The following is a 112,984-nucleotide window of genomic DNA, read 5'->3' on the forward strand; positions in this document are numbered from 1 at the left end:
GGGTGGCCGCGTGAACGGCCTGCTGGACCACGCGTTCATGCGCCACGCGCTGCTCGCGGCGCTGCTGGTCGGCATCGTCGCGCCCGCCGTCGGCACCTACCTGGTGCAACGGCGGCAGGCGATCATGGGCGACGGCATCGGGCACGTCGCCCTCACCGGCGTCGCGCTCGGCTTCCTGCTGCGGACCAGCCCGGTCTGGACGGCCGTCGCCGTCTCCGCGCTCGGCGCGGTCGGCATGGAGCTGATCCGCACCCGCCGCCGGGCCGGTGGGGACCTCGCCCTCGCGCTGCTGCTCTACGGCGGGATGGCCGGTGGCGGGCTGCTGATCAGCCTGGCCCCCGGGGCCTCCACGGCCAGCCTGACCGGCTACCTGTGGGGCTCGATCCTCACCGTCTCCCACGCCGACCTCGTCGCCATGGCCGCGCTCACCGTGCTCGTCGCCGCGTTCTGCTTCGGCCTGCGGCGGCAGTTGTTCGCCGTCTGCCAGGACGAGGCCTTCGCCCGCGTCACCGGGCTGCCGGTCCGGACGCTGAACCTGCTGCTCGCCGTCACCGCCGCGGTCACCGTGACGGTGTCGATGCGGGTGGTGGGCCTGCTGCTGGTCAGCGCGCTGATGGTGATCCCGGTCGCGGCGGCACAGCGAATCGGGCGCTCGTTCGCGGTGGTCCAGCTGCTGGCCGTGGTGGTCGGGGTGCTGTCCTGCGTCGGCGGGACCGTCGGCTCCTACCACCTGGACCTGCCCTCCGGGCCGACCATCGTGGTGGCGGCGATGGCGCTGCTGGCGGGCCTGGCGGTGCTCGCCGCGGTACGTCCGGTTCTCGCGCGGGCACGAACTGGCACAATGGCGCAGGGGGAGTCCGTCCGCCCCCGTGCCCACAACCGAGAGCCGCAGGAGACCCGGTGACCCCCGCGAACCCGTCGTCCCCCGCACGGTCGACCCGTCAGCGTTCGGCCGTCGCCTCCCTGCTCGCGGAGATCGACGACTTCCGCAGCGCCCAGGAGCTGCACGACCTGCTCAAGCACCGCGGCGACTCGGTGGGCCTGACCACCGTCTACCGCACCCTCCAGTCGCTGGCCGACGCGGGCGAGATCGACGTGCTGCGCACCGACGACGGCGAGGCCGTCTACCGCCGATGCAGCAGCGGTCACCACCACCACCTGGTCTGCCGCTCCTGCGGCCGGACCGTCGAGGTGGAGGGCCCGGCCGTGGAGCGGTGGGCCGACAGCGTCGCCCGCGAGCACGGCTTCGTCGACGTCGCGCACACGCTGGAGATCTTCGGCACCTGCGCGGACTGCGCCGCGCAGAGCGCCAAGGACTGACCTCAGGAGGAGCCGACGGGGCCCTGCTGCGCGGGGACCTCGTTCGGCAGCGCGCCGCCGTAGCGGCGGTCGCGCATCGCGAACTCCTCGCAGGCCCGCCACAGGTCGCGGCGGTCGAAGTCCGGCCACAGCACGTCCTGGAACACCATCTCGGCGTAGGCGGACTGCCACAGCAGGAAGTTGGACGTGCGCTGCTCGCCGCTCGGGCGGATGAACAGGTCCACGTCCGGCATGTCGCGGTGGTACATGTACTTCGCGAAGGTCTTCTCGTTGACCTTGGCCGGGTCGAGCCGGCCCTCGGCGACGTCCTTGGCCAACGCGGCCGCCGCGTCGGCGATCTCGGCGCGGCCGCCGTAGTTGACGCACATGTAGAGCGTCATGGCGTCGTTGTCGCGGGTCATCTCCTCGGCGACCTGGAGCTCCTGCACCACGGACTTCCACAGCTTGGGCATGCGGCCCGCCCAGCGGATGCGGATGCCCATGTCGTTCATCTCGTCGCGGCGGCGGTGGATGACGTCACGGTTGAAGTTCATCAGGAAGCGCACCTCGTCGGGCGAGCGCTTCCAGTTCTCGGTGGAGAAGGCGTAGAGCGAGAGGTTCTTCACGCCCAGCTCGATGCAGCCCTTGAGCACGTCGAGGACGACGGCCTCGCCGACCTTGTGCCCCTCCGTGCGCGGCAGCCCGCGCTCCTTGGCCCAGCGGCCGTTGCCGTCCATGACGATCGCGACGTGCTCCGGGACGAGCTCGCCCGGGATCTTGGGCGGCTGTGCGCCGCTCGGGTGCGGGGTGGGCGGAAGGTACTCCCGGGTCCGCCTGCTGCCGAAGAGTCCGCGCCGTGCCACAGCCATGTGCCCTACTTCTTCTTCTCTGACGTGTTGCCTAGTGGGCAACGTACCGGAGGGAACGCAGGCCGCGCTCCAGGTGCCACTGGACGTACGCGGCGACCAGCCCGCTGCCCTCGCGCCGGTGCCGCGGCTCGCACGCGTCCGCGGTCTCCCAGTCGCCGGAGAGCAGTGCGCCCAGCAGCTCCAGTGTCTCAGGGGAGGGTACGACACTCCCGGGCACCCGGCAGTCGCCGCAGAGGGCTCCGCCGGTCTGCACGGAGAAGAACCGGTTCGGCCCCGGCAGCCCGCAGGCGGCGCACGCCTCGAAGGACGGCGCGTATCCGTTGACGGCGAGGGAACGCAGCAGGAACGCGTCCAGCACGAGGTGGGGTTCGTGCTCGGCGCTCGCGAGGGTGCGCAGCGCCCCGACGAGCAGCAGGTACTGCTGGACGGCGGGCTCGCCCTCGTTCTCGGTGAAGCGCTCGGCGGTCTCCAGCATGGCCGAGGCGGCGGTCCAGCGGTCGTAGTCGATCGCTATCCGCCCGCCGTAGGGGTTGATCGTCTCCACCTGCGTGCAGAGCGCCAGGTGGCGGCCGACGAGCTCGTCGCCGCGGGCGAAGAACTGCACGTCCACGTGGGAGCAGGGCTCCAGCCGGGCCCCGAACTTCGACTTCGTCTTCCGCACCCCGCGCGCGACGGCGCGGACCCGCCCGTGCTGGCGGGTCAGGATGGTGATGATCCGGTCCGCCTCACCCAGCTTCTGGGTGCGCAGCACCACGCCGTCGTCGCGGATCAGACTCATGCCCCCCATTGTGCTGCACTCCGCCAGCGGCGCGGGGAACTGCGCGGGCAACCCCCCGGGACGGATGGCCCTGTCCGCTGGGGATCTTGCTGCCCCGGGTGGCTGGTCGCGCAGTTCCCCGCGCCCCTGCGTAGTGCAACCGGCTGAAGTGACCAAGTACTCTCCCCCGCGCGCTGGTCGCCTTCCTAAGGTGGGGACACGTGACCAGCGCACGTTCCGTCGTCGAGAGCCCCTGGGTGGGGCTCGTGCTCGCCGTCTCGGGTGGGTTCCTGGACGCGTACACGTATGTGGCCCAGGGTGGTGTCTTCGCCAACGCGATGACCGGGAACGTCGTGCTCGCCGCCGTCTCGCTGTCCCAGCACGCCTGGGCCGAGGCGCTGCTGAAGTGCTGGCCGATCCTGGCCTACGCCGCAGGCGTCTGCGCCTCCGAGGCGCTGCGGCTGCCGCGCGTGTGGGCGGCCGTGCGACGGCCGTACCTGGCGATCCTGGCGCTGGAGATGGCGGTGCTGTCCGCCGGCGCGCTCAACGCGGACCGGCTGCCGCAGCCGTGGGTGGTCGTCGGCATCGGCTTCGTCGCCGCCCTGCAGACCACGACGTTCCGCCGGATCGGCTCCTTCGCCTACAGCTCGGTGATGACCACCGGCAACCTCCGCTCGTTCGCCTGCGCGAGCTTCCACGCCGTCGCGCGGCGCGACGCGCAGCAGCGGCGGAAGGCACTGGTCTACGCGAGCGTCATCGGCTGTTTCTTCGCGGGCGCGCTGCTGGGCGCGGGCAGCGCGCACGCCTTCGGGAACGCCGCGCTGTGGCTACCGGTCGCGCTGGTCGGCACGGCGTTCGCCCTGCTGGTGGCGCACCTCAGGGCCGGAGGGTCCGCGCCGCGACCGCCAGCGTGGCATCCGTCTCCTCGCGGTTGAACCCGAGGCACTGCCCGACCGCCCGCAGCACGGACCGCTCGGCGGGCCGGTAGGGCCCGTCGGCGAGGGCGATCAACGCGCCCTGCGTCAGCAGGCGGGCGAGACCGGGGCCGAGCAGGTGCGGGGCCAGCGGCTCGATCGCGGTGTGCAGCTCGACGACGAGGGCGCTGCCGCAACCGCAGACGTCCTGCAGCGGGTCCTCCTCCTCGGTCGCGGCGGCGAGGTCGGCGAGCAGGCCGGGCTCGTCCAGGTCCGCGTAGCCGGCTTCGCGGAGCACGGTGATGGCGCCCTCCTTGACGGCGGGCGCGGCGCCGGGGCCGCCGGACGCGGCGAGGACCGCGAGGGTGACGGCGTGCTGGGCGTTCCGCAGCAGGGCCAGGAGCTGGCCCGAGGTGGGGTGGGCGAGGGCGTCCATGCCGTAGCGGTGCCGGCAGGAGGTGCACTGCAGGGTCGCCGCGGTGCGGCGCAGCGGCAGGAGCGGGAGGCCGGCGATCCGGAGCCAGTTGCGGCCGCGCTGTCTGCGGTAGTTGCGGTCGCCGCCGCAGGCGAGGCAGTAGAACTCCCCGAGCAGCTCGGTGTGCCACCGGGCTGAGACAGCGACCACGTGCGCCACGTTGCGCTCCCGACTCCGTCGTCAGCCGGCCCGGCCCCGTCGCCGTCCGGCTGACCTTTGATGCTGCCACGCGCGTGACGCGCTGTCAGCACCCCGAACGGCGAAAAGGGGCGCGGGGAACTGCGCGAGAAACCCACCGAGCCGGATGGCCCTGTTACTGCGGGACCATCTGCTCGTCAGTGGCTTGTCGCGCCCCGCGGCGGAGCCGCATATCGGCAGAGCCCCGCGCCCCTGGATAGTGCGACGTCCCCTTGAGTGATCAGCGCTGCGCCCGGTTGACGGCCGAGACGATCGCCTTGATCGACGCGCGCACGATGCTCGTGTCGATGCCGACTCCCCAGACCACCTTGCCGTCGACCGCGCACTCCCAGTACGCCGCCGCCTGGGCGCCCGAGCCCTGGCTCAGGGTGTGCTCGGCGTAGTCCAGGACGCGGACGTCGACGCCGATCTGGGCCAGCGCGCCGACGAACGCGTCGGCCGGGCCGTTGCCGGTGCCGCGCAGCGTGACGTCGGAGCCGTCGACGACCGCGTCGACGGTGATCGTCTCGGTGCCGTCCGCCGCCGAGGACGCCTGGTGGGAGCGCAGCTGGATCCGGCCCCAGGGGGCGTCCGGGGTGGGCAGGTACTCGTCCTCGAAGACGGCCCAGATCTGCTTGGGCGTGACCTCGCCGCCCTCCGCGTCCGTCTTGGCCTGGATGGTCCTGGAGAACTCGATCTGCATCCGGCGCGGCAGGTCCAGGTTGTGGTCGTTCTTCAGGACGTAGGAGACGCCGCCCTTGCCGGACTGGCTGTTGACCCGGATGACCGCCTCGTACGAGCGGCCCACGTCCTTGGGGTCGATCGGCAGGTAGGGGACGCCCCAGGTGTACGCGCCGACCGGCACGCCCGCCGCGGCGGCGTCCGCCTCCAGCGCGTCGAAGCCCTTCTTGATGGCGTCCTGGTGGGAGCCGGAGAAGGACGTGTAGACCAGGTCGCCGACGTAGGGGTGGCGCTCGGCCAGCTGCATCTGGTTGCAGTACTCCCAGGTGCGCCGGATCTCGTCGATGTTGGACAGGTCGACCTCGGGGTCGACGCCCTGTGAGAACAGGTTCAGCCCGACGTTGACCAGGTCCAGGTTGCCGGTTCGCTCACCCTGCCCGAACAGGCAGCCCTCGACGCGGTCGGCGCCGGCCATGACGGCCAGCTCGGCCGAGGCGACGCCGGTGCCCCGGTCGTTGTGGGGGTGGGTGGACAGCGCGACGAACTCGCGGCGCGACAGGTTGCGCGACATCCACTCGATCTTGTCGGCGTAGACGTTCGGCGTGGAGCGCTCGACCGTGGTCGGCAGGTTCAGGATGATCTCGCGGCCCTCCCCCGGCTGCCAGACGTCCATGACGCCCTCGCAGACCTCCAGGGCGAAGTCCAGCTCGGTGTCGATGAAGATCTCCGGCGAGTACTGGTAGCCGAAGATCGTGTCGTCGCCCAGGATCTTCTCGGCGTACTCCATGACCAGGCGGGTGCCGTCGACGGCGATCTGCTTGATCTCGTCCTTGGAGGCGTGGAAGACGACGCGGCGGAACAGCGGCGAGGTCGCGTTGTACAGGTGGACCGTCGCGCGCGGGGCGCCGCGCAGGGACTCCACGGTGCGCTCGATCAGCTCCTCGCGGGCCTGGGTCAGGACGGAGATGGTCACGTCCTCGGGGATCGCGCCGTCCTCGATGATCGAGCGGACGAAGTCGAAGTCGGTGGCGCCGGAGGCGGGGAAGCCGACCTCGATCTCCTTGTAGCCCAGCTTGACCAGCAGGTCGAACATGGCGCGCTTGCGGGCCGGGGACATCGGGTCGATCAGGGCCTGGTTGCCGTCGCGCAGGTCGGTCGACAGCCAGCGGGGAGCCTTGGTGATGACCTTGCCGGGCCAGGTGCGGTCGGGCAGGTCGACGGTGCCGAAGGGTACGTAGCGCTGGAACGGCATCCCGGACGGCTGCTGCCGGACGCTCGCGGCCGTGATCGGGGTGGGACGCTCGTTGAAGGGCTGCTGGCTCATGGTGGGTGAGTCTCCTGATGCTCGTCGCTCCGAGAGGCGGCCGACGGCTGCGGGATCAACCATGATCCACTAATGCGCAGCACCCACCCCCGCGGCGAGGGAGTCGGCCTCGATCAACTCGGGCCCTCGCCGCGGCAGCTAAGAAGAAGCAGACCGCTACGCATGATGTTCTCGAGAGTAACCCAGACAGCCGCGAGACCTAAGCGCAACCCGCCGGTAGTCCGCTTGGTGAGACGGGAGGTCTGGACCACTGCACCCGGGGGTGGACCGGCCACCGTCAAGAGTCAAGGCCCACAGGGGCTCCATTTTCGTCGCTCCCCGGAGCACACTGATTACTATGCGCATCATGGTCACCCGCGTCGGCGGGTCCGCCGCGGCGGAGTACTGGGCCCAGTTGGACACCGAGGGGCGCCCGGACGCCCCCCACATCCACGCCCTGGTGCGCGAGGCCCTCGGCGCCTGCGGCCGCAGCCCCTCCTTCGGACTGCCGCAGGCCCACCACTTCGCCTACGCCATAACGGTCGACGGCCGCCCCACCGGCTACTGCGCCGACCCCCAACTGACCAGCTCGCAGCGCTCGTTGATCACCCTGGTGCTGAACGGCCAGGTCTGAGCCGCACCGCCGGGACGCCACGGGCACGCCCGCCCCGCGCTCCCGGGCCAGGCACGGACCGGGAACGCGGGGACGGTGTGGTGCGTCAGCCGTGGAGAGGCACCTCCGCGGTGACGTCGAGGGGCAGGTCGGCCACGGTGCGGCCGGCCTGGATGCGGTAGCTGCCCGCACGGTCGGTCCAGCCGGAGTCGCCCCAGGTCTGGAACGCCCGCCGCGGCAGCGGGATGCGGGCCTCCGCCCGCTCCCCCGGCTCCGCCGTGACCGATGCGAAGCCGCCGAGCGCGGCGCCCGGACGGGTCGCGTCCGAGCCGTCCGGCGACAAGTAGAGCTGGACGACCTCGCGTCCGGCCCGAGCACCGGTGTTGCGCAGCCGGACCACCGCCTCGGCGACCGTCGCGTACGGGTCGTCGCCCGCGGGCGCCGGCAGGACCCGCACGTCGAGCCCCTCGTAGGACCACTGCGTGTACCCGAGCCCGTGGCCGAACCAGTACGCCGGGGCGGCCCCGCCCCGCCGCTGCCAGGCGCGGTAGCCGACGAAGAGGCCCTCGCCGTACGCCAGCGCGCCGTCCACCGGCTCGACGTCCCAGACGGGGACGTCCGCCTCGGTCGCGGGCCAGGTGGTGGGCAGGCGGCCGCCCGGCTCGCGGGCGCCGGTGAGGACGTCGGCCAGCGCCGCGCCCGCCTCCTGGCCGGGGAACCAGCCCAGCAGCACCGCCGCGACGTCGTCGCGCCACGGCATCAGCACCGGCGCGCCGGCGTTGACGACGACCACGGTGCGCGGGTTGACCGCCGCGACGCGGGCGACGAGCTCGTCCTGGCGGCCCGGCAGGGCCAGCGAGCCGCGGTCGACGCCCTCGCTCTCGACCTCCTCCGTCGTGGCGACCACGACCACGGCCACGTCGGCCGCGGCCGCCACGGCCACCGCCTCCTCCAGCAGTTCGTCGTCGGTGCCGACGGGCTCGCCGTGGCCGAGGAGGAAGGAGACCAGGCCGAACCCGGCGAAGCCGGTGTGCTCCGGCAGGACGTGCCGCAGCTTCAGCTCGACCGGTGCCGTGCCGTCGAGCTCCAGCTCGAAGACCTGCTCCGGCGGGTTGAGGAACGCGGCCGCCGGGTCCTCGCCCGCGGGCAGCACCACGTCGTCGAAGAGCACCGCGTCGCCCGCCGTCAGCACGAAGCGGCCGACGCCCCGGATGCCGACCCGGTGCGTCCCGGCGCGTTCCGGGCGGAGCGTGCCGGTGACCTCGACGGCGGCCAGACCGGCGAAGGAGAGACCGGCGGGGAGCCGGCCGATCCAGCGCGCGGCGCCGTCGGGCAGGGTGACGGCGCCCAGCTCGGCGCCGTCACGGCCGAGGAAGCGGGCCTTCGTGGCAACGGCCAGCGGACGCAGGTGCTCGTTCGGGTCGGCGCCGACGGCGTAGGCGAGCGCGGTGCCCTGCGGCAGTGCGGTCCGCAGGCCGTCCAACGGGCTCACCACGCGGGTCGGGAAGACCTGCGCCGACCCGCCGCCGCCGATCCGCGCCTCCTGCGCGGCCTGACCGATCAGCGCGACCGAGCCCACGGAGCCGTCCGCCAGGGCGAGCGGCAGCACGCCGTCGTTGCTCAGCAGCACCATGCCGGCCGCGGCGACCTCGCGGGCCAGCGCCTCGCCGTCGATCGGCGCGGGCAGCTCGGTGGCCGGGACCGCCGCCGGGGCGCCGTCCAGGATGCCGACGCGGGCGGCCAGCCGCAGCACGCGGCGGGCCAGCTCGTCGACGGTCTCCTCCGGGACGAGGCCCTCGCGCACGGCACGGACCAGGTGCTCGCCGTAGACGGTGACCGGGCCCGGCATCGCGACGTCGAGACCGGCCAGTGCGTCGCGGACGGTGTCCCGGGCGCCGGTCCAGTCCGAGACCAGCATCCCGTCGAAGCCCCACTCGCCGCGCAGGACCTCGTTGTTGAGGCGCTGGTGCTCGGTCATGAAGGTGCCGTTGACCTTGTTGTAGGCCGACATCAGACCCCACGGGGAGGCCTTGCGCACGATCGCCTCGAACGGCGCGAGGTAGAGCTCGCGCAGCGTCCGCTCGTCGAGGTGGACGTCGACGGTGAAGCGGTCGGTCTCGGAGTCGTTGGCCACGAAGTGCTTCGGGGTGGTGCCCACGCCGCCGGACTGCACGCCGGAGACGAAGGCCGCGCCCAGCTCCCCGGTGAGCAGCGGGTCCTCCGAGTACGCCTCGAAGTGCCGGCCGCCGCGCGGGCTGCGGTGCAGGTTGACCGTCGGCGCCAGCACCACGTGCGCGCCCTTGCGGCGTGCCTCCTGCGCCAGCAACTGGCCGGTCCGGTAGGTCAGTTCCAGGCTCCAGGTGGCGGCGAGCGCGGTCGGGGAGGGCACCGAGACGGAGGGGTCGTCCGGTGTCCAGTTCTCCCCGCGCACGCCGGCCGGGCCGTCGGACATCACCAGCCGGCCCAGGCCGATGTCCTCGTTGGCCGGGAGCGACCACATGTCGGCGCCCGCGAGCAGGGCCACCTTGGCGGTCAGGTCCAACTTGCCGAGCGCCGCCTCGACGGCGGTCTCACGCTGCTGCTCGAGTGTCATTGCTTCCTGCATCCTTTCTCACTCCCCCGCTGTTGCCGCCTGCTTCAAACTGTCCGTCAGATCCAGCCGTCGAGCGAGGACATGAACCCCTCGAAGTCGTCGCGGTGGATGGTGTGCCCGGCGCCCTTGACCACGCGGACCTCGAAGCCCCGTTCGCGCAGCGTCTCCTGGTCCTGTGGGGAGAGCAGGAAGCTCGGGTCCGCGACCTGGACCAGCGAGGGGACCACCGGAGCGGCGGGCATCAGATCCCGGCCGCCCAGCCCGCCCGTCATGCCGAGGGTGGCCGGGTCCCACAGGGCGAGCGTGCGCAGCTCGATCTCCACGTCCTCCGGCGCCCAGCGCGGGTTCATCGCGGCGACGGACTCCTGCGTGGCGCCCTGGGCGAACCGCAGGAACATCGACGGGTCGAAGTCGTCGCCCGGCGCCGGGATCTTCCAGCCCGGGTCGGAGAAGACCGCACGCACCGGCTTCAGCCGGTCCACGGCGAGGGAGAGGGTCAGCCCGCCCAGCGAGTGCCCGACGGCCAGCTCGGCGCCGGTCGGCAGGGTGTCGACCAGGTCCTGGGCGAACAGCTCAGGGGTGTACTCGCCGCGCCCGGACGCGCCGTGGCCGCGCAGGTCGACGGCGATGACGCGGTAGCCGCGCTCGGCCAGCGCCGGGGCGACCAGGCGCCAGGTGCGGTGGTCGGACAGCATGCCGTGGACGAGCAGGGCGACGCGGTCGCCGGAGCCGTACTCGCGGGTGTTGAGCTTCATGTGGTGCGACTGCCTTTCGGAGGTCCGTGCCGGACGGGTCTCAGCGGACGGAGCGGATGGGTCGGATGGCCAGGGCGCCGAGGACGGCGAGGACGCCGCCGGAGGCGAAGAGGAGGTTGTAGCCGCCGAGGCCGACGAGCAGCGAGGCGATGAACGGCGCGACGATCTGCGGGCCGGCGTTGGCGACGTTCAGCACGCCCATGTCGCGGGCGGCGTCCTCGGCCTTCGGCAGGACGAGGGTGACCAGCGCGTTGTCGACGGCGAAGAAGCAGCCGAAGGCCAGGCCGTTGACGACGGAGAAGACGAGCATCCCGGCGAAGGTCGGGCTGCTGATCGGGATCAGCACCGCCAGGCCGGAGGCGGTGGCCGAGATACCGACGAAGAGCTTGCGCCGGTCCACCTTGTCCGAGAGCGGCCCGCAGATCGCGATGGAGACCACCATGGCGATGCTGGAGACGGGCGTCAGGATCGCCGCCGCCGCGGTCGCGCTCATGCCGCTCGGAAGACTGATGTGGTCCTGGAGGACGTAGAGCTGGTAGCCGCTGACGCCGAAGTAGCCCAGCACCAGCAGCGCGCGGCCGATGAACGCCCAGCGGAAGTCGTGGGCCCGCAGGCTGTCGGCGAAGGCACGGACCTGCTCGCCGAAGGTGGCGGGCGCCTTGGGCGGGCGGCGCGTCTCCTTGGTGAGGGAGGTGAACACCACGGCCACGGCGGCGACGACCAGACCGAGGACGAGGTAGCCGGTGGCGAAGTGGGCGGAGAACGCGTTGGTGACCAGCACGCCCAGGATGGAGCCGATCGGCACGCCCAGCCCGACGGCGGCGGAGGCGGTGCCCCGGCGGGCGACCGGCACCCGGTCGGGGATCACCGAGGTGATCGCGGCCTGGTAGACGTTCATCACGGCCTGCCCGAGGCACCAGGCGATGGCGACCAGCAGGACCGAGTTCACCGCGCCGAGCAGCAGCATCGCGGGGATCGCGAGCAGGCCGCCGCCGAGGATCCACGGGTTGCGGCGGCCCGACCGGTCCGAGAGCGCGCCCGCGACGGGATTGAAGAGGGTGGCGAAGACCGCGCTCACGCCCGCGACCAGGCCGAGCATGGCGACCTTGTCGTGGGGGGCGATCTTCTCGATCTGCAGCGGCAGCAGGATGCCGCCGACGCCGACATAGAGCGCGTACATGGCCGAGTTGCCCGCGAAGAGCAGCGGCAGCAGGCCTCTGGCGGGTCTCGGGCCGGCGGCGCCGGCGGCAGCGGACTGCTCGGCCGGGTCCGCGGTGGGGGTCGACTCGGAAAGGGCCACGTTGCCCTCCAACTTTCTCAACTGGAGCTCGGGTGGGGAGTCGCCGTCACGGGTGAGGGGGTCCGCGACGGCGGTGGGGTCTGGCAACCCCGCGCCGCTCCTGCGCTGTCGTGCTCGTGGTGCTGGGGTGATGCTTGCTTACACGTGTCACCTGACTCGTGTAAGCACATGTCTAGCATTGGTTTCTCCCTTCCACCAGCCCCCGGGGGAGGAAAGCGTGGAAAGATGTGGACCGCCATGAGCGAACCGTCATTTGCCGCGCCCACAAGCGCCGACGTCGCCCGCGTCGCGGGCGTCTCCCGAGCCACCGTCTCCTACGTGCTCAACGACACGGCCGGAGGCCGGGTCAGCGAGAAGACACGCCTGCGCGTACGTGCCGCGGCGGACGAGCTGGGCTACATCCCCCATGCCGCCGCGCGCTCCCTGCGGGCCGGCCACAGCGGCCTGGTACTGCTGGCCGCACCCGAGATCACCTTCGGGCCGCTGTTCAACGAGTTCTTCAACGAGCTGCGGATCGGGCTGCGCAGCCACGGCTACACCGCCGTCCTCTACGGCAGCCGCCCCGACCTCTCCGGCCGCGACATCGCCCGCGCCTGGGCGGAGCTGCGCCCAACGGCCGTCCTCAGCGGCATCGCCGACGAGCTGACGCCCGAGGGCGTCGACATCCTGCGGCGCTCGGGCACCCGGGCGGTGCTGACGCTCGGCTCCGGTCCGGTCGACGGCGCGCACGCCCTGGTCCTGGACCAGGGCGAGGTCGGCGCGGCCGCGGGCGCGCATCTCGTCGAGCGCGGCCACCGGGCGATCGGCGTGGCCCTGCCCACCGATCCGACGCTCCGCGTCTTCAGCGGCCCCCGCCTGGAGGGCGTCCGCGCGGCGGCGGTGTCGGTCCCCGACACCCGCGTGGAGGCAGTGGACCTCGACTACACCGAGGAGTCGGCGGCCGCGCTGGCCGCGCGCTGGCGCTCACTCGGGCTGACGGCGCTGTTCTGCTACAACGACGAGTACGCGGCGCTGGTCCTGGCCGCGTTCCAGGACGCGGGCATCCCCGTGCCCGCGGAGGCGGCGCTGGTCGGCGCGGACGACCTGATGCTGGCCCGCGTCATGCGGCCGCGCCTCACGACGGTCCACGTCGCGTTCCCCGAGGGGCTGGCGCTCGCCGATCTGATCGACCGCCTCATCCGCGAGCCGGAGACGCCGCCGGAGCGGCACCGCGTCGGCCACGCGACGATCACTGTCCGCGACAGCAGTTAGTCGCACGATCCAGGGGCGCGGGGCTCCGCCCGATGACGATGAACTGCGTGCGCGAGCAACCCACCCAAGGCGGACAGCCCTGCCCACACGGGATCTCAAGGCCGTGGAAGGGGGTCCCCCCGACCGAAGGCCGGGGGATGGTCGCACCCCCGCAGGGGGCACCTCCGGGGCGCCTCCCGGCCGAAGGCTGGAGGCTGGGGGCTGGGGGCGGAGCCGCACATCGGTAGAGCCCCGCGCCCTTGACGTGCTGCAACCGACCCCTAGAAGCCGAGCTTGCGCAGCTGCTTCGGGTCGCGCTGCCAGTCCTTGGCGACCTTGACGTGCAGGTCGAGGAAGACCGGCGTGCCGAGCAGCGCTTCGATCTGCTGGCGGGCGGCGGTGCCCACCGCCTTGAGGCGGGCGCCGCGCGAACCGATGACGATGGCCTTCTGGCTCTGCCGCTCGATGTAGACGTTCGCGTGGATGTCCAGCAGCGGGCGGTCGGCCGGGCGCCCCTCGCGGGGGATCATCTCCTCGACCACGACCGCCAGGGAGTGCGGCAGCTCGTCGCGGACGCCCTCCAGCGCGGCCTCGCGGATCAGCTCCGCAATCATGATCTGCTCGGGCTCGTCGGTGAGGTCGCCCTCGGGGTAGAGAGTCGGACCCTCCGGCAGCAGCGGGATCAGCAGGTCGACCAGCAGGTCGACCTGGTGGCCGTCCTTGGCCGAGACGGGGATGATCTCCGCCCACTCGATGCCGAGCTCCGCGCCCATCTTGGCGACGTCGATCAGCTGCTCGGCCAGGCGCTTGGAGTCGACCAGGTCCGTCTTGGTGACGATGGCGACCTTGGGGCGCCGCTTGATCGCGGCGATCTCCTTGGCGATGAACTTGTCGCCGGGGCCGATCTTCTGGTCGGCGGGGAGGCAGAAGCCGATGACGTCGACCTCGGCCCAGGTGGCCCGGACGACGTCGTTGAGGCGCTCGCCGAGGAGCGTGCGCGGCTTGTGGAGCCCGGGGGTGTCCACCAGGATCAGCTGGGCCTCGGGGCGGTGCACGATGCCGCGCACCGTGTGCCGCGTGGTCTGCGGGCGGTCGGAGGTGATCGCAACCTTGGTGCCGACGAGCGCGTTGGTGAGCGTGGACTTGCCGGCGTTGGGGCGCCCGACGAAGCAGGCGAAACCCGATCGGTGCTGCTGGGTAGAACTCATGCCGCCATTCTCCCTTACCCGGGGAGTGGACGTGTCAGATCCGGCGCTGGGGGTCGGCGAGGTCGATGTCGATCGCGAAGGGCAGCTCAAGGGTGAGCCGGCCCCGCTAGATGCCTTGCGGCGCGTAGGTGCCGGTCGCCTCCTCGCGTTCGAAGACGTGGACCGCGAGCTCGCCCTTCTCGTTCCCGCGCCCGCGTACTTGCGCGGCTTCAGGTCCCGGTCACGCAGCGTACCCAGAGGCATTGCCTGATCACTCACCCGAACGAGCGAGCGCAGGCTCACTTCCCGCGTTTGAAGAGCGACCCCAGCCCCCCGACCACGGTGAACAGCGCGACGATGATCGAGGCCGTGAGCCACCACGGGTTCTGGTCCTGCTGCCAGTGGCCCATGCCCATGAGCACGAACAGCACGCCGCAGATGAACGCGATGCCCCGCATCATTGTCCGCTCCCCCCACCACCGCTCGACGGCCGACGCCCCGACCCTAGCCGGGCCGGGAGCGTTGGCAAGAGGCCTCAGACGACGGTGTCGCGGACGACCGCGTCCGTGCCGGCCAGGTAGACGGGGGTGCCGGGGCCGCCGAGGTCGCGGGCGGCGGCGAGGTCGGCTTCGGCGAGGTGGTTGGCGTCGCTGACGACGGCCGCCGCCTCCAGGCTCTTCGCGCCACTGGCCACGGCCATGGCGACCGCCGTCTGCAACGCGCTGAGGTGCAGGGACGGGAGGGAGACGGTGGCGGCGACGTAGGTCCGGCCGGTCTCGTCGCGCACCGCGGCGCCCTCGGCGGCGCCGTTGCGGGCGCGGGCCGACCGGGCGAGGGTGATGATCTTCTTGTCTTCGGCGTCAAGCTCGACGGACTGCTCGCTCATGGCACGAGGATAAGGTCTGCGGCCCGGTCATGATCAGACGTGTTCACGCTGTGGCCGGCGGCGCATCCCGCGTCGGGCCGCCCGCGGCGCCACGGCGGGTCAGTGTTCGGTTCACGGGGGACCGGTGGGGCGCTAGCTTGTCCGCCCATGACGGATCTTCGTATCGGCGTGATGTTCGACCGCTCCTGGGACCCTGCCGGGCTGCCCGCGTTCGCGCGGGAGGTGGAGGCGCTCGGTGTGGACGACCTGTGGGTCGTCGAGGACCTCGGGTGGAACGGTGGGATCTCCGCGGCGGCGGTCGCGCTGGGCGCGACACAGCGGCTGAGGGTGGGCCTCGGCATCGCACCCGCGCCGCTGCGCAGTCCGGCGCTGCTGGCGATGGAGATCGCCACGCTCGCGCGGGTCTTCCCCGGACGCCTGGTGGCCGGAGTCGGTCACGGCGTGCGGGAGTGGATGCGGCAGGTCGGTGTCGCGCCGCGGTCGCCGCTGGCGCTGCTGGAGGAGACCCTGACGGCGGTCCGTGGCCTGCTGCGCGGCGAGAAGGTCACCGTCGAGGGACGTGAACTGCACATCGACGGTGTGGAGTTGGTCCACCCGCCCGAGCCGGGTGCGGTGCCGGCGGTGATCGCGGGCGTGGTGTCGCCCAAGTCCCTGGAGCTCGCGGGTCGTGCCGCCCAGGGCACGCTCGTGGCCGAGGGCCACGGCCCGGCGGACCTGCGCGCGGCGCGGGAGGCCGCGGAGCGGGGCGGCGCGGGAGGCGATCACACGCTGACAGTCTTCACCTTCCTGGGGGTGGGCGAGGCGGCCGCACCGGCCCTGCGCGAGGCCGTCGCCGGTCACGCGCAGTGGCTCGGCAGGGACGTCACGCAGACGTTCGCCGCGGGCGGCACCGCGCGGGACGCCGCGGCGGCGCTCCGCGCGCTGGGTGCCGCGGGCGCGCGGACCGTGGTCGTCCGGGTCTGCGGCCCCGAGCCGCTGGCACAGCTGCGTGCGGTGCTCGCGGAGCTCTGAGGCCGGTGGGCGGGATCAGCAAGGACGGTCGGCAGAAGTTGCTTGAACGAGAGCGTTGACAGCCCTCTCTTGGCGCTTCTATAACCAATCCCCTCGCGTGTTGTCGGTCCCGCCCACAAAGAAGGCAGAGGATCCACCATGAGCACACCCCAGACCCAGACCAGACCCGACGGCAAGGGCCTGCGGGACGGCGCCCTCGGGCTCTTCTCCTCCGTCGCGATCGGCCTCGCGTCGGCGGCCCCCGCCTACAGCCTCGCGGCGACGCTCGGCCTGATCGTGGCCGGTGTCGGGCTCCAGGCGCCGATCATCACCATCCTGGCGTTCATACCGATGCTGCTGATCGCCTACGCCTACAAGGAGATGAACGCGGTCGACCCGGACTGCGGTACCACCTTCACCTGGGCCGCCCGCGCCTTCGGACCGCGGACGGGGTGGATGGGCGGCTGGGGCATCATCGTCGCCGACATCATCGTGATGGCCAACCTGGCCCAGATCGCCGGTGGTTACACCTTCCAGCTGTTCGGCTTCGACGGCCTGGCCAACAGCACGCTGTGGACCACCGTCGCGGGCGTCGTCTGGATCCTGCTGATGACGCTGATCTGCTACATCGGCATCGAGGTCTCCGCCGCGCTGCAGCGGGTGCTGCTCTGCGTCGAGGTGGCCATGCTGGCGCTCTTCTCGGTCACCGCGCTGGTGCGCGCCTACAGCGGCACCAAGGGCTCGATCCACCTCTCCCTCTCCTGGTTCGACCCCTTCGACGTGACCTCCGCGTCCGCGTTCACCGCCGGGATCCTGTCCGCGATCTTCATCTACTGGGGCTGGGACACCGCCGTCTCCGTCAACGAGGAGACCGCCGACAAGACCCGCACCCCCGGCCGCGCCGCCGTCATCTCCACCGGCCTGCTGCTGGTGATCTACGCCCTGGTCTCCACCTCCGCCCAGGCCTTCGCCGGCGTCGGCAGCAGCGGCACCGGCCTGGCCAACGCGGACAACTCCGGTGACGTGCTCTCAGTCCTGGGCACCGCCGTCTTCGGCACCAAGGGCCTCGGCTGGCTGCTGGCCAAGCTCTTCGTGCTGACCGTGCTCACCTCGGCGGCCGCGTCCACCCAGACGACGATCCTGCCGACGGCCCGCACCGCCTTCTCCATGGCCGTCCACAAGGCCATTCCCTCGCACTTCGCCCGCGTGCACCGGCGCTTCCTCACCCCCACCTGGTCGACCTGGGCGATGGGCCTGGTCTCCATCGGCTTCTACGTCCTGCTCACCAAGATCAGCAGCAACGTCCTGCTGGACTCGATCTCCTCGGTCGGCCTCGGCATCGCCTTCTACTACGGCCTGACCGGCTTCGCCTGCTTCTGGTACTTCCGCAAGGTGCTCCGGCGCAGCGCCCGCGACCTGTGGTTCAAGGGCATCCTGCCGCTGCTCGGCGGCCTGATGCTGCTCTACTTCTTCTGCTACGCCGCCTTCGACGTCTACGCCGACCCGAACTACGGCCACACCTCGATGACCCTGCCGGTCGTCGGCAAGGTCGGCGGCGTCTCGGTGATCGGTCTGTCCGCGTTGGCGGTCGGCTTGGTGCTCATGGTGATCCAGTGGGCGGTGCAGGGCTCCTGGTTCCGCTCCCCCGACGTCCCGGTGGGCGCCCACGCCCCCGAAGCCGGCCCGCAGTCCGGCCCGGAGCCGGAGGCCGCTCCCGCCGGCTGACGCCGGCCGGAGACCGCCTCCTCCCAGCGGTCGCCCCTCCGCCCGTCCGGCGGTGACCGACCGGACTGATGCCATGTCAGAGTGGCTGCGCCTGAGGCGAGTCAGTGATGCGACGGTAGGGGTCCGCCCGGGGCCCGGCCTGCGGGCCGGGCCCCGGGCGCGGACTACTCGGCCCGGGCCAGCCGGCCGAGGGCCAGTGCGGCCAGCAGCGCCGCGCCGTCGGCGAGGACGGCGTCGTCGAAGAAGGCCTCCGGGCTGTGGTTGTACGGCGCCGTCGACGGGTCGCGGTCCGGCGCGCACGCGCCGAGGAAGAAGTAGGCCGAGGGGACGGCCTCGCAGACGTAGGAGAAGTCCTCCGCACCGGCGAGCGGCTGCGGCATCGGCCGGAACCGGTCGGCGCCCAGCAGCGCGCGGGCCGTCGCGGCTGCGAACTCCGCCTCCGTCTCGTCGTTGCGGGTCACCGGGTACAGGCGCTCGTAGCGGGCGTCCGCGTCCAGGCCGTGGGCCGCCGCGACGCCCCGCACGACGCGCAGCGTCTCCTCCTCGGCCCGGGTGCGCGCCTCCTCGGAGAAGGTCCGGATGGTGGCCTCGAAGGAGGCGTCGTCCGGGATGACGTTGTTGATCGTGCCGCCGTGGATGTGGCCGACGGTGACGACCACCGGGTCGAACGCGTCGAACCGGCGGGTCACCATGGTCTGGAGCGCCGTCACCGCCTCGCACAGCGCGGGGATCGGGTCGAGCGCGGCGTGCGGCGCCGAGCCGTGGCCGCCGCGACCGCGGAAGGTGACGTGGAGCGTGTCCGCCGCGGCCATCGCCGCGCCGGGGCGGCCGGAGACGACGCCGCCGGGCAGCAGGCCGCTGGTGACGTGGATGCCGTAGGCGGCGACGACGTCCTCACCGGCGGCCTCCAGCAGGCCCTCGTCGATCATGATCTTGGCGCCGCCGCAGCCCTCCTCGCCGGGCTGGAACATGAAGACGACCGACCCGGCCAGTTCCTCGCGCCGCTCGGCCAGCAGCCGCGCCGCACCCACCAACCCCGCCACGTGCAGATCGTGCCCGCACGCGTGCATCACCCCGGGCACCCTCGACGCGAACGGCAGCCCACTCGTCTCCTGCACCGGCAACGCGTCCATGTCGCCGCGCAGCAGCACCGCAGGACCCGGACGCCCACCGCGCAGCACCGCCGTCACACTGCTCAGCTTCTCGCCCACCGAGACCTCAAGACCCAGCCCTTCCAGGGCCGCCAGCACCTTCGCCTGCGTCGACGGCAGATCCAGGCCGATCTCCGGCTCCTCGTGGATCGCCCGCCGCAACGCGGCCAACTCCGGCTGGATCAGGGCGGCGGACTCGCGGAGCGAGGACAGGTCGGAGGATGCAGCAACCATGAAACAGGCCTCCCGTAAGGCGCGTAAGCGATGATCACACCGGCTGCTGAGAGGCTAGCCCCCGGGCGGCCTCGGTGTCAGGGGTCGTGCGCAGGGACAGCGCGACCGGAACGCCGAGCGCGCACAGCAGCGCGCACCCGGTCCAGATCGCGACGTAGGCGCTCTCGGCGGGGACGCCGGGGCGCAGCAGCACCGCGTCCAGGACGGCCGCGCCGACCGCTCCCGCCGCCGCCCCGGCCAGGGTCTTGAGGGTGTTGTAGACACCCGTGCCGACGCCCGTCTGGTCGGCCGGCAGACGGCGCATCAGCAGGCCGGGCAGCAGGCTGAGGCCGAGACCGGCGCCGAACCCGGCGAGCGCGCCCGGCGGCACGAACGCCACCGCGCTGCCGTGGTCGGCCGCGATCACCGCGTAGCCCACGCCGCTCATCGCGAAGCCGCAGGCCAGCAGGGCGCGCGCGCCGAAGCGGCGGGCCAGCCGGTCGGCGAGCAGGGCGCCGAGCATCGCGCCGAGCACGGCCGGGAGGCTGAGCAGGCCGAGCAGCTGCGAGTCCGCGCCGAGGCCGTAGCCGACCTCCGCGGGCTTGGCGGCCTGGAAGGAGAGGTTCGGCGACTGGGCCCCGTACAGCGCGAAGCCGAGCAGCAGGCTGAGGCCGAAGACCGGCGCGGTCGAGCGGCGGGCGAGCATCCGCACGTCCACGGTCGGCGTCGGGCAGCGCAGCTCCTGACGCACGAAGAGCGCCAGCATCACCGCCGCGCCCAGCAGCAGGGCGGCGGTCAGCAGCGCGCCGGTGGAGCGGCCGACGCTGCTGAACCCGCCGAAGAGCAGTCCGAGGCCGCAGCTGAGCAGGGCGGTGCCGGCCCAGTCGAGGCGGCCGACCGCGCGGGTGGCGGATTCCGGCACGAACGCCCACACCACCGCGAGCGAGAGCGCCGGCAGCGCGGCGAGGAACCACAGCCCCGGGCGGGCGACGGCACCCGCGATGGTGCCCAGCGTCAGCGATCCCACCAGCAGCCCGACGGCCCGCCCGCCGCGCTCCTCGCCCAGGCGGTCGCGCAGCAGCGCGAACTCGAGCGGGAGCCAGCAGCTGAGCAGCCCGGCGAGGGCCTGCCCGACGAGCAGCAGCGGCAGGGCGGTGGCGCAGGCGGAGAGCACATAGCCGAGGCAGGTCAGCGCGAGCGTGGCCAGCAGCAGGCGACGGTGCCCGAAGAGGTCGCCCAGGCGCGAGGCCACCGGCACGGTCACGCCCGAGACCAGGAAGTTGACCCCCAGCACCAGGGCCTGGGCACCCGCGTCGAAGTGAAGCGCCTTGGCCAGGTCCGGCAGCAGGATCGGGAACGCGCCCTGGATCGTGCCGCTGAAGAACTCCACGAGGACCAGCAGTCCGACCAGCGCGCCGGCGCGGGACAGGGGGCGGGGCATGGGCAGCACATCCGTCCGGGAGTGGGGGGCCGCGCTGATGCCGGCAGAGCCGGACGAGGAGCTGAACGCGGCCGAGCGAGTGGGCGAAAGGATCGCTAACCTGGGCCGCGAGGAGCCGCCGCCGCACGGATCGGCAAGCACGGACCACCCGCGCGCATGAATCGGCCAACACGTGAGGACGAAGGAGGGCGGCCGCCGTTGATCGACGAACTGGACCTCGCCCTCGTCGACGCCCTGCGCGTCGATCCGCGCGCGCCCTGGTCCAAGCTGGCCGAGCCGCTGGGCGTCGACCCGGCGACGCTCTCGCGCCGCTGGGCGCGGCTGACCGCGGACGGGGACGCCTGGGTCACCTGCTACCCCTCGGCCGAGCGGATGGGCGTGGGCCTGACCGCGCTGGTCGCCCTGGACTGCCGGGCGGACGCCGTCGCCTCGGTCGCGGCAACGCTGGCGGCGGACCCGCAGACACCGACGGTCGAGATCGTGACCGGCGAGGCGGATCTGATGATCACCGTCGCGGCGCTGGAGCCGGCCCAGGTCACCGCCTACGTCCTGGACCGCGTCGGCGCCGTTCCCGGCGTGCTGCGCACCCGCACGGCGTTCGTCGAGCGCACCCTGCGCGAGGGCAGCCGGTGGCGCGAGGGCGCGCTGGACCCCTCCCAGCGCGAGGCGATCGGCACAGGCCCGACTCCTGCCGGGGATCCCCACCCCGGCCGCGGCGGCGCGCTGCGCCGCGCCCTGGACGACCGCACCCTGATGCAGGCGCTCGGCGCGGACGGCCGCATGCCCTTCGCGGAGCTGTCGGCCCGCACCGGCCTCCCGGCGACGACGGTCCGCCGCCGGGTCGAGGAGCTGCGCCGCAGCGGCCGTCTCGTCCTGCGCTGCGACGCCTCCCCGCGCCTGAACGGCCACGTGGTCGGCACCTGGCTCTGGGTCGACGTCCCCGCACAGGAGTTGGAGGCGGCGACGCGCTGGCTGGTGGAGCTGCCCCCGGTCCGCATGTGCGGGGTGGTCGCGGGCGCGCGCGCCAACATCGCCCTCAACGTGATGACCCACCAGGCCGCGGACGCCCGCCGGATCGAGGCCCACCTGGGCACCCGCGTCCCCGCCGCACGGGTGACGGCACGCCAGGTGGTCCTGCGCACGGTGAAGCTGGTCGGGCATCTCCTGGACCCCGAGGGCCGCGCCCGCGACTACGTCGCGCTGGACCCCTGGCACGAGCTCTAAGTTGCACTGTCCAGGGGCGCGGCGAACTGCGTGAGGAACCACCCTGTGCGGATGGCCCTGTTGCTGGAGGACCATCCGCACGTGGGTGGTTTGTCGCGCAGTTCCCCGCGCCCCTGGACAGTGCAACCGCGCGCGGGAGCGGAACCTACCCACGTGCCAAACGCCCCAGCGCCAGCCCCGCGAGGAGCGCCGCGCCGTCCGCCAGGACGGAGTCGTCGAAGGCGGCCTCCGGGGCGTGGTTGTACGGGGCGGTGAAGGGGTCGCGGTCGGACGGGGTGGCGCCGAGCATCACGTAGGCCGAGGGGACGAGCTTGTCCAGGACGCCGAAGTCCTCCGAGCCGGCGACGGCGTGGGGCATCTCGACGTAGCGGCCCTCACCCAGGACCTCGGCGACGACGCCCGCCGCGAACGCGGACTCGCGCGGGTCGTTGACGGTGACCGGGTAGCCGCCGACGACCTCGGCCTCGACCGCGAGGCCGTGCGCCTCGCCGATGCCGCGCACGACGCGCAGCGCCTCCTCGGCGACCTTCGCGCGGGCCTCGACCGAGAACGAGCGGATCGTCGCGCCGAAGGACGCGGTCTCCGGGATGACGTTGTCCGCGCTGCCCGCGTGGAACGTGCCGACGGTCAGCACGACCGGGTCGAACGCGTCGAAGCGCCGCGTCACCATGGTCTGGAGGCCCAGCACCGCCTCGCAGGCGGCGGGGATCGGGTCGAGTGCGGTGTGCGGCATGGAGCCGTGGCCGCCGCGGCCGCGGAAGGTGACCGCCAGGGTGTCGGAGGCGGCCATGACCGGGCCCGGCCGGGAGGCGACCCACCCGGCCGGGAGCAGCGCGGCGGCGACGTGGAGGGCGTAGGCCGCGACGACACGGTCACCGGCCGCGTCGAGCACACCCTCGTCGACCATCAGCTGGGCACCGCCGCCGCCCTCCTCACCGGGCTGGAACATGAAGACCACCGACCCGGCCAGCTCCTCACGCCGCTCGGCCAGCAGCCGCGCCGCACCCACCAACCCCGCCACATGCAGATCGTGCCCACACGCGTGCATCGCCCCGGGCACCCTCGACGCGAACGGCAGCCCACTCGTCTCCTGCACCGGCAACGCGTCCATGTCGCCGCGCAGCAGCACCGCAGGACCCGGGCGCCCACCACGCAGCACCGCCGTCACGCTGCTCAGCTTCTCGCCCACCGAGACCTCAAGACCCAACCCCTCCAACGCCGCCAGCACCTTCGCCTGCGTCGACGGCAGATCCAGGCCGATCTCCGGCTCCTCATGGATCGCCCGCCGCAACGCGGCCAACTCCGGCTGGATCAGGGCGGCGGACTCGGCAAGGGTGGGGGTCATCGGCGTCTCCTGGGGCTCGGGAGGGGTGGGACGGAACGCGCCCATGCTCAACCTGCCTGCGCCGTACCCCGTGCCCCTGCACGGATCAGCCGCTGCGCAACCCACCGCGCACGGATCAGCCGCTCAGCCCGCGACGGGCCGCATCGTCGCCCGGCGGCTCTCCGGGGAGGCGAGCCACTCCAGCTTCCGCATCGTGTCGGTGCCCGGGACGGCGTTGTGCAGGACGACGGTCAGGTCGGGCCGCTCGGGGATGCGCAGCTGCGTGCTCTCCAGATGCAGGTCGCCGACCAGCGGGTGGTCCACGATCTTCTGCCGCGTGCCGGGTGGACGGACGTCACCGCGCGCCCACAGCTCGGCGAAGAGCTCGCTGCGGCCGCCCAGCTCGTCGACGATCGCGGCGAAGCCCTCGTCGCCGGGGAACTCCGCGGCGGAGGCGCGGTACTCGGCCGCGACCAGGGCCGCGTCCTCGGACCAACCGACGTGCCGGCTGCGGTAGATGTGGCTGGTGAAGAAGTTGAAGAGGCAGTTGCCGCAGTCGTCGTTGAAGTCGAACACCGCGCCGGCCGCGTCGTTGAAGGCGATGTTGTTCCAGTAGCGGTCGATGACGTTGGCCGGCAGCGGCGTCCAGGCGTCGATGAGTCGCCGGATGGAGTCGCTCACCGCCGCCTGTTCCCGCGGGATCGCGGCGAGCGGCGGATTGAGGCCCGCCAGCACGTAGAGGTGGCGCCGCTCCGGCTCGTCCAGCCTGAGCACGCGGGAGACGGAGTCCAGCACCTGGCCGGAGACGGTGATGTCCCGGCCCTGCTCCAGCCACTGGTACCAGCTGACGCCCACTCCGGCGAGGACGGCCACCTCCTCGCGCCGCAGCCCTGGCGTCCGCCGCCGGGCACCGCCGTCGGGCAGCCCGGCCTCGCCCGGGGTGACGCGGGCGCGCCGGCTCATCAGGAACTCGCGCAGGTCGGCTCGGCGTCGGACATCGGCGGTATTCGTACGAACGTCCACAGTCTCCCCTGCCTGATGGTGTGCTCCCAGACTATCCAAGCGCAGTCGGGCCCCCCGGGAATTCCTGGCCGGACACCATGACCACCGCCGATCTCACCGGCCGGACCGTCATCGTCACCGGCGGCGCCCGAGGTCTCGGCGCCGAGACGGCCCGCCAGGCCGTCGCCGCCGGGGCGAACGTCGTCCTCACCGATGTCCTCGACCAGGACGGCGCCACGACCGCCGCAGAGCTGGGCGAGCGGGCCCGCTACCGCCACCACGACGTCACCTCCGAGCAGGACTGGGCCGAGGTCGTCGCCTTCGCCCAGGAGACCTTCGGCGGCGTGCACGGCCTGGTCAACAACGCGGGCATCTCCACCGGCAGCTTCCTCGCGGACGAGTCCGTCGAGCACTTCCGCCGCGTCCTGGACGTCAACCTCACCGGCGTCTTCATCGGCATGAAGACCGTGATCCCCGCCCTGCGCGCGGTCGGCGGCGGCTCGATCGTCAACATCTCCTCGGCGGCGGGCCTGATGGGCCTGGCCCTCACGGCAGGCTACGGCGCGTCGAAGTGGGGCGTCCGCGGCCTCACCAAGATCGGCGCGGTGGAGCTCGGCGCCGAGCGCATCCGGGTCAACTCGGTGCACCCGGGCATGACCTACACCCCGATGACCGCCTCCGTCGGCATCCGGCAGGGCGAGGGCAACTACCCCAACACCCCGATGGGCCGCGTCGGCGAGCCCCACGAGATCGCCTCCGCGACGGTCTTCCTGCTCTCCGACGCCGCCTCCTACGTCACCGGCGCGGGACTCGCCGTCGACGGCGGCTGGACCACCGGCCCGACGGTCAGGTACGTCATGGGCCAGTAGCCTCCCTCAGCCCTCGAAGAGGGCCGCGATGAACGGCTCGCGGACCGCCGGGTCGCACCACTCCCGCTCCAGCGCCCGCTTGTCCGCGTCCGCGTCGCCGTCCGCGTCGACCACGTGGTCGGTGCCGGGCCCGCAGGCGAGCGGCATGGTCGCGGTCCCGTCCCAGGACGGCCCCGAGGGGAAGGTGACGTCGACGACGACGCGACGGCCCTGGACGTCCACCGTCAGGTAGCGGTGGACGTCCCACAGGCCGTCAGCCGGAACGGCGGCGGCGGCCTCGGCGCCGAAGCTCCGCTCGGCGAGCTCCGGCGTGCAGCGGTAGACGCGGTGGACCAACCGCGGTTCGCTCTCGGGCCAGCGCTCGGCGAACACGGCCGCCAGCAGGGCGTGTTTGGTGGAGCAGGTCCCCCGCCACTCGGCGAGCGCCCCCTCCACGCTGCGGATCGCCGGTCGCCCGTAGGGCATCCGGTGCACAGCCGCGACGACGTCGGCCATCGACGCGTCGGCCGTCAGCCCCGCCCGGTCCTTCAGGATCTCGAACATGAGGCCCTGTCTACCACGCCGTCCGGGCCTGCCTGGTGGTGGTACCAACAGGACAAGCGGTCTCTCTCCACCGCCTGTCGATCCGCAGAACCATGATGGTCATGGCGATCGACACCACGGCGGATCCCCGCTCCACGACCACCACCAGCAGCCTCCACGCCGAGGGAGGCCTGACACTACGGGCCAGGCTGGTCCTCTTCGTGCTCTGTGCCGCCCAGTTCGCGGTGGCCCTCGACTTCTCCATCCTCAACATCGCGCTGCCGTCGCTCGGTCAGTCGCTGCACCTGTCGCAGGCGAACCTGCAGTGGGGCATGACCGCGTTCGCGCTCCCCTCCGGCGGGTTCCTGCTGCTGTTCGGCAGGGTCGCCGACGCGGTGGGCCGCAGGCGGGTGTTCCTCGGCGGGCTGACGCTGTTCACCGCCGCGTCGGTGCTGGCCACGCTGGCCTGGTCCCCCGCGAGCTTCCTCGCCGGGCGGGCGCTGCAAGGGCTCGGCGCGGCGGCGATCGTGCCCGCCGGCATGGCGTTGCTGACCACCACCTTCCGCGAGGGCCCGCAGCGCGACCGGGCGCTCGGCATCATGGGCAGCCTGATGGCCGTCGGCTTCACCTGCGGGATGGTGCTGGGCGGTGTGCTCACCCAACTGCTCACCTGGCGTTCCACCATGGGCCTCAACGTGGTCATGGGCGCCGCCGTGCTGGTCGCCGCGCCGCGGCTGCTGCCGGAGTCCCGCAACACGGTGCGTCCCCGGATGGACGTCCCCGGTGCGATCACCGTCACCGGCGGTCTGCTGTCGCTGATCTACGCCCTCTCCACGGCCGCGCAGCGCGGCTTCGGCGACACCTCGGTGCTGGGGACCCTGGCGGCAGCGGCGGTCCTGCTCACCACGTTCTTCGTCATCGAGGCGCGCACCGCCGAACCGCTCGTCTCGCTGCGGATCCTGCGCCGCCCCACGGTCGCCTTCGGCAACCTCGGCGGCCTGACCACCATCGCCACGATGACGGCGGCGGTCTTCCTGGGCACGCTCTACCTCCAGCAGGTCAACCACCTCTCCCCCGTGCTGACCGGTCTGGTCTTCGGCGCCCTCGGCGTCTCCTGCGCGGTCACCGGCACGCTCGCGCCCCGCTGGGTCGCCCGCGTCGGCTCCGCGAAGGTCCTCGCGGGCGGGCTGCTGCTCCAGGCGGCTTTGACCTTCGGCCTGCTGGCCGTCGGCGCGGGCACCGGCGGGACGTGGGTCTTCCTGGTCGTCATCTCCCTGGCCGGCATCGGCCACATGGCGGCGATGGTCGCCTACAACGTCACCGCGACGTCGGGTCTGCCCGACGACGAGCAGGGCCAGGCGACGGGGCTCACCACCACCACGCAGCAGGTCGGCATCACCGTCGGCATCCCGCTGCTGGCCGCGGTGGCCTCCACCCGGGCGGACGTGCTGAGCGGCGTGAGGCTCGGCCTGGCGGCCGACGCGGTGGCCGTGGCGGTCCTGGCAGTGACGGTGGCCCTGGGCCTGGGCGCTGCCGCCGCGCGACGGCGATAGCCGTCGGGCGCGAGCAACCACCCTGTACGGATGGCCCTGTTCAGTCAGGACCGTCCGCCCGGGGTGGCTTGTCGCGCAGTTCCTCGCGCCCCTGAGGTCGCGGCGACTGAGGCGTTGACCGGAACCTTCCCGGGGAAACGCCCACCACGCGCTTGAAGTGCCGGCCCAGATGCGCCTGGTCGTAGAAGCCCGCCGAGGTCGCCGCCTCGGCGGGCGGAAGGCCGTCCAGGAGGAGGGCGCGGGCGCGTTCCACCCGGCGGGCCGTCAGGTACTGGTGCGGGGCCAAGCCGAAGCGCGCGCTGAACGCGCGGACCAGGTGCGCCGGGTGGGCATGGACCAGCCCGGCCGCCTCGTCCAGGGTGAGCCCCTCCCGGACACGCGCGTCCAGGAGATCCCGCAGCTGCTCGGCGACGCCCCGGCCGGGTTCCGGCAGCGGGAACGACCGCAGGTGCGTCCGCAGCCGCTCGCCGACGAAGGCGAGCCGGCTCTCCGCCTCCAGCTCCTCGCCCGGACGCGCCAGCACCGTGTGGAGCTGGCCCACCCGCAGCCGCAGCAGCGGGTCCGTGACGTCGGGGGTGTCCGCCGCCGCGCCGATCAGCGTGGGGTCCAGGACCGAGGAGTCCAGGTACAGCACCCGCTTGCGGAAGCCCTCCGGGGTCGCCGGGGAGCCGTTGTGGGGGACGTGCGGTGGCAGCAGCGAGACGGTCTCGTGCAGGGTGCCGCACGCGTGGCGGTTCAGGTCGTACCGGACCGCGCCGGAGTCGACGATGAGCAGCGTCCAGACGTCGTGGACGTGCATCGGATAGGCGTGCTCGGTGAAGTGGGCGTGGAAGACCTCGGTGACGCCCGGAACGCGCGGACGCCACGCGGACACCGATTCACGCGCGGCCATGCAAAGAACGTACAAGACCGGACCTGCGGGCGGGCGGCAGTCTCATGCCATGAGCGAGGACCACGACACGACCCCCGTCCGTTTCGACACCAAGATCGCCGTGCTGCTCCGTGAGGACCTGCAGACCTGGCAGCGGCTCAACGTCACCGCGTTCCTGGTCAGCGGGCTGGGCACGGAGGCACCCGAGGTGATCGGCGAGCCGTACCAGGACGCCGACGGCACCGGCTACCTGCCGATGTTCCGGCAGCCCGTGCTGGTCTTCGAGGGTTCGAAGGAGATCCTCACCGCCGCCCACAGCCGCGCTCTGGCCCGCTCGCTGCCCCGGGCGGTGTTCACCTCCGACCTGTTCGCCACCGGCAACGACACGGACAACCGCGCGGCCGTCCGCGCCGCGCGCGGCGCCGATCTCGACATCGTCGGCCTGGCCGTGTACGGGCCGCGCAACGCCGTGGACCGGGTGCTCAAGGGCGCACGGATGCACTCCTGAGCCGCGCGGCTCAGGCCGATTCCGCGCGGGGCGTCTCGTCCTGCTCCTCGTCGTGCCCGGCCCGCGGGACCGGGGAGGCGAGCAGCGTGCCGATGCGGTTGCGGCGGCCCGCCGTGCTCTCGGCGGTGAGCCGGATCGCGGCGATCGGCAGGTCCTCGTCGTCCGGCAGCGGCACCTCCGCGTCGCTGCCGGGGATCGGAACGCGGCCCAGCGCCTTGGCCAGCAGGCCGCCGACGGTGTCGACGTCCTCGTCCTCCAGCTCCAGGCCGAACAGCTCGCCGAGCTCCTCCACCGGCAGGCGGGCGGTGATCCGGTAGGAGCCGTCGGGCAGGGGCTCGACGGCCGGGGTCTCCCGGTCGTACTCGTCGGTGATCTCGCCGACGATCTCCTCCAGGACGTCCTCGATCGTCACCAGCCCGGCCGTGCCGCCGTACTCGTCGATGACCACGGCGACGTGGATGCGGTCGCGCTGCATCTCGCGCAGCAGGTCCGCCGCGGGCTTGCTGTCCGGGACGAAGGTCGCCGGCCGTATCACCGAGCCGACCGGCTCGGACTCGGCCTCGCGGTTGGTGTGGGTGCGCCGGACCAGGTCCTTGAGGTAGGCGATCCCGACGACGTCGTCCTCGTTCTCGCCGACGACCGGTATCCGGGAGAAGCCCGAGCGCAGCGCGAGGGTGAGGGCCTGGCGGACGGTCTTGCTCCGCTCGATCATCACCAGGTCGGTGCGCGGCACCATCACCTCGCGCACGATGGTGTCGCCGAGCTCGAAGACCGAGTGCACCATGCGGCGCTCGTCGTCCTCGATCAGGTCGTCCTTCTCGGCCAGGTCGACCAGCGCGCGCAGTTCCGCCTCGGAGGCGAAGGGGCCCTCGCGGAAGCCCTTGCCCGGGGTGAGCGCGTTGCCCAGCAGGATCAGCAGGCGCGGGATCGGGCCCAGCACGCGGGCCAGCGGCAACAGCAGGTAGGAGGCCGCCGTGGCCGAGTTCAGCGGGTGCTGGCGCCCGATGGTGCGCGGCGAGACACCCACCGCGACGAAGGAGACCAGCACCATCACGCCGATGGCGACCAGGACCGCCTGCCAGGTCTGCGGGAAGCCGCGCACGCAGACGACGGTCACCAGGACCGTCGCCGCCATCTCGCAGGTGACCCGGATCAGGGTGGCCAGGTTGAGGTAGCGGATCGGGTCGCTCGCCAGGGCGAGCAGACGCTCCGCGCCGCGGCGGCCGTTGCGGACGGCCTCCTCGGCGCGGAAGCGGGAGACCCGTGAGATGCCCGCCTCGGCGCAGGCCGCCAGCCACGCACAGATGACGAGCAGCACCGCCCCGATGAGGAAGGAGGTGCTGAAGCCGGTACTGCTGCCGCTCATTTCGTCAGGATTCTCTGCGCGGGTCTCAGCGCGTTGTGGGGGCCGGGGAGGGACCGGTCTCGCCGCGCTCGGCGCGCCAGTCGTCCAGGATGCGCTTCTGCAGCCCGAACATCTCCCGCTCCTCCTCCGGGTCCTCGTGGTCGTAGCCGAGGACGTGCAGCACGCCGTGGACGGTGAGCAGCTGCAGCTCCGCGTCCATGGAGTGCCCGTTGGCCGCGCCCTGCTTGGTGGCGACCTCCGGGCACAGCACGATGTCGCCGAGGAGGCCCTGGGGCGGCTCCTCGTCCTCCTTGCCGGGCCGCAGCTCGTCCATCGGGAACGACATCACGTCCGTCGGGCCGGGCTCGTCCATCCACTGCACATGCAGCGCCGCCATGGCCTCCTCGTCCACGACGATGACGGAGAGCTCGGACAGCGGGTGGATGCGCATCCGGTCCAACGCGAAGCGCGCGACGTCGAGAAGCGCCTCCTCGTCGACGTCCGTCCCGGATTCGTTGTTGATGTCGATCGCCATGGCGAGTGCGGTTCTCGGCTTCCTGCTCGGTCGGTTTACTTGCGGTGGGAGTTGGGCGCTGCGGCGTTCTGGGCGTCGTAGCGGCCGTAGGCGTCGACGATCTTGCCGACCAGCTTGTGCCGGACCACGTCCGCGCTGGTCAGCCGGGAGAAGTGGATGTCCTCCACGCCGTCCAGGATGTCCTGGACCACCCGCAGACCGCTGACCGTGCCGCCGGGCAGGTCGATCTGCGTGATGTCGCCGGTGACCACGATCTTGGAGTTGAAGCCGAGACGGGTCAGGAACATCTTCATCTGCTCGGCGCTGGTGTTCTGCGCCTCGTCGAGGATGATGAACGCGTCGTTGAGGGTACGGCCGCGCATGTAGGCGAGCGGCGCCACCTCGATCGTCCCCGCGGCCATCAGGCGCGGGATCGAGTCCGGGTCGATCATGTCGTGCAGCGCGTCGTAGAGCGGGCGCAGGTACGGGTCGATCTTCTCGTAGAGCGTGCCGGGCAGGAAGCCCAGCCGCTCGCCGGCCTCGACGGCCGGACGGGTCAGGATGATCCGGTTGACCTGCTTGGCCTGCAGCGCCTGCACGGCCTTGGCCATGGCCAGGTACGTCTTGCCGGTACCGGCCGGGCCGATGCCGAAGACGACGGTGTGGCGGTCGATCGCGTCCACGTAGGTCTGCTGGTTCAGCGTCTTGGGACGGATCGAGCGGCCGCGGTTGGAGAGGATGTTCGCGGTGAAGACGGACGAGGGGCTCCCGTGCGCCTCCGGGCTGTTCGGGTCCTCCGCAGCCTTGCGCAGCATCGCGATGGAACGCTCCACGGTGTCCTCGGTCAGCGGCTGACCGGTGCGGAGCACCAGCATCATCTCGTCGAAGACCTTCTGCACCAGCGCGGTCTCGCGCGGGTCACCGGTCGCGGTGACCTCGTTGCCGCGGGCGTGGATGTCGACGGAGGGGAAGGCGTTCTCGATCACGCGGAGGAGTGAGTCCCCGGTGCCGAGCACCGTCACCATCGGGTGCTTCTCCGGGATGACGATGCGCGCTTGGGTCTGCGACTGCGACGACTGGGTCTGCGTTTGAGAAGTCATAGGTCGGCGCTGGGGCCTGCCTCATCCCATTTCTCTGTCGGGTCCGCTGTTCCACCGATAAAAGGGTACGACGGACGGTACTGCCGGGGACAACGATGCTGCGCCCGTCAGCGGGGATGCGCCAGTCTTTTATTCCGCTGTTCATTCACACGCGGCCGGGCACGGGGATTCGCATCAGGTCCGCGGCGACCACGATCTCGCCGTCGAAGTGGCGACACGCTTCTTCGAGATGGCCTTCCAGATCCGGATAACGCTGCGAGAAATGCGTCAGCACCAGGGTCCGGACGCCGGCCTGCGCCGCGACGCGGGCCGCCTGCGCGGCGGTGAGGTGGCCGTGCTCCTCGGCGAGGTGCTCGTCCGCGCCGCGGAACGTCGCCTCGATGACCAGCAGGTCCGCGCCCTCGGCGAGCGCGTGGACGCCCTCGCACAGGCGGGTGTCCATGATGAACGCGGCCCGCTGGCCACGCCTGGTCTCGCTGACGTCGCTCAGGGTCACCTCCCCGAGGCGGCCTTCGCGTTGGAGGCGGCCGACGTCCGGCCCGGCGATGCCGTGGGCGCGCAGCTTCTCCGGCAGGAGACGCTGCCCGTCGGGCTCGACGAGGCGGTAGCCGTAGGAGTCCACGGGGTGCGAGAGCCGGACCGCTTCGAGGGTGAACGGCGTCCGCTCGCGACCGGTGGGCTTCAGCGCGCCGCCCTCGCCGACGAGCGGCTCGGGGCGCAGCTCCGCGGTCTCGTAGAAGGCGCTGGCGTGGCGCAGCCGCTCGAAGAACTGCTCGCCCGAGGCCGGGTAGTGGACCGCGACCGGGTACGGCACCTTGTCGAGGTTGATCCGCTGGATCACGCCCGGCAGGCCCAGGCAGTGGTCGCCGTGGAAGTGCGTGACGCAGATCCGGGTGATGTCGTGCGAGCTGACGCCGGCGTGCAGCATCTGCCGCTGCGTGCCCTCGCCCGGGTCGAAGAGCAGGCCCTCGCCGTCCCAGCGCAGCAGGTACCCGTTGTGGTTCCGGTGCCGGGTCGGGACCTGGCTGGCCGTGCCCAGCACGACCAGCTCACGCGCGGACACGGCGGGTCAGACCAGCTTCTCGGCGAGGCGCCCCGCGCCCTCGCCACCGAGCACGTGCACGTGCGCGTGGAACACGGTCTGCCCCGCGCCGGAACCGGTGTTGAAGATCAGGCGGTAGCCGCTCTCGGCCACCTTCTCGGCCTCGGCGACCCGCCCGGCCTCCGCGAGCACGGCCCCCGCGAGCTGCGGGTCCGCGTCGGCGAGGGCGGCGGCGTTGGGGTAGTGCGCCTTCGGCACGACCAGGACGTGCGTCGGCATCTGCGGGTTGATGTCACGGAAGGCGAGCGTGTGCTCGGTCTCGCGCACCTTTGTGGAGGGGATCTCCCCGGCCACGATCTTGCAGAACAGGCAGTCCGCCTGGGCCTCGCCGGCCATCACACTCTCCTACGGTCACGGGTCTCAGTACGGATCGTACCGATGAGGTCAGGGGCGCGAGGAACTGCGCGAGCAACCACTCTGTGCGGATGGCCCTGTTCAGAGGGGACCATCCGCATGTGGGTGGCTTGTCGCGCCGTTCCCCGCGCCCCTGGGGAAGGTGCAACTACAGGTCGGGAATCGAAGGCGGGGTCGCGGCCGGGGTGGTGGCGAGGGCGGCGAGGGCCAACCTGATCGCCTCGTCGAGCTGCGGGTCGCGACCGGCGACCCAGTCCGCGGGGGTGGTGCGGACCTCGACGTCGGGGTCCACCCCGTGGTTCTCCAGGCCCCAGCCGTAGCCCTCCATCCACGTCGCGTAGCGCGGCTGCGTCACCCCGGTCCCGTCGACGAGACGGTAGTGGCCGTCGATCCCGATCACCCCGCCCCAGCTGCGCACGCCCACCACCGGGCCCAGGCGCAGGGCCTGGAACGCCGCGCCGACGATGTCGCCGTCGCTGCCCGCGAACTCGTCCGTCACGGCGACCAGCGGGCCGCGCGGGGCGTCGAAGGGGTAGGTGACCGCGACGCCGTCACGCGGCAGGTCCCAGCCGATGACGCGACGGTTGAGCTTCTCGATGACCAGCTGCGAGGTGTGGCCGCCACGGTTCTCGCGGACGTCGACGACCAGGCCCTCACGCACGACCTCGGTGCGCAGGTCGCGGTGGAGCTGGGCCCAGCCGTTGCCGACCATGTCGGGAACGTGCAGGTAGCCGAGGCGGCCGCCGGACGCGGCGTGGACGTGGGCGCGGCGGTCGGCGACCCACGCGTGGTAGCGCAGCGCCGACTCGTCGGCGATCGGGACGACCACGACGGATCGCTCCGCGCCGCCGTCGACCGGGGCGACGGTCAGCTCGACGGGCTTGCGGGCCGTGCCGACGAGCAGCGGGGCGGGACCGGTCAGCGGGTCGACCGGGCGGCCGTCCACGGACACCAGCGCGTCGCCCGCGCGGACCGCGACGCCGGGCGCGGCCAACGGCGAACGGGCGCCCGGGTCGGAGGACTCGCCGGGCAGCACGGACACCACGCGCCAGACGCCCTGCGCGTCGCGGGCCAGGTCGGCGCCGAGGAAGCCCTGACGGCGGGCCGCGCCCGGGCCCGAGCCCGGCGGGTCGACGTAGGCGTGCGAGGTGCCCAGCGCGCCCTGGAGCTCCCAGAGCACGTCGACCAGGTCGCTGTGGGTGCCGGCCCGGTCGACCAGCGGCCGGAACTCGGCCTGGATCGCGTCCCAGTCGGCGCCGCCGAGATCGGCCCGCCAGAAGTTGTCGCGCATCAGGCGGGCGGTCTCGTCGAACATCTGCCGCCACTCGGCGGCGGGGTCGACGGTGACCCGCACCCGGGAGAGGTCCACGGTGACCCGGCCGTCCCGGTCGTCCTTGTCGGCCCGCCGGTCGGCCGGAAGGACCGTCAGGTTCCCGCCGTCGCGGACCACGAGGCTTGCGCCGTCACCGGACACGGCGTAGTCGTCGAGCTCGTCGACGAGCACCTCGCTGCGCCGGGCGGCGAGGTCGAAGCGCTCCAGCGAGCTGCGCTCGGGCTCCGCCTCGGGGGTGGCCCGCCCGTTGCCGAGGACACCGGCGATCGGGTGCCGCAGCCAGGCCACGCCGCCCTTGACGGCCCGGAGGGAGCCGTAGCGGCCGGCCGGGACGGGGAACGGCAGGACGCGGGCGTCCAGGCCGTCGTGGTCCACGGTGGTGACGGCCGGCTCCCCCTGGCCGGAGCCGGGGGCCGGCTCGTCGCCGCCCTTGCCCAGCGGGCGGCCCTGCGGCAGCGGGCCGAACGGCGAAAGGGCCTCGGCGGCGAGGGTGAGCAGGTAGGGCCGGGCGGCGGCCGGGAACGACAGGTCGAAGACGTGCTCGTCGTAGACCGGGTCGAAGTCGCGGGCGGAGAGGAAGGCCAGGTGGCGGCCGTCCGCGGTGAAGGCGGGCGACCAGTCGCGGAACCGGGCCCGGGTCGCCTCGACGATCTCACCGGTGTCGGTGCGCGCCAGCCGGATCTGGCTCAGCGTCTCCATCACGGAGAGCGAGTGCGACCAGGCGAGCCAGCGCGAGTCGGGCGAGAAGGCGAGGCCCGTGGCCTGGCTGTGCTCGCTGCGGTCCAGCTCGCGCAGCGCGGCCTCACCGGCGCTCGCGTCGGACGCGTCAGTGGCGTCGGTGGCGACGAGCAGCACCCGGCCCTGACGGTCGGCCAGGGCGAGCAGCCGCCCGTCGGGCGAGGCCACCAGCTCCTCGACGCGGCCGAGGCGGCCGGAGAGCAGACGGCGGCCGTCGGAGAACTCCAGGGCGTCCTCGCCGTCGGCGTCGGTCACCCAGGCCGAGGCGCCGTCGGGCAACGAGACCGGAAGACGGTTGCGCACGCCCGGCGTGGCCGACAGCACCCGGACCGGACCGTCGCGGTGGGTGACCCGGTGGAGCGTGCCGCGGACCTCCACGACGCTGGAACGCGCGTCGGTGTCGACGGCGAAGGCACCGAGGTGGCGTGCGGCGTCGACGGGGTGGGGCTGCCGGTCGGCGCGTGGGCCGCCGAGGCGGATCTCCAGGCGGCGCGGCTCCTCGCCCGCCGCGAGCGAGTCGGCCAACCACAGCTCGCCGCCCGCATGGTAGACCACGCGGGTGCCGTCGGTGGCGGCGTTGCGGGCGTAGTGGGCGTGACCGCCGTGGACGCGCAGGTCCGAGCCGTCGGGCAGGCTGGACCACAGGCGGCCGACGCCGTCGTGGTCGGAGAGGAAGGCGACGCGGTCGCCGACCCACATCGGGGATTCGAGCTGGCCGTCCAGATCTGCGTGGAGCGCGGTGAACTCGCCGCCCTCGGTGCCGATCCAGAGCCTGCTCGCGAGGCCGCCGCGGTAGCGCTTCCAGTGCGCGGCCTCCCGCGTGCCACCCGAGGAGAACAGCACGCCGTCCCCGCCGGGCTGCAGCGCGAGCCGGCCGAGCCGGCCGTAGGGCAGCGTCCGCGCGGGCCCGCCGTCCAGCGGCACCACGTGGGCCCAGACGTGCGCGCGGGACCGGCGGCCCTGCGCGCTCGCCACGAGCACCTCGCCCGCGGCCGTCCAACCCAGCACGGCCGTCTGCGCGTTGCCCCAGTAGGTGAGCCGCCGCGCGGGCCCGCCGTCGACGGGCGCGACGTGCACCTCGGGCGCGCCGTCGCGGGCGGACGCCCACGCCAGCATCGTCCCGTCGGGCGAGAACCGCGGCCCCGCCACCGGCACGTGGTCGGCACTCACCCGCCATGCCCGCCCTCCGTCGAGGGGGGCGACCCACACGTCGTCCTCGGCGACGAAGGCGACGAGATCGCCGTGGACGTCCGGGTGACGGAAGTACCCGTCACCGCCGCCTGCCTGCTCCTGCGCTTGTGTCTGCGTCACCCGGGCACGCTATCGACCGGGCGTCCAGGATTCGAGATCTTTTTCCGTGAGCGAACCGGCGTTCAGCCGCGGCGTTCGCGGCGGCCGAGGTGGCTCGCGTACTGGAGGGCGGCGAACTGGCCCACCACGCCGACCAGGGTCAGGACGCCCACCGCCGGGTCGAGCGGTGGGACGCAGAGCAGCAGCAGGCCGACGATCGTGCCGGTGGCGACGCCGAGGAGCGCGACGCGCAGGGAGGCGCTCGCCCGTCCGAGGCGCAGCAGCGGGCGGACCAGGCCCGGCGGGAGCTGCTGACGGGCCCACAGGGCCCAGGCGGCCCAGCCCGCCGCGGCGAGGAGGGCGCCCGTGAGCCGGATCGCCACGCTCGGACCCGCGGGGTCGATGCTCATGACGGAGCCGATGAAGACCACGACGGAGATCCAGCGGGCCCGTGAGAGCAGCCGCAGCGCGACCGCGCGGAGGTTGTGCGCGCCGAGCCCGGTCTCGTGGTGGAGCAGGTGGTCCCCGGCGGCGACCGCGGCGAAACTGGCAGCCGCGTCCTTGACCTGTCCGCGCTTGAGCAGCAGCCGCCCGAGGTTGTTGCGGGCCGCGATGTGCTCGGGATCGAGGGCGAGCGCGGCGCGATAGCACGCCTCCGCCTCCGCGTCGCGGTGCATGGCGTCGGCCGCCCGGCCCAGGGTGAAGTGGGCGCCCGCCTGATGCGGCGCCAGCTCGCGGGCGCGCAGGGCGGCCTGGTAGCAGGTCTGGGCCCCGTCCCTGGGCCACAGCTTGCCGGAGCCCGGGAGCGTCGCCGAGGAGAGCAACGCGTGGCCGTACCAGTGGTCGGGCTCGGCCTGCATCGCCGCCCAGGCGGCCTGGACGGCCAGGTCGTGCCCGGTGCCGCGGCGTTCGGCGAGGCGGAGCAGGCCCATCGCGCGCAGGCGCAGCGCGACGGCGTCGTTCGGCTCGGTGGCGAGCGCCTGGTCGGCGGCGCTCAGACCCTCCTCGGGCTCGTTCAGGTCGAGGCAGCACTGGCTGAGCAGCCGCCAGGCCGCCGTGTCCCCCGGGTCGGCGGCGACGGCTGAGGCACACAGCGCCCGTGCCTCGGCGGCGCGCCCGAGGCCCAGCAGCGTCTGGGCCTTCCGCAGCCGGACGGAAGGGTCGGCCGGATCGCCGACCGCCCCCGTGGGGGTCGTCGTCACAGCTTGCCCGCGCGCTTGAGGTAGGCGAGCAGGTCGTCGTAGATGCCGCCCTCGTTAGCGAAGAGCGCGACGTTGCGCGCGGCCGCCAGCCACGGCTCGATGGACGGCTTGACCTGCTTGAGCGCCCCTGTCAGGTCCCCGGTGCCGATCATCTTGACCTGCCCGGACGTGGCGGACTCCAGCAGCGCGGCCTCGGCGGCCGTCTCGCACAGGTGGGCCAGGTCCGCGCCGGAGTAGCCCTCCGTCGCCTTGACCAGCTTGCCCACGTCCACGCCCGCGACCGGCCGGTCCCGCAGGTGGTAGCGCAGGATCGCCTCGCGCGCCGGCACGTCCGGCGGCAGCACCAGCAGCGTCCGGTCCAGCCGGCCCGGGCGGCGCAGCGCCGAATCCACGTCCCAGGGGTGGTTGGTGGCGGCGAGGACGAAGACGCCCTCGTTGTCGCTCCCGGCGCCGTCGAGTTCGGTGAGCAGTTGGTTGACGGTGCCGCGCATGGCGCTGTGCCGCAGGTTGCTGCGCTTGCCGCCGAGGGCGTCGATCTCGTCGAGGAAGAGCACGCAGGGCGCGTTGCGGCGAGCGGTCTCGAAGATGTCGTGCAGGTTCCGCTCGGACTGGCCGATGTACATGTCCAGCACGTCGCTGAGCCCGATGGAGAGGAACCGCGCCCCGAGCTCCCCCGCGACCGCGCGGGCGATGAAGGTCTTGCCGCAGCCGGGCGGCCCGTACAGCAGCAGGCCGCCGCGCAGCGACTTGCCGTACAGGCGACGCAGCTCGGGGTTCCGCATCGGCGCGAGGAACGCGGCCTCCAGCCGCTGCTTGACCTCGGCGAGACCGCCGACGTCGGCGAGCGTCACGTCGGAGCGCTCGATCTCCCAGCCCGGCTGGTCGCTCTCCCCCTCCCCGTCGAGCAGGGGCTCGACGAAGCGCGGTTCGACGATGTCCGCGACCTGCTGCTCGGCCTGGGACCAGTCGAAGGCGGGCGGCGGCTCCTGCGCCGCCGAAGGCGCGGGCTCCTCCAGTGCGGGTGCGGGTGCGGGTGCGCCCATCGCCCGCAGCATCAGCGCCCTGGCGTCCCCGTTCGCCGGCTCGTGCTGGAGCGCGACGGCGGCCTCGGCGACGGCCTCCTCGCCGCGACCGGCCGCGAGCAGCAGTTCCGCGAGGTGCAGGCGGAGCGTGACGTCCGCGGGCGCCGTCGCGACGGCGGCGCGGAGACTGCGGATGAGCGGGGTGTCCTCGGGCATGCGCACACCCTACGTCGGCGCTCCGACAGCCCCCGTGCCGGTCCCGGGACTGTCCCGGCTATCCCCAGCGGCCGCTGCGGCCCAGCAGCAGCGCGGCGGCGGCGACCCCCGCGGTGGAGGTGCGCAGCACCGAAGGCCCGAGCAGGTAGGCGCCCGCGCCGGCGGTGGTGAAGGCGTCCATCTCGTCCGGCGAGACCCCGCCCTCCGGGCCGACGACCAGGACGACGGACCCGGAGGCCGGCAGCTCGGCGGAGGCGAGACGGGCGGCGCCCTCCTCGTGCAGGACGCCCGGCATCGTCGCGGAGGCGAGCAGCGTGGACACCTGGCGGGTGCTCATCGCCCCGTGCACGACGGGGAACCGCAGCCGACGCGACTGCTTGCCCGCCTCGCGCGCGGTCGCGCGCCACTTCGCGAGGGCCTTCTCGCCGCGCTCGCCCTTCCACTGCGTGATACAGCGCGACGCCTGCCAGGGGACGATCTCGTCCACCCCGACCTCGGTCATCAGCTCCACCGCGAGCTCGCCGCGGTCGCCCTTGGGCAGCGCCTGGACCACGACGATCCGCACGTCCGGCTCGGGCTCGGTCAGCAGTTCGCTGACGCTGACGTCGAGGACGTCCTTGCCCTCGACGGCGGCGACGGTCCCGCGCAGCCCGGCGCCCTCGCCGTCGGTGAGGACGACCTCCTCACCGGGGTTCAGCCGCTTGACGGAGACGGCATGCCGCCCCTCCGCACCGTCGAGCCGGACCACACCGCCGACTCGCGCGGTCGCAAGACGGTCGGAGGGGAGCAGGAAGACAGGAGCGGTCACGTACGGGCTCAGCTTTCGTTGCACTTTCCAGGGGCGCGAGGAACTCCGCGCGCAACCACCCTATGCGGTCGATCACCGAAGCGACGGGACCGTCCGCACAGGGTGGTGCTTCGACCTACCGCCCGTTGAACGCGTCCTTCAGGCGGGAGAAGAGCCCCTGCTGTCCCGGCGCGAACTGCCCCGACGGGCGTTCCTCGCCGCGCAGCTTCGCCAGGCGGCGCATCAGCTCCTCCTGCTCCGGGTCCAGTTTGCCGGGGGTGAGCACCTCGACGTGGACGATGAGGTCGCCGCGGCCGCCGCCACGCAGGTGCGTGATGCCGCGCCCGTGCAGCGGGATGGACTGGCCCGACTGGGTGCCCGGACGGATGTCGATCTCCGCCATGCCGTCCAGCGTCTCCAGCGGGACCTTCGTGCCGAGTGACGCCGCCGTCATCGGGAGGGTGACCGTGCAGTGCAGGTCGTCCCCGCGGCGCTGGAAGATCTGGTGCGGGTTCTCGGAGATCTCGACGTAGAGGTCACCGGCCTGGCCGCCGCCGGGGCCGATCTCGCCCTCGCCCGCCAGCTGGATCCGCGTGCCGGTGTCCACGCCGGCGGGGATCTTCACCGTCAGCGTGCGTCGGGCACGCACCCGCCCGTCACCGGCGCACTCGGGGCACGGGGTGGGGACGACGGTCCCGAAGCCCTGGCACTGCGGGCAGGGACGCGAGGTCATGACCTGGCCCAGGAAGGACCGGGTCACCTGGGAGATCTCGCCGCGGCCGCGACACATGTCGCAGGTCTGGGCGGAGGTGCCGGGGGCCGCGCCCTCGCCGTTGCAGGTGTTGCAGCGGACCGCGGTGTCGACCTGGATGTCCTTGGTCGTGCCGAAGGCCGCCTCCTCCAGATCGATGTCGATCCGGATCATGGCGTCCTGGCCGCGCCGGGTCCGCGAACGCGGGCCGCGCTGGCCGCCGGCCGCGCCGAAGAACGCGTCCATGATGTCGCTGAAGCCGAAGCCCGCGCCCTGGCCGAAGCCGCCCGCGCCGCCCGCGCCCGTCGCCGAGAGGGGGTCGCCGCCGAGGTCGTAGACCTGCCGCTTGTTCGGGTCGGAGAGGACCTCGTACGCGGCGTTGATCTCCTTGAACCGCTCCTGCGTCTTCGGGTCCGGGTTGACGTCAGGGTGCAGCTCGCGCGCCAGACGGCGGAAAGCCTTCTTGATCTCGTCCTGACTCGCGTCCCGTCGGACGCCGAGTACCGCGTAGTAGTCCGTGGCCACCAAAATGCTCCGCTTAGTTTCCGTCTGAGGCTCGTGCCGGCCCTGGGGCCGGTGTCGGTCGGGCCGGTGTGGTCGGTCCCTGCTGCGTCGTCGGTCGTCGCGTCGTCGCGGCCGCCTAGGACGCGGCCAGGATCTGGCCGACATACCGGGCAACCGCCCGGACCGCCGCCATGGTTCCCGGATAGTCCATGCGGGTCGGGCCGACCACGCCGAGCTTGGCGACGGTCTCGTCGCCCGAACCGTAGCCCACCGAGACGACCGAGGTGGAATTGAGGCCCTCGTAGGCGTTCTCGTGACCGATTCTGACCATCACGCCCGGATCGGCGGTCTCACCCAGCAGCCGAAGCAGCACGACCTGCTCCTCCAGCGCCTCCAGTACGGGGGCGATGGTGAGCGGGAAGTCGTGCGGGAACCGGGTCAGGTTGGCGGTGCCGCCGAGGACGACGCGCTCCTCGGTCTGCTCCACCAGCGCCTCGAACAGCGTGGACAGCACCGTCGTGACGACGGGACGGTCCTGCGCCGCGAAGCTCTCCGGCAGGTCCTGAAGCAGCCGCGGGACCTCCGCGAAGCGGCGGCCGCCCGCGCCGGCGTTGAGCCGGGTGCGCAGGTCGCCCAGCATCGCCTCGCCGACCGGCTGCGGGCAGTCGACCAGACGCTGCTCGACCCGGCCCGTGTCGGTGATGAGGACCAGCATGATCCGCGTGGGGGTCAGCGCGACGAGTTCGACGTGCCGGACCGTGGAGCGGGTCAGCGAGGGGTACTGGACGACCGCGACCTGCCGGGTCAGCTGCGCGAGCAGCCGCACCGTGCGGGTGACGACGTCGTCCAGGTCCACGGCGTGGTCGAGGAAGTTGGTGATCGCCCGGCGCTCCGCGACGGACAGCGGCTTGACCTCGGTCAGCCGGTCCACGAAGAGACGGTAGCCCTTGTCCGTGGGCACCCGGCCGGCACTGGTGTGCGGCTGGTGGATGAAGCCCTCGTCCTCCAGCACCGCCATGTCGTTGCGGATGGTCGCCGACGACACGCCGAGGTTGTGGCGCTCGACCAGGGCCTTGGAACCGACCGGCTCCTCGGTGCCCACGTAGTCCTGCACGATGGCGCGCAGCACCGCGAGCTTGCGGTCGTCGAGCTGACGCTCCTCACGCACGGGCACGCACCTCCAGCCGGACCTTGATCCTGTTCCTACCTCGGCTCTGGCACTCTGGACATTCGAGTGCCAGCCTCCGTCAGCTGTCAGTGTAAAGCGCGACGGTCCACGACCGGAACGTCCAGGCCTCGTCAGACGTACCACATAGCGAGGGCGGCACGGCAGAATTGCATTCGCAGTTCACCGCCCAGGAGGGACCTCATGTCCAGGACTCGTTTCGCGCCGGACCGTGGCCTGACCACGCGCATGCTGATCACGATGTTCCTGATCGGCCTGCTCTTCGTGGCCTTCGTCGGTCTGCTGCTCGTGGTACTGCGTGGGGCGTGGCCGATCGTCGTCATCATCGCCGGCGGGCTGTTCGTCGCCCAGTTCTGGTTCAGTGACAAGATCGCCGCGTTCAGCATGGGCGCCCGCGAGGTCTCCCCCCAGGAGTACCCGGAGCTGCACGGCACCATCGACCGTCTCTGCGCGCTCGCCGACATGGAGAAGCCGCGCGTCGCCGTGGCCGACACCGACATGCCGAACGCCTTCGCCACGGGCCGCAACGAGAAGAACGCCGTCGTCTGCGTCACCACCGGCCTGCTGCGCCGGCTGGAGCCCGAGGAGCTGGAGGGTGTGCTCGCCCACGAGCTCTCCCACGTCGCGCACCGCGACGTGGCCGTCATGACCATCGCCGGCTTCCTCGGCGTGCTGGCCGGCATCATCACCCGCGTGGGCCTGCAGTTCGGCATGTTCGGCGGCTTCAACGACCGCGACAACCGGGACGGCGACAACGCCGCGGTGGCGGCGATCGTGGTCATCGCGGTCAGCGCCGTCGTCTACGCGATCAGCTTCCTGCTGACCCGCCTGCTGTCGCGCTACCGCGAGCTGTCCGCGGACCGCTCGGCCGCGCTGCTGACGGGCCGCCCCTCGGCGCTGGCCTCGGCGCTGACGAAGGTGACCGGCGACATCGCCGCGATCCCGACCAAGGACCTGCGCCAGGCGCAGCCGTACAACGCCTTCTACTTCGCCCCGGCCCTGTCGGCCCGCGAGGTCGCTTCGAACGCCTTCTCCACGCACCCCTCGCTGGAGCAGCGGCTGGAGCAGCTCGGCAAGATCTCCGCCGAGCTCGGCAAGAGCTGACCCCGGTTTCCCCAGCGTCACCGCCCCCACGAACAGAAGAGCCGAGAGGACAGACGTAGCGATGGGTTTCCTGGACGCCCTGCTGGGCCGGACCAAGCCGGTCAAGCCCGACCTCGACCAGCTCTTCGGCCTCCCCTCGGCCGCGATCACCCTGGAGGCGGCGGCCGGCTTCAAGCCCACCGGGGTCGGCTCCGTCTGCTTCTCCCCCGCCGAGGGCGGCGCGTTCGCCCAGGTCCAGCAGGACATCCAGGCCCTGCTGGACGCGGACACCGGCCGCGGCGGCGCGCCGATCGAGGTGACGCCCCGCGACTCCTACGGCTACAGCTGGATCACCGCCCGGCAGTCGCCGGACGACATCGTGTCGTTGGTCAACGACGTCCACGCGGTCAACTCGGGCCTGGAGTCCCAGGGCTTCGGCCCGCAGCTGCTCTGCACGCTGGTCAACTTCACCGACGCGCGGAACCGCCGCCTGGCGCTCGTGTACCTCTACAAGCGCGGTTCCTTCTACCCCTTCGCGCCGCTCCCGGGCGAGAAGCGGGACAACCCGCTGGAGCTCCAGACCAAGGCCATGCTCGGCAACGACCTCCGCATCGAGCAGGACCTCAGCCGCTGGTTCCCCGTCTGGGGCGCGCCGGGGCTGTGACGGTCGTCGCGGGGAGCGGACGGCGGCCGGTGACGGTGAGCAGGAGGTCCTTGGCCGGGAGGTCCACGACGTGCTCGCCCGCGCCCAGGGTGACGTCCGCGTCGGTGGCGCGGAGGGTGAGGCCGGTGAGGTCGACGCCGAAGTAGGCGAGAGCGCGGCCGTCGGCGCGGGTGAGGACGGTGGCGACGCGCTCCGCCGGGGCGGGCGGCAGGCCGAGGGGTTCGGTGAGGTCCAGGCCGTGGATCACGTCGTGGCTGAGCGCGCCCGCCTGGCCGCCGCCCGGGGGCTGCCACGGGTGGCGGACGTTGTCGCGCAGCGCGGCCAGCAGCTCGGCGTCGGACATGCGCGCGCCGTCACGGCGGGCGGCGGTGTCGCAGTAGCGGTCGAAGGAGAAGCGCGCGGCCGCGAGCCCCGCCGCGAACCGCAGCGGGCCGGTGCGGAAGGGGAAGGTGAGGTGCGCGACGACCTCCCGGACGCGCCAGCCCGCGCAGAGCGAGGGCGCGTTCCACTGCTCCGGGGTGAGCTGTGCGAGGAGCGCGCCGAGACGCTCGCGCTCGGCGTAGGTCTGCGTGGCGAGGTCGGGTTCGGGAGTCATGGCGGGGCCTGGTCTTCCTGGTCGGGGGAGTGCTCTCACTCCTGGTTCGACCGGGGGACCCGAAACTCATCGGTCACGGCCACGGTGGCAGGCCGAACTGCGCGAAACGCTCGCCCCAGCCGAGAAACGTGACGATCTCGGCGATCCGGCCGCCGCGCAGCTCCAGCAGGAGCAGCGCGAAGGGGCGCAGGATCCCGTCCGCGTCCGGCCGGTACTGGCCGATGGTCAGGCAGCCACTCGCGACGTCCCCGAGCAGCATGCGGTCCTCCGCGCAGTACTCCGCGCCCGCCTCCACCGCCGCGCCGATGGCCGCCGGACCGTGCAGCCACCACAGGAACGGCGGCATGCCGGACCGCACGTCCTCGGCGAGCAGGCCGACCAGCCGGTCCACGTCGTGGGACTCGAAGGCGTCGACGTAGTCGCGCAGCAGGCGCCGCTGCTGCGGATCGTCGGGGTCGGCGGCGTCGGCGGGCGCGGGACGGTGCGCGTCCAGGGTGGCGCGGGCCCGCTGGAGGGCGCTGTTGGCGGCGGCGGTGGAGCACTCGAGGATCTGCGCGGTCTCCGCCGCGCTGAACGCCAGGACGTCGCGCAGCACCAGAGCCGCCCGCTGCCGCGGAGGCAGCCACTGCAGGGAGGCGACGAAGGCCAGCCGCACCGACTCGCGCCGCACGGCGAGCTCGGCCGGGTCGGCGACGTGCGGCAGCCGCGACTCCGCCAGCGGCTCGACCCACTGGGCGGCCGGCAGCGGGGTGCCCAGCTCACCGCCGGCGGACGCCGGGCCCAGGTCCCACGGCAGCGCCCGGCGCCGCGCGCCGCGCAGCAGGTCCAGACAGACGTGGGTGGCGATGCCGTGCACCCAGGTGGACAGGCCGGCCCGGCTCGCGTCGTGCCGGTGCAGGTTGCGGTGGGCGCGCAGCAGTGTCTCCTGCACCGCGTCGTCGACCTCGCCGGCGGCGCCGAGCATCCGGTAGCAGTAGCCGGTGAGCGGCCCCCGGAGGGTTTCGAGCGTCGTCGTCTCGGTATGCGGTGCGGCCACCCGCCCATGATGGCGAACCAGCACGCGTGGCGGGCGTCACCGACGCCCGCCACGCCGTGTCAGCGCGGGCCGGGCAGGGTGGCCGACGATGCGCCGACGTCGTGCAGGCGGGCGCGGACGCGCTCGGCGTCGGGGATGGCGAGGCGGGTGTAGGCCGCGAGACAGCGGTCCAGCAGGAGCTGCTCCTCGGCGTCGTCACCGGCCAGGCGGTGGGCCACCGCCAGGCCTTCCAGCGCGCGGGCCTCCTCCAGGGCGGCGCCGATCTCGGCGGCGATCTCGAGGGCGCGGCCGTGGTGGCGGGCGGCCTCGGCGGGGAGTTCGCGCGCGGCGTCGAGGACCCCGAGGGCGTTGCGGGTCTCCGCCTCGCCGCCGCGGTCCTCCGTCAGCTCGAAGAGCTGAAGCGCTCCCTTCAGGTGGCCCTCTGCCACCGCCGGGTCGGCGCCGGCGAGGGCCACGCGTCCGAGGCGCAGCAGGACGTGCGCCTCACCCAGACGGCTGCCGAGGTCGCGGCAGATCTCCAGGGCCTCCCGCAGGCAGCTCGCGGCGCCGGCCTGGTCCCCGAGCGCGAGCCGGACGCTGCCGAGGTGCGCGAGGGCGTTCGCCCGGACCAGGCGGCTGCCGATCCGCTCGCACCGCTCCAGCGCGTCGCGCAGGTTCTGCTCGGCCTCGGCGAGGGCGCCGAGCACCCAGTGCACCTCGCCGATCTGGACCAGGGCGATGGCCTGCCCGACGACGTTCCCGATCCGCGTGAAGATCTCCAGCGCCCGCTCGTGGTTGGCCAGGGCCTCCGCGTACCGGCCCGTCCACTGCAGCACGTCACCCTGCTGACCGAGCGCGTTCGCCTCGCCGCGGCGGTTGCCGGTGCGGCGGTGCGCCTCCAGGGCCCCCTCCAGGGTGCCCATGGCCGCGGCGAACTGGCCCGTCAGCTGCTGCACGTGGCCGAGCTCGGTGAGCACGTGACCGAGGTGGGTGGCGTCCTCGACCTGGTCGAAGAGCGTCTGGGCCCGCTGCAACGCGTCCTCGGCCCTGCCGTAGTCCCCCGAGAGCCGGTGCATCGCCCCGAGTTGGTGCAGGCTGACGGCCAGGCCGATCCGGTGGCCGCACTCCTCGAACAGGGCCACGGCCCGGCCGAGGTACCCGGCGCCGACCGAGTACTCGTCGACGTAGAGGGCGACGGCACCGGCGTTGTAGAGGGAGATCGCCATCCCGAGCAGGTCGCCGGAGGCGGTGGCGGCCTCCAGCGCCGTCCCGTGCACCGTCCCGGCCTCCGCCCAGTGGCCCTGGCTGCGCAGGAACTCGTGCAGCGCGGCCGGCAACTGGACGGCGTGCCGCGGGGAGTGGCCGACCGCGTGGTCGACGGCGGCCAGCAGGTTGGCGCGTTCGGTGCGCATCCAGGTCAGGGCGTCGTCCTCGCCCGCCAGCGGCGGGCCGGCGACCGGGACGTGGACGACGTCGGGCGAGCGCAGCGGGATGCTGCCGCTCAGCAGAGCTCCGGCGCGGGCGGCGGTGTGCAGGTAGTAGTCGAGCAGGCGCTGCCGGGCGGCGTCGCCGTCAGCGGCTCCGTCTCCCTCAGCGGCTCCGTCACCGTGCCCGGCCGGTTCGGCCTCGGCGAGGTTGCGGGCGTGTTCGCGGATCAGGTCGTGCATGCGGTACCGGCCCCGGCGCTGCTCCTCGACCAGGTGGTGGTCCACCAGTTCCTGGAGCAGGGCCCGGACGGTGGGCGCGTCGACGCCGTTCAGCGCGGCGGCGGTCGGCACGTCCAGGTCCTCGCCGAAGAGCAGCCCCAGCCGGCGGAACAGCTGCCGCTGCTCGGCGGCCAGGTCGCGGTAGGAGAGGTCGAACGCGGCCGCGACGGACAGGTCCTCCATGAGCAGGGCGTTGAGCCGGCGGCTGGTCTCGGCCAGGTCCGGCAGCAGGTCCGCGACCGTCCAGGAGCGGCGGTGCCGCAGGCGCGCGGCGGAGAGCTGGATCGCCAGCGGCAGGTGGCCGCAGAGCCGGACGATCTCGCGCACCGCGGGATCGTCGGGCGAGAGTTGCGGTCGCCCCGACTTGGCGACGAACAGCGCGGCGGCCTCGGGCGCGGGCAGCACGTCCAGGGTGAACGGCATCGCGTCCTCCAGCGCGAGCAGCCTGCGCCGGCTGGTAACCAGGACGAGGCTGCCCGCAGAGGCCGGGAGTAGCGGTCTGACCTGCTCGCTGCTCTGGGCGTCGTCGAGCAGGAGCAGCACCCGTCGGCCCGCGAGCTGGGCCCGCCACATCCCGGCCCGTCCCGACAGGTCGGCGGGGATGCGTGCCGGGTCGACGCCCAGACTCACCAGCAGGGTGGCGAGAGCGTCGGCGGCCGGGACCGGTGCGGTGCCGAGGGTGTGGGCGTGCAGCGAGAGGAAGATCTGCCCGTCGGGAAAGTCGGCGGCGAGCCGGTGGGCGGCGTGGATCGCGAAGGCGGTCTTGCCGACGCCCGCCATCCCGTCGATCGCGTGGATGTCGATGACACCGCCCTGCTCGGCGCCGACGCGGCAGGCGGTGACCAGCTCGTCGAGCTCGGCCGTGCGGCCCGTGAACGCCGTGATGTCGCGCGGCAGTTGGGCGGGAACGAGCAGAACAGGGGCGGCCGGCGCGACGCCCGCGGCCGGCACCGCGGCCGCAGTCGCGGACAGGGCCGGGACTGCCGACGGCGTGGTGGGCTCGTTGGGCTCGGTGGCCGCGGCGGACCGGGCGGCGTCGAGGATCCGCCGCTGGGCCGCGCGGGCGGCCGCGCTCGGCTCGATCCCCAGCTCGTCGGCCAGGGCGCGCCACAGTCGTTGGAACACCTCCAGCGCCTGTGCCTGCTGCCCGCTGCGCTCGAGCGCCTCCATCAGCTGCACGTGGAAGGTCTCCACGAACGGGAACTCCGCCACCGCGTCGGTGAGCCGGGGTATCAGCCCGCCGTGGCGCGACAGCCGCAGGGCCGCGTCGAAGGACCAGGTGAGGACCTCCTGCCGGACCGCGACCAGGCGCCGGACGTCTGCCGCGAGCAGGTCGACCTCCAGGCCGTCGAGCGGAGCCCCGCGCCACAGGGCCAGAGCGGCGTCGGTGAGCCGCGCGACCTCCGGCCAGTCCCGCTGCTCCCGGGCCCGGCCGGCCGCCTCGGACAGGCAGGTGAAGTCCAGCAGGTCCAGCTCCCCCCGCTCGGCCCGGAAGCTGTAGGCGGCCACCCCCGCGACCAGCCGCTCCCCCTCTGCCGCGCCGAGCTGCCGGCGCAGCCGGGTGACGTGGTTGTGCAGCGAGGCGACCGCGCTGCTGGGCGGGTCGTACCCCCAAAGGGCCTGGTGCAGCGTGCTGGTCGGGACCTCGGTGTTCGCCCGGAAGAGCAACGTGGCCAGCAGCGTCCGCACCTTGGGGCTGGTGATCGCCAAGGGGCCGCCGGGACCGTCGACTTCGAGCCTTCCGAGTACGGCGAATCGCATTCCGGCCTTCCTGTCCTGACGCCTGACGCCTGCCACCTGACGAGTCGAGATGTGCACGACAGGCTACTGACCGCGCTCACCCGCGAAAGCACCGGCCTCTGCGATGATCGTCGGGTGAGCCGATATGACGCGCTGGACCTGACGCCGCCGTGGAAGCGACCCTCCGCCGTGCCCGAGGTGGCCGCGGAGCGGGACCTGGTGGTCGAGGAGGCGGGCACCGGATTCTGCGGTGCGGTGGTGCGGTGCGAGAAGACCGCCGAGGGGTTCACCGTCACCCTGGAGGACCGGCACGGCAAGCTGCGGGTGTTCCCGATGACGCCGCGCGGGTTCCTGCTGGACGGCAAGCCGGTGACGCTGGTGCGACCGCAGGCCGCGGGCGCGACGAGGCCGCAGGGACCCGCGCGCACGGCGTCGGGCTCGATCGCCGTACAGGGCGTCAAGGCGCGCGTCGCGCTGCCGAGCCGGATCTACGTCGAGGGCCGGCACGACGCCGAGCTGGTGGAGCGGGTCTGGGGTGACGACCTGCGGATCGAGGGCGTCGTCGTCGAGTACCTCGAGGGCATCGACGACCTGCCGGCCATCGTCGCGGAGTTCGCCCCGGAGCCCGGGCGGCGCCTCGGGGTGCTGGTGGACCACCTGCTGCCGGGCACCAAGGAGGCGCGGATCGCCACGCAGGTGACGGGCGATCACGTGCTCGTCGTCGGCCACCCGTACATCGACGTCTGGGCGGCGGTGAAGCCCGCCTCCGTCGGCATCGCCGCCTGGCCGGACGTGCCGCGCGGGGAGGACTGGAAGACGGGCATCTGCGCCCGCCTCGGCTGGCCGCTGGACACCCCGGCGGCATGGAAGCGCATCCTCGGCTCGGTCCGTTCGTTCAAGGACCTCGACCCGGCCCTGCTGGGCCGGGTCGAGGAGTTGATCGACTTCGTCACACAGCCGGAGTGACGCCGCCCCGGCCTTCGGAAGATCTCGCGGCAGGCCGCTCCCCACCGAACGGTGGAGTGGGATCAGCCGTTCGGTTGGCCGGCGGAACCAGCCGCCACCCGGTGGATCGGTCGATGTGGCGCGGGGCCGTTCTCGCGACCCTGGAAGGGAACCAAGGCAGACCGGCCCACCGGAAAGGAACGGTCCAGTGACCACCGAGAACACGCTGACCCACCCGCGCAGCCTGACCGCGTTCCGCACCATGAAGACCCTCGTCTCCGGCTACCTCGCGCTGAGCGTGGCCACCCTCGTCGTCGCCTACGTGCTGCGGCACCACGCCGATCTGGTCACCGCGACCGTCTGGGTCCGTGGCGGGATCGTCGCGCTGGCCTCGCTGCTGATGCTGTCCTTCGTGACCCGTGCCGCCCGCGGCAGCAGGGGTGCGTACCGCAGGCTGCGGATCACCTCCGCGGTGATGGCCGCCGCCATCGTCGTGATCGCCTCGCTGCCCGGCTTCCTGCCCGTCTGGATGCGCGTCGAGCAGGGCCTGTGCGGAGTGCTGCTGCTGGGCGTGGTGGCCGTCGCGAACGGCAGGCACCTGCGCACCGCCTTCTCCGCCGCGTAACCGCCTGCGCACCATGAGGCCGTCGATAGATTGGCGACGAAGCGACGAGAAGGAGGCAGGCGTGGACGATCCCCAGCGGCAGTGGCCCCCGGCCCTGACCGTCCTGCCCTACCTCCTCCTCGCCGTACTGGCCGCCGTGACCACCGCCAACCGCGGTGGCGCCCCGCTCGCCCTCGATCTGGCCCTGTGCGCACTGGCGGCGCTGTGGATCCTGGTGATGTTCACGCTCCGCCCGCAGTCGTGGGAACGGCCGCGCCCGATGGCCGTGTTCTTCGTCGGCCTGATGGCGATCGTGGCCGTGCTCGTGGTGCGCGACCCGTGGTTCGGCTTCTTCACCCCCGCGTGCTACGTCTTCGCCTTCCGGCTGGTCCCCTGGCCCTGGGAGCCGCTCGCCGTGGGTGCGGTGGCGGCGGTGGCGGGCATCGCGCAGACCTACGGCCTGGACAAGGGAACGCCTCTGGGCGCCGCGGAGTTCGCTGCGGTGCTGCTGGCCAACATCCTGCCGATGTGCGGGTTCTCCTGGTTCGCCGAGCGCAGCAACCGCTACCAGGAGGAAAGGGAGCGGGCACTGGCCGAGGTGCGGCTGGCCAACCGGCGGCTGGAGGCGAGCCTCGCCGAGAACGCCGCCCTGCACGAGCAACTGCTGGCCAGGGCCAGGGAGGCGGGCGTGCAGGAGGAGCGGCGCCGGATGGCCCGCGAGATCCACGACACGCTGGCCCAGGGCTTCACCGGGATCATCGCGCAACTGCGGGCCGCGGACACGGAGGCTGGTGCCGTTCCGGCGGAGTGGCGGCGCCATGTGGACGCGGCCGCCGGACTCGCCCAGGAGAGCCTCAACGAGGCGCGCCGCTCGGTGCACGCCCTGCGTCCCGAGCCGCTGCGCACCGCGCGGCTGGGCGAGGCGCTGGCGGGCGTCTCTGAGTGCTGGACCGCGCGGCACGGCACCCCCGTCCGGGTCACCACCACCGGCGACGCCCGACCACTGCCGCCGGAGACGGAGCTGGCCCTGCTGCGCACCGCCCAGGAGGCGCTGACCAACGTGGCCAAGCACGCCGGTGCCGGACAGGTCGCGCTCACCCTGTCGTACCTGGAGGACGAGGTGGCGCTGGACGTGGTGGACGACGGCGCGGGCTTCGACCCCGTACTCGCCGCGGCCGCGTCACCGCGCCGGGACGGCGGGTTCGGACTGGTCGGGATGAGGGAACGGATCGAGTCCGTGGCGGGCAGCCTGCAGATCGAGTCCGAGCCGGGCACCGGCACGGGGATCTCGGCGCGGGTGCCGGTCGCGGCCGCGGAGGTGGAGACGTGAGCGGAGGCCAGGTGCGGGATGGGCAGGACGAGTGCGGCGAGCGGGACGTGATCAGGCTGCTGGTCGCGGACGACCACCCGGTCGTCCGCGACGGCCTGGCGAGCCTCTTCGCCCAGGAGCCGGGTTTCGAGGTGGTCGGCGAGGCGGCGGACGGCGCCGAGGCGCTGCGGCTGGCGGAGACCGCCGCCCCGGACGTGATCCTGATGGACCTGCAGATGCCCGGCACCGACGGTGTCGCCGCCATCCGCGAGCTGGCCCGGCGCGGCAGCACGGCCCGCGTGCTGGTGCTGACGACCTACGACACCGACACCCATGTGCTGCCCGCGGTCGAGGCGGGCGCGTCCGGCTACCTGCTCAAGGACGCGCCGCGCGACGAACTCCTGCGTGCGGTGCGCGCCACCGCCCGCGGCGAGTCGGTGCTGGCCTCCTCCGTCGCCGCGCTGCTGATGCGGCGCGTGCGCACCCCAGCCGCGAGCGACACCCCGGCCCGCCCGGGATCCGGCAACTCTACGGAAGGACCACTGAGCGGACGGGAGTTGGAGGTCCTGCAACACGTCGCCTCCGGCGCCACCAACCGCGAGGCGGCGGCCCGGCTGTTCATCACCGAGGCCACCGTCAAGTCCCATCTGCTGAACATCTACGCCAAGCTCGGTGTCTCCGACCGGGCCGCCGCGGTGACGGAGGCGTTCAACCGCGGCCTGCTGCGCCCGCAGTCCTCCTCGTGAGGTCAGTGCGTGGGGTAGAAGTCGCCGTGGACGGAGGCCGGTTGGCCGTGGCCGGTGGCGGTCGCGGCATAGGTGTCGCGGCCCGCGTCGCGGCCGCCCGAGGCGTGGTCGTACTGGCCGGCGAACTCGTACGTGCCGGGCGCGAGGGTGGCGCCCGGCCTCAGGGTCCATTCGTAGAGCAGGAAACCGTTTTGGCGGGTCACGGTGACGGCGAGGTCCTGGGCCGGGACCGTCGACCAGTCCCCGGTGGTCACCACACCGGGCGTCAGGGCGACGCGGAGCCGCACGTCGAGTGCGGTCACGGTGAACCGGTTCTTGAGCGTGACGTCGCTCTGTGCCCAGGCGCTGGTGCTTGCGGGGTCCACGGAGCCGTCCGACCAGAGGAAGCCCTGCTGGACGTGGTAGGCGTACTCGGCCGCTTGCTGCCGACCCGTCACCCTGCCGTCCCTCCGGTCCTGTTCACGCACGTCGCCGTCAGGGGGCGAGCGGATCGGTTCGCCGGACCGTGCCCTTGGGGTCCGCGGTGAGGTAGGCGCTCCCGCCGCCGCCGTCGGAGAAGTAGACGGCGATCACCGGTGTCTGATCGAACAGGTCGGGCTCGATGATCAGGTAACGGCTGTCCGGGTGCGGGATGTTGAGCGTGGCCTGGGCCTTGCGCAGCAGGGCCGGCAGCACGTTCCAGTCGTAGACCGCCAGGTCGATCGGCTTCTCGTCGATGACGGGGCCGCCGGTCCCGCGGGTGGCCTGGCCGTCGCGGTAGTCGACCTCGATGTACTCCGCGCTGCTGACCGGGCTGGGCACTTCGGCCAGCGCGTAGGTCGGGTAGACCGTCACGTTGTAGACCTTGCCGCCCGGGATCAGCGGGCGCATGACCGAGAGGGCGTGGCGCAGTCCGGCCGGGGTCAGCAGGTCGACACCGGAGGCGCCGTCGCCGGACGAACCGCCGGGCGTGCTCGCCGGCGGCGTCCCGGTCGAGGGCGAGCCGCTCGGCGCGACGACCGGCCCGGAACTGCCCGTCGCCACCACCCCGGACACGCTGCCCGAGCCGGTCGCGTGGGTGCCGTACCCGAGCAGGCCCCAGGCCAGCGACCCACCGGCGGCGAGCACCACCGTGCAGACCGCGGCGAGGGCCGGCACCCGCCACCGCCGAACCGGCACCACCGGTCCTGCCCCCAGCCGCACCGTCCCGAGCGGCGGTGCGTCGAACGGCGGGGCTCCGAAGGGCGCAGCGCCCGGCTGGGGTGTGCCCGAGGCCGGAGTCCCGAAGTCCGGGAACGGGGTGACACCGGGCTGGGCGGTGCCCGAGGCGGGCATGCCGAACCCGGGAAACGGCGTGGCACCCGGCTGGGGCGTGCCGCCCGGCGGCGTGGGGAACGGCGTGGCACCCGGCTGGGGCGTGCCGCCCGAGGGCGGAGTCCCGAACCCGGGGAACGGCGTGGCACCCGGCTGGGGCGTGCCGCCCGGCGGCGTGGGGAACGGCGTGGCACCCGGCTGGGCCGGTGCCGGGCCGCCAAGGTCGGCGAAGCCGCCCGGGATGCGGTCCGTCGGGGCGGCCTGCCCCCGGTCGGCGAAGCCGTCCGGTGCGCCCGGCAGGAGCCGGGTGCCGCCCTCGGAGGTCGGCCCGGCGGCGGGCGGCCACGCGCCCGCCGGGGCGGCTGCGGACATGGCCTGGGCGAGGGTGCGGTCGACCTGGTCGGGGTCGGGGCGGGCGGCCGGGTCCTTGGCCAGCAGGGCGGTCAGCAGCGGGCCGAGCCGCCCGGCGCGGGACGGCGGCGGCAGCGGCTCGTCGAGGACCGCCGCCAGCGTGGCCAGCGCGGTGCCGCGACGCAGCGGGTGGCTGCCCTCGACGGCGACGTAGAGCAGCATCCCGAGCGACCACAGGTCGGAGGAGGGATCGCCCTCCCGGCCACGGATCCGCTCGGGCGCGATGTACTCGGGCGAGCCCACCAGGGAGCCCGTCGCGGTCAGGCCGGTGGCGTCGCTGAACGCCGCGATCCCGAAGTCGGTCAGCCCCGGGGTGCCGTCCGCGCGCAGCAGCACGTTGCCCGGCTTGACGTCGCGGTGCATGATCCCGGCCGCGTGCGCGGCCCGCAGCGCGGCGAGCACGCCCCGGCCGATCCGGGCGGCGTCCGCCACCGGGAGCGGCCCGCGCTCCAGCAGGTCGCCGAGGCTCCCGCCGGTCACCAGCTCCATGACCAGCCACGGGTGGGGGTAGGCGGCGCTGTCCACGATGTGGTGGATGACCGCCACGTTGGGGTGCTGGAGCCGGGCCAGCGCCCGCGCCTCGCGCAGCACCCGCTCGCGCAGCTCCGCGGCCGCCGCCGGATCGGCCTCGGCGAGGCCGGGGTCGGCCGGGCGGACCTCCTTCAGCGCCACCTCGCGCTGAAGGGCGATGTCGCGGGCCCGCCACACCAGGCCCATGCCGCCCCCGCCGAGGCGGTTCAGCAGCTCGAACCGACCGTCGATCAGCCGTGCGTCCGGCCGTGCCCCCGTGTCCATGGCGGACATCGTAGAGACCCGAAGTGGGCCTTCGCACAACGGCGAAGACCCACCCGACGCCCGCACGGGCCGTCCCCGTGCGAACGGATGCGCGACCGGTCCGCGTCAGCCCATCGGGGTCGCGTGGGCGAGGTAACTCGTTGCGACCGAGGTCGTCCAGCGCGCCGCCGACGACGATCGCGTCGTAGGCGCTCCAGCCGCCGTGGCCGTCGCCCGCATAGAACCAGAGCACGCCGGACCGGTCACGGGCCACCAGGTCCGGGATGCCGTCGCCGTTCAGTCCACCAGATCGCGCACGACCGCGTCCGCGAGGAGCCGTCCGCGCAGGGTGAGCACGGCGCGCCCGGCGGCGTACGGCGCGGCCTCCAGCAGGCCGTCCGCCAGCGCCCGGTCGGCGGCCTCGCGGCCCGCCTCACGGAGCAGCTCCAGCGGGCAGCCGTCGGAGAGACGCAGCTCCAGCAGGATGCGCTCGACGCGGCGGTCCTCGTCCTCCAGCCGCTCGCGGCCCTGGGCCGGGGTCTCGCCGGCCTCCAGGGCCTGGGCGTAGGCGGCGGGGTGCTTGCGGTTCCACCAGCGGACGCCGCCGACATGGCTGTGCGCGCCGGGGCCGGCGCCCCACCAGTCGGCGCCGGTCCAGTAGAGCTCGTTGTGGCGGCAGCGGGCCTCGGGCGTCGTGGCCCAGTTGGAGACCTCGTACCACTGCATCCCGGCGGCGGCGAGGCGTTCCTCCGCGATGAGGTAGCGGTCGGCGTGGACGTCGTCGTCCGTCATCGGGATCTCGCCGCGGCGGATGCGGGCGGCGAGCTTGGTGCCCTCCTCGACGATCAGCGCGTAGGCGCTGACGTGGTCCGGCTCGGCCGACAGGGCGGCGTCCAGGGAGGCGCGCCAGTCGTCGTCGGACTCGCCGGGCGTGCCGTAGATCAGGTCCAGGTTGACGTGCTCGAAGCCGGCGGCGCGGGCCTCGGCGACGCAGGCCTGCGGGCGGCCGGGGGTGTGGTGGCGGTCCAGCAGTTGCAGCACGTGCGGGCGCACGCTCTGCATGCCGAAGCTGAGCCGGGTGAAACCGCCCTCGCGCAGCTCACTCAGGTAGGCCGGGTCGACCGACTCGGGGTTGGCCTCGGTGGTGACCTCGGCGCCGGGCGCCAGCCCGAACTCGTCGCGGATCGCGCCGAGCATCCGGACCAGGTCGCGGGCGGGCAGCAGCGTCGGCGTGCCGCCGCCGAGGAAGACGGTCCGGGCGGGGACGTCCGCGTCGCCGAGGATGCGCCGCGCGAGGCGGATCTCCGCGACGAGGTGGTCGGCGTAGGTGTCCTGGGAGGCGACGGCCCCGGAGGAGCGCAGCTCCGTCGCGGTGTAGGTGTTGAAGTCGCAGTACCCGCAGCGCGTGGCGCAGTAGGGGACGTGGACGTAGAAGCCGAAGGGGCGCGTGCCGAGCCCGGCGAGGGCGGTCTCGGGCAGCGCGCCGTCGGCGGGGACGGCTTCGCCGTCGGGCAGAGCGGAGGGCATACCGTCCATTCTCCGGTACGCCGACCACTGGTCGCTCGCCTCCGGGCGCTCCTGGCCCGACGCCTCAGCTCCTCGGGCCTGCGCCCACGCGGCGGAGCCGCATGTGTCGCGGCCCTCGCTCGGCCCTCGTCGCTTCGGCGTCGGCGCGCCCTTCGGCTCGCTCCCTCCTCAGCCCGGAACGGTCAGGCCTCCCGAGCGCCCGCGTACATCGCCTCGATCAGCTCGGCGTTCTCCCGCTCGACGACCGGGCGCTTGACCTTGAGGCTCGGGGTCAGCTCGCCGTGCTCGACGTCAAGGTCCCGAGGCAGGACGGTGAACTTCTTGACCGTCTGCCAGCGCTGGAGCCCGCCGTTGAGCTTGTCGACGAAGCCGGAGATCAGCTTGTGCGTCTCCGCCGAGGTGCAGACCTCCGCGTAGGACTTGCCCGCCTGGCCGTTGGTCCCGGCCCACTGCATGATGGCCGGCTCGTCCAGGGTGATCAGCGCGCTGCAGAAGTTGCGGCCGTTGCCGATGACCAGGATGTTGCTGACGAACGGGCAGACCGCCTTGAACCGGCCCTCGACCTCGCTCGGGGCGACGTACTTGCCGCCGGAGGTCTTGAACATGTCCTTCTTGCGGTCGGTGATCCGCAGGAAGCCGTCCTTGTCGAGCTCGCCGATGTCGCCGGTGTGGAACCAGCCGTCGGCCTCCAGCACCTCGGCGGTCTTCTCGGGCTGGTTGTGGTAGCCGCGCATGACGCCGGGGCCGCGCAGCAGGATCTCGCCGTCCTCGGCGATGCGGACCTCGGTGCCGGGCATCGGGCGGCCGACGGTGCCGACGCGGTAGCTCTCGCCGGGGTTCACCGTGGAGCCGGCGGAGGTCTCACTGAGGCCGTAGCCCTCCAGGATGTGGACGCCCGCGCCGGAGAAGAAGTAGTTGATGTCGGGGGCCAGCGCGGCGGAGCCGGAGACGCAGGCCCGCAGCTGTCCGCCGAAGGCCGCGCGGATCTTGGCGTAGACGAGCTTGTCCGCGACCGCGTGCTTGAGCTGGAGCGGGAACGGGACGGTGCGCGAGCCGGTGGTGATCTCGTTCTTCTGCGCCGTCTCCGCGTACTCGCGGGCGACGCCCGCCGCCCACAGGAAGATCTTGTACTTGGCGCCGCCCTCGGCGCGGGCCTTGCCCGCGATGCCGTTGTAGACCTTCTCGAAGATGCGCGGCGCGGCAGCCATGTAGGTCGGCTGGACCAGCGGCAGGTTGGTGATGATCTTGTCGATCCGGCCGTCGACCGCGATCACCGAGCCCTGCTGGATGTGACCGGAGGTCAGCGTCTTGCCGAAGACGTGGGAGAGCGGCAGCCACAGGTACTGCACGTCGGTGTCGTCGGTCAGGCCCAGCGAGGACTGCGCGGCGGCCTGGTAGGCCCAGCAGTCGTGGACCAGGCGGACGCCCTTGGGGCGGCCGGTGGTGCCGGAGGTGTAGATCAGGGTGGCCAGCTGCTCGCGCTCGATGGCGGCGACGGTCGAGGTGACGGCCTCCGCGTGCTCCTTGAGGTGGGCGACGCCGCGCTCCTCCAGCTCGGCGAGCGAGAGCACCTCGACACCGGCCCGCTCCGCGCCCGCCTCCGGCTTGCTGCCGTCGACGGTGATCAGGGCCGTGATCTCCGGGGCCTGGTCCAGCACGCCCAGCACCTTGGCCAGCTGCTTGGCGTCCTCGACGAAGAGGGCGCGGCTGCCGGAGTCGGAGAGGATGAACGCGGTCTCCTCGGCGTTGGTGCTCGGGTAGACGGCGGTGACGGCCGCGCCCGCGCACATGATGCCGAGGTCGATGAGGATCCACTCGATCCGGGTGGAACACGAGATGCCGACGCGCTCCTCCGGCACGATGCCGAGGCTCATCAGACCGGCCGCGATGTCCTGGACCCGCTCCTGCGCCTGGGCCCAGGTCAGCGAACGCCACTGCTCCGCGCCGGGCGCGCCGTCGGCGGCATGCTCGTCGACGGGCACGGGATAGCGGTAGGCCACCCGGTCCGGGGTGGCCGCCACGCGGGCGAGGAAAAGCTGCGCCACGGACTCGGGGCGGTTGTCCAGCAGGGGCTCGGCGACGAGCGGCTTCAGGCTCACGGCTACCTCCGGTGCCCGTGTGGCCGGTGTGGGGCGGCCTTGGGCTGATGCGGTGCGGATGCGATGCGAACGACGGGGCGCTTCTTCTTGATCAGGGCGGGTCGACCCACTGCTTAACTCACGAGTAACCAGCGGGCAACAGCGTAGGACGTTAGGGCCTCCCATGTAAGGGGGTGAAGGTGACGGCGGTCACACCACTTGCCGGTCGGCAGGTAAGCTTCTTACGATGGCACGCCGCCAAATCGATGGCCTGCGCCCATACAACCGGGTACGGTGTACGCAGAAACTCTCACCTTCCTCCGCCCACCAGCTCATCACCTCATCTGAGAGACCCGTTGTGCTGATCAGACTCCTGCGCGCCCATCTGGGGCCCTACTCCAGGCCGATCACCCTGCTCGTCCTGCTCCAGCTGGTCCAGACGATCGCGACCCTCTACCTTCCCACCCTCAACGCCGACATCATCGACAACGGCGTGATCAAGGGCGACACCGGCTACATCCTCGGCACCGGCGGCATCATGATCGGTGTCTCGCTCGCCCAGGTGATCTGCTCGGTGGGCGCCGTCTACTTCGGCGCCCGGACCGCCATGGCCCTCGGCCGGGACATGCGCGCCTCCGTCTTCACCCGGGTCCAGTCCTTCTCCACCCGTGAGGTCGGCCAGTTCGGCGCCCCCTCGCTGATCACCCGCAGCACCAACGACGTGCAGCAGGTGCAGATGCTGGTGCTGATGACCTTCACGCTGATGGTCTCCGCGCCGATCATGATGGTCGGCGGCATCATCATGGCGCTCAACCAGGACGTGCCGCTGTCCACCCTGCTGGTCGTCATCGTGCCGATCCTCGGCGTCATCATCGGCTTCACCGTCAGCCGGATGCGTCCGCTCTTCCGCACCATGCAGGAGCGCATCGACAGCGTCAACCGCGTGCTGCGCGAGCAGATCAGCGGCCTGCGGGTGATCCGCGCCTTCGTCAAGGACAACCACGAGCGCACCCGGTTCCGCGGCGCCAACGACGACCTGACCGACGTCGGCCTGCGCGTCGGCCGGCTGATGGCGCTGATGTTCCCGCTGGTCATGCTGGTGGTCAACCTCTCCAGCGTCGCCGTCATGTGGTTCGGCGCGCACCGGATCGACAGCGGCGGCATGCAGATCGGCGCGCTGACGGCCTTCCTCAGCTACCTGATGCAGATCCTGATGTCGGTCATGATGGCCACCTTCATGTTCATGATGGTGCCGCGCGCCGAGGTCTGCGCCGAGCGCATCGAGGAGATCCTCAGCACCGACACCACCGTCGTCCCGCCGGCGAACCCGGTCCACGAGCTCTCCGCCCGCGGCTTCCTGGAGCTGCGCGCCGCCGAGTTCCGCTACCCCGGCGCCGAGGAGGCCGTCCTGCGGGACGTCTCCTTCACCGCGCGCCCCGGCGAGACCACCGCGATCATCGGTTCCACCGGCTCCGGCAAGACCACGCTGATCAACCTGATCCCGCGGCTGTCCGACGTCACCGACGGCTCCGTCCTGGTCGACGGCGTGGACGTGCGCGAGCTGGACGAGGCACTGCTGGCGAGGACCATCGGCCTGGTCCCGCAGAAGCCCTACCTGTTCAGCGGCACCGTCGCCTCCAACCTGCGCTACGGCAACCCGCAGGCCAGCGACGAGGAGCTGTGGGCCGCGCTGGAGACGGCCCAGGCCAGGGAGTTCGTGGCGAAGTTCACCGAGGGCCTGGACGCTCCGATCGCGCAGGGCGGCACCAACGTCTCCGGCGGTCAGCGCCAGCGCCTGGCCATCGCCCGCGCCCTGGTGCGCAAGCCGGAGGTCTACCTCTTCGACGACTCCTTCTCCGCGCTCGACTACGCGACGGACGCGCGGCTGCGCGCCGCACTGGAGCAGGAGACCCGCGACTCGACGGTCGTCATCGTGGCGCAGCGCGTCTCCACGATCCGGGGCGCCGACCGGATCATCGTCCTCGACGAGGGCCGCGTCGTCGGCGAGGGCACCCACCACGAACTGATGAACGACAACGAGACGTACCGAGAGATCGTCCTGTCCCAGCTGACCGAGGAGGAGGCGGCATGAGCAGCGGCGGCGACGAAGCCAAGGCGGCGGCCACCCGCCGTCCGGCCCCCGCGATGGGCCCCGGCCGCTTCATGAGCGGCGGACCGGTCGAGAAGTCCATGAACTTCAAGGTCTCCGGCAAGCGGCTGCTGGGCCGGCTGCGGCCCGAGCGTCCGATCATCATGGGCGTGCTGGCGCTGGCCGTGGTCAGCGTCGCGCTCTCGGTGATCGGCCCGAAGATCCTCGGCCACGCGACCGACCTGATCCTCGGCGGGGTCTTCGGCAAGAAGATCCCCGCGGGGACCGACCCGTCGACCCTGACCGGGCACCTGAACCACCAGCAGCAGCAGATGCTGTCGTCGATCCACTTCACGCCCGGCAAGGGCATCGACTTCGGCGCGGTCGGCACGGTGCTCGGCTGGGTCGCGCTGATCTACCTGGTCGCGGGCCTGTGCGGGATCGTCCAGGCGCGCCTGGCCAACGTGGCCGTCCAGCGCGCGGCGAACCGGCTGCGCTCGGACGTCGAGGACAAGCTGGCCCGGCTGCCGCTCAGCTACTACGACAAGCAGCCGCGCGGCGAGGTGCTGAGCCGGGTCACCAACGACATCGACAACATCGCGCAGACGCTGCAGCAGACCATGTCGCAGATCATCACCTCGCTGCTGACGGTCGTCGGCGTGCTGACGATGATGTTCTACATCTCCTGGCTGCTGGCCCTGATCGCGCTGGTCTCCATCCCCGCCTCGGCGGTGCTGGCGGCCAAGGTCGGCAAGCGCGCGCAGCCGCAGTTCGTGGCGCAGTGGAAGTCCACGGGCAAGCTGAACGCCCACATCGAGGAGATGTACACCGGCCACTCGCTGGTCAAGGTCTTCGGGCGCCAGCACGAGGCCACCGAGCAGTTCCACGCCGAGAACGAGAAGCTCTACCAGGCCAGCTTCAAGGCGCAGTTCATCTCGGGTCTGATCCAGCCGTCGATGATGTTCATCGGCAACCTGAACTACGTCCTGGTGGCGGTCGTCGGCGGTCTGCGGGTCGCCTCCGGCGCCCTGTCGATCGGTGACGTGCAGGCGTTCATCCAGTACTCGCGGCAGTTCAGCCAGCCGCTGACGCAGGTCGCGGCCATGGCCAACCTGGTGCAGTCCGGCGTCGCCTCGGCCGAGCGCGTCTTCGAGCTGCTGGACGCGGACGAGCAGTCCCCCGAGCCGGCGCAGCCGGAGCGTCCGGAGACCGTGCGCGGGCGGGTCGAGTTCGAGCACGTGGCCTTCCGGTACGACCCGGAGAAGCCGCTCATCGACGACCTGTCGCTGCTGGCCGAGCCCGGCCACACGGTCGCCATCGTGGGCCCGACCGGCGCGGGCAAGACCACGCTGGTCAACCTGCTGATGCGGTTCTACGAGCCGACGGCCGGGCGGATCACCCTGGACGGCGTGGACGTGGCGGCGATGAACCGTGAGGAGCTGCGCGGCAACATCGGCATGGTGCTGCAGGACACCTGGCTGTTCGGCGGCTCCATCGCCGACAACATCGCCTACGGCTCCGAGGGGGCGACGCGCGAGCAGGTCGTCGCGGCGGCCAAGGCCGCCCACGTCGACCGCTTCGTGCGTACCCTGCCGGACGGCTACGACACCGTCATCGACGACGAGGGCACCGGCGTCAGCGCGGGCGAGAAGCAGCTGATCACCATCGCGCGGGCGTTCCTGGCCGAGCCGTCGATCCTGGTCCTGGACGAGGCGACCAGCTCCGTCGACACCCGCACCGAGGTGCTGATCCAGCGCGCGATGGCCAAGCTGCGCGCGGGCCGCACCGCGTTCGTCATCGCGCACCGCCTCTCCACGATCCGCGACGCGGACACCATCCTGGTGATGGAGAACGGCGCGATCGTCGAACAGGGCGACCACGCCTCGCTGCTGGAGCAGGGCGGCGCCTACGCCCGGCTCTACCAGGCGCAGTTCGCGCAGGCGGTGGCCGAGGTCGACTGAGGCGCGTCCGCCGGCTCGTGGCCGGCGGACGGCAGCTCGCGGCTCGCTCGAACGGCCGGTGCGCGCCCCCGGGAGGGGCGGGCACCGGCCGTTCGGCGTGTCACCGGCTCGCGGTCACCGACGCCCGGGGCGGGACCGGCGCCGGGTCGTGATGGATGCCGTGCGTGAAGAGGAAGGCGAGCGCGGCGGCCGTGATCAGCAGACCCCCCGCCCCGGCCAGACGCGGGTCGAGCAGCGGGTTGCGCGGCGGATCCTCGGGCTCGGTCGGCATCCGCCCAGGCTAGGACGGCGCGAGCTGCTTGAACATGTGGACGTCCTGGTGCCCGCCGGGGATACCGAGGGTGCGGCCGGTCTCGCGGTAGCCGTGGCGCTGGTAGAAGCCGGGCGCCTGGAAGGTGAACGACGAGACCACGGCCCGGTCGCAGCCCCGCTGCCGTGCCTCCTCCTCGGCCGCCGACAGGATCCGGCTGCCCCAGCCCTCGGCGCGGCTCTGCTCGCGCACCCAGAACATCTCGATGCCGAACAGCCCACCCCAGGTCCACCCGGCCAGCCCGCCGACGATCTCGCCGTCGTCGTCGACGACCTTCACCGAGAGCTGCGTCTGGTCCGCCTCGGTGGTGCCGGTGGCGGGGAAGTTGTACGCGTCCAGGCCGGACGACAACCGCGCGCTCAGCTCCGGATCGCGGTCGCCGACGCTCAGATGATCACTGGTCATGCGACGCAGTCTGGCAGGCTCACCGGGCGGCCGTGAGCGCCAGCGTCGCGCCGGCGAGAGCGAGGTAGCCCGCCGGGAAGACGAGGTTGTGCAGCATCCGGCGCCGGACGTGGACGGCCACCGCGCCGACGAAGAACAGGGTGAGGCCGAAGGCGGCCGCCAGGCCCAGCGGCCGCAGGCCCAGCAGCCCGAGCAGCAGGCCTGCGGCGCCCGCCGCCTTGAGCGAGGCCAGCGGGGCGATCCACGAGCGCGGGACGCCCACCTCCGCCGAGTTGGCCAGCACGAACGGGGCGTGCGACAGGTCCGCTGCCGCGATCCCGGCATTGGCCAGGATCGCGGCCACGGTGACGACCGTGCAGAGGATGGACATGGACTCGACTCCTTCTCCGGGGTGGGGGCTTCCCGCCTTCTCCGGGGTGGGGGCTTCCAGCCTCGTCGTGCGCCGCCGACCCGGTCCAATAGCGGTTTCCATAACCTGGTGGCATGGATGTGGACACCCGGCTGCTGCGCTCCTTCGCGGCGGTGGCGCAGCACGGCAACCTCACCCGCGCCGCCGAACGGATCTTCGTCTCCCAGCCCGCGCTGACCAAGCAGATCCGGCAGTTGGAGGCGCTGGTGGGGGTGCCGCTGTTCACCCGCTCGCGCGGGGGCATGGCCCTGACCGAGGCCGGCCTGGCCCTGGCCGAGCGGGTGCCGGGGCTTCTCGACACCTGGGACGGGGCGCGCCGGGAGGCACGCGCCGCGGCGGACCGGGCGGAGCGGGTGCTGCGGGTGGGCTTTCTCGGCAGCGGCGCCGACGAGGCGACGCCGCGGATCGTCGCGGAGTTCGGGCGCCGTCGGCCCGGCTGGCGGGTGCGGATGCGCCAGGCGTCCTGGGCCGATCCGAGTGCGGGACTCGCCGACGGCGAGGTCGCGGTGGCGCTGGTCCTGCTGCCCTTTCCGGGCCAGGAGCGCTGGCAGGTGCGGGTGCTGTTCACCGAGCCGCGCTGGATCGCGCTGCCGCAGGCCCATCGCCTGGCCGACCGGGAGGAGATCGCCTTCGCCGAGCTGTGGGACGATCCGTTCGTCGCGGCCCCGGCCGAGTCCGGCGGCTGGCGCGACTTCTGGCTCGGCACCGACGAGCGCGAGGGTGCGCCGGTCCGTGTCGGGGCCGTCACCGAGCTGCCGGACGACTGGCTGAGCGCGATCGCCAACGGTGACGGCGTCGCCCTCGCCCCGGCCTCAGCGGCCCGTTTCTACGCCCGTCCCGGCGTCGTCTACCGCCCGCTCACCGGCGTCAGCCCGTGCCAGGTCGGCGTCGCCTGGCCCCCGTCGGGCGACGCGGACCCGGCCGTTCGGGACTTCGTCCACAGCTGCGCGGCGCTCTTCTCCGGCGGCGGTCAACCCGCGTAGCATCCCACGTGGCATGGCTGTGACAAGAACCTGTCCGGCCATCAGTTCGGCGTTCACGCAAGCCCCTTTGCCGTCCCTGAACGACGACACCACGGAGGCGCGACGCAATGAACTCCCGCTCTTCGAACAGCACAGCCTTCCGCCACAGACTCACCGCCACCGCGACGCTGCTCGCCGCCGCCGTCGGCGTGCTCGGCGCGGCGCCCGCGACCGCGGCGCGGGCCGCGGCGGCCAAGCCGCCACGTGGCAGCGCGTACCTGGGCATCGGCGTGCGGACGCACGGCGGCGCCGCAGGCCCGACGACGCGCCGGCCGCTGGTCACCCAGACCGAGGGCGTGGACGTCTCCAGCTACCAGGGGAACGTGGACTGGACGACGCTGTGGAACAGCGGCGTGCGCTGGGCCTACACCAAGGCCACCGAGGGGACGTACTACACCAACCCCGATTTCGCCCAGCAGTACAACGGCCCGTACGACGCCGGCATGATCCGCGCGGCCTACCACTTCGCCACCCCGGACACGACCTCCGGCGCCACCCAGGCCGACTACTTCGTCAACCACGGCGGCGGCTGGTCCGGCGACGGCAGGACGCTACCGGGCGTGCTCGACATCGAGTGGGACCCCTACGGTGCCGCCTGCTACGGCCTGTCGCAGAGCGCGATGGTCAACTGGATCGCGAGCTTTGTCAACGAGTACCACTACCGCACCGGCCGCTGGGCGGTGATCTACACCGCGACGTCCTGGTGGGTCCAGTGCACCGGCAACTACGGCGCATTCGCCGCCAACGACCCGCTGTGGGTGGCCAACTACAACGGCTCCCCCGGCACCCTCCCGGCCGGCTGGGGCTACTACACCATGTGGCAGTACACCGACTCCGGCCCCTACGTCGGGGACCACGACCGGTTCAACGGCGACATCACCCGCGTCCAGGCCCTGGCACTGGGCTGATCACCGCAGGACCGATCACCGCAGGGCCGATCAGCGCGGCGACCGCCGATCACCGCAGGGCCGATCAGCGGTCGCCGCGCGCGTAGCGGGAGGGCGGCACGCCGACGGCGGCGGTGAAGTCGCGGGTCAGATGGGCCTGGTCGGCGTAGCCGAGGTCCGCGGCGAGCGCTGCCCAGTCGACGGAGCCGCTGTCGGCACGCTGCGCCGCCTCGTGCAGACGGGCGCGGCGCAGCACCGCCTTCGGCGAGACGCCCACGTACTCGGCGAACAGACGCTGGAGGGTGCGCGGGGAGAGTTCGAAGCGCGCGGCCACCTGCTCGACCCGCAGCAGCGTGTAATCGCCGGTCATCTCCCGCACCATCTCGGCGACCTGCGCCGCCTGCGGGTCCGGCTCCGCCGGCAGCCGGGCGGTCAGGAACGCCTCGACCAGGGCGACCATCGCGTCCGTCTCCGTGTGGGCGAGCACCCGCGGGCAGAGCCCGTCCGCCGCCTCACCGAAGATCCGGGCGGCCGGGAGGACGTGGTCGGTGAGCTCCTGCACCGGCCCGTCGCAGAACGCGCGGAAGCCGCCCGGCAGGAACCGCACCCCGTGCACCTGACCCGCGTCGACGAGGTGCCGCGTGTAGACGCCGCGGATCACCCCATAGACCAGCGGACCGGACGGCTCGAAGACCAGGTGCACGTTCGGGTGCGACAGCACCTGGGAGTCGTAGGGCGGCTGCCCGGTCACGTCCCAGCGGACGATCCAGTGGTACTCCACGTAAGGCACGAGCGCGGGCCCCGGCGGCGCGGTCGTGACGGTGAACCGGCTCGCACCCTGCTCCGGGCGCAGGACGCCCCTGGGCGCCGTCCTGCCGGTCTCCCGCTCCCGCTCCCGCTCCATGTCCGCCACCCTATGCGTGTCGCGTTTCTTCAAGACCTCGCCGCGCGCGGCCCGTAGCGTCGTGGGCATGAACGCCAAGCCCGAACTTCCCGAGCTCTACACTCCCCTGCGCGAGGCCGCCACGGAGACCGTCCGCGTCGTGCGCGGCATCGACCCCGCCGCGCTGGGCGCGGCGACGCCGTCGGCCGAGTGGGACCTGCGCACCGTCGTGAACCACCTGGTGCTGTGGACCGCCCACAACTTCACACTGCGCGCGGAGGGCGGCTCGGTCCCCGCCGAGTGGTACGAGCGCGACTTCACGGCGGAGCCCGGCTGGGCCGAGGCCTACGGCCAGCAGGTCGACAAGGCGCTGGCCGCATGGTCCGACCCGTCCGCCTGGGAGCGGGAGATGCCCATGGGCGACTCCGCCGTCCCGGCGACGGCGATCGCCGGGATGATCCTGCTGGAGTTCGCCCTCCACGGCTGGGAGGCCGCGGAGGCCTCCGGCCAGACCTACACCCTGGACGAGGCGACGGCCACGGCGCTGCTCGGGCAGGTCGAGGCGTGGGCGGAGATGTTCCGCCAGTACGACGGCTTCGCCGAACCGGTCACCGTGCCCTCCGACGCCCCGGCGTTCGCCCGGGCCCTGGCCCTGTCGGGACGCGCACCGCGCTAACAGTTGCCGGAACCGCGCAGGTCGGGCCAGGTCAGCGGGCCGACGCCGCCGTCGGGCGTGAGGCCGACGCAGGACTGGAAGGTCTCCACGGCCTTCTGGGTGCCCGGGCCGAACTGCCCGTCGACCCCGCCCGACCCGTTGATGATGCTCGCCAGCTGCCCTCCCCGGTTCAGCAGCAGGCACTGCACCTCCTCGATCGCGGCCGTGCTGCCGTGACCGTGGATGTCGGTCTCCTCGTCGCCGGAGTAGTAGGTGCACTGCTGGTCCCAGGCGGGAGTGGCGGGCGGCGGCGCGGAGCTGTGCGACGCGGCCGGTGTCGTCGGCCGGGAGGCGGGGGTGGTCGCGGGGGTGCCACCCTGGCTGCCGCCCGGCTGCCCGGTGGCGCCCGCCGTGCCGGACGTCGCGGGCCGCGGCGCCTTGGAACCCGCCGGGTTCGCCGACGCGGCGCCCGATGTCACCGCGGACGGTCCGGTGGACGGCCCCGCGGCGCCGGAGGCTCCCGGGCTCGCGGGCACCCCGTCCATACTGCCGCTGCCTCCCTGCTGGGCCACGGTCTGCGAGCCGCCACCGGGCTTGCCGCCGCCCGTCAGGGCGATCGCGGTGCCGGTGAGCGCGGCCACGGCGAGGACCGCCGCGACAGCCAGCAGGACGCCGCGGTTGCCGCGCCGCCGCTCCGTCGCCGGGGCCGGAGCCGGGCCGGGCGTCACTGAGACGTAGGAGGGCAGTACCGGTGCCGGCTCCGCCATCACGGGCACGGTCGGCGGGGTGGCCCGGGCGGGCCCGTACAGCGATGCCTGCGCCGTCGGCGGCGTGGGCTGCCCGTTCGGGGTGAAGGCCGCGTTCCCGAGCAGCACGGTCCCCGGGTCCGTCGGCGCCTGCAGCGCCGGGAGCGGGAGAGCCCCGACGGCGCGGGCCACCTCGACGCGGGACATGACGGTCTCGCTCAGCTCCGGCGACCACGGCGCCGCGACCTGGCGCAGCGCCGCCCGCTCGGCCGCCTCGGGCGCGGTCGGGCGGGCCTGCGGGGTCTTGTCGAGGCAGGCGCGGACGAGCTCCGCCAGCTGCGGGTCGACCTGCTCGACCCGGGCCAGCACCTCCTCCTTCGGCTCCTCGAAGGCGACCCGGTGCAGCACGTCGACCGTGGTCCCGTCCCCGAAGGGACCGTTGCCGGTCACCGCGAAGGCGAGGACGGAGCCCAGGGCGAACAGGTCCGACGAGGTGGCGACGGCCTGGCCGCGCACCTGCTCCGGCGACATGTAGGCGGGGGTGCCCACCTGCTGGCCCGTGGTGGTGATGGCGCTGGTGTCGGCGGCCTGGGAGATGCCGAAGTCGATGACCCGGCACCCGGCCGGGCCGAGGATCACGTTGGACGGCTTGATGTCCCGGTGGACCACCCCGACCCGCTCCATCGCCGCCACGGCCTGGGCCAGGTCGAGCGCGAGGCGCCAGGCCCCGGCCGCCCCGAGCGGACCGGACGCGGCCACCGCCTCGGAGAGGGTCGGGCCGGGTATGTACTCGGTGGCCATCCACAGCAGGTCGCCGTCGTAGCCGCTGCCGAGCAGCACCGCCGCCTGCTCCCCGCGCACCCGCGCGAGCGCGGCCGACTCCCGCTCGAAGCGCCTGCGGAAACCCTCGTCGTCGGCGTACTCGGGGCGGATCACCTTGACGGCGGCCAGGGTTGACGTCGCGTCATCGGCGTCGCGGCCCAGGTAGATCCGGCCCATCCCGCCGCCGCCGAGCACGGCGACGACCACGTACGGGCCCACGCGGCGCGGATCGGTGGGCCGCAGCGGCTTGGCCCCGAGGCGGTCGAGGCGGAGTGCGCCGAAGGTCCTGGGGTCGCCGTAATCGCCTGCGGCGCCCTGTTGCTGCGTCATGTTCTGTCCCCGTTGGTGTCGATCCGCCTCACCGGCACCGGGAGATTACCGCAATCGCACGCAAGTGCGGCAAAGGCGAAACCCCCACAGGTCTCACCTGTGGGGGTCCCAACTCCTAGCGGATCACACCTACTTCTTCTTCTCCACGGCGGCGGCGTTGTCGTCGGTGGACAGCGCGGCGATGAAGGCCTCCTGCGGGACCTCCACGCGGCCGACCATCTTCATTCGCTTCTTGCCTTCCTTCTGCTTCTCCAGCAGCTTCCGCTTACGGGAGATGTCACCGCCGTAGCACTTGGCCAGAACGTCCTTGCGCATCGCGCGGACGGTCTCACGGGCGATGACGCGCGAGCCGATCGCGGCCTGGATCGGCACCTCGAACTGCTGGCGGGGGATCAGCTTCTGCAGCTTGCCCGCCATCATCACGCCGTAGCCGTAGGCCTTGTCGCGGTGCACGATCGCGGAGAACGCGTCGACCTGCTCGCCCTGGAGGAGGATGTCCACCCGGACCAGGTTCGCGCTCTGCTCGCCGATGGGCTCGTAGTCCAGCGAGGCGTAGCCGCGCGTCTTGGACTTCAGCTGGTCGAAGAAGTCGAAGACGATCTCCGCGAGCGGCAGGTTGTAGCGGATCTCGACGCGGTCCTCGGAGAGGTAGTCCATGCCCTGGAGCACGCCGCGCCGGTTCTGGCAGAGCTCCATGATGGCGCCGACGAACTCGTTCGGGGCGAGGATCGTGCCGCGCACGATCGGCTCGTGCACCTCGGCGATCTTGCCGCTCGGGAACTCGCTCGGGTTGGTGACGGTGTGCTCGGTGCCGTCCTCCATGACCACCCGGTAGACCACGTTCGGGGCGGTGGAGATCAGGTCGAGGTTGAACTCGCGCTCCAGGCGCTCCCGGATGATCTCCAGGTGCAGCAGGCCGAGGAAGCCACAGCGGTAGCCGAAGCCGAGGGCGACCGAGGTCTCCGGCTCGTAGACCAGCGCGGCGTCGTTCAGGCGCAGCTTGTCCAGCGCGTCGCGCAGCAGCGGGTAGTCCGAGCCGTCCAGCGGGTACAGGCCCGAGAAGACCATCGGCTTCGGGTCCTTGTAGCCACCCAGCGCCTCGGTGGCGCCCTTGTGCATCGAGGTGATCGTGTCACCGACGCGGGACTGGCGGACGTCCTTCACGCCGGTGATCAGGTAGCCCACCTCGCCGACGCCGAGGCCGTCGGCCACCTTGGGCTCCGGCGAGATGACGCCGATCTCCAGCAGCTCGTGGGTGGCGCCGGTGGACATCATCGCGATGCGCTCACGCTTGTTGAGCTGGCCGTCGATGACACGGACGTAGGTGACCACGCCGCGGTAGGCGTCGTAGACCGAGTCGAAGATCATCGCGCGGGCGGGGGCGTCCTTGACGCCGACCGGGGCCGGGACCTTCTCGACGACCGCGTCCAGGATGTCCTCGACGCCGAGGCCGGTCTTGGCCGAGGCGCGCAGCACGTCGGTGGGCTCGCAGCCGATGATCCGGGCGATCTCCTCCGCGTACTTCTCCGGCTGCGCGGCCGGGAGGTCGATCTTGTTCAGCACCGGGATGATCGTGAGGTCGTTCTCCAGCGCCAGGTACAGGTTGGCGAGGGTCTGCGCCTCGATGCCCTGCGCGGCGTCGACCACGAGGAGGGTGCCCTCGCAGGCCGCCAGCGAACGGGAGACCTCATAGGTGAAGTCCACGTGGCCCGGGGTGTCGATCATGTTCAGGATGTGCGTGGTGCCCACGCCGGCACCGGTGAGCGGTGCCCAGGGCAGACGCACGGCCTGCGACTTGATGGTGATACCGCGCTCGCGCTCGATGTCCATCCGGTCCAGGTACTGGGCGCGCATCTGCCGCGGGTCGACCACGCCGGTGATCTGCAGCATCCGGTCGGCCAGCGTGGACTTGCCGTGGTCGATGTGGGCGATGATGCAGAAGTTGCGGATCAGCGCCGGATCGGTCTTGCTCGGCTGCGGAACGTTGACAGGGATGGCTGACACGCAGGATCCAGTTCTTCTGATCGGCCGGGACACAGTTCTTCCCTCCTATCGTCCCATGGCGCGGCGCTGGTGCAGAATCCTGGGCCATGATCATGGAATCCGCACTGCTCGACGTCCGGCCCGGCCAGGAGGACGCCTTTCTCGCGGCGTTCGCCGAGGCCCGGCCCCTGATCGCCGTCCAGCGCGGCTTCCGCTCGCTGGAGCTGCGCCGCTGCGTGGACGCGGGGCGCACGTCGCGCTTCCTGCTGCTGGTGGAGTGGGAGACGCTGGAGGACCACACCGAGGGGTTCCGCCGCTCGGCCGAGTACGAGCGGTGGCGCGAGCTGCTGCACCACTTCTACGACCCCTTCCCGCTGGTCGAACACTTCGGCGAGTCGGTGGCCTGAGCGGGGTCTGATATCGTTGACCCTCGTGTCTGTGCTGTGCCATGCCCTCTAACCTGGCCCGGCGCCGACGCGGTCCCAGAAGAATCAACTCAGACTGAGGCTCATTCGTGGCGAACATCAAGTCCCAGATCAAGCGCATCAAGACCAACGAGAAGGCTCGTCAGCGCAACAAGGCTGTCAAGTCCTCGCTGAAGACGGCCGTCCGCAAGACCCGTGAGGCCATCGAGGCCGGCGACGTCGCGAAGGCCCAGGAGCTGGCCCGCGCCGCCTCCCGTGAGCTGGACAAGGCCGTCAGCAAGGGCGTCATCCACAAGAACCAGGCCGCGAACAAGAAGTCCGCGCTGGCCACCAAGGTTGACGCGCTCAACGCCTGAACCCCTTGATCGACGCTCGCCGGACCGCGATCCCTCTCAATCGCCCCGGCCGAGCCGCACAACCCAGCAGCCCACGCGGCCTGCGTTCGCCACGCGGGTGGGCTGCAGTAGCTGAAGCTGACGGAAAGGTCCTGCACTCCCTTTGGGGAGGGCAGGACCTTTCTGGTTTTGGCGGCGGGACAGTTGCACGACCCGGGGGCGCAGGGCGGAACCGACATGCGGCTCCGCCGCGGGGTGCGACAAGCCACCCACGTGCGGTTGGTCCTCAACGACGCAGGGCCATTCGCCTCGGGTGGTTTCTCGCGCAGTTCCCGCGCCCCTGGGGTCAGCGCGCGCGGGCGGCCTGGGAGACGGCGACCACGCACTGCTCCAGCGCGTACGCCGGGTCTCCGCTGCCGCCCTTGACCGCCGCGTCCGCGTCGGCGATGGCGCGGAGGGCGGTGGCGACGCCGTCGCCCGTCCAGCCGCGCATCTGCTGGCGGACGCGGTCGATCTTCCACGGGGGCATGCCGAGCTCGCGGGCGAGGTCCGCCGGGCGCAGCGAGCGGTCCGCCGTGGCGACACGGCCGATCGCGCGGACGCCGGAGGCGAGGGCGAAGACGATGCCGGTGGGCTTCTCCCCCACGGCCAGGGCCCAGCGGAGCTGGCCGAGGGCGTCGGCGGTGCGGCCTGTGACGGCCAGGTCGGCGACCTGGAAGCCCGTGGACTCGGCGCGGCCGGTGTAGTAGCGGGCGACGACCGTCTCGTCGATCGTGCCCTCGGTGTCCGCCGAGAGCTGGCTCGCCGCGCTCGCCAGCTCCCGCAGATCGCCGCCTACGGCGTCCAGCAGGGCCCGGCAGGCGTCCTCGCTGGCCGAGCGGCCCGCAGCGCGGAACTCCGCGCGGACGAAGGCGAGTTTCTCGGCCGGCTTGGTCAGCTTGGCGCAGGCGACCTCGCGCGCGCCCGCCTTCTTTCCGGTCTCCAGCAGCGCCTTGCCCTTGGCGCCGCCCGCGTGCACGAGCAACAGCAGGACGTCCGGTGCCGGGTCCTCGATGTAGGCCTTCAGCTCCTTGACCACGTCCGCGCCCGCGTCCTGCGCGGCGCGCACGACGATGACCTTCCGCTCCGAGAAGAGGGAGGGGCTGGTCAGTTCGCTCAGCATGCCGGGCTGCAACATGCCGGGCGCGAGATCGCGCACGTCGGTGTCGGGGTCGTCCGCGCGGGCGGCGGCGACCGTCTGCGCGACGGCGCGGTCGAGCAGCAGCTCCTCCTGCCCGACGATCAGGGTCAGCGGGGAGAGCAGATCTTCGGAGGGTTTCCTGGCCATCGCCGACCACCCTATCCGGACCGACCGACAGCGGGCCCCGATGTCACACGTGCGCGGCCGTCACAGGCACAGGTCCGTCATCGGTGCGGGCCCGTCACAGGCACAGGCCCGTCACCGCTGCGGGCCCGTCACAGGTGCGGCCCGTCACAGGTGCGGCCCGTCACAGGTGCGGCCCGTCACGGGTGCGGGCCCGTCACAGGTGCGGCCCGTCACAGGTGCGGCCCGTCACAGGTGCGGCCCGTCACGGGTGCGGGCCCGTCACGGGTGGGAGGTCTGGAAGGACGAGGCCCAGACGACGTCGTCGCACTCGGCGAAGCCGCCGTTCGCCGACTCGATCTGCAGGCCTCCGTTGCCCAGCCCGACGACCAGGGTCGGGGCGGAGGTGGGGGTGGCGCCGGAGGCGCAGTAGCCGTCCGCCTCGCCCATGACCACACGGAAGCTCAGGCGCAACCAGGCACTCTGGCCCGGGGCCAGGCGTATCGCGTGCGCGGCGCCGCGCGCGGTGACCTTCAGCGGCCGGTTGCGCGTGGGATCGCCCTCACCGGCCACGGCCACGGTCGGAAAGCCCTTGAGCTCGCAGGCGCTGTGACCGCTGTTGGTCAGCTTGACGTCCTCGTCGAAGGTCGAGGTGGCGGCATTCGAGGGCTGCGGCTCGGCAGGCGCGGCGGTCACGTCCGCGATCGCACAACGGACGAGGTCCACGGGCACGGTTCCGGCACCGGTGGCGGTGGTCGTGCTCGGCGCCGCCGCGGGCGTCGTGCCGCCGGTGGGCGCCTCCGTCGGGTAGACCACCGGCGCGGACTGCGTGGCGGCGGGCGACACGGCGGTCCCAGCCGCGGCCGCCGCTCCCTGACACGCGGTCAGCGCCAGGCAGGCGGTGGACAGCAGCACGGCAGCGGCGCCGGCGCGGAACGTGCGCGTGGAAACGGTCATCGAGGTACCCCCCTCGGGAACGCGGCACGTCTCGTGCGTGCCATCCCACGCGAGGACGGCGCCCGTTCCCGCCCGGTTGCGCCCGAATCCGCCTGTTACACGCGAGTGACATGATCACAACGGGGCGCGGACAGCCGGCCCCCCTGGGCGCTAGAAGTCCTCCAACCAGCCGTCGAACTCGGCGACGAGGTCCTGGAGGTCCGCGACCGAGAGCGTGATCGGCAGGGGCGGGTCCAGGACCACGAGCCACTGGGCGTCCTCGGCGTCGTCCTCGCCCGCGAGCGCCTCGCGGTGGAGTTCCGGCTGAGGAAGGCCGGGGTGGGCAGCGGTGAGGCGTGCCGCCAGCTCCTCGGCCGCGTCCCGGTCAGGGACTACGAGCACGTAATGGTCGATCTGGTCACTCGTCGTGGTCACCTGGCCATTATCGGCTACCCTCCGCGCACCGCGACGGCGAGGGCACCGTTGACGAGCAGGACCGCGAGGTCGCCCTGCTGGTCGGTGCGCACGACGGTGGTGCCGAGCACCCGCAGGAGCCGCAGCGTGGTCGCGGCCGGATGGCCGTAGCGGTTGTCCCGGCCCACGGAGAGCAGGGCCAGGCGCGGGTGGAGCGCCCCGATCAGCGCCGGGTCCTGCTTGGCCGAGCCGTGGTGGGCGACCTTGAGCACGTCCACGCCGGGCACGCCGCCCGGGGCCTCGGCCAGGGCGGCCAGGAGCCGCTGCTGGGCCGGTGGCTCCAGATCGCCCAGCAGTGCGATCCGCAGGCCCGGAAGAGTGACCAGGAGCGCGACCGAGGCGTTGTTCGGGCCCGCCGGGACGGCCTCACCGGTTGCTGCGGAGGGCGGCCACAGCACCTCCCACCACAGCGCCCCGAGCGCACGCCGTTCGCCGCGCACCGCGCGGATCAGCGGGACGCCCGCCTCGGCGGTCCAGCGGCGGACCCTGGCGTACTCGGCGGGCGGCTCGTCCACCGTCGTGGTCTCCACCGCGCCGACGCGGCGGTCGTGCAGCACACCGGGCAGGCCCTCGACGTGGTCGGCGTGGTCGTGGGTCAGGATCACCAACGGGATCACGGCGACACCGAGGGCCCGCAGGCAGCCGTCGACGGCGTGCGGGTCGGGCCCGGCGTCGACCACGACGGCTGTCCCCGGATCCCCACCCGGGGAGAGCACCAGGGCGTCCCCCTGACCCACGTCGCAGGCGACGAGCCGCCAGCCGGACGGGGGCCAGCCGGTGGCCAGCCGGGTCAGCGGGGGTGGCCGGAGCAGCACCAGCAGCAGGCAGAGCGTCAGGAACGCCGCGGTCAGCGGGCGGCGCAGCAGCGCGGCCGCCGCGACCAGCGCGCAGGTGACCGCGATCAGCAGCGCCGCGCCGACCCAGCCGACGGGCCAGTCGGTCTCGGCTCCGGGCAGTGCCGCGCCCAGGCGGGCGACCTGGATCAGCGCCCAGACCGGCACCGCGGCGACCCGGGCGACCCATCGTGCGCCGGTCAGCCAGACGGGCGCGACGGCGAGGGCGGCGAAGCCGAGGACCGTCGCGGGCGCGACGCACAGCTCGGCGAGCAGGTTGCACGGGACGGCAACGAGGGAGAGCCGCCCCGAGCGCAGCACCAGCAGCGGACCGCACCACGCCTGCGCGGCCGCGGCGGCCGCGAGCGGCTCGGCCAGGCGTGGCGGGCAGCCGTGGGCGCGCAGCGCCTCGGCCCAGCGCGGGCCCACCGTGACGAGCCCGGCGGTGGCCAGGGCGGAGAGGGCGAACCCGTAGGAGCGGGCCAGTGCCGGGTCGGCCAGGATGAGCACCAAGGTCGCGCCCGCGAGGGCCGGCAGCGGGCTGCCGCGGCGGCCGGTGGCGAGGCCGAGGAGCATCACCAGGCCGGTCGCGGCGGCCCGCAGGACGCTCGGTTCGGGCCGGCACAGGACCACGAACGCGACCGTCAGCAGCGCGCCCGCGAACGCGGCGCCACGCAGCGGAAGCCCCAGCCGGGCGGCAAGCCCGCCGCGTTCGGGGGTGCGGGCGCGGGAGGCGCGGCCGATCAGCAGCACCATCATGATCGACAGGTTGGAGCCGCTGACGGCGGTGAGGTGGGTGAGGTCGGTGGCGAGGAAGGCCTCGTCCAGGTCGGGCGTCATCGCGCTGGTGTCGCCGTCGACGAGGCCGGGCAACAGGGCCCGTTCGTCCTCCGGCAGGGGTGCGACCGCCTGCCGCAGCCCCGCGCGGAGCGCGCCTGCCGCACGCTGCGGGAGGTCCGGGCCGACGAGGACGCGGGGCTGATCGGCCGTCAACAGGGTGGCCGCGATGTCGGGTGGCCCGTCGGGCGGGACGGGCCGGGCGCGGGCGGTGAGGACGACCTGCGTCGAGGGCAGCAGCCGAAGCCAGGCCGCTGACGCCGGTCCGCGTACGACCAGGCGGACGGGCGTGCGGGTGAGGGCGCCTGCGACGGCGTCGACGACGGCCCGCAGGACGACGTTCCCGTCGGCGGGGCGGCGCTGTGGATCGGTTGCCACGGTCACCCGCAGCTCGGCCGCCCGGCCGGAATGCGCCAGCTCGGGCACGGGACCGCGTGCCAGGGCGGCCCCGGCCAGCCCGGTACTGCACGCGGCGGCGGCCGCGCTGAGCAGCAACGCGGCGAGCAGCCGCGGCCGCACCCGGCCGAGCAGCAACGCCAGCCCGAGCACCCCGGCCACCCCGGCGCCCCCGAGCACCCACCCGGTATGCCCCCCACGCAGCGGCAACAGCACCGCCGTGAGCCCCCAGACGACCACGGCCGGCCCGACCAGCCTCACATCGAGCGGCCGCTCCTCCGCCGCCCGGGGCCCCTCCCCGGCCCGCCGCCCCACCCCGCGCCCTGCGGCGGAGGTAGCGGCTGCCGGAGACGCACCCGGATCCGACGGAACACGGACCGGCTCCGCCGGAGACAGGCCACCGACCGAAACCGCGAGCCCCTCCGGCGCAGCGACCGCCGGAACGGCCCCGAACACAGCGCCTGCCGGAGACGCACCCGGATCCGACGGAACACGGACCGGCTCCGCCGGAGGCAGGCCGCCGACCGAAGCCGCGAGCGCCTCCGGCGCAGCGGTCGCCGCGAGCGCCTGCGGCGCGGCGGCTGCCGGGAGCGCCTGCGGCGCAGCGGTCGCCGGGAGCGCCTGCGGCGGAGCCGCCGCAGGCGGCGGCTCGAACGACGGCGCCACCCCCTCGTCCGCGAGCGCGCCCGGGGCGGCCGACGGGCCGTCAGGACGCCGGGCCGGGGACTCCTCCTCGCCTGCGCTCATGGGCGGAGCTGGGAGCGGAGGTCGGACAGGCGGCGGTCGCCGAAGCCCGGGACCTGGCGGAGTTGGTCGACCGACTGGAAGCCGCCGTGCTGCTGACGGAACTGGATGATGCGCTGGGCCAGGACCGGGCCGATGCCCGGGAGGGCGTCGAGCTGGGCCTCGGTGGCGGCGTTGAGGCTGAGCGGGCCGGAGGCGTGCGCCGCGCCCGGGGGCGGGGGTGAGCCGGAGACGATGATCTCCTCGCCGTCGTTGACCTTGCGGGCGAGGTTGAGGCCGGTGAGGTCGGTGCCGGGGAGCGGGCCGCCCGCCGCGTTGAGGGCGTCCTGGACGCGCGAGCCGGGCGGAAGCGTGCGCAACCCGGGACTGCGGACCTTGCCGGAGACGTCGACGACCAGCGCGGCGATGGCGGTGCTGCCCGCCACCGGGACGCCCTGCCCCGGCGTGGGCGAGGAGGTGACCCCTGCCCCGACCGTCCCCTCCACGGCCGGGGCGGGGACGGCGACGGGCTCCGGGCGGCCCGCCCAGAAGTGCTGGATGCCGTACCCGAGCGCGAGCACGAGCAGGACGGCGAGCCCGAGCAGGGCCTTGCGGTCCAGCTCCCACCGTTCCTTCAGCGCGAGCGCGAGCGAGGAGGCGAGCGGCGGACGGGCCCGCGGCGGATCGGGAGCGGCAGGTGGGAGCACGGCCGTCACCTCCGGCAGCGGCACCGGCGCAGAGGGAACGGAAGGGACGGAGGGCGGAACGGAGGGCGGCGCTGCGGTCGGCAGGGCCAGGCTCTGGGCCCGGCCCTGCGGGCCGAAGAGGGTGTCGACGCGGTGGCGCACCAGAGCCGTCGTCGCCTCGCGACGGGCCCGGGCCGCAGGGGTCAAGGCGGTTCGCATGGGGCCGACGTTAGGAGCCCGCACGCACAGACGTCCCGGACGTACTGACGGTCTGTGGACAACCCGCCCCTGTGGAAAACAGGTTCACCCGCACGGGTTACGACGCGCCGTCCTCCGGGACGAACCGGATGGCGCAGTGACGGCAGAACATCTGCCGCTCCCAGTAGGCGCGGGCGCGGCGCGCCTCGTCGACGCCGCGCGAGACGACCATCCCGAGCACTCCGGCGACCAGCAGGAGCAGCAGGCCGAGCACCGCGGAACCGTCGATGACGAAGAAGGCCCCGACGGCCGCCACGGCCAGCGGCGCGCCGTAGCTCGCCGCGCGCGTCGCAGGCGGCGCGAACGACGACTTGAGCCCGTTGCCGTCGGGCAGGGCCAGGTAGTAGTGATCGAGTTTGACGACCTGTTCGGCCATACCGCAGTTGGGGCAGGCGTGGGCCATGGCGTTCTCCTCCCGGTGCCCCTGGTGCGCCTGATGCTCGGAGGATGCCCACGCCTGCGCAGGTCAATCCACGTCGTGCACGGACCGCTGCGGAAGCTCAGCGCGGCGAGACCACGACGGCCAGCAGCCCCGGGCCCACGTGCGCGCCGATGACCGCGCCGACCTCGGAGACGACCAGCTCGCCCAGGTGCGGCACCTGCTCGCGCAGCCGGGCGGCGAGGGCCTCGGCCCGGTCCGGCGCGGCAAGGTGGTGGACCGCCAGGTCGACCTCGTCGGCGCCGGCGTGGGCGACGGCCAGCTCCTCCAGGCGGGCGATCGCACGGCTGGAGGTGCGGACCTTCTCCAGCGGCCGGATCTGCCCGTCGGCCAGGTGCAGCAGCGGCTTGACCGCGAGCGCGGAGCCGACCATGGCCTGCGCGGCGCCGATCCGCCCGCCGCGGCGCAGGTACTCGAGCGTGTCGACGTAGAAGAGGCCGGCCGTGCCCTTGGCCCTGGCCATCGCGGCCTCGACGGCCTGGTCGGCGCTGCCACCGTCGTGAGCGGCCTCGGCGGCGGCGAGGACGCAGTAGCCCAGCGCCATGCCGACCATCCGGGTGTCGACGACCCGGACGGGCAGCGGCGCCTCCTCTGCGGCGAGCAGCGCGGCCTCGTAGGTGCCGGAGAGGGCGGCGGACAGGTGCAGCGAGACGACCTCGCTCGCGCCCGCCTCGGCGGCCGCCCGGTACGCCTGGGCGAAGGCCTCGGGGCTCGGGCGGGAGGTGGTGACCGGCGCCCTGCGCTGGAGCGCGGCGGCGACCTCGGCCGGGGAGATCTCGGTGCCCTCGGCGAGGGCCTCGTCGCCGACGACCACGCTGAGCGGGACGACGGAGATCCCGTGGCGGACCACCGCCTCCGCCGGAAGGTACGCGGTGGAGTCGGTGAGGATGGCGACGGACATGGCCTGGAGGTTACCCGCCGGAAGACCGGAAGGGACAGGCGGAGCCGTCCCTTCCGGTATCAGTTTGCCAACGGCGTCGACCGGCTCAGATGACGATGTTGACCAGCTTGGGCGCGCGGACGACGACCTTGCGCACCTCGGCGCCGCCCAGCGCGGCCACGACCGCCGGGTCGGCCAGGGCCAGCGTCTCCAGCTCGGCGTCACCGATGGCCGGCGGCACCTCCAGGCGGGCCTTGACCTTGCCCTTGATCTGCACGACGCAGGTGACCGAGTCCTCGACCAGGTAGGCCGGGTCGGCCTCGGGCAGCTGGGCGTGGACCAGCGAGTCCTCGTGGCCCAGCTTCTCCCACAGCTCCTCGGCGATGTGCGGGGCCAGCGGGGCGACCAGCAGCACCGCCTGCTCCGCGACCACACGCGGCGTGGAACCGCGCTTGACCAGGAAGTTGTTCAGCTCGGTGGCCTTGGCGACCGCCGTGTTGAACCGCAGGTTCAGCATGTCGGTACGGACGCCGTCGATCGCCTTGTTCAGCGCGCGCAGCGTCTCCTCGTCCGGCGTCTCGTCGGAGACGACGACCTCGCCGGTCTCCTCGTCGACGACGGTGCGCCACAGACGCTGCAGGAAGCGGAACGAACCGACGACCGCGCGGGTGTCCCACGGACGGGAGACGTCCAGCGGGCCCATCGCCATCTCGTACAGGCGCAGCGTGTCCACGCTGTACTCGCCGGTGACCTCCTCCGGCGCCACCACGTTCTTCAGCGACTTGCCGATCTTGCCGATCTCACGGCTGACGGGCTTGCCCTCGAAGTACCAGACGCCGTCGCGCTCCTCGGTCTCCGCGGCCGGGACCGGGAAGCCGCGCTCGTCGCGGTAGACGTAGGCCTGGATCATGCCCTGGTTGAACAGCTTGTGGAACGGCTCGCAGGAGCTGACGTGGCCCAGGTCGAACAGCACCTTGTGCCAGAAGCGCGCGTACAGCAGGTGCAGCACGGCGTGCTCGGCGCCGCCGACGTACAGGTCGACGCCGCCGGCCTTCTTCTCCTCGGTCGGGCCCATCCAGTAGGCCTCGTTGACCGGGTTGACGACCTCGGTGTCGTCGTCCGGGTCCACGTAGCGCAGCTCGTACCAGCACGAACCGGCCCAGTTGGGCATGGTGTTGGTCTCGCGGCGGTACTGCTTGGGCCCGTCGCCCAGGTCCAGGGTGACGGAGACCCAGTCCTCGGCGCGCGACAGCGGCGTCTCGGGCGAGGTGTCCGCGTCGTCCGGGTCGAAGGTGCGCGGCGAGTAGTCCTCGATCTCGGGCAGCTCGACCGGCAGCATCGAGGCCGGCAGCGGGTGCGCGACGCCGTCCTCGTCGTAGACGATCGGGAACGGCTCGCCCCAGTACCGCTGACGGCTGAACAGCCAGTCGCGCAGCTTGTAGTTGACGGTGCCCTCGCCGATGCCCTGGCTGGCCAGCCAGTCGGTGATGGTCTTCTTGGCGTCGACGACGCCCAGGCCGTCCAGCGAGACGAAGTCGTTGGCCGAGTTGACGATGGCGGCGTCGTAGGAGTCGAACGAGTCGTCCCACGTCGACGGGTCGGTGCCGCGGTCGTCGCTCGGCTGGACGACGCAGCGCATCGGCAGCTGGAACGCGCGCGCGAAGGCGAAGTCGCGGGTGTCGTGCGCCGGGACGGCCATGATCGCGCCGGTGCCGTAGCCCATCAGCACGTAGTCGGCGATGAAGACCGGCACCAGCTCGCCGCTGACCGGGTTGACCGCGTAGGCGCCGGTGAAGACACCGGTCTTGGTCTTGGCGTCGGCCTGGCGCTCGACGTCCGACTTGGCGGCGGCCTGGCGGCGGTAGGCGTCGACGGCCTCGGTGGGCGTGGCGTGGCCGCCGGTCCACTCGGCCGGCAGCTCACCCTCGGCGGACGGCCAGGCGGCCGGGACGATCGAGTCGACCAGCTCGTGCTCGGGCGCCAGCACCATGTAGGTGGCGCCGAACAGCGTGTCCGGACGGGTGGTGAACACGGTGATGGCGGCCTCGGCGGCGTCGCCCTCGGTGGTGTGCACCTTGAAGTCGACCTTGGCGCCCTCGGAGCGGCCGATCCAGTTGCGCTGCTGCAGCTTGATGGCCTCGGGCCAGTCCAGCAGGTCCAGGTCGTCGATCAGGCGGTCCGCGTAGGCGGTGATCCGCATCATCCACTGGCGCAGGTTGGCCTTGAAGACGGGGAAGTTGCCGCGCTCGGAGCGGCCGTCTGCGGTGACCTCCTCGTTGGCCAGCACGGTGCCCAGACCCGGGCACCAGTTGACCGGGGCCTGCTTGACGAAGGCCAGGCGGTACTCGCCCAGCAGCTCGTCCCGCTCGGCCGGGGTCAACGCGGACCAGGCGCGGCCGTCCGGCGTCTGCTTGGCGCCCGAGGCGAACTTCCCGACCAGCTCGGCGATCGGGCGGGCGGCCTGGACCTCGGGGTCGTACCAGGAGTTGAAGATCTGCAGGAAGATCCACTGGGTCCACTTGTAGTACGACGGGTCGATCGTGGAGATCGAGCGCCGCAGATCGTGGCCCAGGCCCAGGCTGCGCAGCTGCTCCCGGTACTTGGCGATGTTCGCCTCGGTGGTCACCCGCGGGTGGGTGCCGGTCTGCACCGCGTACTGCTCGGCCGGCAGGCCGAAGGCGTCGAAGCCCATGGTGTGCAGCACGTTGTGGCCGGTCATCCGCAGGTGACGGGCGTACACGTCGGTCGCGATGTACCCCAGCGGGTGCCCCACGTGCAGGCCGGCGCCGGACGGGTACGGGAACATGTCCATGATGAACGCGTGCGGCTTCGAGGCTGCGCCGCTGTCGCCGGCCTCGGCCAGCGGCCCGACCGGGTTCGGGGCGGCGAAGACGCCGTCCTTCTCCCAGCGGTCCTGCCAACGGGCCTCGATCTGCGCCGCCAGGGCGTGGGTGTACCGGTACGGAGCGGCCGCAGCCGCCTCGGAGGTGCTCTCGCTCATCGTCCTCAGACTCCAGGGGTGCCAGCTCGGAAGGGTGTGTTGACGCCGGAAAACGAAAAAACCCCTCGTCCATGAGGGGTCGCCACGCTGACTCCGGCCAACGTCGTTTCGAGCGGGCCGGTCCTTGTCAGCGCGGCCGGCTAAGGAGCAGGCGCGCAGTTCGCATGGCGCAAGGGTAGCAGGCGGTCACTCTGGGCTTCCGCAGCGGTTGCACCCCTCAGGGGCGCGAGGCCCTGCTCGATGAACTGCGTGCGCGACAATCCCCCAGCCTTCGGCCGGGCCCCCACGGCCTTGGGATCCCGAGCGGACAGGGCCATCCGCCTTGGGTGGGTTGCTCGCGCAGGCAGTTCGTCGGGCAGAGCCCCGCGCCCCTGAAGGCCCTAGCGGGCCTTGGCGGGTGCGCCGCCGCGGGGGCCGTAGGAGGGGACGTAGTCCGCGGACGGGCTGCCGACGCCGGTCACGTCGTCGTAGCCCTGCGTCGCGTGCAGCGACGAGTCGCGGCCGAGCGTGCGCAGCGAGACGACGGTGCCCGCCGTCGCGTCGACGCTGTTGCGGAAGTCCAGGCGGACCTCGGCCAGCGAGACCTTCTTGCCGTACGGGTTGTCGGTGACGTCGTGGAAGGCCTGCGTGCCGTACCGGTCGTAGATCGCCGGGTTGGCGAACCCGAGCGGGCCGCCGGCCTCCTGCTGGGCGAGAGCCTGGATGCCCGCGATCACCGGGGAGGCGAGGCTCGTCCCGCCGATGCGGTACTCGCTGTACTTCGTCGTCCCGTCCGGGAAGGTCTGCGTCTGGCCCATCAGGAACCCGGTGCTGGAGTCCGCGACCGCCGCGATGTCCGGCACCACCCGGTGCGCGCTGCCCGAGACGAGGGCGAGCGAGTTCGGGACGACCGGCTTCTGCCACGACGGCTGCGCGACGCGCGAGCTCGTGCCGCCGCCCGCGCCGGCCACGAACCCGCCGGGCAGGGAGGCCCAGGAGGTACCGGAGGACGAGAGCAGCGCCTTGTCCGTGCCCCAGCCGGTCTCGAAGAGGTACTGGCAGTTCGCGCCGACGGCCAGGGACGTGCCGCCGACTGCCGTCACCCACGGCAGGGACGCCGGCATGTCGGTCTGCTTCGCCCCGGTCGCGGCCTTCTCGTCGCCGCCGTCCCCGCTGGAGAAGTAGTAGCCGATGCCCTCCGCCGCGCCGGTCATGAAGATCTTGTCGTAGACCGGGTCCATCGCGGGGTCGCTGCCCAGTTCCGGCTCGCCCCAGCTGTCGCTGACGATGTCCGCGAGGTGGCTGTCGTTGACCTTGTTGAGCGCGTCGACCAGGTCGGCGTCGCCGCAGGAGGCCGCACCGAGGTAGGTGAGGTTCGCGGCCGGGGCCATCGCGTGGACGGCCTCCAGGTCGAGCGTCTGCTCGCCGTACCAGCCCGAGGCGCCGCAGCCGTCCGGGGCGACGGCGGACGGGTCCGCGGTGTGGGTCCAGGTCGCCGCGTCGACGCGGGTCAGCTGGCCGGGCGCGTAGGCGGCGTCGCCGTGCGCGGTCGCGTACTGGGTCAGATCGCTGACCAGGGTCGGCGAGTCGTAGGCGTCGACGACGGCGATCTTGACGCCCGCGCCGGTGAGGCCGGTCGCGGCCGCGCCGTAGGCGGTGCGCAGCTGCTGGCCGGTGTAGCCCTTGACCACGTACGGCATCACCCGGCCGTAGGCCTGCGGCAGGGTGGAGGCCGACTGCTGCCCGTAGTAGTCGGACATCGGGGGCGCGTTGACGAAGGCGTTGGCGGGCCCCGGCAGGGTGTCGTCGTGGTGGGCCTGGTGCGGCGCGGAGTCGAGGCCGGTGACGGAGAGGACGTCGGCGGCGACGGCGGACGGGACGCTGGTCAACCCGTCGGGCGCGGTGTAGACGTGGCCGGCCTTGCGGTAGGCGTGCAGGTGGGCGCCGAACGCGCGGGTCGCGGCGGTGGCGTCGCCCTGGACGGTGAGGTAGTGGCTGTTGCCGCCGACGACCCGGAACCCGGCCCCGGTCAGCCAGGCCGTGACCGCGTCGACCTGCGCCTGGGACGGGGCGAAGCGCGTGCGGATCTGCTCGGGCGTCAGGAAGTGCCGGTAGTGGCTGGAGTGCGGATCGGAGACGGCCCTGGCCTCGGCGGCGAGCGCGCGGCCCGCCCGGCCGGCGAGGTAGACGCGGGCCTCGACCCGGGACGTGCCGGGCACCACGCCCTGGTCGGGCTGCTCGGCGGTCCACAGGGGCGCGGTGCCGGGCAGGGGGACGCGGTCCGGTCGGGCCCGGTCGGCCGCGGCCGCGCCGCCGGGGAGCGCGGCGGCGGCCGTCACTCCGGCGCACAGCAGGGACGCGGTCAGGGCCAGGAGCCTCCTGGTGGGACGCATGGAAGGAACACCTCTCTCGTGCGCGCGCGCCGTATCGGATGTCGGTACGCGGTCGACGGGAGGATGCGCAGCCGGAGGCGGCTCGGAGCAGGGTTACCGCCGATCGCTCCGATGATTGCCTGATTATTCATCAGTTCGGGTTGTTGTTCGGTTCGAGCGTGTGTGCGTAAGTCGTGTGCCGATCGGGACGGAACTGTGCACGTTTTCGAACGAGTCGTCAGAGATCCCACTGTTGCCCGATGGTCTCGCTAGCATCACGGGCACATCACAGCCCACGAGACATCGGAGGCCGTAGAGATGACGCATCGACAGCGGCGCGCACGCCGCGGACGGTTACCGTTCCAGGTGCCCTTCCCCCTCTTCCTGCTGGCGGTCTGCGCCGCCGTGACCGTCGGCGCCACCGCGGTCCGCGCCCTCGCGGCCGGGGGCCACGCCCCGCAGGTGCTCAGTGGGACGGCGGAGCGGCTGCTCGCCTTCCTCGACTACTTCGCCGGCGTCTTCACCCTGCTGTCGCTGACGGCGGCGGTGCTGTGCGGCCTGGCCGCGACGGACCGGCTGGTGCTCACCCCCCGACTGCGCGTGGCCGCGCAGTCCGTGCACCGCGCGACCTCGGTCGCGGCCGTCGGGTTCCTCGCCACCCACATCGGCGTGAAGATCGCCGAGCGGGACGCGAGCCCACTGGCCGCGCTGCTGCCCTTCGGCGGCGGGGCGACGTTCGCCGTCGGCCTCGGCACGCTGGCCGCCGACCTGCTCGTCCTCGCGGCCGCGACGGGCGCGGTGCGCGGACGCTTCGCCGACGCGCGCCGTCCTGGCCTGTGGCGGGTGCTGCACGCCTCCGCGTACGCGTGCTGGCCGATCGCCCTCGCCCACGGCCTCACCGCCGGCCGCGCGGCGGCCGTCTGGGTCCTGTGGAGCTACGGCGTCTGCGGCGCGCTGGTCGCGCTGGCCCTCCTCGTCCGCGGGCTCGGCCTGCTCGACCGCCGTCCCGAGGCCACCCGCCTCCGGGCCTACCGGCCCCGCCGTCCGTCGCGCGTCGCGCTCGCGGAGCTCGCCGCGCTCTCACGCGAACACCAGGCCGTCCCGTACGCCAGTCACGCACCCCGCGCGGGGGCGGGCGCGGGGCCCGGGGCGAGCGCAGTCCGCGACGCGTACGCGGCCGCGAGCCCCGGCGCGGCGCCCGGCGCCGACGCGGGCGCCATGTACGGCCCGGGTGCGAGGCACGGCGCGAGCACAGTCCACGACGCGTACGCGTACGCCGCCGCGACGCCCGGCGCGGCGCGCGGCGCGGGCGTCAGGCACCACGCGAACACGGCGCACGGCGCGAGCGTCCACGGCCCCGACGCGGGCGCGCTGTACGGCGCGACCGCCGCCGGGGGCGGCCCGGAGCGACCGCGGGAGCATCCGCGCCTGGCGGACACCCCGCCGAACGGCGTGCCGGTGCACGGCCTCCCTCACCACACCCGTCCCCGTCACGAGCCCTTCACCCATGCGACAGCCGCCGACCCGGCGCGCGTGGCGTCGCACGATCCCCACCGCACCGGACGCCACAGCCGCCGCCCCGCACCCGGCGTCTCCACCCCGGCCGGCGCCGCGCCGTCATGGGCGCATCCGCAGGCGCACGCCACGGCCGCCTTTCCCCCGGGCCACGGTCCGTGGCAGGGCCCCGGTGTCTCCCCCGGCGGCCAGGGGTACGCCGGGGGACCGTACGGCTGGGCAGCCGCGCCCCCCACACCGTGGGCCACCGAGGGCGGCACCCACCCGCACGCGACGACGCCGGACCCGACGTACCCGGCCGCCGCCGGCGGCTCCGGCTGGGCGCAGCCGGCCCCACCGGTGGCCGACCCCGGAGTTGACTGGGGATCAGGCGAATGGGGCCCGCTCACCTGGGACGCGCCGACGGCCGGAGGGGTCGGGGTATGAGCGGCGGGCTCGTGGTGAGCGAGGTGCGGCGGCTCGGGCCCGCCCGGCTCAGCGCCGGGCTGGACCGGTGGGAACGGCTGGACCTCGCGGCCCATGCACGGACCCACGGGCCGCTGCCGCGTGCCGCGCAGGACTCCCTGCTCGCCCTCGCGGAGCGGGTGGACCTGCGCGGCCGCGGCGGCGCCGCCTTCCCGTTCGCCCGCAAGGCGCAGGCCGCCCTCGCCGCCGCACAGCGCAGCGGCCGGGCGCCGGTGCTGGTGGTGAACGGCACCGAAGGCGAGCCGCCGAGCGTCAAGGACGCGACCCTGCTGACCCGCACCCCGCACCTCGTGCTGGACGGTGTCTCCCTCGCCGCCGCCGCGTTCGGCGCGGCGGAGGTCGTCGTCGCCGTCGCCGCCGGAGGCCAGGGCGAGCTCTCCGTCCCCGCCGCCCTGGACGAGCGGGCCAGGGCCCGCCGTGACAGCGTGCCCATGCGGGTGGTCTGCGTGCCGGAGCGCTTCGTCTCCGGCGAGTCCGGCGCGCTGGTCCGCGCCGTCAACGGGCACGCGTCGCTCCCGCCGACCCAGCCCGCGCGAGCCGCCGAGGGCGGACGCGGCGGCGTGGGCGGACGACCGACGCTGCTCTGCAACGCCGAGACGTGGGCGCAGCTCGCCCTCCTGGTCCGGCTCGGCGCGGACGGCTACGCCGTCGTCGGCACGCCGGAGGAACCCGGCACCGTGCTGGTCACGGTGAACCGCGCGGGCGGGCGGGCACCCGTCGTGGTCGAGGTCCCGGCCGGGGCACCGCTCGGTGTCCTGCTGGACACCTGCGGCGTGGAGCCGGGCGCGGGCGTCCTCGTCGGCGGATACCACGGCGCGTGGCTGCGGCCCGAGGCTGCCGAGCGGGTCGCCCTCTCGCGCGCGGGCCTCACCGCCGCCGGGGGCGTGCTCGGCGCCGCCAGCGTCCTGGCCCTGCCGGACGGCGTCTGCGCGCTCAGCGAGCTGACGCGCGTCACGGGGTGGTTGGCGGGCGAGTCCACCGGCCAGTGCGGCCCGTGCCGGCGGGGCCTGCCGGAGACCGCGACAGCGCTGGACGCGCTGACGCGCGGGAACGGCTCGGCGGAGGACGTACGGCAGGCGGCGACGCGCGGCCGTGGCCGAGGCGCCTGCGCCCACCCCGACGGCACGGCCCGCTTCGTCCTCTCCGGGCTGACCACGTTCGCGACCGACGTCGCCGCGCACGAGCGCGAAGGCGGCTGCGGCCGCCCAGCGGGCGCGACGCTGCCCCTTCCGGTCCCGGACGGCGCGCACCTCACCCTCGACTGGTCCCGCTGCGACGCCCACGGCCTGTGCGCGTCCCTCGCCCCGGACCTGCTCACCCTGGACACCCACGGCTACCCCGTCCTGCGGACGGACGCCCCCTTGGCCCCCTGGCAGCAGACCCAGGCCCGCAAGGCCGTCACCGGCTGCCCGGCCCTCGCCCTGCGCCTGCGGAGGGCGTAGCCCTCAGGGGCGCGAGGAACTGCGCGAGGAACCACCGGCGTGCGGATGGCCCTGCCCGTTCGGCGAGTCACCTGCCTGGGTGGCCTGGCGCGCAGTTCCTCGCGCCCCTGGCGGCTGAGCCGCCTGAGTCGGTGCAACGAAACGCCTGAGGGCCGGTACCCGTTTCGGATACCGGCCCTCAGGAACCGCACTGTGGAGCTACGGGGAATTGAACCCCGGACCTCTTGCATGCCATGCAAGCGCTCTACCAACTGAGCTACAGCCCCGTGCGCCTCGCGGCGACGTCCCTAACTGTACACGTTCCACGAGGCCGCCCACCAATCCGTTTCCGTCAGCGCGAAGCGCCCCGCACCGGCCTGACCAGCACGGCCGCGCCCAGCATCAGCGCGGCGACCGCGCCGAGCGTCAGGGCCAGGGCCGCGCCCGACGCCGCCGGCGTCGTGGTCGGGTACGAGACGCGGGAGAGGAAGAGGGTGCCGAGCGCGGCGACGCCCACGACCTGGCCGAGCTGAAGGACGGTCACCATGACGCCGCTCGCGTCCGCCGCGTGCTCCGGCTCGACGCGCCCGAGCGCGCGGGCGAAGAGGGGGCTGTAGGCGCACCCGCCCGCCAGGCCGATGGCCAGCAGGGCCGCGCGCTCCGCCCAGGAGACCGCGGCGCCGTCACGGGCCAGCAGGGCCACTGCCGCGAAGCCCAGGGCGCCGGTCGCCAGGGCGTAGAAGGGGAGCCGGCCGTGCAGGCGCTGCGGCAGGCGCTGCCACCACAGGCCGGCCGCGCCGAAGCCCACCATCGTCGGGGCGACTGTCAGGCCGCTGCGGAGCGCACTCGCGCCGAGACCGGCCTGGAGGTGCATCGCCAGCGCGAAGGAGAAGCCGGCGACGCCCGTCATCACCAGGAAGACCGCCGCCGCCGCGCGGACCAGGCCGGGGGCCTCCAGGACGCGACCGTGGATCAGCGGGTGACCGCCGGAGCGGGCGAGGCCGCGCTCGACCACGACGAACGCCGCGAACAGCGCGACGCTCAGGCCGAGCAGCGCCCAGCACCACACCGGCCACCCCTCGTCGTGGCCGAGCACCAGCGGGACCACCAGGCTGCCGATCGCGGCCGCGAGCAGCACCAGGCCGCGCAGGTCCAGCCGCCGTGTCCGCTCCCCCGCGACGGACGGCAGCAGCTTGGCGCCCGCGACCAGCAGGGCCAGGCCGATCGGGACGTTGACCAGGAAGACCGGGCGCCAGCCCCAGCCGAACAGGTCGGCGCTGACCAGCGCGCCGCCCACGACCTGGCCGGTGACGCCGCCGACGGCGAGCACCGCCGAGTAGACGCCCAGCGCCCGCACCCGGGCCGGGCCGGTGAAGGTGCGCTGGATCAGGCTCATGACCTGCGGCACCATCAGCGCCGCGCCGAGGCCCTGGAGCAGCCGGAAGCCGATCAGCGCGCCGATGCCGGGCGCCAGCCCGCAGGCCAGCGAGGCCGCGGTGAACAGGGCCAGCCCGCCCAGGAAGAGCCGGGTGAAGCCGTGGCGCTCACCGAGGCGGGCGCCGGTGATCAGCAGGACCGCGTAGGCGATGCCGTAGCCGGCGATGACCAGTTGCAGACCGGCGCCGGAGGCGTGCAGGTCGAGCCGGATGCTGGGGACGGCGACGTTGACGATGGTGACGTCGAGCAGGGCCATGAACTGACCGGTGAGGACCAGGCCGAGCAGCAGACCCGGCCGGGCCGCCGTGGCGGGAGGAGCGGGCCTGGAGGCGACGCGCTGGGGCTGAGTGATCGTCATGGATCAAGCGTCGCGGCTGTGCCCGGGGTCTGGAGAGAGCCCGTCGATGCTGGTACCGGGAGTACCCGTCAGCCTCCCGAACCGGCCGGGTGTGTCGGACCCTTCGGGCACGATAGGGGCATGACGACCGTCGCGACCGACCGCCGTGCCCAGCTCGCCGAGTTCCTGAAGACCCGCCGGGCGCGGGTGACGCCCGAGCAGGTGGGGCTGGCGCCGGGGCTGCGACGCCGGACGCCGGGGCTGCGACGCGAGGAGGTGGCGCAGCTGGCCGGGGTCGGGGTCACCTGGTACACGTGGCTGGAGCAGGGTCGCCCGATCAACGCGAGCGAGCAGGTGCTGCAGGCGATAGCCAGGACGCTGCGGCTGGACATCGCCGAGCAGGCGCACCTGCTGCGCCTGGCCGGGATGCGGCCCGCCGTGCCGGATTCGACGGAGTGCGCGACGCAGCCGCAGGTGCAGTCGATCCTGGACGCGCTCGACCCGCTGCCGGCGGCGATCAGCAGCGCGCGCTACGACATCCTGCGCTGGAACGCGAGCTACGAGACGATCTTCCCTGGGGCCACCCTCTCGGACACCTACCGCCGCAACTCGCTGTGGGCGGCCGCCGTCGTCCCCGGCTGCTGCAGCGCCTTCGTCAACCGGGACGAGGAGCTGCCGCGGATGATCGCGGTGCTGCGCGCCAACTACGCCGAGCACCTGGGCGAGCCGGAGTGGGAGACGTTCATCGCGGACCTGCGCGCCGCCAGCGCGGACTTCGCCGCCCTCTGGGCGCAGCAGGACGTGGCGCTGCACTCCGCACGGCTGAAGGTGTTCCGGCACGGTTCGGTCGGCGAGCTGCGGATGACGGCGACCAACCTCCAGGTGCTGGGCATGCCCACGGCCCGCATGGTCGTCTACACGCCGAACGACGACGAGACCCGTGAGCGCATCGCGTTCCTCCAGGCCAACCCCGGGCTGGCGGTCGTCGACCACCAGCACTGAGATGCGCGGAACCCCCCGGCGAGCGCCGGGGGGTTCCGATTCTGTGGAGCTACGGGGAATTGAACCCCGGACCTCTTGCATGCCATGCAAGCGCTCTACCAACTGAGCTACAGCCCCGCGAATGACGCTATGAAGTTGTGTTGCGTGGAGCTACGGGGAATTGAACCCCGGACCTCTTGCATGCCATGCAAGCGCTCTACCAACTGAGCTACAGCCCCTTGTCCTGCTTCGTTCCCGGCCGCTTCCGCGCCCTGCGAACGAAGAAGACTCTAGCGGTTGTGGGGCCGAACTGCGAAATCCGGCCCCGTCACCCCCCGGACACCCCCCGGTCGGTCAGGTGTCGTCGCCGATGACCGGCTCCGGCAGCGTGCCGGCGTTGTGCTCCTCCAGGCGCCAGCCGCGGTAGCCGCGGCCGAGCACCGACCAGCAGCAGTTCGAGAGGCCGCCGAGCGCCTCCCAACTGTGCGCGGGCAGGTCGAGCATGCGGCCGATGGCCATGCGGATGGTGCCGCCGTGGCTGACCACGACGAGCGTCCCCTCGTCCGGCAGCGCGCCGATGGCGTCGAGCACCACGGGGACGGCGCGGTCGGCCACCTCCGTGTGCAGCTCGCCACCACCGCGGCGGACCGGCTCGCCCTGCTTCCAGAGCCGGTACTCCTCGCTGTACTTGGCCTGGATCTCGGAGTTGGTCAGACCCTGCCAGGTACCCGCGTAGGTCTCCCGCAGGCCGGGGTCGTGCTTGACCGGCAGGCCGGTGACCTCGGCGAGCTGCTGCGCCGTCGCGGAGGCCCGCTGCAGGTCGGACGAGACGATGGCGTCGGGCTTCAGCGCGGCCAGCAGGCGCGCCGCACGGCGGGCCTGGGCCAGGCCCGTCTCCGTCAGCGGGATGTCCGTGGAGCCCTGGAAGCGACCCTCCAGGTTCCACGACGTCTGGCCGTGCCGCCAGAAGACGACACGGCGCCCGCCGGCCCGCCCGCTCAGCGCCGGGCCTTCTCGGCCTCGGCGGCCAGGACGGCCTCCACGTGGGCGAACTCGGCCGGCTGCTCGACCGGCAGGCCGTCGGCCTCGGCGGCCTCCTCGGCACGCTTGCGGCTGGCCTTGGCGTCCTCCGGCAGCTCCAGCTGGGGGCAGTCCTTCCACAGCCGCTCCAGGCTGTAGTAGGCGCGCTCCTCGGAGTGCTGGACGTGGACGACGATGTCCAGGTAGTCGAGCAGGATCCAGCGACCCTCACGCTCACCCTCGCGGCGGACGGGCTTGACCCCGCACTCCTGGGCGAGCCGCTCCTCGACCTCGTCCGCGATGGCCTTGACCTGGCGGTCGTTGGGCGCGGAGGCGAGCACGAAGGCGTCGGTGATGGCGAGGACCTCACTGACGTCGAACGCGATGATGTTGTGGGCCAGCTTGTCAGCGGCGGCCTGGGCGGCCGTGGTGACGAGTTCGAGGGCCCGGTCAGTTGCGGTCACAGCATGCTTTCCGTCAAGGGGCAGATACCCCCAGGGTCTCACGAACCGCCGACGGGCCGCGAAACCCTTGTGGGTCGCGGCCCGATCGGGGCGTGAACGGGCGGGTCAGGAAGCCCCCTGGTAGTCGCGGCCGAGGGTGACCACCAGGTCGACGGACAGCTGGGACGTGACCTTTTTCACAACCGTGGCCGGCAGGCCGAGGTCCTTGGCCAGCGCTTGGGCGTCCTTCAGCCGGGTGTCGTCGCCGTACTCGATGACGGTGGTGGTGCGGGTCGCCACCTTGCTCACGCCGGGCAGCAGGATGTAGCCGGAGTTGGTCATGGCCGCCGAGGCGTCGATGACCGCCTTGGGCGGCTTGCCCCCGGTGGCGTCGATCAGCTGGATGCGGGCGGCGGTCTGGCCGCCCTCGTTGCTGACCTTGCCCGCCAGCAGCCCGCTGACCATCGCGCCGGCGCCCGAGCCCAGGGTGCCGTTGCCCAGGACCGGCAGGGTCTCGGTCGAGTACTGGCCGCCGCGCGCGTCCCCGGACAGCTTGGCCAGCAGCGCGCCGAGCTGCGCGTCGGAGAGGGACGGGTCCGGGACGGCCCCCATCTGGGTGATCCGCGAGGCGGCCTGGGTCGCGTCCGTCGGCATCGCGGCGATCAGGGCCTGCAGCATGACACCGAAGCGGTTCAGCTGGGCCTGGTCGCTCTCGCCCTTGGCCTTGTAGATGGCGAAGGCCATCGCGGCGGCGCCGTTCACCTTGGTGTTCTGCCCCGGGGCGATCACCTGCTTGCCGTTCAGCGTGATCGGGACGTCGGAGGTGAAGCTCAGCCCGCCCAGCATGTCCACCAGGTTCTGCAGGAACGGCGTCTGGATGTTCCAGGTGGCGGAGACGTCGGTGCCGAGCAGGTTGTTGATGCCGGTCCGGGTGCCCGCCGTGCCCACGCTGTCCACGGCGGTGTTCAGCGCCAGCAGTCCGCTGCTGGAGTCCTGCGGCACACCGAGGGCACCGGGCAGCAGCAGGGTGACGCCCTTGGCCGGGGAGGGCTCGGAGATCAGCAGGGCGCTGTAGATGTTCTTGTTCAGGTCGTGCAGGTGGATCGCGATGACCTCGCGCTTGGTCGCGGCCGGGACACTGGCCGAGGAACCCGAGCCGATCCGGCCGGTGGCGACCAGGTAGCCGACGGTGCCACCTCCGGCCAGGACCAGCGCGATCGCGAGGGCGATGCCCCGGCTGCGCAGCTTGCGGCGCCGCTCGTCGCGGCGTTCGCCGCGGGTCTCGGAGAACTTGACCCAGTCGATGACGTCGGTGGACTCCTCGGCGTCGTCGACGAACTCGAACTCCTCCTCGCTGTACCCGGCCTTTCCGGCGGCCCCCGCGGCGGCCCCCGCACCGGCACCCGCGGCGGCGGGCTTGGGCCGCGGGGCCTCCTGGCGCGGGACACGCGCCGAGGCGGTCGGCTGCGCGGGCTCCGCGGGCTGCTGGGGCGCCTGCGGCGGTGCCGGCTGCGGCTGGGCCTGGTAGGCGGTCGAGAAGGACTGCTGGGGGGCCTGCGGGTAGGCGGACTGCTGCTGGTAGCCGCCGCCGTACTGCTGCTGCTCGTACGGCTGCTCGTACCCCTGCGCCTGCTGCCCGTAGCCGTGCTGCTGCTCGTAGCCCTGCTGCTGGCCGTAGTACGGGTCCTGCGCCGGCTCCTGGTACGCCGCGTAAGGGTCGTACGTCGGCGTGTAGGGGTCGTACGACTGCTCCGGCTGCTGGTACTGCTGCGGCTGCTGCTGTGCGTGCTGCGCCTGCTGGTACGGCTGCTCGGGATGCTGCTGGGAGGGAAAGACCCACTCGCCCGTGTAGGGGTCCTGGTAGGCCTGCTCGAATCCGCCGGTTCCGCTCACGCCGTACCCGTTCCTATCCCTGTGCCGTCGATGGCCCCGCCGGGTGCGGTGGGCGTGTACAGGTGGCGCTTGTCGATGTAGCGCACCACGCCGTCCGGGACCAGGTACCAGACCGGTTCGCCCCGGGCGACGCGCTCGCGGCAGTCGGTGGAGGAGATGGCCAGCGCGGGCACCTCCACGAGGGTGGCGCCGCCGGCGGGCAGACCCGGGTCCGTCAGCGTGTGCCCCGGACGGGTCACCCCGACGAAGTGCGCCAGGTCGAAGAGCTGCTCGGCCTTGCGCCAGGAGAAGATCTGCTCCAGGGCGTCCGCCCCGGTGATGAAGAACAGGTCGGCGTCCGGATGGAGCGCCTGGAGGTCACGCAGCGTGTCGATCGTGTAGGTCGGACCCTCGCGGTCCAGATCGATCCGGCTGACCGAGAACTGCGGGTTCTCCGCTGTGGCGATGACCGTCATCAGGTAGCGGTCCTCGGCGGAGGAGACGACCCGGCCGCTCTTCTGCCAGGGCTCGCCCGTCGGCACGAAGACGACCTGGTCGAGATGGAAGAGGCTGGCCACCTCACTCGCCGCGACCAGGTGGCCGTGGTGGATCGGGTCGAAGGTGCCGCCCATGACCCCGAGCCGCTTCTTGTGCGGCTCGCCTCCCGCCGGCGCCTCGGCTTGCTCTCTCATAGCGGGTCACCCTACGCGATCCGGTTGGGCCACGGCCGTACGGTCCGTGGCCCCGGATGATCAGCAGGCCGGCAGGCTCAGCGGTCCTTGTTGAAGCTGACGGTGACGACCAGGAGCAGCAGCAGAATGAGCAGGGCGCCACCACCGGTGAGCCACGGCTTGAGTGTGTCGTGCATACCGTTGCCCTCCGCGAGGAGAGCGGCCTGAGTGACGGGAGAGGTCATCTGAGGGGAGACTTTCTGACTCGGTGGCAGGTGGGGCAGGTGGTGCTCATGCTACGCACTCCGCTCAGTCGCGGTAGCCGCGCAGCAGCACCCACGCCATGAGCACCACTCCGACGATCGCGGCGATGACGATCACGCGCAGGAACATACCCGGACCGCTGCCGTTGGAGATGGCCGCGAGCTGGTTCAGCGTGCCGATGGTGTGCATGGGATGTCCTTCGTACGGAGAGGTGGCGCCATCCGAGCCTAGTCCTGTCCTTACGGGAACCCGACACCGCCCCGGATCGTCTCCCCCGACAAGGGGACGAGCAGTAGCGTGACGCCTCGGGAGGACACAGACACATGACCCAGCCCAACGACAGCAGCAACGTTCCCAGCCGGACGCGCAAGCGCTTCCCCGGCATCTCGACGCGGGCCTGGGAGCACCCCGCGGACCGCTCCGCCCTCGTGGCGCTGCGCAAGCTGAGCGGCTTCGACGACATCCTGAAGAAGCTCGGGGGTTTCGTCTCCGAGCGCGCCGTACGGCTGATGTTCCTGGCCAGCGCGGTGCGCGCGTCGGAGCGGCAGTTCCCGCAGCTGCACGAGATGGTCCGCGACGCGGCGTACATCCTGGACCTGGAGAAGGTCCCGCCGCTCTACGTCACCCAGGACCCCAAGCCGAACGCGATGTGCATCGGCATGGACTCCCCGGTGATCGTGGTCACCACCTCGCTGGTCGAGCTGCTCGACGAGGAGGAGATGCGGGCGGTCATCGGCCACGAGGTCGCGCACGCCATGTCCGGCCACGCGGTCTACCGGACGATGCTGATCATCCTGACCAACCTGGCGCAGCGGATCGCGTTCATCCCGCTGGGCGGCCTGGCCATCATGGGCCTGATCACAGCGCTCAACGAGTGGTTCCGCAAGGCGGAGCTCTCCTGCGACCGTGCCGGGCTGCTGGTGGGCCAGGACCTGCAGGCCTCGATGCGCGGCCTGATGAAGCTGGCCGGCGGCCACCACCTGCACGAGATGAACACCGACGCCTTCCTTGAGCAGGCCGAGGAGTACGACAAGGCGGGCGACCTGCGCGACGGCGTGATCAAGCTGCTGCAGGTGCTGCCGCAGTCGCACCCGTTCGCGGCGGTCCGGGTGGCGAAGATCAAGCAGTGGGCGGAGAGCGACGAGTACCGCTCGATCATGGCCGGCGCGTACCCGCGCCGCGAGGACGACAACAACGCCTCCGTGCGCGAGCAGGCCAAGGCGGCTGCGGACTCCTACGCGCAGAGCTTCAAGGACACCAAGGACCCGCTGATGGGTCTGGTCCGCGACATCGCGGGTGGCACGGCGGACCTCGGCGGCAAGCTGCGTGACGTCTTCGCCGGGCGCACCAGCGGTGCGAACGGCAACGGGAACGGATCCGCCGAGAACGACGCGCCGGAGGACGGGCGCGCGTAGGCGGCACGGCGAACGAAGGGGCCCTTCGGACCGGTGGTCCGAAGGGCCCCTTCGTGTCTCTTGCCTTCGTGTCTGCTGCCTTCGTGTCTGCTGCCTTCGTGTCTGCTGCCTTCGTGTCTCCGGTCACATCACCCAGGAGAGCTGACCGCAGACGGTCCAGGCGTTGCGGGTGTGGTCGAAGGGATCGACGGCGCCCGGCGTGTCGGTGGCGCCAGGGCTGGGATGCGGGGTCGGCGTGGCCTTCGGGGACCCCTTGGCCTTCGGGCCGGCCTTCGCGGTGGTGCCCGTAGCGGCGGGGAACAGCGGCTGCAGGAAGGCACTGTTGTCCGCGTCGCAGCTGGTGGCACCGGCCTGCGTCACGGAGTCGACGACCTGGAGGCTGCCGCCCGCGATGTCGTCCGCGGTCAGCCAGTAGGTGACCGCGCGGCGCACCGCGTAGTAGACCACCGGCTGCTTCGCGGCCACCGTCGCGGACGGGGAGGCGCCGCCGGAGGCCGACGCGGACGCGGAGGCGGAGGGTGCCACCACCGGCGTCAGCGCGTAGACGAAGGTGTAGTCGCTGGTGACCTCGAGCGTCCCGGCGTCCAGCTCGCGATACGTGACCTGGTTCGTCGGGGCCGCGTCCACCAGCACCTGGCTGGAGGCGAGACGCACCTTGGACGGGTCGAACCGCACCATCCAGCCGGTGGCCAGGTGGCGCAGGTCGTTGGCGGGATGGTTCACGCTGTCGTCGAACTGGCGGTCCTGCCCCGGGGAGATGTACTGCCGCACCGCGTCGGTGTCGTGCCCGGAGATGACGCCGAGGTCGATGGAGGAGGCCTTGAGGTAGCCGAGGACGACCGTCAGCGCGGCGCTGACCTGATCGTGGGTGAAGTGGTCGGTGTGCCGCGGGTTGGGCAGGTTGAAGCCCGTCGCCCCGATCGGCAGGAACTCCGAGTCGGGCAGGCCGGCGTAGACCGGGTCGTGGCTGACCACGGCGGGCGCCGAGGCGGAGGCCGACGCACCGCCCGCGGAGGCGGAGGGACTGCCCGACGCCCCGGAGGCCCCGGAGGCCCCGGAGGCCCCCGGCGAGGCGACGGCGGAGCCGGACGCGGAACCCGAGGCCGAGGCCGAGGCCGTCGGCGCGAGGGACGGCGACAGGGCGACCGGGTTGCGGTCGGTGGGGATGCCGTCCGGGCCGGGCTGAAGCGGGATGACCTGGGAGGTGAGGTTGGCGGCGGCGCCGGTGATCGGCGGCGCGTAGGGGTGGCGCACGCCCATGTAGACGGCGGTCGCGAAGGCGAAGCCGATCAGCAGCATCAGGGCCAGGGCCTGGCGGGGCAGACCACCGCGTCCGCCCCGGCGCCGCACCGAGCGGTGCGCCCCCGAGAGGCGCTCACTGGCCGAGAGCTCCTGGATGCGCGCAGCCTGAATGAACGACTCGTCGAACACGACGGATCGGAACTCGTCCTCGCCCCCGGCGCCGCCCTCCGGCCCGCCCTCGGGGGGCTCTGCGCGGCCGCCCATGCGTCCAGGGTAAGTCGCCTCGCGCCGAAGCGGTCAGGCCCGCCCCCTAAGTTCTGCGGCCGTGACGCGATTGACGGTTCGTCACCCGACGAATTATCGCTACTTTTGTGGCAAAAGGGACATCTCGCGGCTTCAGCCGTGCGCGAGAACCGTCGCCTCGCTCGTCGGCCTGCTCTGCCCGCCGGTACCGCCCGTGCCGCCCTGCCCGCCAGGCGAGGAGGGCGCCGTCGGCGCGGGGCTGCGGTGGGTGTCGGGCGCACCGGAACCGCCCGAGGCCCGGTAGACGGCGGCAGCCGCCGCCATCACCGCGACCACACCTATGACGACGAGCATCACCCGCGCGATCATGCGGTGCCAGCCGCCGGTGTGCTCCGCCTCGTACGGCAGCGGCCGCAGCTCCAGCGGCAGGCCGTCCGGATCGTCCTCGGAGTCGTTCTGGTAGTCGACGACGGGCACCCTGGCGGGTCCGCTCAGTGCACGCTCACGCGCCGAGGGCTCGTGCACCAGGGCCGCCCGGACGAAGGCCTCGTCGAACACCACGGCCGCGAACTCCCCGCCCGGCAGGCCGTGGTCGTCGTCACCCGCGCCTTCGACGGAGTCGAAGCCGTGGCCGGGGCCGTCGGACACAGCATCAGCGTAGGGCAGCGCGCCCGCTTTGTCTGCGTCTTGCGGCCAGACGGCGGCGCGCCCCCGGCGAGGTCAGCGGCGGATGTGGCCGTCCCCCGTGACGATGTACTTCGTGGACGTCAGTTCCGGCAGTCCCATGGGTCCGCGCGCGTGCAGCTTCTGCGTCGAGATACCGATCTCGGCGCCGAAGCCGAACTGCCCGCCGTCCGTGAACCGCGTCGAGGCGTTGACGGCCACGGTGGTTGCGTCCACCAGCTGCGTGAAGCGACGCGCGGCCGACTGAGAGTTCGTCACGATCGCCTCGGTGTGCCCCGAGGTCCACAGCCGGATGTGCGCGACCGCGTCCTCCAGCGAGTCCACGACCCCGGCGGCGATGTCGTAGGAGAGGTACTCGGCCTCCCAGTCCTCGGCCGTCGCCGGCACCACCACGGCCTTGCTGCTCTCGCGCTCCGCGATGGCCTGGACGCGCGGGTCGGCGTGCACGGTGACGCCCGCGTCCGCGAGCGCGGCCAGCGCGAGCGGGACGAAGGCGTCGGCGATGTCCTTGTGGACCAGCAGGGTCTCGGCGGCGTTGCACACGCTGACCCGGTGGGTCTTGGAGTTGATCAGGATCTCCACGGCCATCGCGAGGTCCGCGTCGGCGTCCACGTAGACGTGGCAGTTGCCGGTCCCGGTCTCGATCACCGGCACCGTCGACTGCTCGACGACCGTCCGGATCAGCCCGGCGCCGCCGCGCGGGATCAGCACGTCCACCATGCCGCGCGCCCGCATCAGCTCCTGCACGCTCTCGCGGCTCTCCCCCGGCACGAGCTGGACCGCGTCCGCGGGCAGCCCGGCGCCGCCGACCGCGTCGCGGATCACCTCGACCAGCTTGCGGTTGGACGCGATGGCGGAGGAGCTGCCGCGCAGCAGGACGGCGTTGCCGGACTTCAGGCAGAGCGCTGCGGCATCCACGGTCACGTTCGGACGCGCCTCGTAGATGATCCCGACGACGCCCAGGGGCACGCGCACCTGGCGGACGTCGAGGCCGTTCGGGAGCGTGTAGCCGCGGATCACCTCCCCGACCGGGTCGGGGAGCCCCGCCACCTTGCGCACGTCGTCCGCGATCGCGGCGACCCGCTCGCGCGTCAGCGTCAGCCGGTCGATCACGGCCTCGTCCGTCCCGGCGTCCCGCGCCCGCTGCACGTCCTCGGCGTTCGCCTCGACGATCTCGCGGGTCCGCACCTGCAGCGCGTCGGCGATGGCGAGCAACGCGTCGTCCTTCGGCGTCCGCGGCAACGGCGCGATGGCCGCGGCGGCGGCCTTGGACCGGTAGGCGGCCTGCAGCACCGGAGACTTCGGCAGCGGCGAGGGCAGATCGGGCGACGGGAACTCTGTGCTCATGCGCACAGGGTACGGCTTTGAGCTGCGCCGCCCCGGGGCGTTCCCGCCGAGTGAGACGAGTCCGTTGCTCCCACCTCAGGGGCGCGAGAGTCTGCCGATGTGCGGCTCCGCCGCAGGGCGCGAGAATCCCCAGCCTTCGGCTGGCGGTGCGCCTCCGGCGTGCGGATGGTCCGGGGCGCGCAAGGCCATCCGCACGCCGGCGGTTGCTCGCGCTCACGCCGGAGGCACCTCCGGGCCGAAGGCTGGGGGAGGAGCCGCACATCGGCAGAGTCTCGCGCCCCTGTCGGGGCTAGTAGGGGTGAACGCCGCCGAGGAAGGCCGGGGGCTCGGTGTAGCCCTCGGCGATGCGTTGGTGGTAGGTCGGGCGGTCGACGACCTCGAGGCCGACGACCTCCCACGGCGGCAACCCCGCCGAGCTGCGGTGTTCGCCCCAGAGCCGGAGGGCGAGGGCCGCCGCGTCCTGGAGGGTGTCCGCCTGCTCCCAGTAGCGGATCTCCGCGTGGTCCGCGGCGTAGCGGGCCGTGAGGAACGGGGGGTGTTCGTGGGCGAGCTGTTCGAGCCCCTGCTTCAGCGAAGGCAACGGCGTGACCCGGCCCGCGACATTGAGCACCACGTGCCATATGCGGGCCCGCTGCCCGATCTCCGCGGCGCTGGAGCCGGGCTGCGGATGGCCCCCGGGTCTGGACTGCGACCCGGGAGATCCGGAATCGGCGGGCGACCCGCCGCCGGGGATGCTGGTGAGCACCACCCTGCCCTTGCCCACGGGCCCCGCGCCCGGACTGCGCCTGTAACCCACCGGCGGCCTCCTGTCGGCGATTCGTCCCCGCGGTCCCAAGGCAGCCGCCACCCGCCGTTCAGCCGGTCAGCACGACGAGGTCGTCGCGGTGCACGACCTCCCGCTCGTACGCGGGGCCCAGTTCCCGGGCCAGGTCCCGCGTCGACCGGCCGAGCAGCCGGGGAAGCTCCCTTGCATCAAAGTTGACCAGCCCGCGCGCGACGATGTGGCCGTTTTCGTCAAGAAGGTCCACCGGATCGCCCGCAGCGAAATCACCCTCAACTCCCGTCACACCGGCCGGGAGCAGGGACGTTCGCCGCTCCACGACGGCCGCGACGGCCCCCGCGTCGAGGGTGACCGCGCCCCGGGGCGAACTGGCGTGCTCCAGCCAGAGCAGGCGGTCGGCCGCCCGGCGGCCGGTGCGGTGGAAGAGCGTGCCGGTGTCCCGCCCGGCCAGCGCGTCGGCCGCGTGGCGGGCGGCGGTGAGCACCACGGGGATGCCCGCTCCGGTCGCGATCCGGGCGGCCTCGACCTTGGTGACCATGCCGCCGGTGCCCACGCCGGCCTTGCCGGCACTGCCGATCTCGATGCCCGCCAGGTCCTGCGGGCCGTGCACCTCGGCGATGCGGCTGGTGCCGGGCTTGCTCGGGTCGCCGTCGTAGAGGCCGTCCACGTCGGAGAGCAGCACCAGCAGGTCCGCGCGGACCAGGTGCGCGACGAGCGCGGCGAGGCGGTCGTTGTCGCCGAAGCGGATCTCGGCGGTGGCGACGGTGTCGTTCTCGTTGACGATCGGGACCGCGCCCATGACCAGCAGCTGCTCGAGCGTGCGGTAGGCGTTGCGGTAGTGCGCCCGGCGGCTCGCGTCGTCCGCGGTGAGCAGTACCTGGCCGACGCGCAGGCCGTAGCGGGCGAAGGAGGCGGTGTAGCGGGCGACCAGCAGGCCCTGGCCGACGCTGGCGGCGGCCTGCTGGCGGGCCAGGTCGGTGGGGCGCTTCTCCAGGCCCAGCGGGGCGAGACCGGCCGCGATGGCACCCGAGGAGACGAGCACGATCTCGACCGGCTCCTCCTCGCTGCCCTGCTCGCGGTGGCCGCGCTCGTGCGCGCGGGCCAGCACGTCGACGAGTGCGTCGACCCGGTCCGCGTCGAGGCCGCCCGCCGCGGTGGTGAGCGAGGAGGAGCCCACCTTCACCACGATCCGCCGCGCCCGCAGCACGTCTTCCCGCAGGGTGGTGCCAGTCACGCCGTCGCTCCCGTACGTCCGATACCGGTCTCAAAACTGCACTCGCTTTTTGTGACGACGTGCAATCTACGCGAAGCGGGCACCTCGGCTCACGCGGGTTTCATCCAGCGGGACAGACGGGGCGTCAGCCAAGAGTAGGGTGCCGCCTGGCGGGGACGATCTTCGCCGGATCGGGGGATCGCCGTGTTGACGGCCGTGCTGGGCTTCCTGCTGGGTGTGACCGCGGTGCTGGCGTTCCAGGGGGCACGCCGCAGACCGGCTGCCGCCGGTGAGCCCCCGCGAGCCGCCGGCCCGGTCGACCCCGTGAGCCCGGCGACGCCGACCGAGGACGAGCCCGCCTTCGCCTTCCGCCCCGCCCAGTCACCGCCGGGCCGCCGAGCGTCCGGACCGCCGCAGGACGCCGGGCCGAGCACGCTGGAGCTCGCCGTCGACGCCTTCGACGCGGAGCTGGAGGCGCTGGCCTTCACTCCGGACACCCCCGGGCTGCCGCCGCTCGCCGCGGCCGAGTTCGCCCGCGCCGTCGCCGCCCTCGGCCACGCCCGGCGGCTGGTGCGGACCGCACCCGAGGCGGAGGTGCGGCGCGCTCTCGGGGACGGGCGTGCGGCGTTGATCCGCTGGGAGGCCCGGATGGACGGCCGCCCGGTGCCCCTCGAGGGCCTGGCGGAGAACTTCTCCCGGCACACCGCCGATCTCCTGGCGGAGGGCGTCCTGCTGCCCGCCTACAGCGGTGAGCGGTTCCGCTACGGCGGCACGGTCTCCGACGACAACGTGACCGAGCTTCTGCTGGACCGTCCCGAGCCGGGCCGGGCGGTCCTGGCCCACGTCGTCGTCCGGAGCACCGACGCCACGTACCTCGGCGTCCATCTGGAGGGGGTGGAGCGCACCAAGGGCAAGCGCAAGACCGACTCGGCGCTGGCGATCCAGGGCGGTGACTACAACGGCGTGGTGTACCTGCGGGCCGGGCTGACCCATCTGATGATCAAGACCTGGGGAAGCGAAGCCGAGTGGTCCGTGCAGCTGCTGCCCGTCGACCAGGCCCCGGCGCTCTGCCCGGAGCAGGTCGGCACCTCCCACGCGGTCTTCGCGCACGACAGCGACGAGCCGCTGGCCCTGGCCTTCCAGATCAAGGGCGAGGAGAGCTGGCAGGTGCGGATCGTCTGCGCCTGCGGCGCGGAGCCGGGGCAGGCCTGCACCTGCACTCCGCGCCGTCGGCCGAAGACGCGGGAGGACCTGGAGCTCAGCGACTGCCAGGAGGGCGGCGGCACACTGCGGCTGCCCTCACGCGGGCTGGTCCTCGTGGAACCCCAGGGCCCCATGCGCTGGTCGCTCCAGCAGGTGCCGGACCAGGCCTGAGCCCGTCCGGCACCCGGCCGGACGGGCTCAGGCCCCGGACAGCGCCTAGTACACGCCTAGTACTCCTCGTCGTCCGCCTCGATGGCGTGCCGGCTCAGCGGGTCGAAGTGGGCGAACTCCTCGGCCGCCGCGTCCGCGCGCTTGGCCTCGCGCTCCTTGCGGCGGTCGACGGCCGGGCGCGGGGCCTCGAAGCGGTGGTCCTCGCCGCGGCGGCCGAGCATCTCGGCACCGGCGGCCATGGACGGCTCCCAGTCGAAGACGACCGCGTTCTCGGTGGCGCCGATGACGACGGTGTCGCCCTCGCGGGCACCGGCCTTGGCCAGGGCCTCCTCGACACCGAGACGGTTGAGCCGGTCGGCGAGGTAGCCGACGGCCTCGTCGTTGCTGAAGTCCGTCTGCTTGACCCAGCGCTCCGGCTTGGGGCCGGTGACGCGGTAGAGGTCCTCGTCCTGGTCGTAGACGACCTCGAAGCCCGCGTCGTCCACGGCCTTCGGGCGGATGACGATGCGGGTGGCCTCCTCGACCGGCTTTGCGGCGCGCGCCTCGGCGACGATCCTGGCCAGGGCGAAGGAAAGCTCCCGCAGGCCCATGTGGGCGACCGCGGAGACCTCGAAGACCACGTAGCCGCGCTCCTCCAGGCTCGGGCGGACGATGTCGGCCAGGTCCTGCCCGTCCGGGATGTCGATCTTGTTGAGGACGACGATGCGCGGTCGGTCCTCCAGACCGCCGTACTGCTTGAGCTCCTCCTCGATCATGTCGAGGTCGGAGAGCGGGTCGCGGTCGGACTCCAGGGTGGCGGTGTCGAGGACGTGGACCAGCACCGAGCAGCGCTCGACATGGCGCAGGAACTCCAGGCCGAGGCCCTTGCCCTGGCTCGCGCCGGGGATCAGACCGGGCACGTCGGCGATCGTGAAGACGGTCGAACCGGCGGTCACCACACCGAGGTTGGGGATCAGGGTGGTGAACGGGTAGTCGGCGATCTTCGGCTTGGCGGCGGACAGCACCGAGATCAGCGAGGACTTGCCCGCGCTCGGGTAGCCGACCAGGGCCACGTCGGCGACGGACTTGAGCTCCAGCACGATGTCGGCGTCGTCGCCCGGCTCGCCGAGCAGCGCGAAGCCCGGCGCCTTGCGGCGGGCGGAGGCCAGCGCCGCGTTGCCGAGGCCGCCGATGCCGCCCGCGGCGGCGACGTAGGAGGTGCCGTTGCCGATCAGGTCGGCCAGCACGTTGCCGCGCTTGTCCATGACGACGGTGCCGTCCGGCACGAGCAGGACCAGGTCCTCGCCCTCGGCGCCGGTCCGGTTGCCGCCCGCGCCCGGCTTGCCGTTGCCGGCCTTGCGGTGGGGGTGGTGGTGGTACTCGATCAGCGTGGTGACCTGGGGGTCCACCAGGAGCGTGACACTGCCGCCACGGCCGCCGTTGCCGCCGTCCGGGCCGCCCAGCGGCTTGAACTTCTCGCGGTGTACGGAGGCGCAGCCGTGGCCCCCGTTGCCCGCGGCGACGTGCAGTTCGACGCGGTCGACGAAGGTGGTCATGATGCGGGCGCCTCTCGATCGGCGGAAAGAAACTACGGTCTTCTCAAACACCAAGGGTGGACCGGAATGTTCCGATCCACCCTCAGCGAGGTACTGCTACGTCCTGCGTGTCGGCCTAAGAAGCTCAGGCGACCGGGACGATGTTGACGACCTTGCGGCCACGGCGCGTGCCGAACTCCACGGCACCGGCCTGGAGCGCGAACAGCGTGTCGTCGCCGCCACGGCCGACGCCCGCACCCGGGTGGAAGTGGGTGCCACGCTGGCGGACCAGGATCTCGCCCGCGTTGACGACCTGGCCACCGAAGCGCTTCACGCCGAGGCGCTGAGCGTTCGAGTCACGACCGTTGCGAGTGGAACTCGCACCCTTCTTGTGAGCCATGTCCCTCGCCCCTTACTTCGCCGAGTCGATGCTGGTCACGCGGAGCGCGGTGTGGCGCTGACGGTGGCCCATACGCTTCTTGTAACCGGTCTTGTTCTTGTACTTCTGGATGCGGATCTTCTCGCCCTTGTGGTGGTCGACCACCTCGGCGCGAACCTTCACACCCGCCAGGACCCACGGGTCGCTGGTGATGCTCTCACCGTCGACGACCAGGATCGTCGAGAGCTCAACGGTCTCGCCAACCTTGGCGTCGACCTTGTCAGCCTCGAAAACATCGCCGACGGCAACCTTGTGCTGCCGTCCGCCGCTACGCACGATCGCGTACACGTTGAACCCTTCTCGATTCGGTCGGATCCTCTGACGCCAGCCACACCGGTCCGAATACCCGGGGGCCTCTTCCCGATCAAGACACCAGGAAGGGAGTTGCTCAGAAGTCGGCGCAACTCGCAGATTGCAAAGCACGCCGAGGGTCAAGACTACGGAAGCCAGGAGCCCGGGTCAAACCGGCCCCTATACCCCCGACCGTGCCATCGACGCAGCTCGGGGCCGGTCCGCGACGGCGGACCGGCCCCGAGGCGCTGCTCGTTACTCCGACGCCGGCGAGGCCTCGGGCTCGCTCGCGGCGGCCTTCTTCGAGGTCCGCTTGGTGGCCGTCTTCTTCGCGGCCGTCTTCTTGGCCGCGACCTTCTTGGCCGCCACCTTGCGCGCGGCGCGCTTGCGGGCGGGCGCGGCCGGGGTCTCGGCGGTGTCGGCGGTCTCCACCGCGTCGACCTCGGCACCCTCCACCGGAGCCTCCGCACCGGCCGGCGCGGCGACAGCCTCGGCGGCCTCCACGATCGGCAGGGGATGCTGCTCGACGACCGTCCCGGCGGTGGCCTCGCTCGGGATCACGACCACGGCCGGCTCGGCGCCGACCGTCGTCGTGGCCTTGCGGACCGCGCGGCGGCGGGTGCGGCCGCGGGTCGCCGGGGCCTCGATCATCGCGTCGACCAGTGCCTCGGCCTCCGCCTGCGCGGCGGCGTCGACCACGGGAGCGGCGGACGCGGCCACGACCGCCTCGATCGTCAGCGGCGCGGGCTCGGCGACGACGGCCTGCACCGTCACCGGCTCGGCCTCGACGAGCTCGATCTCCTCGTGCTCGTGGTCGGCGTGCGCGTGGTCCTCGTGCTCGTGGACCTCGGCTGCCTCACCGGCACCGCCCCGGCCGCGGCGGCGACGCTTGGAGCCGCCCTCCTCGGCCTGCTGCGCCTGACCGCCACCGACACCCGGCTTCGGGCCGGCGAAGCCCTTGGGCGCGGGCGCGGCCTGGTCCATGTGGACGATGACGCCGCGACCGTTGCAGTGGACACAGGTCTCGGAGAAGGACTCCAGCAGACCCTGGCCGACCCGCTTGCGGGTCATCTGCACCAGGCCCAGCGAGGTCACCTCGGCCACCTGGTGCTTGGTCCGGTCCCGGCCCAGGCACTCCAGCAGGCGGCGCAGCACCAGGTCGCGGTTGGACTCCAGCACCATGTCGATGAAGTCGATCACGACGATGCCGCCGAGGTCCCGCAGTCGGAGCTGGCGGACGATCTCCTCCGCGGCCTCGATGTTGTTGCGGGTGACCGTCTCCTCCAGGTTGCCGCCCTGGCCGGTGAACTTGCCGGTGTTGACGTCGACGACGACCATCGCCTCGGTCTTGTCGATCACCAGCGAACCGCCGGAGGGCAGCCAGACCTTGCGGTCCAGAGCCTTCATCAGCTGCTCGTCGATCCGGTACGTCGCGAAGATGTCGACCTCGGAGGTCCACTTCTGAAGGCGCGGCGTCAGGTCCGGGGCGACGGAGGAGACGTACTCGTGGATGGTGGTCCACGCGGTCTCGCCGGACACGATGACCTTGGAGAAGTCCTCGTTGAAGATGTCGCGGACCACACGGACGGTCATGTCCGGCTCGCCGTACAGGAGAACCGGGGCGTTGCCGCTGTTCGCCTTCTTCTGGATGTCCTCCCACTGCTGCTGCAGTCGCAGGACGTCACGGGTCAGCTCCTCCTCGGAGGCGCCCTCGGCGGCCGTGCGCACGATGACGCCGGCGTCGTCCGGGACGATCTTCTTGAGGATGGACTTCAGGCGCGCGCGCTCGGTGTCGGGCAGCTTGCGGCTGATGCCGGTCATCGAGCCCTCGGGCACGTAGACCAGGTAGCGGCCGGGCAGCGAGATCTGGCTGGTCAGGCGGGCGCCCTTGTGGCCGATCGGGTCCTTGGAGACCTGGACCAGGACGGACTGACCGGACTTCAGCACCGACTCGATCCGGCGGGGGCCGTTCTTCAGCCCCAGCTGGGAGAAGTTGACCTCACCGGCGTACAGGACGGCGTTGCGGCCCTTGCCGATGTCGACGAAGGCGGCCTCCATCGACGGCAGCACGTTCTGGACCTTGCCCAGGTACACGTTGCCGACGTAGGAGCTGGCCTGCTCCTTGTTGACGTAGTGCTCGACGAGGACGTTGTCCTCCAGCACGCCGATCTGGGTGCGCTCGCCCGACTGGCGGACGACCATGACGCGCTCGACGGCCTCGCGGCGGGCCAGGAACTCGGCCTCGGTGATGATCGGGACGCGGCGGCGGCCCTGCTCGCGGCCCTCGCGGCGGCGCTGCTTCTTCGCCTCCAGGCGGGTGGAGCCCTTGATGGACTGCACCTCGTCCGGGTCGAACGGCGCCTCGGCGGTGCGGCGGCGCGGCTCGCGCACCTTGACGACGGTGCGCTCGGGGTCGCCGTCGGTGGGCTCGGCCTCGACGGCACTGTCCCCGCTACGGCGACGACGACGGCGACGACGGCGGCTGGAGGCGGACAGGGCCTCGCCGAGCTCGTCGTCCTCGCCCTCCTCGTCCTCCTCGCCGTCCTCGGCCTCGGTGGACTCGTGGTCCTCGATGTCACCCTCGCCCCGGCGACGGCGACGGCCGCCACGGCGGCGACGGCGGGAGGGTCGACCCTCCTCGGTGTGCTGCTCCTCGGCCTCGGCGGCCTCGTCGTCCTCGTCCTCGTCCGCGTCGTCCTCCGTCTGCTCGACGGTGACGAAGGCGGGCGAGGTCGCCCGGCGGCGACGGCGGCGGCCGAAGGACGGCTCCTCCGCCTCCGCCTCCTCGTGCTCCTCCTCGTGCTCCTCCTCGGCGGCCAGCGGCTCGCGCGTGGCGACCTGCTCGAAGACGGCGGACTCGGTCGGCACGGCGGGCGCGGCGGCCCGGCGGCGGGCGCGGCGGCGACCGGTGGTCGCCTCCTCGACGGCCTCCTCGACGGCTTCGACGCTCTCGGCCGTCTCGACCTCGACCGCGGCGGCGGGCGCCTCGACCCGGCGACGGCCGCGACGACGCGGCTCGGCGGCGGCCTCGTCCGGCACGACGAAGGCGGCGGCCGGCGCGGTGCGCCGCTCGACCACGGCGGGCGCGGCCTGCTCGGCGGCGGGCTCGGGTGCCTGGAACACCGGCGCCTGGAAGACGGCGGTCGCGGGACGCACGGCACGCCGACGGGACCGCGGCGCGGGCTCCTCCGAGGTGGGCGCGGCCTGCTCGGCGGCGGGCGCGACAGCGGCGGCGGCGCGTTGCCGCAGCGCGGCCAGGCGGCGCTCCAGCTCGCTCCCGGCCGCGACGGCCATGCCGCCGGTCACCCGGGCGACCAGGTCCCCGACCAGCGCCTCGAGCTGCGTCCCGGGCACCAGCCCGGCCTCGACCTGCTGCTCGACCTGGTCCAGCTCACCCAGCAGCGCGAGGCTGTCGGCGGGCGCGGCGGCAGCGGGGACGGCGGCAGCGGCCGGAGCCTCAGCGGCTTCGCCGCTCTCGGCGGCGGCAGCGACGTCGGCCGGAACGGCCTCGGCCTTCTTGCGGGTACGACGAGCACGCTTGCGCGGCTCGGGGGCTTCGTCGGCCGGAGCGGCCTCAGCAGTGGAGCCGGAGCCGGCGGCAGCGGCCTCGGCGGCGGAGCCGGTGGCCTGCGCCGCCTCGGTGGCGGAGCCCGAGGCCTGTCCGGCGGAGCCGGCGGAGGTCTCGGTGGCGGCCTCGCCGCCTTCGGTGGCGGCCGGCTCGGCCTTCTTGCGGGTGCGGCGGGCACGCTTGCGCGGCTCCGGCGCCTCGTCGGCCGCGGCAGCAGCAGCGGTCTCCGTAGCGGGCGCCGGCTCGGAGGAAGCCGGGGCGGCCTCGGCCGGAGCGGGCGTCACGGCCTCGGCGGCCGGGGCGTCCTTGGCCGGCGGGCCGGCCGGGCGGGAGGCGGCGCGACGGCGGCGCGGGGCGGCCTTGGGGGCAGCCTGCGTATCGCTCTGGTCGCGCTGTTCGTTGTTCTCGTTGTCGGTGATGTCGGGCATGCGGGCGGTTCTCCCGTCACGCCCCCGGGCGCCGCGCCGGTGGGGCGGGCGCCGCACGGGGGCTCACGTATGTCGTAGTGGCGCCCCCGCGGGGTTCGCGGGCGTGCCGAAGTCTTCTGGACGCACCCCTCGACCCGGCCCCGGATGGCTCCCAGGGCGCCGGTCGGGCGCCGACGACGCCGCGTCGACGACCCGTCGCCGCTACGCGAGCTCCGGCCGGGCCTCCTCGGAACCAAAGGCTCCAAGGGCCGCGGCCGCATCGCGGTCGGACGCGAACGGGTCGGTCACCGCACCGGACTCCTCGTCGAGCGGCCCCTGCGCCAGCCTGGTCACCCCAGCGGGGACCGGCAGCGCGAGGTCGGCCGTCGCACGAAGCCCGGTCAGGACGTCGTCGGGTCGGACGGCGGGTGTTGCGTGCCGAACAACCAGCCGCAGTATCGCACAGGCGCGGCCTGCGGGGATATCGGTCGTACTTTCCGGTAGGGCGGGCGCACCCGCGTCCACCTGGGCATCCACAACCTGCAGCGAGATCACCGCGCCGCGCGCGTCGAAGCTGCGCAGGCCGTTCTTGGTCTGCCGCTCCACGATGACCTCGTCGGCGGCGAGGAACGCGGTGACGGCGGTGCGGGCGGCGTCGGGCTCGACACCGTCCAGCTTGAGCTGCCAGACCGAGGCCTGGAGCCGCTCCATGAAGTCCTTGTGGTGCACCTCGACCGCGTCGATCACGTCCAGGCCCGTCGGCAGCGACTCGTCCAGCTGCTTGCGCAGCAGCTCCGGGTCGCGGTGCTCGGCGAGGGCGAGCTCGACGTACTCCGCCTCACTCGCGGCACCGGTGGGCGCGGCGTTCATGAAGCTGATCCGGGGGTGGGGGGTGAAGCCGGCGGAGTACGCCATCGGGACGGCGGAACGCCGCAGCGCGCGCTCCAGGGCCCGCTGGAAGTCGCGGTGACTGGTGAAGCGGAGGCGCCCGCGCTTGGTGTAGCGGAGACGGATCCGCTGGACCACGGGGGCGGGCGGCGGACCATCGGGCGTGCGGCGTGCCAGTGCGCTCAGTCCTTCGGGAGTAGGGGCGGTGGTGCGCCTACAAGGGTACGCGGGCGCGTCAGTCGATCGAGCCGGGTTCGGCGAGCCACTGCACGGGCTGACCGGCCGCCCGGCCGACGGCGTCGACCTCGCGGTCGTAGTGCAGGAGGGTCAGCCCGTGGTGCCGGGCGGTGGCCGTGAGCAGCAGCGGGGCCAGGCCGGCCGACCGATGGGTGCCCGCCTGCTGAAGTCGGCCCTGCGCCGTCCGGGCGTCGGACCAGACCGAATCGGGGATCGGCCACCAGGTGTAGGCGGCCTCGAGGCCGGCCCGCACCCGCGCGTACTCCTCGCCGGACCGGGCCGAGCGCAGCAGGTCGAGCGCGGTGAGCTCGCAGATGCCGATCCGACCGGAGGTGAGGGGTTCGCGCCAGGCGTCGATCACGTCCGGGCGCATCATCCGGCCGATGGCCGAGACGTCGATCAGGTAACCGTCCGCTCCGGACAAGGCCGGTCGCCTCCTTCGGGCCGCATGGAGGCGTCGAAGGCACCGGCCTGGAAAAGCCGGATCATCTGCTCCAGGCCCCGCTCACGCCTCGCCCGTGCCCCCGTCTCCCGGAGCGCGGCATTGACCGTGTCCTTCTTGGTCCTGGTGCCGAGAACCTCGGCCGCGAAAGCCAAGGCCTCTTCGTCCAGGTCGATCAGGGTCTTCGCCATGCTATTCAGCATATTCGGACGAGGGGACTGCAGAAACATTTCCGCGTGCCCGGTAGGCGCGCATCTTCGCGCGACTTCCGCATACGGCCATGCTGCACCAGCGGCCCCGCCCCGCCGGTGAGCGGTCGTAGTAGAGCCAGCGGCAGTCCTCCGCCGCGCAGGCCTTCATCCGCAGCCAGTCCTTGCCGGAGGCGGCGATGGCCGCCGCGACCTGGGCAAAGAGCTGCTCGGTGGGCGGCAGACCGGGCGCGGGGACGAGGTCCGCGCTGCCGTCGGCCCGAGGCGCGAGGACAAGCGGGGCAGTCGCCAGCAGGTCGCTACATATGCGGATGGACTCATCAGGGATATCCAATCCCGCATGGTCCATGCATACCTCGCGCAGCAGCTCGCGGAAGACAAGGGCTCGGTCGAGCGCGACCCCCGGCGCCACGAAGGCCGCCAACTCGTCCGCCCCGGTCTCCACGTCCAGCGTGTTCACCAGGTCCTGGACGAGCCGCAGCGGCTCCGGGGCATCTCCCATGGTTGCGATGTTACCGATTCTGCGGCAGCATCCAGTAACGCCAGCGGTTACCCATAGACCGCATCAACAGGTAACACCAGGTACCAGGAGGCTCGACGTGATCGGCACTCTCCGCGCCTACGCCCTCGACTGCCCGGACCCCCGCGCGCTCGCCGGCTTCTACGCCGGACTCGTCGGCGGCAAGATCGTCGAGGAGGACGACGAATGGGTGGAACTGGTCGGCGACCACGGCCCGACCCTCGCCTTCCAGCGGGTGGAGGGCTTCCGCGCCCCCGCGTGGCCCACGCAGGACGCTCCGCAGCAGGGCCATCTCGACATCGGTGTCACGGACCTCGACGCCGCGCAGGCGCAGGTGCTGGAGCTGGGCGCGACCCTGCTGGAGGACTGGAACGGCACCAAGGGATGGCGGGTCTTCGCCGACCCGGTCGGCCATCCGTTCTGCCTCTGCGCCTGCTGAATCGCATTTTCGCTCCGGAAAGGGGCGTAAATACCAGCCACCCCTTTCCGGAGGATCCGTCAAGAAATAAACAGCGTGGTTACCTTGCGGTAGCAATCAGCCGTGTGTCAGATTCTGCGCACCGGCCGGTGAACCCCACCCCTCACCTGGAGTTCACCCATGAATGGCTCCACCACCAGAGTGGTGCGACTCGCCGTCGCATCGCTGACCATCGGCTTCACGCTTTTCAACGGAACCGGCGCCGCACACGCCAGCGCCGGTTCCGGCCCCGCCGCCGTCGTCTCCATGGGCGACAGCTACATCTCCGGAGAGGCAGGTCGCTGGCAGGGCAACAGCGACGACACCTCCGGCAGCCGCGACGGCACCGACCGCGCCTACGTCAACGGCGGCTACGACCCCACCGTCGTCTACGGCTCGACCTACTCCAGCGGGTGCGACCGCTCGGACACGGCCGAGATCAACAGCGCGAGCGGCCTGAACGCCACCCGATTCAACCTCGCCTGCTCCGGCGCCACCACGGCGAACGTGCTGCGCGCCGCCGACGGCGGCACCTCGTTCAA

At 72.9% G+C, this 112,984-nt stretch carries 101 protein-coding genes and 3 tRNA genes (2 of these 104 only partly in view); 32 read left to right on the forward strand and 72 right to left on the reverse strand.

From position 1 onward, the window contains the following. The 3 genes in view from ABH931_RS03815 to ABH931_RS03825 are tightly spaced (at most 23 nt apart) and all read left to right on the forward strand, a layout consistent with a single transcriptional unit that may run on beyond the window. Positions 1 to 14, forward strand: the 3' end of a protein-coding gene (locus ABH931_RS03815) for a metal ABC transporter ATP-binding protein (protein WP_370109840.1). 640 nt of this gene lie to the left of the window's left edge; only the last 14 of its 654 coding nucleotides appear in the window; its start codon lies off the left edge, out of view; it ends in the stop codon at positions 12 to 14. 23 nt (positions 15 to 37) lie between these two features. Continuing rightward, positions 38 to 904 (forward strand): metal ABC transporter permease, encoded by an 867-nt coding sequence (locus ABH931_RS03820; RefSeq protein WP_370110054.1) that lies wholly within the window; start codon positions 38 to 40, stop codon positions 902 to 904. Continuing rightward, positions 901 to 1,320 carry a Fur family transcriptional regulator gene (locus ABH931_RS03825; RefSeq protein ID WP_370109842.1) on the forward strand — a complete coding sequence of 140 codons (420 nt, stop codon included), beginning with the start codon at positions 901 to 903 and terminating at the stop codon, positions 1,318 to 1,320. Before ABH931_RS03820 ends, ABH931_RS03825 begins: the two co-directional genes overlap by 4 nt. A gap of 2 nt (positions 1,321 to 1,322) precedes the next feature. Here the strand turns inward: ABH931_RS03825 and ABH931_RS03830 are convergent, their stop codons facing one another. Further along, positions 1,323 to 2,162 (reverse strand): isoprenyl transferase, encoded by an 840-nt coding sequence (locus ABH931_RS03830; protein WP_370110055.1) that lies wholly within the window; start codon positions 2,160 to 2,162, stop codon positions 1,323 to 1,325. A 37-nt stretch (positions 2,163 to 2,199) separates the two neighbouring features. Next, positions 2,200 to 2,946 carry a DNA repair protein RecO gene (recO, locus tag ABH931_RS03835; RefSeq protein WP_370109844.1) on the reverse strand — a complete coding sequence of 249 codons (747 nt, stop codon included), beginning with the start codon at positions 2,944 to 2,946 and terminating at the stop codon, positions 2,200 to 2,202. 200 nt (positions 2,947 to 3,146) lie between these two features. Here recO and ABH931_RS03840 point away from each other — a divergent pair, with 200 nt between their 5' ends. Next, positions 3,147 to 3,860, forward strand: a complete 714-nt coding sequence (locus tag ABH931_RS03840; protein WP_370109846.1) for a YoaK family protein — start codon at positions 3,147 to 3,149, stop codon at positions 3,858 to 3,860. Here the strand turns inward: ABH931_RS03840 and ABH931_RS03845 are convergent. Both ABH931_RS03845 and leuA read right to left on the reverse strand, forming a co-directional pair. After that, positions 3,802 to 4,464 (reverse strand): TerB family tellurite resistance protein, encoded by a 663-nt coding sequence (locus ABH931_RS03845; RefSeq protein WP_370109847.1) that lies wholly within the window; start codon positions 4,462 to 4,464, stop codon positions 3,802 to 3,804. The two genes, ABH931_RS03840 and ABH931_RS03845, sit on opposite strands and share 59 nt — an antisense overlap. Before the next feature lie 268 nt (positions 4,465 to 4,732). Further along, on the reverse strand, positions 4,733 to 6,496 hold the full coding sequence (gene leuA, locus ABH931_RS03850) for a 2-isopropylmalate synthase (protein WP_370109848.1): 1,764 nt from the start codon (positions 6,494 to 6,496) through the stop codon (positions 4,733 to 4,735). Between the two features lie 337 nt (positions 6,497 to 6,833). On the opposite strand from leuA, the gene ABH931_RS03855 reads away from it, so the two are divergent. Further along, on the forward strand, positions 6,834 to 7,109 hold the full coding sequence (locus ABH931_RS03855; RefSeq protein ID WP_370109850.1) for a hypothetical protein: 276 nt from the start codon (positions 6,834 to 6,836) through the stop codon (positions 7,107 to 7,109). 85 nt (positions 7,110 to 7,194) lie between these two features. Here ABH931_RS03855 and ABH931_RS03860 read toward each other — a convergent pair whose 3' ends face one another. The 3 genes from ABH931_RS03860 to ABH931_RS03870 are packed head-to-tail and all read right to left on the reverse strand — an operon-like array spanning position 7,195 to position 11,823. Continuing rightward, positions 7,195 to 9,681 (reverse strand): beta-glucosidase, encoded by a 2,487-nt coding sequence (locus ABH931_RS03860; protein WP_370109852.1) that lies wholly within the window; start codon positions 9,679 to 9,681, stop codon positions 7,195 to 7,197. 56 nt (positions 9,682 to 9,737) lie between these two features. Further along, positions 9,738 to 10,436, reverse strand: coding sequence for an alpha/beta fold hydrolase (locus ABH931_RS03865; protein ID WP_370109854.1), 699 nt, complete (start codon positions 10,434 to 10,436; stop codon positions 9,738 to 9,740). Positions 10,437 to 10,476: 40 nt separating this feature from the next. Continuing rightward, positions 10,477 to 11,823 carry an MFS transporter gene (locus tag ABH931_RS03870; protein WP_370109857.1) on the reverse strand — a complete coding sequence of 449 codons (1,347 nt, stop codon included), beginning with the start codon at positions 11,821 to 11,823 and terminating at the stop codon, positions 10,477 to 10,479. Positions 11,824 to 11,973: 150 nt separating this feature from the next. On the opposite strand from ABH931_RS03870, the gene ABH931_RS03875 reads away from it, so the two are divergent. Beyond that, the gene (locus ABH931_RS03875; protein ID WP_370109859.1) at positions 11,974 to 12,987 is read left to right on the forward strand and encodes a LacI family DNA-binding transcriptional regulator; all 1,014 of its coding nucleotides are present in this window, start codon (positions 11,974 to 11,976) and stop codon (positions 12,985 to 12,987) included. Positions 12,988 to 13,247: 260 nt separating this feature from the next. Here ABH931_RS03875 and era read toward each other — a convergent pair whose 3' ends face one another. The 3 genes from era to ABH931_RS03890 form a co-directional block, all read right to left on the reverse strand. Further along, positions 13,248 to 14,174, reverse strand: a complete 927-nt coding sequence (gene era / locus ABH931_RS03880) for a GTPase Era (RefSeq protein ID WP_370109861.1) — start codon at positions 14,172 to 14,174, stop codon at positions 13,248 to 13,250. A 278-nt stretch (positions 14,175 to 14,452) separates the two neighbouring features. Beyond that, positions 14,453 to 14,614 (reverse strand): hypothetical protein, encoded by a 162-nt coding sequence (locus ABH931_RS03885; protein ID WP_370109863.1) that lies wholly within the window; start codon positions 14,612 to 14,614, stop codon positions 14,453 to 14,455. A gap of 74 nt (positions 14,615 to 14,688) precedes the next feature. After that, the gene (locus ABH931_RS03890) at positions 14,689 to 15,039 is read right to left on the reverse strand and encodes a cytidine deaminase (RefSeq protein ID WP_370109865.1); all 351 of its coding nucleotides are present in this window, start codon (positions 15,037 to 15,039) and stop codon (positions 14,689 to 14,691) included. Between the two features lie 147 nt (positions 15,040 to 15,186). Between ABH931_RS03890 and ABH931_RS03895 the strand changes: the two genes are divergently transcribed. Then, positions 15,187 to 16,050 carry an LLM class flavin-dependent oxidoreductase gene (locus ABH931_RS03895; protein ID WP_370109867.1) on the forward strand — a complete coding sequence of 288 codons (864 nt, stop codon included), beginning with the start codon at positions 15,187 to 15,189 and terminating at the stop codon, positions 16,048 to 16,050. A gap of 138 nt (positions 16,051 to 16,188) precedes the next feature. Continuing rightward, positions 16,189 to 17,754 (forward strand): APC family permease, encoded by a 1,566-nt coding sequence (locus ABH931_RS03900; RefSeq protein WP_370109869.1) that lies wholly within the window; start codon positions 16,189 to 16,191, stop codon positions 17,752 to 17,754. A 164-nt stretch (positions 17,755 to 17,918) separates the two neighbouring features. On the opposite strand, the gene ABH931_RS03905 is transcribed toward ABH931_RS03900, so the two are convergent. Both ABH931_RS03905 and ABH931_RS03910 read right to left on the reverse strand, forming a co-directional pair. Beyond that, entirely contained in the window at positions 17,919 to 19,139 is a 1,221-nt protein-coding gene (locus ABH931_RS03905) for a M20 family metallopeptidase (protein ID WP_370109871.1), read from the reverse strand. 34 nt (positions 19,140 to 19,173) lie between these two features. Continuing rightward, a complete protein-coding gene (locus ABH931_RS03910) occupies positions 19,174 to 20,559 on the reverse strand; it encodes an MFS transporter (RefSeq protein WP_370109872.1) in 1,386 nt (461 codons plus the stop codon). Between the two features lie 198 nt (positions 20,560 to 20,757). Here ABH931_RS03910 and ABH931_RS03915 point away from each other — a divergent pair, with 198 nt between their 5' ends. Further along, a complete protein-coding gene (locus tag ABH931_RS03915) occupies positions 20,758 to 21,783 on the forward strand; it encodes an AsnC family transcriptional regulator (protein ID WP_370109873.1) in 1,026 nt (341 codons plus the stop codon). A 145-nt stretch (positions 21,784 to 21,928) separates the two neighbouring features. On the opposite strand, the gene ABH931_RS03920 is transcribed toward ABH931_RS03915, so the two are convergent. Then, entirely contained in the window at positions 21,929 to 23,128 is a 1,200-nt protein-coding gene (locus tag ABH931_RS03920; RefSeq protein WP_370109875.1) for a M20 family metallopeptidase, read from the reverse strand. Positions 23,129 to 23,251: 123 nt separating this feature from the next. Then, positions 23,252 to 24,070 carry a helix-turn-helix transcriptional regulator gene (locus ABH931_RS03925; protein ID WP_370110057.1) on the reverse strand — a complete coding sequence of 273 codons (819 nt, stop codon included), beginning with the start codon at positions 24,068 to 24,070 and terminating at the stop codon, positions 23,252 to 23,254. A gap of 137 nt (positions 24,071 to 24,207) precedes the next feature. On the opposite strand from ABH931_RS03925, the gene ABH931_RS03930 reads away from it, so the two are divergent. Then, positions 24,208 to 24,978 carry a glucose 1-dehydrogenase gene (locus ABH931_RS03930; protein WP_370109877.1) on the forward strand — a complete coding sequence of 257 codons (771 nt, stop codon included), beginning with the start codon at positions 24,208 to 24,210 and terminating at the stop codon, positions 24,976 to 24,978. A 6-nt stretch (positions 24,979 to 24,984) separates the two neighbouring features. On the opposite strand, the gene ABH931_RS03935 is transcribed toward ABH931_RS03930, so the two are convergent. After that, on the reverse strand, positions 24,985 to 25,521 hold the full coding sequence (locus ABH931_RS03935; protein ID WP_370109879.1) for a hypothetical protein: 537 nt from the start codon (positions 25,519 to 25,521) through the stop codon (positions 24,985 to 24,987). A gap of 101 nt (positions 25,522 to 25,622) precedes the next feature. Here ABH931_RS03935 and ABH931_RS03940 point away from each other — a divergent pair, with 101 nt between their 5' ends. Beyond that, the gene (locus ABH931_RS03940) at positions 25,623 to 27,053 is read left to right on the forward strand and encodes an MFS transporter (RefSeq protein ID WP_370109881.1); all 1,431 of its coding nucleotides are present in this window, start codon (positions 25,623 to 25,625) and stop codon (positions 27,051 to 27,053) included. A gap of 40 nt (positions 27,054 to 27,093) precedes the next feature. Here the strand turns inward: ABH931_RS03940 and ABH931_RS03945 are convergent, their stop codons facing one another. Then, complete coding sequence (locus ABH931_RS03945; RefSeq protein ID WP_370109883.1) at positions 27,094 to 27,945, reverse strand: helix-turn-helix domain-containing protein; 852 nt, start codon at positions 27,943 to 27,945, stop codon at positions 27,094 to 27,096. 49 nt (positions 27,946 to 27,994) lie between these two features. Here ABH931_RS03945 and ABH931_RS03950 point away from each other — a divergent pair, with 49 nt between their 5' ends. Then, complete coding sequence (locus ABH931_RS03950; protein ID WP_370109884.1) at positions 27,995 to 28,432, forward strand: DUF2000 family protein; 438 nt, start codon at positions 27,995 to 27,997, stop codon at positions 28,430 to 28,432. A 10-nt stretch (positions 28,433 to 28,442) separates the two neighbouring features. On the opposite strand, the gene ABH931_RS03955 is transcribed toward ABH931_RS03950, so the two are convergent. The 11 genes from ABH931_RS03955 to hrcA form a co-directional block, all read right to left on the reverse strand. Next, complete coding sequence (locus ABH931_RS03955) at positions 28,443 to 29,798, reverse strand: hemolysin family protein (protein WP_370109886.1); 1,356 nt, start codon at positions 29,796 to 29,798, stop codon at positions 28,443 to 28,445. Between the two features lie 25 nt (positions 29,799 to 29,823). Next, on the reverse strand, positions 29,824 to 30,312 hold the full coding sequence (gene ybeY, locus ABH931_RS03960; RefSeq protein ID WP_370109888.1) for an rRNA maturation RNase YbeY: 489 nt from the start codon (positions 30,310 to 30,312) through the stop codon (positions 29,824 to 29,826). Between the two features lie 35 nt (positions 30,313 to 30,347). After that, positions 30,348 to 31,391 carry a PhoH family protein gene (locus tag ABH931_RS03965; protein WP_370109890.1) on the reverse strand — a complete coding sequence of 348 codons (1,044 nt, stop codon included), beginning with the start codon at positions 31,389 to 31,391 and terminating at the stop codon, positions 30,348 to 30,350. A gap of 145 nt (positions 31,392 to 31,536) precedes the next feature. Continuing rightward, on the reverse strand, positions 31,537 to 32,454 hold the full coding sequence (locus ABH931_RS03970; RefSeq protein WP_370109891.1) for a ribonuclease Z: 918 nt from the start codon (positions 32,452 to 32,454) through the stop codon (positions 31,537 to 31,539). 6 nt (positions 32,455 to 32,460) lie between these two features. Continuing rightward, a complete protein-coding gene (locus ABH931_RS03975) occupies positions 32,461 to 32,829 on the reverse strand; it encodes a histidine triad nucleotide-binding protein (RefSeq protein ID WP_370109893.1) in 369 nt (122 codons plus the stop codon). 166 nt (positions 32,830 to 32,995) lie between these two features. Next, positions 32,996 to 36,229 (reverse strand): PDZ domain-containing protein, encoded by a 3,234-nt coding sequence (locus ABH931_RS03980; protein WP_370109894.1) that lies wholly within the window; start codon positions 36,227 to 36,229, stop codon positions 32,996 to 32,998. Positions 36,230 to 36,291: 62 nt separating this feature from the next. Further along, the gene (locus ABH931_RS03985) at positions 36,292 to 37,410 is read right to left on the reverse strand and encodes a tetratricopeptide repeat protein (RefSeq protein WP_370109896.1); all 1,119 of its coding nucleotides are present in this window, start codon (positions 37,408 to 37,410) and stop codon (positions 36,292 to 36,294) included. Continuing rightward, on the reverse strand, positions 37,407 to 38,648 hold the full coding sequence (locus ABH931_RS03990; RefSeq protein WP_370109897.1) for a 26S protease regulatory subunit: 1,242 nt from the start codon (positions 38,646 to 38,648) through the stop codon (positions 37,407 to 37,409). Before ABH931_RS03990 ends, ABH931_RS03985 begins: the two co-directional genes overlap by 4 nt. A gap of 58 nt (positions 38,649 to 38,706) precedes the next feature. Further along, positions 38,707 to 39,456 (reverse strand): 16S rRNA (uracil(1498)-N(3))-methyltransferase, encoded by a 750-nt coding sequence (locus ABH931_RS03995; RefSeq protein WP_370109899.1) that lies wholly within the window; start codon positions 39,454 to 39,456, stop codon positions 38,707 to 38,709. A 115-nt stretch (positions 39,457 to 39,571) separates the two neighbouring features. Beyond that, entirely contained in the window at positions 39,572 to 40,711 is a 1,140-nt protein-coding gene (gene dnaJ / locus ABH931_RS04000; RefSeq protein ID WP_370109900.1) for a molecular chaperone DnaJ, read from the reverse strand. A gap of 115 nt (positions 40,712 to 40,826) precedes the next feature. After that, positions 40,827 to 41,858 (reverse strand): heat-inducible transcriptional repressor HrcA, encoded by a 1,032-nt coding sequence (hrcA, locus tag ABH931_RS04005; protein ID WP_370109902.1) that lies wholly within the window; start codon positions 41,856 to 41,858, stop codon positions 40,827 to 40,829. A 201-nt stretch (positions 41,859 to 42,059) separates the two neighbouring features. Here hrcA and htpX point away from each other — a divergent pair, with 201 nt between their 5' ends. Beyond that, positions 42,060 to 42,980 carry a zinc metalloprotease HtpX gene (gene htpX / locus ABH931_RS04010; protein WP_370109904.1) on the forward strand — a complete coding sequence of 307 codons (921 nt, stop codon included), beginning with the start codon at positions 42,060 to 42,062 and terminating at the stop codon, positions 42,978 to 42,980. Between the two features lie 61 nt (positions 42,981 to 43,041). Beyond that, positions 43,042 to 43,623 carry a hypothetical protein gene (locus ABH931_RS04015; protein ID WP_370109906.1) on the forward strand — a complete coding sequence of 194 codons (582 nt, stop codon included), beginning with the start codon at positions 43,042 to 43,044 and terminating at the stop codon, positions 43,621 to 43,623. On the opposite strand, the gene ABH931_RS04020 is transcribed toward ABH931_RS04015, so the two are convergent. The 3 genes from ABH931_RS04020 to ABH931_RS04030 form a co-directional block, all read right to left on the reverse strand. Beyond that, a complete protein-coding gene (locus ABH931_RS04020) occupies positions 43,583 to 44,218 on the reverse strand; it encodes a maleylpyruvate isomerase family mycothiol-dependent enzyme (protein ID WP_370109908.1) in 636 nt (211 codons plus the stop codon). The genes ABH931_RS04015 and ABH931_RS04020 overlap by 41 nt on opposite strands. A gap of 73 nt (positions 44,219 to 44,291) precedes the next feature. Continuing rightward, positions 44,292 to 45,254, reverse strand: coding sequence for an RNA polymerase subunit sigma-70 (locus tag ABH931_RS04025; protein ID WP_370109909.1), 963 nt, complete (start codon positions 45,252 to 45,254; stop codon positions 44,292 to 44,294). Between the two features lie 59 nt (positions 45,255 to 45,313). Next, entirely contained in the window at positions 45,314 to 48,700 is a 3,387-nt protein-coding gene (locus ABH931_RS04030) for a tetratricopeptide repeat protein (RefSeq protein WP_370109911.1), read from the reverse strand. A 114-nt stretch (positions 48,701 to 48,814) separates the two neighbouring features. On the opposite strand from ABH931_RS04030, the gene ABH931_RS04035 reads away from it, so the two are divergent. The 4 genes from ABH931_RS04035 to ABH931_RS04050 all read left to right on the forward strand — a co-directional run bounded on the left by ABH931_RS04035 (position 48,815) and on the right by ABH931_RS04050 (position 52,283). Next, positions 48,815 to 49,645: a DUF3097 domain-containing protein gene (locus ABH931_RS04035; protein ID WP_370109913.1), complete on the forward strand. Its 831-nt coding sequence runs from the start codon at positions 48,815 to 48,817 to the stop codon at positions 49,643 to 49,645. A gap of 187 nt (positions 49,646 to 49,832) precedes the next feature. Then, positions 49,833 to 50,249, forward strand: coding sequence for a hypothetical protein (locus ABH931_RS04040; protein ID WP_370109914.1), 417 nt, complete (start codon positions 49,833 to 49,835; stop codon positions 50,247 to 50,249). A 61-nt stretch (positions 50,250 to 50,310) separates the two neighbouring features. Continuing rightward, entirely contained in the window at positions 50,311 to 51,558 is a 1,248-nt protein-coding gene (locus ABH931_RS04045; RefSeq protein WP_370109916.1) for a sensor histidine kinase, read from the forward strand. Then, positions 51,555 to 52,283 (forward strand): response regulator, encoded by a 729-nt coding sequence (locus tag ABH931_RS04050; RefSeq protein ID WP_370109917.1) that lies wholly within the window; start codon positions 51,555 to 51,557, stop codon positions 52,281 to 52,283. Before ABH931_RS04045 ends, ABH931_RS04050 begins: the two co-directional genes overlap by 4 nt. Positions 52,284 to 52,285: 2 nt before the next feature. Here the strand turns inward: ABH931_RS04050 and ABH931_RS04055 are convergent, their stop codons facing one another. From ABH931_RS04055 to ABH931_RS04070, 4 genes are all read right to left on the reverse strand, one after another. Beyond that, the gene (locus tag ABH931_RS04055) at positions 52,286 to 52,720 is read right to left on the reverse strand and encodes a hypothetical protein (protein WP_370109919.1); all 435 of its coding nucleotides are present in this window, start codon (positions 52,718 to 52,720) and stop codon (positions 52,286 to 52,288) included. Positions 52,721 to 52,757: 37 nt separating this feature from the next. Next, positions 52,758 to 54,782, reverse strand: a complete 2,025-nt coding sequence (locus tag ABH931_RS04060) for a protein kinase (protein WP_370109921.1) — start codon at positions 54,780 to 54,782, stop codon at positions 52,758 to 52,760. 276 nt (positions 54,783 to 55,058) lie between these two features. Next, the gene (hemW, locus tag ABH931_RS04065) at positions 55,059 to 56,288 is read right to left on the reverse strand and encodes a radical SAM family heme chaperone HemW (protein WP_370109923.1); all 1,230 of its coding nucleotides are present in this window, start codon (positions 56,286 to 56,288) and stop codon (positions 55,059 to 55,061) included. A 182-nt stretch (positions 56,289 to 56,470) separates the two neighbouring features. Beyond that, positions 56,471 to 58,387: a long-chain fatty acid--CoA ligase gene (locus ABH931_RS04070; protein ID WP_370109925.1), complete on the reverse strand. Its 1,917-nt coding sequence runs from the start codon at positions 58,385 to 58,387 to the stop codon at positions 56,471 to 56,473. Between the two features lie 337 nt (positions 58,388 to 58,724). Between ABH931_RS04070 and ABH931_RS04075 the strand changes: the two genes are divergently transcribed. Continuing rightward, complete coding sequence (locus ABH931_RS04075) at positions 58,725 to 60,458, forward strand: ABC transporter ATP-binding protein (protein WP_370109927.1); 1,734 nt, start codon at positions 58,725 to 58,727, stop codon at positions 60,456 to 60,458. After that, positions 60,455 to 62,416, forward strand: a complete 1,962-nt coding sequence (locus ABH931_RS04080; RefSeq protein ID WP_370109928.1) for an ABC transporter ATP-binding protein — start codon at positions 60,455 to 60,457, stop codon at positions 62,414 to 62,416. Before ABH931_RS04075 ends, ABH931_RS04080 begins: the two co-directional genes overlap by 4 nt. Positions 62,417 to 62,516: 100 nt before the next feature. Here the strand turns inward: ABH931_RS04080 and ABH931_RS04085 are convergent, their stop codons facing one another. From ABH931_RS04085 to ABH931_RS04095, 3 genes are read right to left on the reverse strand one after another with little or no spacing between them, the layout of a single operon-like run. Beyond that, the gene (locus ABH931_RS04085; protein ID WP_370109930.1) at positions 62,517 to 62,687 is read right to left on the reverse strand and encodes a hypothetical protein; all 171 of its coding nucleotides are present in this window, start codon (positions 62,685 to 62,687) and stop codon (positions 62,517 to 62,519) included. 9 nt (positions 62,688 to 62,696) lie between these two features. Next, positions 62,697 to 63,131: a GNAT family N-acetyltransferase gene (locus tag ABH931_RS04090; RefSeq protein ID WP_370109932.1), complete on the reverse strand. Its 435-nt coding sequence runs from the start codon at positions 63,129 to 63,131 to the stop codon at positions 62,697 to 62,699. 19 nt (positions 63,132 to 63,150) lie between these two features. After that, the gene (locus ABH931_RS04095; protein WP_370109934.1) at positions 63,151 to 63,501 is read right to left on the reverse strand and encodes a DoxX family protein; all 351 of its coding nucleotides are present in this window, start codon (positions 63,499 to 63,501) and stop codon (positions 63,151 to 63,153) included. Between the two features lie 113 nt (positions 63,502 to 63,614). Between ABH931_RS04095 and ABH931_RS04100 the strand changes: the two genes are divergently transcribed. Both ABH931_RS04100 and ABH931_RS04105 read left to right on the forward strand, forming a co-directional pair. Next, positions 63,615 to 64,523 carry a LysR family transcriptional regulator gene (locus ABH931_RS04100; RefSeq protein ID WP_370109936.1) on the forward strand — a complete coding sequence of 303 codons (909 nt, stop codon included), beginning with the start codon at positions 63,615 to 63,617 and terminating at the stop codon, positions 64,521 to 64,523. A 107-nt stretch (positions 64,524 to 64,630) separates the two neighbouring features. Next, positions 64,631 to 65,470, forward strand: coding sequence for a lysozyme (locus ABH931_RS04105; RefSeq protein WP_370109938.1), 840 nt, complete (start codon positions 64,631 to 64,633; stop codon positions 65,468 to 65,470). Between the two features lie 64 nt (positions 65,471 to 65,534). Here the strand turns inward: ABH931_RS04105 and ABH931_RS04110 are convergent, their stop codons facing one another. Then, the gene (locus tag ABH931_RS04110; RefSeq protein WP_370109940.1) at positions 65,535 to 66,353 is read right to left on the reverse strand and encodes a helix-turn-helix domain-containing protein; all 819 of its coding nucleotides are present in this window, start codon (positions 66,351 to 66,353) and stop codon (positions 65,535 to 65,537) included. Positions 66,354 to 66,420: 67 nt separating this feature from the next. On the opposite strand from ABH931_RS04110, the gene ABH931_RS04115 reads away from it, so the two are divergent. Further along, positions 66,421 to 67,008, forward strand: coding sequence for a TIGR03086 family metal-binding protein (locus ABH931_RS04115; RefSeq protein ID WP_370109942.1), 588 nt, complete (start codon positions 66,421 to 66,423; stop codon positions 67,006 to 67,008). Here ABH931_RS04115 and ABH931_RS04120 read toward each other — a convergent pair. Together ABH931_RS04120 and lepA are read right to left on the reverse strand one after the other, a co-directional pair. Then, on the reverse strand, positions 67,005 to 68,885 hold the full coding sequence (locus tag ABH931_RS04120) for a protein kinase (protein WP_370109944.1): 1,881 nt from the start codon (positions 68,883 to 68,885) through the stop codon (positions 67,005 to 67,007). The two genes, ABH931_RS04115 and ABH931_RS04120, sit on opposite strands and share 4 nt — an antisense overlap. 129 nt (positions 68,886 to 69,014) lie before the next feature. Beyond that, positions 69,015 to 70,889, reverse strand: a complete 1,875-nt coding sequence (gene lepA / locus ABH931_RS04125) for a translation elongation factor 4 (protein ID WP_370109946.1) — start codon at positions 70,887 to 70,889, stop codon at positions 69,015 to 69,017. An 86-nt stretch (positions 70,890 to 70,975) separates the two neighbouring features. Here lepA and ABH931_RS04130 point away from each other — a divergent pair, with 86 nt between their 5' ends. Together ABH931_RS04130 and rpsT are read left to right on the forward strand one after the other, a co-directional pair. After that, positions 70,976 to 71,275 (forward strand): antibiotic biosynthesis monooxygenase, encoded by a 300-nt coding sequence (locus tag ABH931_RS04130; protein WP_370109948.1) that lies wholly within the window; start codon positions 70,976 to 70,978, stop codon positions 71,273 to 71,275. 107 nt (positions 71,276 to 71,382) lie between these two features. After that, positions 71,383 to 71,649 (forward strand): 30S ribosomal protein S20, encoded by a 267-nt coding sequence (gene rpsT, locus ABH931_RS04135; protein WP_370109949.1) that lies wholly within the window; start codon positions 71,383 to 71,385, stop codon positions 71,647 to 71,649. Positions 71,650 to 71,974: 325 nt separating this feature from the next. On the opposite strand, the gene holA is transcribed toward rpsT, so the two are convergent. From holA to ABH931_RS04180, 9 genes are all read right to left on the reverse strand, one after another. Next, positions 71,975 to 72,955, reverse strand: coding sequence for a DNA polymerase III subunit delta (holA, locus tag ABH931_RS04140; protein WP_370109951.1), 981 nt, complete (start codon positions 72,953 to 72,955; stop codon positions 71,975 to 71,977). A 258-nt stretch (positions 72,956 to 73,213) separates the two neighbouring features. Then, a complete protein-coding gene (locus tag ABH931_RS04145) occupies positions 73,214 to 73,888 on the reverse strand; it encodes a DUF4232 domain-containing protein (RefSeq protein ID WP_370109953.1) in 675 nt (224 codons plus the stop codon). A 150-nt stretch (positions 73,889 to 74,038) separates the two neighbouring features. Then, entirely contained in the window at positions 74,039 to 74,302 is a 264-nt protein-coding gene (locus tag ABH931_RS04150; RefSeq protein WP_370109955.1) for a hypothetical protein, read from the reverse strand. A 14-nt stretch (positions 74,303 to 74,316) separates the two neighbouring features. Beyond that, complete coding sequence (locus ABH931_RS04155) at positions 74,317 to 76,668, reverse strand: ComEC/Rec2 family competence protein (protein ID WP_370109957.1); 2,352 nt, start codon at positions 76,666 to 76,668, stop codon at positions 74,317 to 74,319. A 482-nt stretch (positions 76,669 to 77,150) separates the two neighbouring features. Then, positions 77,151 to 78,035 carry a helix-hairpin-helix domain-containing protein gene (locus ABH931_RS04160; protein WP_370109959.1) on the reverse strand — a complete coding sequence of 295 codons (885 nt, stop codon included), beginning with the start codon at positions 78,033 to 78,035 and terminating at the stop codon, positions 77,151 to 77,153. 97 nt (positions 78,036 to 78,132) lie between these two features. Beyond that, complete coding sequence (locus ABH931_RS04165; RefSeq protein ID WP_370109961.1) at positions 78,133 to 78,477, reverse strand: hypothetical protein; 345 nt, start codon at positions 78,475 to 78,477, stop codon at positions 78,133 to 78,135. A 97-nt stretch (positions 78,478 to 78,574) separates the two neighbouring features. Then, entirely contained in the window at positions 78,575 to 79,414 is an 840-nt protein-coding gene (locus ABH931_RS04170) for a DegV family protein (RefSeq protein ID WP_370109963.1), read from the reverse strand. An 85-nt stretch (positions 79,415 to 79,499) separates the two neighbouring features. Beyond that, positions 79,500 to 82,394, reverse strand: coding sequence for a leucine--tRNA ligase (gene leuS / locus ABH931_RS04175; protein WP_370109965.1), 2,895 nt, complete (start codon positions 82,392 to 82,394; stop codon positions 79,500 to 79,502). A gap of 380 nt (positions 82,395 to 82,774) precedes the next feature. Then, positions 82,775 to 84,766, reverse strand: coding sequence for a protease pro-enzyme activation domain-containing protein (locus tag ABH931_RS04180; protein WP_370109967.1), 1,992 nt, complete (start codon positions 84,764 to 84,766; stop codon positions 82,775 to 82,777). Positions 84,767 to 85,111: 345 nt separating this feature from the next. Here ABH931_RS04180 and ABH931_RS04185 point away from each other — a divergent pair, with 345 nt between their 5' ends. Both ABH931_RS04185 and ABH931_RS04190 read left to right on the forward strand, forming a co-directional pair. Then, positions 85,112 to 86,686, forward strand: coding sequence for a hypothetical protein (locus tag ABH931_RS04185; RefSeq protein WP_370109969.1), 1,575 nt, complete (start codon positions 85,112 to 85,114; stop codon positions 86,684 to 86,686). Beyond that, complete coding sequence (locus ABH931_RS04190) at positions 86,683 to 88,167, forward strand: NADH-ubiquinone oxidoreductase-F iron-sulfur binding region domain-containing protein (protein WP_370109971.1); 1,485 nt, start codon at positions 86,683 to 86,685, stop codon at positions 88,165 to 88,167. The genes ABH931_RS04185 and ABH931_RS04190 overlap by 4 nt, the downstream gene beginning before the upstream one ends. A 193-nt stretch (positions 88,168 to 88,360) precedes the next feature. Here ABH931_RS04190 and ABH931_RS04195 read toward each other — a convergent pair. Beyond that, positions 88,361 to 88,433 (reverse strand) — tRNA-Ala (locus tag ABH931_RS04195). A 65-nt stretch (positions 88,434 to 88,498) separates the two neighbouring features. Beyond that, entirely contained in the window at positions 88,499 to 89,941 is a 1,443-nt protein-coding gene (locus ABH931_RS04200) for an MFS transporter (RefSeq protein WP_370109973.1), read from the reverse strand. Positions 89,942 to 90,061: 120 nt separating this feature from the next. Between ABH931_RS04200 and ABH931_RS04205 the strand changes: the two genes are divergently transcribed. Beyond that, positions 90,062 to 90,922 (forward strand): helix-turn-helix transcriptional regulator, encoded by an 861-nt coding sequence (locus tag ABH931_RS04205; protein WP_370109975.1) that lies wholly within the window; start codon positions 90,062 to 90,064, stop codon positions 90,920 to 90,922. Positions 90,923 to 90,966: 44 nt separating this feature from the next. On the opposite strand, the gene ABH931_RS04210 is transcribed toward ABH931_RS04205, so the two are convergent. The 8 genes from ABH931_RS04210 to ABH931_RS04245 all read right to left on the reverse strand — a co-directional run bounded on the left by ABH931_RS04210 (position 90,967) and on the right by ABH931_RS04245 (position 95,360). Then, positions 90,967 to 91,039: transfer RNA gene (locus ABH931_RS04210), tRNA-Ala, on the reverse strand. Between the two features lie 28 nt (positions 91,040 to 91,067). Then, positions 91,068 to 91,140, reverse strand: a tRNA-Ala gene (locus tag ABH931_RS04215). Positions 91,141 to 91,255: 115 nt separating this feature from the next. Beyond that, positions 91,256 to 91,903 carry a histidine phosphatase family protein gene (locus ABH931_RS04220; protein WP_370110058.1) on the reverse strand — a complete coding sequence of 216 codons (648 nt, stop codon included), beginning with the start codon at positions 91,901 to 91,903 and terminating at the stop codon, positions 91,256 to 91,258. Then, complete coding sequence (rsfS, locus tag ABH931_RS04225) at positions 91,900 to 92,385, reverse strand: ribosome silencing factor (protein ID WP_370109977.1); 486 nt, start codon at positions 92,383 to 92,385, stop codon at positions 91,900 to 91,902. The genes ABH931_RS04220 and rsfS overlap by 4 nt, the downstream gene beginning before the upstream one ends. A gap of 105 nt (positions 92,386 to 92,490) precedes the next feature. Further along, positions 92,491 to 94,257 carry an LCP family protein gene (locus ABH931_RS04230; RefSeq protein ID WP_370109979.1) on the reverse strand — a complete coding sequence of 589 codons (1,767 nt, stop codon included), beginning with the start codon at positions 94,255 to 94,257 and terminating at the stop codon, positions 92,491 to 92,493. Next, entirely contained in the window at positions 94,254 to 94,928 is a 675-nt protein-coding gene (gene nadD, locus ABH931_RS04235) for a nicotinate-nucleotide adenylyltransferase (protein WP_370109981.1), read from the reverse strand. Before nadD ends, ABH931_RS04230 begins: the two co-directional genes overlap by 4 nt. Before the next feature lie 77 nt (positions 94,929 to 95,005). Continuing rightward, a complete protein-coding gene (locus ABH931_RS04240; RefSeq protein WP_370109983.1) occupies positions 95,006 to 95,152 on the reverse strand; it encodes a hypothetical protein in 147 nt (48 codons plus the stop codon). A gap of 64 nt (positions 95,153 to 95,216) precedes the next feature. Further along, positions 95,217 to 95,360 carry a hypothetical protein gene (locus ABH931_RS04245; RefSeq protein ID WP_370109985.1) on the reverse strand — a complete coding sequence of 48 codons (144 nt, stop codon included), beginning with the start codon at positions 95,358 to 95,360 and terminating at the stop codon, positions 95,217 to 95,219. Positions 95,361 to 95,494: 134 nt separating this feature from the next. On the opposite strand from ABH931_RS04245, the gene ABH931_RS04250 reads away from it, so the two are divergent. Beyond that, entirely contained in the window at positions 95,495 to 96,586 is a 1,092-nt protein-coding gene (locus tag ABH931_RS04250; RefSeq protein WP_370109987.1) for a M48 family metallopeptidase, read from the forward strand. A 123-nt stretch (positions 96,587 to 96,709) separates the two neighbouring features. Here the strand turns inward: ABH931_RS04250 and ABH931_RS04255 are convergent, their stop codons facing one another. The 5 genes from ABH931_RS04255 to proB all read right to left on the reverse strand — a co-directional run bounded on the left by ABH931_RS04255 (position 96,710) and on the right by proB (position 102,090). After that, entirely contained in the window at positions 96,710 to 98,092 is a 1,383-nt protein-coding gene (locus ABH931_RS04255) for a hypothetical protein (protein ID WP_370109989.1), read from the reverse strand. A gap of 132 nt (positions 98,093 to 98,224) precedes the next feature. Further along, positions 98,225 to 98,719 (reverse strand): hypothetical protein, encoded by a 495-nt coding sequence (locus tag ABH931_RS04260; RefSeq protein WP_370109990.1) that lies wholly within the window; start codon positions 98,717 to 98,719, stop codon positions 98,225 to 98,227. A gap of 72 nt (positions 98,720 to 98,791) precedes the next feature. Continuing rightward, entirely contained in the window at positions 98,792 to 100,102 is a 1,311-nt protein-coding gene (locus ABH931_RS04265; RefSeq protein ID WP_370109992.1) for a glutamate-5-semialdehyde dehydrogenase, read from the reverse strand. 289 nt (positions 100,103 to 100,391) lie between these two features. Then, positions 100,392 to 100,898, reverse strand: coding sequence for a hypothetical protein (locus ABH931_RS04270; protein WP_370109993.1), 507 nt, complete (start codon positions 100,896 to 100,898; stop codon positions 100,392 to 100,394). 58 nt (positions 100,899 to 100,956) lie between these two features. Beyond that, positions 100,957 to 102,090: a glutamate 5-kinase gene (proB, locus tag ABH931_RS04275; protein ID WP_370110060.1), complete on the reverse strand. Its 1,134-nt coding sequence runs from the start codon at positions 102,088 to 102,090 to the stop codon at positions 100,957 to 100,959. A 210-nt stretch (positions 102,091 to 102,300) separates the two neighbouring features. Here proB and ABH931_RS04280 point away from each other — a divergent pair, with 210 nt between their 5' ends. Beyond that, on the forward strand, positions 102,301 to 103,470 hold the full coding sequence (locus tag ABH931_RS04280) for a hypothetical protein (RefSeq protein ID WP_370109994.1): 1,170 nt from the start codon (positions 102,301 to 102,303) through the stop codon (positions 103,468 to 103,470). A gap of 56 nt (positions 103,471 to 103,526) precedes the next feature. On the opposite strand, the gene obgE is transcribed toward ABH931_RS04280, so the two are convergent. From obgE to ABH931_RS04320, 8 genes are all read right to left on the reverse strand, one after another. Further along, positions 103,527 to 105,005, reverse strand: coding sequence for a GTPase ObgE (obgE, locus tag ABH931_RS04285; RefSeq protein WP_370109996.1), 1,479 nt, complete (start codon positions 105,003 to 105,005; stop codon positions 103,527 to 103,529). A gap of 124 nt (positions 105,006 to 105,129) precedes the next feature. After that, positions 105,130 to 105,384 (reverse strand): 50S ribosomal protein L27, encoded by a 255-nt coding sequence (gene rpmA, locus ABH931_RS04290; protein ID WP_042444465.1) that lies wholly within the window; start codon positions 105,382 to 105,384, stop codon positions 105,130 to 105,132. Positions 105,385 to 105,396: 12 nt separating this feature from the next. Beyond that, entirely contained in the window at positions 105,397 to 105,711 is a 315-nt protein-coding gene (rplU, locus tag ABH931_RS04295; RefSeq protein ID WP_370109998.1) for a 50S ribosomal protein L21, read from the reverse strand. Positions 105,712 to 105,969: 258 nt separating this feature from the next. Then, positions 105,970 to 109,710, reverse strand: coding sequence for a ribonuclease E/G (locus ABH931_RS04300; protein ID WP_370110000.1), 3,741 nt, complete (start codon positions 109,708 to 109,710; stop codon positions 105,970 to 105,972). A 201-nt stretch (positions 109,711 to 109,911) separates the two neighbouring features. Beyond that, positions 109,912 to 110,715: a TIGR03936 family radical SAM-associated protein gene (locus ABH931_RS04305; RefSeq protein ID WP_370110001.1), complete on the reverse strand. Its 804-nt coding sequence runs from the start codon at positions 110,713 to 110,715 to the stop codon at positions 109,912 to 109,914. A 97-nt stretch (positions 110,716 to 110,812) separates the two neighbouring features. Next, a complete protein-coding gene (locus ABH931_RS04310; RefSeq protein WP_370110002.1) occupies positions 110,813 to 111,238 on the reverse strand; it encodes a PIN domain-containing protein in 426 nt (141 codons plus the stop codon). After that, a complete protein-coding gene (locus ABH931_RS04315; RefSeq protein ID WP_370110004.1) occupies positions 111,214 to 111,447 on the reverse strand; it encodes a type II toxin-antitoxin system VapB family antitoxin in 234 nt (77 codons plus the stop codon). The genes ABH931_RS04310 and ABH931_RS04315 overlap by 25 nt, the downstream gene beginning before the upstream one ends. Before the next feature lies 1 nt (position 111,448). After that, complete coding sequence (locus ABH931_RS04320; protein WP_370110006.1) at positions 111,449 to 111,967, reverse strand: CGNR zinc finger domain-containing protein; 519 nt, start codon at positions 111,965 to 111,967, stop codon at positions 111,449 to 111,451. 97 nt (positions 111,968 to 112,064) lie between these two features. Here ABH931_RS04320 and ABH931_RS04325 point away from each other — a divergent pair, with 97 nt between their 5' ends. Together ABH931_RS04325 and ABH931_RS04330 are read left to right on the forward strand one after the other, a co-directional pair. Further along, positions 112,065 to 112,424: a VOC family protein gene (locus tag ABH931_RS04325; RefSeq protein ID WP_370110007.1), complete on the forward strand. Its 360-nt coding sequence runs from the start codon at positions 112,065 to 112,067 to the stop codon at positions 112,422 to 112,424. Positions 112,425 to 112,583: 159 nt separating this feature from the next. Beyond that, positions 112,584 to 112,984, forward strand: the start of a protein-coding gene (locus tag ABH931_RS04330; protein ID WP_370110009.1) for a GDSL-type esterase/lipase family protein. 751 nt of this gene lie beyond the right edge of the window; only the first 401 of its 1,152 coding nucleotides appear in the window; the start codon lies at positions 112,584 to 112,586; the stop codon falls past the right edge of the window.

The organism is Streptacidiphilus sp. MAP12-33 (assembly GCF_041261265.1).
GTDB lineage: Bacteria > Actinomycetota > Actinomycetes > Streptomycetales > Streptomycetaceae > Streptacidiphilus.

Excerpts from the sequence above, each read along its gene's own strand:
- ABH931_RS03820 (WP_370110054.1), top strand. The coding sequence starts at position 38 with ATGCGCCACGCGCTGCTCGCGGCGCTGCTGGTCGGCATCGTCGCGCCC.
- recO (WP_370109844.1), bottom strand. The coding sequence starts at position 2,946 with ATGAGTCTGATCCGCGACGACGGCGTGGTGCTGCGCACCCAGAAGCTG.
- leuA (WP_370109848.1), bottom strand. The coding sequence starts at position 6,496 with ATGAGCCAGCAGCCCTTCAACGAGCGTCCCACCCCGATCACGGCCGCG.
- ABH931_RS03855 (WP_370109850.1), top strand. The coding sequence starts at position 6,834 with ATGCGCATCATGGTCACCCGCGTCGGCGGGTCCGCCGCGGCGGAGTAC.
- ABH931_RS03860 (WP_370109852.1), bottom strand. The coding sequence starts at position 9,681 with ATGACACTCGAGCAGCAGCGTGAGACCGCCGTCGAGGCGGCGCTCGGC.
- ABH931_RS03865 (WP_370109854.1), bottom strand. The coding sequence starts at position 10,436 with ATGAAGCTCAACACCCGCGAGTACGGCTCCGGCGACCGCGTCGCCCTG.
- ABH931_RS03875 (WP_370109859.1), top strand. The coding sequence starts at position 11,974 with ATGAGCGAACCGTCATTTGCCGCGCCCACAAGCGCCGACGTCGCCCGC.
- era (WP_370109861.1), bottom strand. The coding sequence starts at position 14,174 with ATGAGTTCTACCCAGCAGCACCGATCGGGTTTCGCCTGCTTCGTCGGG.
- ABH931_RS03885 (WP_370109863.1), bottom strand. The coding sequence starts at position 14,614 with ATGATGCGGGGCATCGCGTTCATCTGCGGCGTGCTGTTCGTGCTCATG.
- ABH931_RS03890 (WP_370109865.1), bottom strand. The coding sequence starts at position 15,039 with ATGAGCGAGCAGTCCGTCGAGCTTGACGCCGAAGACAAGAAGATCATC.
- ABH931_RS03895 (WP_370109867.1), top strand. The coding sequence starts at position 15,187 with ATGACGGATCTTCGTATCGGCGTGATGTTCGACCGCTCCTGGGACCCT.
- ABH931_RS03900 (WP_370109869.1), top strand. The coding sequence starts at position 16,189 with ATGAGCACACCCCAGACCCAGACCAGACCCGACGGCAAGGGCCTGCGG.
- ABH931_RS03905 (WP_370109871.1), bottom strand. The coding sequence starts at position 19,139 with ATGGTTGCTGCATCCTCCGACCTGTCCTCGCTCCGCGAGTCCGCCGCC.
- ABH931_RS03910 (WP_370109872.1), bottom strand. The coding sequence starts at position 20,559 with ATGCCCCGCCCCCTGTCCCGCGCCGGCGCGCTGGTCGGACTGCTGGTC.
- ABH931_RS03920 (WP_370109875.1), bottom strand. The coding sequence starts at position 23,128 with ATGACCCCCACCCTTGCCGAGTCCGCCGCCCTGATCCAGCCGGAGTTG.
- ABH931_RS03925 (WP_370110057.1), bottom strand. The coding sequence starts at position 24,070 with ATGAGCCGGCGCGCCCGCGTCACCCCGGGCGAGGCCGGGCTGCCCGAC.
- ABH931_RS03930 (WP_370109877.1), top strand. The coding sequence starts at position 24,208 with ATGACCACCGCCGATCTCACCGGCCGGACCGTCATCGTCACCGGCGGC.
- ABH931_RS03935 (WP_370109879.1), bottom strand. The coding sequence starts at position 25,521 with ATGTTCGAGATCCTGAAGGACCGGGCGGGGCTGACGGCCGACGCGTCG.
- ABH931_RS03940 (WP_370109881.1), top strand. The coding sequence starts at position 25,623 with ATGGCGATCGACACCACGGCGGATCCCCGCTCCACGACCACCACCAGC.
- ABH931_RS03945 (WP_370109883.1), bottom strand. The coding sequence starts at position 27,945 with ATGGCCGCGCGTGAATCGGTGTCCGCGTGGCGTCCGCGCGTTCCGGGC.
- ABH931_RS03950 (WP_370109884.1), top strand. The coding sequence starts at position 27,995 with ATGAGCGAGGACCACGACACGACCCCCGTCCGTTTCGACACCAAGATC.
- ABH931_RS03955 (WP_370109886.1), bottom strand. The coding sequence starts at position 29,798 with ATGAGCGGCAGCAGTACCGGCTTCAGCACCTCCTTCCTCATCGGGGCG.
- ybeY (WP_370109888.1), bottom strand. The coding sequence starts at position 30,312 with ATGGCGATCGACATCAACAACGAATCCGGGACGGACGTCGACGAGGAG.
- ABH931_RS03965 (WP_370109890.1), bottom strand. The coding sequence starts at position 31,391 with ATGACTTCTCAAACGCAGACCCAGTCGTCGCAGTCGCAGACCCAAGCG.
- ABH931_RS03975 (WP_370109893.1), bottom strand. The coding sequence starts at position 32,829 with ATGGCCGGCGAGGCCCAGGCGGACTGCCTGTTCTGCAAGATCGTGGCC.
- ABH931_RS03990 (WP_370109897.1), bottom strand. The coding sequence starts at position 38,648 with ATGCCCGAGGACACCCCGCTCATCCGCAGTCTCCGCGCCGCCGTCGCG.
- htpX (WP_370109904.1), top strand. The coding sequence starts at position 42,060 with ATGTCCAGGACTCGTTTCGCGCCGGACCGTGGCCTGACCACGCGCATG.
- ABH931_RS04015 (WP_370109906.1), top strand. The coding sequence starts at position 43,042 with ATGGGTTTCCTGGACGCCCTGCTGGGCCGGACCAAGCCGGTCAAGCCC.
- ABH931_RS04020 (WP_370109908.1), bottom strand. The coding sequence starts at position 44,218 with ATGACTCCCGAACCCGACCTCGCCACGCAGACCTACGCCGAGCGCGAG.
- ABH931_RS04030 (WP_370109911.1), bottom strand. The coding sequence starts at position 48,700 with ATGCGATTCGCCGTACTCGGAAGGCTCGAAGTCGACGGTCCCGGCGGC.
- ABH931_RS04060 (WP_370109921.1), bottom strand. The coding sequence starts at position 54,782 with ATGGACACGGGGGCACGGCCGGACGCACGGCTGATCGACGGTCGGTTC.
- hemW (WP_370109923.1), bottom strand. The coding sequence starts at position 56,288 with ATGCCCTCCGCTCTGCCCGACGGCGAAGCCGTCCCCGCCGACGGCGCG.
- ABH931_RS04080 (WP_370109928.1), top strand. The coding sequence starts at position 60,455 with ATGAGCAGCGGCGGCGACGAAGCCAAGGCGGCGGCCACCCGCCGTCCG.
- ABH931_RS04085 (WP_370109930.1), bottom strand. The coding sequence starts at position 62,687 with ATGCCGACCGAGCCCGAGGATCCGCCGCGCAACCCGCTGCTCGACCCG.
- ABH931_RS04090 (WP_370109932.1), bottom strand. The coding sequence starts at position 63,131 with ATGACCAGTGATCATCTGAGCGTCGGCGACCGCGATCCGGAGCTGAGC.
- ABH931_RS04095 (WP_370109934.1), bottom strand. The coding sequence starts at position 63,501 with ATGTCCATCCTCTGCACGGTCGTCACCGTGGCCGCGATCCTGGCCAAT.
- ABH931_RS04100 (WP_370109936.1), top strand. The coding sequence starts at position 63,615 with ATGGATGTGGACACCCGGCTGCTGCGCTCCTTCGCGGCGGTGGCGCAG.
- ABH931_RS04105 (WP_370109938.1), top strand. The coding sequence starts at position 64,631 with ATGAACTCCCGCTCTTCGAACAGCACAGCCTTCCGCCACAGACTCACC.
- ABH931_RS04110 (WP_370109940.1), bottom strand. The coding sequence starts at position 66,353 with ATGGAGCGGGAGCGGGAGCGGGAGACCGGCAGGACGGCGCCCAGGGGC.
- ABH931_RS04115 (WP_370109942.1), top strand. The coding sequence starts at position 66,421 with ATGAACGCCAAGCCCGAACTTCCCGAGCTCTACACTCCCCTGCGCGAG.
- ABH931_RS04120 (WP_370109944.1), bottom strand. The coding sequence starts at position 68,885 with ATGACGCAGCAACAGGGCGCCGCAGGCGATTACGGCGACCCCAGGACC.
- ABH931_RS04130 (WP_370109948.1), top strand. The coding sequence starts at position 70,976 with ATGATCATGGAATCCGCACTGCTCGACGTCCGGCCCGGCCAGGAGGAC.
- holA (WP_370109951.1), bottom strand. The coding sequence starts at position 72,955 with ATGGCCAGGAAACCCTCCGAAGATCTGCTCTCCCCGCTGACCCTGATC.
- ABH931_RS04145 (WP_370109953.1), bottom strand. The coding sequence starts at position 73,888 with ATGACCGTTTCCACGCGCACGTTCCGCGCCGGCGCCGCTGCCGTGCTG.
- ABH931_RS04160 (WP_370109959.1), bottom strand. The coding sequence starts at position 78,035 with ATGCGAACCGCCTTGACCCCTGCGGCCCGGGCCCGTCGCGAGGCGACG.
- ABH931_RS04165 (WP_370109961.1), bottom strand. The coding sequence starts at position 78,477 with ATGGCCCACGCCTGCCCCAACTGCGGTATGGCCGAACAGGTCGTCAAA.
- ABH931_RS04170 (WP_370109963.1), bottom strand. The coding sequence starts at position 79,414 with ATGTCCGTCGCCATCCTCACCGACTCCACCGCGTACCTTCCGGCGGAG.
- leuS (WP_370109965.1), bottom strand. The coding sequence starts at position 82,394 with ATGAGCGAGAGCACCTCCGAGGCGGCTGCGGCCGCTCCGTACCGGTAC.
- ABH931_RS04180 (WP_370109967.1), bottom strand. The coding sequence starts at position 84,766 with ATGCGTCCCACCAGGAGGCTCCTGGCCCTGACCGCGTCCCTGCTGTGC.
- ABH931_RS04190 (WP_370109971.1), top strand. The coding sequence starts at position 86,683 with ATGAGCGGCGGGCTCGTGGTGAGCGAGGTGCGGCGGCTCGGGCCCGCC.
- ABH931_RS04200 (WP_370109973.1), bottom strand. The coding sequence starts at position 89,941 with ATGACGATCACTCAGCCCCAGCGCGTCGCCTCCAGGCCCGCTCCTCCC.
- ABH931_RS04205 (WP_370109975.1), top strand. The coding sequence starts at position 90,062 with ATGACGACCGTCGCGACCGACCGCCGTGCCCAGCTCGCCGAGTTCCTG.
- nadD (WP_370109981.1), bottom strand. The coding sequence starts at position 94,928 with ATGAGAGAGCAAGCCGAGGCGCCGGCGGGAGGCGAGCCGCACAAGAAG.
- ABH931_RS04240 (WP_370109983.1), bottom strand. The coding sequence starts at position 95,152 with ATGACCTCTCCCGTCACTCAGGCCGCTCTCCTCGCGGAGGGCAACGGT.
- ABH931_RS04245 (WP_370109985.1), bottom strand. The coding sequence starts at position 95,360 with ATGCACACCATCGGCACGCTGAACCAGCTCGCGGCCATCTCCAACGGC.
- ABH931_RS04250 (WP_370109987.1), top strand. The coding sequence starts at position 95,495 with ATGACCCAGCCCAACGACAGCAGCAACGTTCCCAGCCGGACGCGCAAG.
- ABH931_RS04255 (WP_370109989.1), bottom strand. The coding sequence starts at position 98,092 with ATGGGCGGCCGCGCAGAGCCCCCCGAGGGCGGGCCGGAGGGCGGCGCC.
- ABH931_RS04265 (WP_370109992.1), bottom strand. The coding sequence starts at position 100,102 with ATGAGCACAGAGTTCCCGTCGCCCGATCTGCCCTCGCCGCTGCCGAAG.
- obgE (WP_370109996.1), bottom strand. The coding sequence starts at position 105,005 with ATGACCACCTTCGTCGACCGCGTCGAACTGCACGTCGCCGCGGGCAAC.
- rpmA (WP_042444465.1), bottom strand. The coding sequence starts at position 105,384 with ATGGCTCACAAGAAGGGTGCGAGTTCCACTCGCAACGGTCGTGACTCG.
- ABH931_RS04300 (WP_370110000.1), bottom strand. The coding sequence starts at position 109,710 with ATGCCCGACATCACCGACAACGAGAACAACGAACAGCGCGACCAGAGC.
- ABH931_RS04315 (WP_370110004.1), bottom strand. The coding sequence starts at position 111,447 with ATGGCGAAGACCCTGATCGACCTGGACGAAGAGGCCTTGGCTTTCGCG.
- ABH931_RS04320 (WP_370110006.1), bottom strand. The coding sequence starts at position 111,967 with ATGGGAGATGCCCCGGAGCCGCTGCGGCTCGTCCAGGACCTGGTGAAC.